91 protein-coding genes and 1 riboswitch (2 of these 92 running past the window's edge) are annotated in these 115,343 nt (G+C 71.5%); of the genes, 55 read left to right on the forward strand and 36 right to left on the reverse strand.

Features of this window, described 5'->3' with window-relative positions; genetic code table 11:
* A protein-coding gene (gene guaB / locus ACH45E_RS31265; RefSeq protein ID WP_361447969.1) for an IMP dehydrogenase crosses the window boundary here: on the forward strand, window positions 1–1,483 show its 3' portion. Its footprint begins 23 nt before the window's first position; the window shows 1,483 of its 1,506 coding nt (coding positions 24–1,506); the start codon falls outside the window, past its left edge; the stop codon is at window positions 1,481–1,483.
* Window positions 1,484–1,633: 150 nt separating this feature from the next.
* Window positions 1,634–2,758 (forward strand): GuaB3 family IMP dehydrogenase-related protein, encoded by a 1,125-nt coding sequence (locus ACH45E_RS31270; protein WP_361447972.1) that lies wholly within the window; start codon window positions 1,634–1,636, stop codon window positions 2,756–2,758.
* Window positions 2,759–2,944: 186 nt separating this feature from the next.
* On the opposite strand, the gene ACH45E_RS31275 is transcribed toward ACH45E_RS31270, so the two are convergent.
* Both ACH45E_RS31275 and ACH45E_RS31280 read right to left on the reverse strand, forming a co-directional pair.
* Window positions 2,945–3,472, reverse strand: coding sequence for a hypothetical protein (locus ACH45E_RS31275; protein ID WP_361447975.1), 528 nt, complete (start codon window positions 3,470–3,472; stop codon window positions 2,945–2,947).
* A 156-nt stretch (window positions 3,473–3,628) separates the two neighbouring features.
* Window positions 3,629–4,837 carry a nucleotide sugar dehydrogenase gene (locus ACH45E_RS31280; RefSeq protein WP_361447978.1) on the reverse strand — a complete coding sequence of 403 codons (1,209 nt, stop codon included), beginning with the start codon at window positions 4,835–4,837 and terminating at the stop codon, window positions 3,629–3,631.
* A gap of 296 nt (window positions 4,838–5,133) precedes the next feature.
* Here ACH45E_RS31280 and ACH45E_RS31285 point away from each other — a divergent pair, with 296 nt between their 5' ends.
* The 5 genes from ACH45E_RS31285 (at window position 5,134) to ACH45E_RS31305 (ending at window position 15,568) form a co-directional block, all read left to right on the forward strand.
* Window positions 5,134–6,840, forward strand: coding sequence for a glycerol-3-phosphate dehydrogenase/oxidase (locus ACH45E_RS31285; RefSeq protein WP_361447981.1), 1,707 nt, complete (start codon window positions 5,134–5,136; stop codon window positions 6,838–6,840).
* Between the two features lie 184 nt (window positions 6,841–7,024).
* On the forward strand, window positions 7,025–9,193 hold the full coding sequence (locus ACH45E_RS31290; protein WP_361448392.1) for a serine/threonine-protein kinase: 2,169 nt from the start codon (window positions 7,025–7,027) through the stop codon (window positions 9,191–9,193).
* A gap of 164 nt (window positions 9,194–9,357) precedes the next feature.
* Window positions 9,358–11,985: a protein kinase gene (locus ACH45E_RS31295; protein WP_361447984.1), complete on the forward strand. Its 2,628-nt coding sequence runs from the start codon at window positions 9,358–9,360 to the stop codon at window positions 11,983–11,985.
* Between the two features lie 147 nt (window positions 11,986–12,132).
* A complete protein-coding gene (locus ACH45E_RS31300; protein WP_361447987.1) occupies window positions 12,133–13,890 on the forward strand; it encodes a serine/threonine-protein kinase in 1,758 nt (585 codons plus the stop codon).
* 76 nt (window positions 13,891–13,966) lie between these two features.
* Window positions 13,967–15,568: a serine/threonine-protein kinase gene (locus ACH45E_RS31305; protein ID WP_361447990.1), complete on the forward strand. Its 1,602-nt coding sequence runs from the start codon at window positions 13,967–13,969 to the stop codon at window positions 15,566–15,568.
* A gap of 8 nt (window positions 15,569–15,576) precedes the next feature.
* Here ACH45E_RS31305 and ACH45E_RS31310 read toward each other — a convergent pair whose 3' ends face one another.
* Window positions 15,577–17,583, reverse strand: coding sequence for a glycosyltransferase family A protein (locus tag ACH45E_RS31310; protein WP_361447993.1), 2,007 nt, complete (start codon window positions 17,581–17,583; stop codon window positions 15,577–15,579).
* A 451-nt stretch (window positions 17,584–18,034) separates the two neighbouring features.
* On the opposite strand from ACH45E_RS31310, the gene ACH45E_RS31315 reads away from it, so the two are divergent.
* The 4 genes from ACH45E_RS31315 to ACH45E_RS31330 all read left to right on the forward strand — a co-directional run bounded on the left by ACH45E_RS31315 (window position 18,035) and on the right by ACH45E_RS31330 (window position 30,528).
* On the forward strand, window positions 18,035–19,504 hold the full coding sequence (locus ACH45E_RS31315; protein WP_399041935.1) for an integrin alpha: 1,470 nt from the start codon (window positions 18,035–18,037) through the stop codon (window positions 19,502–19,504).
* A 32-nt stretch (window positions 19,505–19,536) separates the two neighbouring features.
* Window positions 19,537–23,175 carry a LamG domain-containing protein gene (locus ACH45E_RS31320; RefSeq protein ID WP_361447999.1) on the forward strand — a complete coding sequence of 1,213 codons (3,639 nt, stop codon included), beginning with the start codon at window positions 19,537–19,539 and terminating at the stop codon, window positions 23,173–23,175.
* Window positions 23,176–23,300: 125 nt separating this feature from the next.
* Window positions 23,301–30,158 (forward strand): polymorphic toxin-type HINT domain-containing protein, encoded by a 6,858-nt coding sequence (locus tag ACH45E_RS31325; RefSeq protein ID WP_361448002.1) that lies wholly within the window; start codon window positions 23,301–23,303, stop codon window positions 30,156–30,158.
* 40 nt (window positions 30,159–30,198) lie between these two features.
* Window positions 30,199–30,528 carry a hypothetical protein gene (locus ACH45E_RS31330; RefSeq protein WP_361448005.1) on the forward strand — a complete coding sequence of 110 codons (330 nt, stop codon included), beginning with the start codon at window positions 30,199–30,201 and terminating at the stop codon, window positions 30,526–30,528.
* A gap of 479 nt (window positions 30,529–31,007) precedes the next feature.
* Here the strand turns inward: ACH45E_RS31330 and ACH45E_RS31335 are convergent, their stop codons facing one another.
* Entirely contained in the window at window positions 31,008–31,220 is a 213-nt protein-coding gene (locus ACH45E_RS31335) for a DUF397 domain-containing protein (RefSeq protein ID WP_361448008.1), read from the reverse strand.
* 13 nt (window positions 31,221–31,233) lie between these two features.
* Window positions 31,234–32,088: a helix-turn-helix transcriptional regulator gene (locus tag ACH45E_RS31340; RefSeq protein WP_361448011.1), complete on the reverse strand. Its 855-nt coding sequence runs from the start codon at window positions 32,086–32,088 to the stop codon at window positions 31,234–31,236.
* Window positions 32,089–32,245: 157 nt separating this feature from the next.
* On the opposite strand from ACH45E_RS31340, the gene ACH45E_RS31345 reads away from it, so the two are divergent.
* Both ACH45E_RS31345 and ACH45E_RS31350 read left to right on the forward strand, forming a co-directional pair.
* Window positions 32,246–32,725, forward strand: coding sequence for an ATP-binding protein (locus ACH45E_RS31345; RefSeq protein WP_361448014.1), 480 nt, complete (start codon window positions 32,246–32,248; stop codon window positions 32,723–32,725).
* Window positions 32,722–33,306, forward strand: coding sequence for a Uma2 family endonuclease (locus ACH45E_RS31350; RefSeq protein ID WP_361448017.1), 585 nt, complete (start codon window positions 32,722–32,724; stop codon window positions 33,304–33,306). The genes ACH45E_RS31345 and ACH45E_RS31350 overlap by 4 nt, the downstream gene beginning before the upstream one ends.
* Here the strand turns inward: ACH45E_RS31350 and ACH45E_RS31355 are convergent.
* Window positions 33,266–34,180: an AraC family transcriptional regulator gene (locus ACH45E_RS31355; RefSeq protein ID WP_361448020.1), complete on the reverse strand. Its 915-nt coding sequence runs from the start codon at window positions 34,178–34,180 to the stop codon at window positions 33,266–33,268. The two genes, ACH45E_RS31350 and ACH45E_RS31355, sit on opposite strands and share 41 nt — an antisense overlap.
* Before the next feature lie 71 nt (window positions 34,181–34,251).
* On the opposite strand from ACH45E_RS31355, the gene ACH45E_RS31360 reads away from it, so the two are divergent.
* The 4 genes from ACH45E_RS31360 (at window position 34,252) to ACH45E_RS31375 (ending at window position 39,653) form a co-directional block, all read left to right on the forward strand.
* Window positions 34,252–35,154, forward strand: coding sequence for an MBL fold metallo-hydrolase (locus ACH45E_RS31360; RefSeq protein WP_361448023.1), 903 nt, complete (start codon window positions 34,252–34,254; stop codon window positions 35,152–35,154).
* Between the two features lie 47 nt (window positions 35,155–35,201).
* A complete protein-coding gene (locus tag ACH45E_RS31365) occupies window positions 35,202–36,068 on the forward strand; it encodes a serine/threonine-protein kinase (protein WP_361448026.1) in 867 nt (288 codons plus the stop codon).
* 104 nt (window positions 36,069–36,172) lie between these two features.
* Window positions 36,173–37,786 carry a succinic semialdehyde dehydrogenase gene (locus ACH45E_RS31370; protein WP_361448029.1) on the forward strand — a complete coding sequence of 538 codons (1,614 nt, stop codon included), beginning with the start codon at window positions 36,173–36,175 and terminating at the stop codon, window positions 37,784–37,786.
* A gap of 61 nt (window positions 37,787–37,847) precedes the next feature.
* The gene (locus ACH45E_RS31375; protein ID WP_361448032.1) at window positions 37,848–39,653 is read left to right on the forward strand and encodes a GMC family oxidoreductase; all 1,806 of its coding nucleotides are present in this window, start codon (window positions 37,848–37,850) and stop codon (window positions 39,651–39,653) included.
* A gap of 102 nt (window positions 39,654–39,755) precedes the next feature.
* On the opposite strand, the gene ACH45E_RS31380 is transcribed toward ACH45E_RS31375, so the two are convergent.
* Together ACH45E_RS31380 and ACH45E_RS31385 are read right to left on the reverse strand one after the other, a co-directional pair.
* The gene (locus ACH45E_RS31380; protein WP_361448035.1) at window positions 39,756–40,805 is read right to left on the reverse strand and encodes an LAETG motif-containing sortase-dependent surface protein; all 1,050 of its coding nucleotides are present in this window, start codon (window positions 40,803–40,805) and stop codon (window positions 39,756–39,758) included.
* A gap of 469 nt (window positions 40,806–41,274) precedes the next feature.
* Window positions 41,275–41,544, reverse strand: coding sequence for a chorismate mutase (locus tag ACH45E_RS31385; RefSeq protein ID WP_361448038.1), 270 nt, complete (start codon window positions 41,542–41,544; stop codon window positions 41,275–41,277).
* Window positions 41,545–41,882: 338 nt separating this feature from the next.
* Here ACH45E_RS31385 and guaA point away from each other — a divergent pair, with 338 nt between their 5' ends.
* The gene (gene guaA, locus ACH45E_RS31390) at window positions 41,883–43,460 is read left to right on the forward strand and encodes a glutamine-hydrolyzing GMP synthase (RefSeq protein ID WP_361448041.1); all 1,578 of its coding nucleotides are present in this window, start codon (window positions 41,883–41,885) and stop codon (window positions 43,458–43,460) included.
* Between the two features lie 39 nt (window positions 43,461–43,499).
* Here guaA and ACH45E_RS31395 read toward each other — a convergent pair whose 3' ends face one another.
* On the reverse strand, window positions 43,500–43,967 hold the full coding sequence (locus tag ACH45E_RS31395; RefSeq protein WP_361448044.1) for a pyridoxamine 5'-phosphate oxidase family protein: 468 nt from the start codon (window positions 43,965–43,967) through the stop codon (window positions 43,500–43,502).
* 139 nt (window positions 43,968–44,106) lie between these two features.
* On the opposite strand from ACH45E_RS31395, the gene ACH45E_RS31400 reads away from it, so the two are divergent.
* From ACH45E_RS31400 to ACH45E_RS31415, 4 genes are all read left to right on the forward strand, one after another.
* Entirely contained in the window at window positions 44,107–44,901 is a 795-nt protein-coding gene (locus ACH45E_RS31400; RefSeq protein WP_361448395.1) for a class II aldolase/adducin family protein, read from the forward strand.
* A 198-nt stretch (window positions 44,902–45,099) separates the two neighbouring features.
* Window positions 45,100–46,377 (forward strand): hypothetical protein, encoded by a 1,278-nt coding sequence (locus tag ACH45E_RS31405; RefSeq protein ID WP_361448047.1) that lies wholly within the window; start codon window positions 45,100–45,102, stop codon window positions 46,375–46,377.
* A 16-nt stretch (window positions 46,378–46,393) separates the two neighbouring features.
* Window positions 46,394–46,873 carry a hypothetical protein gene (locus tag ACH45E_RS31410; RefSeq protein WP_361448050.1) on the forward strand — a complete coding sequence of 160 codons (480 nt, stop codon included), beginning with the start codon at window positions 46,394–46,396 and terminating at the stop codon, window positions 46,871–46,873.
* A 130-nt stretch (window positions 46,874–47,003) separates the two neighbouring features.
* Window positions 47,004–47,537, forward strand: a complete 534-nt coding sequence (locus ACH45E_RS31415; protein ID WP_361448053.1) for a DoxX family protein — start codon at window positions 47,004–47,006, stop codon at window positions 47,535–47,537.
* Window positions 47,538–47,714: 177 nt separating this feature from the next.
* Here ACH45E_RS31415 and ACH45E_RS31420 read toward each other — a convergent pair whose 3' ends face one another.
* Together ACH45E_RS31420 and ACH45E_RS31425 are read right to left on the reverse strand one after the other, a co-directional pair.
* Window positions 47,715–47,960, reverse strand: a complete 246-nt coding sequence (locus ACH45E_RS31420) for a hypothetical protein (protein WP_361448056.1) — start codon at window positions 47,958–47,960, stop codon at window positions 47,715–47,717.
* Window positions 47,947–49,320: a PspC domain-containing protein gene (locus tag ACH45E_RS31425; protein WP_361448059.1), complete on the reverse strand. Its 1,374-nt coding sequence runs from the start codon at window positions 49,318–49,320 to the stop codon at window positions 47,947–47,949. The genes ACH45E_RS31420 and ACH45E_RS31425 overlap by 14 nt, the downstream gene beginning before the upstream one ends.
* Before the next feature lie 178 nt (window positions 49,321–49,498).
* Between ACH45E_RS31425 and ACH45E_RS31430 the strand changes: the two genes are divergently transcribed.
* A complete protein-coding gene (locus ACH45E_RS31430; RefSeq protein WP_361448060.1) occupies window positions 49,499–50,791 on the forward strand; it encodes a PspC domain-containing protein in 1,293 nt (430 codons plus the stop codon).
* Window positions 50,788–51,495, forward strand: a complete 708-nt coding sequence (locus tag ACH45E_RS31435; protein WP_361448062.1) for a response regulator transcription factor — start codon at window positions 50,788–50,790, stop codon at window positions 51,493–51,495. Before ACH45E_RS31430 ends, ACH45E_RS31435 begins: the two co-directional genes overlap by 4 nt.
* Here the strand turns inward: ACH45E_RS31435 and ACH45E_RS31440 are convergent.
* Window positions 51,395–52,021, reverse strand: coding sequence for an ATP-binding protein (locus tag ACH45E_RS31440; RefSeq protein WP_361448065.1), 627 nt, complete (start codon window positions 52,019–52,021; stop codon window positions 51,395–51,397). The two genes, ACH45E_RS31435 and ACH45E_RS31440, sit on opposite strands and share 101 nt — an antisense overlap.
* A 46-nt stretch (window positions 52,022–52,067) precedes the next feature.
* Here ACH45E_RS31440 and ACH45E_RS31445 point away from each other — a divergent pair, with 46 nt between their 5' ends.
* Window positions 52,068–52,886, forward strand: coding sequence for a helix-turn-helix transcriptional regulator (locus ACH45E_RS31445; protein ID WP_361448068.1), 819 nt, complete (start codon window positions 52,068–52,070; stop codon window positions 52,884–52,886).
* Window positions 52,883–53,071 (forward strand): DUF397 domain-containing protein, encoded by a 189-nt coding sequence (locus ACH45E_RS31450; RefSeq protein ID WP_361448071.1) that lies wholly within the window; start codon window positions 52,883–52,885, stop codon window positions 53,069–53,071. Before ACH45E_RS31445 ends, ACH45E_RS31450 begins: the two co-directional genes overlap by 4 nt.
* Here ACH45E_RS31450 and ACH45E_RS31455 read toward each other — a convergent pair.
* A complete protein-coding gene (locus ACH45E_RS31455) occupies window positions 53,055–54,071 on the reverse strand; it encodes an NlpC/P60 family protein (protein ID WP_361448074.1) in 1,017 nt (338 codons plus the stop codon). The genes ACH45E_RS31450 and ACH45E_RS31455 overlap by 17 nt on opposite strands.
* A 367-nt stretch (window positions 54,072–54,438) precedes the next feature.
* On the opposite strand from ACH45E_RS31455, the gene ACH45E_RS31460 reads away from it, so the two are divergent.
* Entirely contained in the window at window positions 54,439–54,792 is a 354-nt protein-coding gene (locus tag ACH45E_RS31460; protein WP_361448077.1) for a hypothetical protein, read from the forward strand.
* On the opposite strand, the gene ACH45E_RS31465 is transcribed toward ACH45E_RS31460, so the two are convergent.
* The gene (locus ACH45E_RS31465; RefSeq protein ID WP_361448080.1) at window positions 54,770–55,726 is read right to left on the reverse strand and encodes a tellurite resistance/C4-dicarboxylate transporter family protein; all 957 of its coding nucleotides are present in this window, start codon (window positions 55,724–55,726) and stop codon (window positions 54,770–54,772) included. The two genes, ACH45E_RS31460 and ACH45E_RS31465, sit on opposite strands and share 23 nt — an antisense overlap.
* Before the next feature lie 26 nt (window positions 55,727–55,752).
* A complete protein-coding gene (locus tag ACH45E_RS31470; RefSeq protein WP_361448083.1) occupies window positions 55,753–56,943 on the reverse strand; it encodes an NlpC/P60 family protein in 1,191 nt (396 codons plus the stop codon).
* A 7-nt stretch (window positions 56,944–56,950) separates the two neighbouring features.
* Window positions 56,951–57,128: riboswitch (cyclic di-AMP (ydaO/yuaA leader) on the reverse strand.
* 228 nt (window positions 57,129–57,356) lie between these two features.
* On the opposite strand from ACH45E_RS31470, the gene pcrA reads away from it, so the two are divergent.
* Entirely contained in the window at window positions 57,357–59,846 is a 2,490-nt protein-coding gene (gene pcrA / locus ACH45E_RS31475; protein WP_361448086.1) for a DNA helicase PcrA, read from the forward strand.
* A gap of 55 nt (window positions 59,847–59,901) precedes the next feature.
* Here pcrA and ACH45E_RS31480 read toward each other — a convergent pair whose 3' ends face one another.
* Window positions 59,902–61,449 carry a M23 family metallopeptidase gene (locus ACH45E_RS31480; RefSeq protein WP_361448089.1) on the reverse strand — a complete coding sequence of 516 codons (1,548 nt, stop codon included), beginning with the start codon at window positions 61,447–61,449 and terminating at the stop codon, window positions 59,902–59,904.
* A gap of 265 nt (window positions 61,450–61,714) precedes the next feature.
* Window positions 61,715–62,587 (reverse strand): alpha/beta fold hydrolase, encoded by an 873-nt coding sequence (locus ACH45E_RS31485; protein ID WP_361448092.1) that lies wholly within the window; start codon window positions 62,585–62,587, stop codon window positions 61,715–61,717.
* Between the two features lie 296 nt (window positions 62,588–62,883).
* Between ACH45E_RS31485 and ACH45E_RS31490 the strand changes: the two genes are divergently transcribed.
* A complete protein-coding gene (locus ACH45E_RS31490) occupies window positions 62,884–63,300 on the forward strand; it encodes a cobalamin B12-binding domain-containing protein (protein ID WP_361448095.1) in 417 nt (138 codons plus the stop codon).
* Between the two features lie 350 nt (window positions 63,301–63,650).
* On the opposite strand, the gene ACH45E_RS31495 is transcribed toward ACH45E_RS31490, so the two are convergent.
* Complete coding sequence (locus ACH45E_RS31495) at window positions 63,651–65,303, reverse strand: DUF5691 domain-containing protein (RefSeq protein ID WP_361448098.1); 1,653 nt, start codon at window positions 65,301–65,303, stop codon at window positions 63,651–63,653.
* 97 nt (window positions 65,304–65,400) lie between these two features.
* The gene (locus tag ACH45E_RS31500) at window positions 65,401–66,759 is read right to left on the reverse strand and encodes an SWIM zinc finger family protein (RefSeq protein ID WP_361448100.1); all 1,359 of its coding nucleotides are present in this window, start codon (window positions 66,757–66,759) and stop codon (window positions 65,401–65,403) included.
* A gap of 132 nt (window positions 66,760–66,891) precedes the next feature.
* Between ACH45E_RS31500 and ACH45E_RS31505 the strand changes: the two genes are divergently transcribed.
* From ACH45E_RS31505 to sucD, 7 genes are all read left to right on the forward strand, one after another.
* Window positions 66,892–68,037, forward strand: coding sequence for an AAA family ATPase (locus ACH45E_RS31505; RefSeq protein ID WP_361448103.1), 1,146 nt, complete (start codon window positions 66,892–66,894; stop codon window positions 68,035–68,037).
* Window positions 68,034–70,439, forward strand: coding sequence for a DUF5682 family protein (locus ACH45E_RS31510; RefSeq protein ID WP_361448106.1), 2,406 nt, complete (start codon window positions 68,034–68,036; stop codon window positions 70,437–70,439). Before ACH45E_RS31505 ends, ACH45E_RS31510 begins: the two co-directional genes overlap by 4 nt.
* On the forward strand, window positions 70,436–71,605 hold the full coding sequence (locus ACH45E_RS31515) for a VWA domain-containing protein (protein ID WP_361448109.1): 1,170 nt from the start codon (window positions 70,436–70,438) through the stop codon (window positions 71,603–71,605). The genes ACH45E_RS31510 and ACH45E_RS31515 overlap by 4 nt, the downstream gene beginning before the upstream one ends.
* Window positions 71,606–71,727: 122 nt before the next feature.
* Window positions 71,728–72,558, forward strand: coding sequence for a hypothetical protein (locus ACH45E_RS31520; protein ID WP_361448112.1), 831 nt, complete (start codon window positions 71,728–71,730; stop codon window positions 72,556–72,558).
* Between the two features lie 153 nt (window positions 72,559–72,711).
* Complete coding sequence (locus tag ACH45E_RS31525) at window positions 72,712–73,890, forward strand: hypothetical protein (RefSeq protein WP_361448115.1); 1,179 nt, start codon at window positions 72,712–72,714, stop codon at window positions 73,888–73,890.
* Between the two features lie 430 nt (window positions 73,891–74,320).
* Window positions 74,321–75,502, forward strand: a complete 1,182-nt coding sequence (sucC, locus tag ACH45E_RS31530) for an ADP-forming succinate--CoA ligase subunit beta (RefSeq protein WP_361448118.1) — start codon at window positions 74,321–74,323, stop codon at window positions 75,500–75,502.
* Between the two features lie 28 nt (window positions 75,503–75,530).
* Entirely contained in the window at window positions 75,531–76,415 is an 885-nt protein-coding gene (sucD, locus tag ACH45E_RS31535; protein WP_361448121.1) for a succinate--CoA ligase subunit alpha, read from the forward strand.
* A gap of 143 nt (window positions 76,416–76,558) precedes the next feature.
* Here sucD and ACH45E_RS31540 read toward each other — a convergent pair whose 3' ends face one another.
* The gene (locus ACH45E_RS31540; protein ID WP_361448124.1) at window positions 76,559–77,377 is read right to left on the reverse strand and encodes a sigma factor-like helix-turn-helix DNA-binding protein; all 819 of its coding nucleotides are present in this window, start codon (window positions 77,375–77,377) and stop codon (window positions 76,559–76,561) included.
* A 113-nt stretch (window positions 77,378–77,490) separates the two neighbouring features.
* Here ACH45E_RS31540 and ACH45E_RS31545 point away from each other — a divergent pair, with 113 nt between their 5' ends.
* A complete protein-coding gene (locus tag ACH45E_RS31545; RefSeq protein ID WP_361448398.1) occupies window positions 77,491–79,218 on the forward strand; it encodes a DUF6350 family protein in 1,728 nt (575 codons plus the stop codon).
* A 35-nt stretch (window positions 79,219–79,253) separates the two neighbouring features.
* Here ACH45E_RS31545 and ACH45E_RS31550 read toward each other — a convergent pair whose 3' ends face one another.
* Window positions 79,254–80,033, reverse strand: coding sequence for a hypothetical protein (locus ACH45E_RS31550; protein WP_361448127.1), 780 nt, complete (start codon window positions 80,031–80,033; stop codon window positions 79,254–79,256).
* A gap of 267 nt (window positions 80,034–80,300) precedes the next feature.
* Here ACH45E_RS31550 and purN point away from each other — a divergent pair, with 267 nt between their 5' ends.
* Both purN and purH read left to right on the forward strand, forming a co-directional pair.
* Entirely contained in the window at window positions 80,301–80,930 is a 630-nt protein-coding gene (gene purN / locus ACH45E_RS31555; protein WP_361448130.1) for a phosphoribosylglycinamide formyltransferase, read from the forward strand.
* A complete protein-coding gene (purH, locus tag ACH45E_RS31560) occupies window positions 80,927–82,492 on the forward strand; it encodes a bifunctional phosphoribosylaminoimidazolecarboxamide formyltransferase/IMP cyclohydrolase (protein ID WP_361448133.1) in 1,566 nt (521 codons plus the stop codon). The genes purN and purH overlap by 4 nt, the downstream gene beginning before the upstream one ends.
* A gap of 98 nt (window positions 82,493–82,590) precedes the next feature.
* On the opposite strand, the gene ACH45E_RS31565 is transcribed toward purH, so the two are convergent.
* On the reverse strand, window positions 82,591–83,205 hold the full coding sequence (locus ACH45E_RS31565; protein WP_361448136.1) for a hypothetical protein: 615 nt from the start codon (window positions 83,203–83,205) through the stop codon (window positions 82,591–82,593).
* Window positions 83,206–83,499: 294 nt separating this feature from the next.
* On the opposite strand from ACH45E_RS31565, the gene ACH45E_RS31570 reads away from it, so the two are divergent.
* From ACH45E_RS31570 to ACH45E_RS31590, 5 genes are all read left to right on the forward strand, one after another.
* On the forward strand, window positions 83,500–84,354 hold the full coding sequence (locus tag ACH45E_RS31570) for a bifunctional methylenetetrahydrofolate dehydrogenase/methenyltetrahydrofolate cyclohydrolase (protein ID WP_361448139.1): 855 nt from the start codon (window positions 83,500–83,502) through the stop codon (window positions 84,352–84,354).
* The gene (locus ACH45E_RS31575; RefSeq protein WP_399041950.1) at window positions 84,344–84,853 is read left to right on the forward strand and encodes a DUF3017 domain-containing protein; all 510 of its coding nucleotides are present in this window, start codon (window positions 84,344–84,346) and stop codon (window positions 84,851–84,853) included. Before ACH45E_RS31570 ends, ACH45E_RS31575 begins: the two co-directional genes overlap by 11 nt.
* A gap of 148 nt (window positions 84,854–85,001) precedes the next feature.
* Entirely contained in the window at window positions 85,002–86,108 is a 1,107-nt protein-coding gene (locus tag ACH45E_RS31580) for a DUF2690 domain-containing protein (protein ID WP_361448142.1), read from the forward strand.
* A gap of 346 nt (window positions 86,109–86,454) precedes the next feature.
* Entirely contained in the window at window positions 86,455–87,444 is a 990-nt protein-coding gene (locus ACH45E_RS31585) for a malate dehydrogenase (RefSeq protein ID WP_361448145.1), read from the forward strand.
* A gap of 117 nt (window positions 87,445–87,561) precedes the next feature.
* Complete coding sequence (locus ACH45E_RS31590; protein WP_361448148.1) at window positions 87,562–88,599, forward strand: hypothetical protein; 1,038 nt, start codon at window positions 87,562–87,564, stop codon at window positions 88,597–88,599.
* A 30-nt stretch (window positions 88,600–88,629) separates the two neighbouring features.
* Here the strand turns inward: ACH45E_RS31590 and ACH45E_RS31595 are convergent, their stop codons facing one another.
* Together ACH45E_RS31595 and ACH45E_RS31600 are read right to left on the reverse strand one after the other, a co-directional pair.
* The gene (locus ACH45E_RS31595) at window positions 88,630–89,319 is read right to left on the reverse strand and encodes a siderophore-interacting protein (RefSeq protein WP_361448151.1); all 690 of its coding nucleotides are present in this window, start codon (window positions 89,317–89,319) and stop codon (window positions 88,630–88,632) included.
* Window positions 89,320–89,365: 46 nt separating this feature from the next.
* Window positions 89,366–90,769, reverse strand: coding sequence for an MFS transporter (locus ACH45E_RS31600; protein WP_361448154.1), 1,404 nt, complete (start codon window positions 90,767–90,769; stop codon window positions 89,366–89,368).
* Between the two features lie 101 nt (window positions 90,770–90,870).
* Here ACH45E_RS31600 and ACH45E_RS31605 point away from each other — a divergent pair, with 101 nt between their 5' ends.
* The 6 genes from ACH45E_RS31605 (at window position 90,871) to ACH45E_RS31630 (ending at window position 99,600) form a co-directional block, all read left to right on the forward strand.
* On the forward strand, window positions 90,871–91,830 hold the full coding sequence (locus ACH45E_RS31605; RefSeq protein WP_361448157.1) for a LysR family transcriptional regulator: 960 nt from the start codon (window positions 90,871–90,873) through the stop codon (window positions 91,828–91,830).
* A gap of 520 nt (window positions 91,831–92,350) precedes the next feature.
* Complete coding sequence (locus tag ACH45E_RS31610) at window positions 92,351–93,871, forward strand: aldehyde dehydrogenase family protein (RefSeq protein WP_361448160.1); 1,521 nt, start codon at window positions 92,351–92,353, stop codon at window positions 93,869–93,871.
* A 102-nt stretch (window positions 93,872–93,973) separates the two neighbouring features.
* Window positions 93,974–95,506: a GMC oxidoreductase gene (locus ACH45E_RS31615; RefSeq protein ID WP_361448163.1), complete on the forward strand. Its 1,533-nt coding sequence runs from the start codon at window positions 93,974–93,976 to the stop codon at window positions 95,504–95,506.
* The gene (locus ACH45E_RS31620; protein ID WP_361448166.1) at window positions 95,503–96,684 is read left to right on the forward strand and encodes a glycine betaine/L-proline ABC transporter ATP-binding protein; all 1,182 of its coding nucleotides are present in this window, start codon (window positions 95,503–95,505) and stop codon (window positions 96,682–96,684) included. Before ACH45E_RS31615 ends, ACH45E_RS31620 begins: the two co-directional genes overlap by 4 nt.
* Window positions 96,684–98,636 (forward strand): ABC transporter permease subunit, encoded by a 1,953-nt coding sequence (locus ACH45E_RS31625; RefSeq protein ID WP_361448169.1) that lies wholly within the window; start codon window positions 96,684–96,686, stop codon window positions 98,634–98,636. Before ACH45E_RS31620 ends, ACH45E_RS31625 begins: the two co-directional genes overlap by 1 nt.
* A gap of 1 nt (window position 98,637) precedes the next feature.
* Window positions 98,638–99,600: an ABC transporter substrate-binding protein gene (locus ACH45E_RS31630; RefSeq protein ID WP_361448172.1), complete on the forward strand. Its 963-nt coding sequence runs from the start codon at window positions 98,638–98,640 to the stop codon at window positions 99,598–99,600.
* A 44-nt stretch (window positions 99,601–99,644) separates the two neighbouring features.
* Here ACH45E_RS31630 and ACH45E_RS31635 read toward each other — a convergent pair whose 3' ends face one another.
* From ACH45E_RS31635 to ACH45E_RS31650, 4 genes are all read right to left on the reverse strand, one after another.
* Window positions 99,645–99,962, reverse strand: a complete 318-nt coding sequence (locus ACH45E_RS31635; RefSeq protein ID WP_361448175.1) for a type II toxin-antitoxin system PemK/MazF family toxin — start codon at window positions 99,960–99,962, stop codon at window positions 99,645–99,647.
* A complete protein-coding gene (locus ACH45E_RS31640; protein ID WP_361448178.1) occupies window positions 99,959–100,159 on the reverse strand; it encodes a hypothetical protein in 201 nt (66 codons plus the stop codon). Before ACH45E_RS31640 ends, ACH45E_RS31635 begins: the two co-directional genes overlap by 4 nt.
* 75 nt (window positions 100,160–100,234) lie before the next feature.
* Entirely contained in the window at window positions 100,235–100,678 is a 444-nt protein-coding gene (locus ACH45E_RS31645) for a carboxymuconolactone decarboxylase family protein (protein ID WP_361448181.1), read from the reverse strand.
* A complete protein-coding gene (locus ACH45E_RS31650; RefSeq protein WP_361448184.1) occupies window positions 100,675–101,172 on the reverse strand; it encodes a carboxymuconolactone decarboxylase family protein in 498 nt (165 codons plus the stop codon). The genes ACH45E_RS31645 and ACH45E_RS31650 overlap by 4 nt, the downstream gene beginning before the upstream one ends.
* Before the next feature lie 47 nt (window positions 101,173–101,219).
* Here ACH45E_RS31650 and ACH45E_RS31655 point away from each other — a divergent pair, with 47 nt between their 5' ends.
* Together ACH45E_RS31655 and ACH45E_RS31660 are read left to right on the forward strand one after the other, a co-directional pair.
* On the forward strand, window positions 101,220–102,614 hold the full coding sequence (locus tag ACH45E_RS31655; protein ID WP_361448187.1) for a PLP-dependent aminotransferase family protein: 1,395 nt from the start codon (window positions 101,220–101,222) through the stop codon (window positions 102,612–102,614).
* A gap of 59 nt (window positions 102,615–102,673) precedes the next feature.
* Window positions 102,674–103,159: a carboxymuconolactone decarboxylase family protein gene (locus ACH45E_RS31660; RefSeq protein WP_361448190.1), complete on the forward strand. Its 486-nt coding sequence runs from the start codon at window positions 102,674–102,676 to the stop codon at window positions 103,157–103,159.
* Window positions 103,160–103,225: 66 nt separating this feature from the next.
* Here ACH45E_RS31660 and ACH45E_RS31665 read toward each other — a convergent pair whose 3' ends face one another.
* The 7 genes from ACH45E_RS31665 to ACH45E_RS31695 form a co-directional block, all read right to left on the reverse strand.
* On the reverse strand, window positions 103,226–104,011 hold the full coding sequence (locus ACH45E_RS31665; RefSeq protein ID WP_399042011.1) for an aminotransferase class IV: 786 nt from the start codon (window positions 104,009–104,011) through the stop codon (window positions 103,226–103,228).
* A gap of 33 nt (window positions 104,012–104,044) precedes the next feature.
* A complete protein-coding gene (locus ACH45E_RS31670) occupies window positions 104,045–105,220 on the reverse strand; it encodes an FAD-dependent oxidoreductase (protein ID WP_361448196.1) in 1,176 nt (391 codons plus the stop codon).
* Window positions 105,217–106,785 (reverse strand): AMP-binding protein, encoded by a 1,569-nt coding sequence (locus tag ACH45E_RS31675; protein ID WP_361448198.1) that lies wholly within the window; start codon window positions 106,783–106,785, stop codon window positions 105,217–105,219. The genes ACH45E_RS31670 and ACH45E_RS31675 overlap by 4 nt, the downstream gene beginning before the upstream one ends.
* Before the next feature lie 23 nt (window positions 106,786–106,808).
* Window positions 106,809–108,392, reverse strand: coding sequence for an AMP-binding protein (locus ACH45E_RS31680; protein ID WP_361448201.1), 1,584 nt, complete (start codon window positions 108,390–108,392; stop codon window positions 106,809–106,811).
* A 127-nt stretch (window positions 108,393–108,519) separates the two neighbouring features.
* The gene (locus ACH45E_RS31685) at window positions 108,520–111,072 is read right to left on the reverse strand and encodes a chorismate-binding protein (protein ID WP_361448204.1); all 2,553 of its coding nucleotides are present in this window, start codon (window positions 111,070–111,072) and stop codon (window positions 108,520–108,522) included.
* Between the two features lie 30 nt (window positions 111,073–111,102).
* On the reverse strand, window positions 111,103–111,738 hold the full coding sequence (locus tag ACH45E_RS31690) for a hypothetical protein (RefSeq protein WP_361448207.1): 636 nt from the start codon (window positions 111,736–111,738) through the stop codon (window positions 111,103–111,105).
* Between the two features lie 129 nt (window positions 111,739–111,867).
* On the reverse strand, window positions 111,868–112,692 hold the full coding sequence (locus ACH45E_RS31695; RefSeq protein ID WP_361448404.1) for a DMT family transporter: 825 nt from the start codon (window positions 112,690–112,692) through the stop codon (window positions 111,868–111,870).
* Window positions 112,693–112,833: 141 nt separating this feature from the next.
* On the opposite strand from ACH45E_RS31695, the gene ACH45E_RS31700 reads away from it, so the two are divergent.
* From ACH45E_RS31700 to ACH45E_RS31710, 3 genes are all read left to right on the forward strand, one after another.
* A complete protein-coding gene (locus tag ACH45E_RS31700; protein ID WP_361448210.1) occupies window positions 112,834–113,193 on the forward strand; it encodes a hypothetical protein in 360 nt (119 codons plus the stop codon).
* Window positions 113,194–113,213: 20 nt separating this feature from the next.
* Window positions 113,214–114,398: a glutathionylspermidine synthase family protein gene (locus tag ACH45E_RS31705; protein ID WP_361448213.1), complete on the forward strand. Its 1,185-nt coding sequence runs from the start codon at window positions 113,214–113,216 to the stop codon at window positions 114,396–114,398.
* Between the two features lie 70 nt (window positions 114,399–114,468).
* Window positions 114,469–114,903 carry a VOC family protein gene (locus tag ACH45E_RS31710; protein ID WP_361448216.1) on the forward strand — a complete coding sequence of 145 codons (435 nt, stop codon included), beginning with the start codon at window positions 114,469–114,471 and terminating at the stop codon, window positions 114,901–114,903.
* 150 nt (window positions 114,904–115,053) lie between these two features.
* Here the strand turns inward: ACH45E_RS31710 and ACH45E_RS31715 are convergent, their stop codons facing one another.
* Window positions 115,054–115,343, reverse strand: partial view of a hypothetical protein gene (locus ACH45E_RS31715; protein WP_361448219.1) — the final stretch only. Its footprint extends 709 nt past the window's final position; only the last 290 of its 999 coding nucleotides appear in the window; the start codon falls outside the window, past its right edge; it ends in the stop codon at window positions 115,054–115,056.

Consider the following 115,343-nt stretch of genomic DNA (forward strand, 5'->3'; position numbering starts at 1 on the left):
GCCCGGAAAATTCGCGACACTCGGGCTGACCTACGACGACGTGCTGCTGCTTCCGGGCGCGTCGGACATGGCGCCCGACGAGATCGACACCGCCTCGTACGTCTCCAAGAACGTGCGGGTCAACATCCCGCTGCTGTCCGCCGCCATGGACAAGGTCACCGAGTCGCGCATGGCGATCGCGATGGCCCGCCAGGGCGGCGTCGGCGTGCTGCACCGCAACCTCTCCATCGAGGACCAGGCCAACCAGGTCGACCTGGTGAAGCGCTCGGAGTCCGGCATGGTCGCGGACCCCATCACGGTGCACCCGGACGCCACCCTCGCCGAGGCCGACGCGCTGTGCGCCAAGTTCCGCATCAGCGGCGTACCGGTCACCGACCCGGCCAAGAAGCTGCTCGGCATCGTCACCAACCGTGACATGGCCTTCGAGACCGACCGTACGCGCCGCGTGCGCGAGGTCATGACGCCGATGCCGCTGGTCACCGGCAAGGTCGGCATCTCCGGTGTCGAGGCCATGGAGCTGCTGCGCAAGCACAAGATCGAGAAGCTGCCGCTGGTCGACGACGAGGGCGTCCTCAAGGGCCTGATCACGGTCAAGGACTTCGTCAAGGCGGAGAAGTACCCGAACGCCGCGAAGGACGCCGAGGGCCGGCTGCTCGTCGGCGCGGCGGTCGGTGTGGCCGGTGACTCCTTCGAGCGCGCCCAGGCCCTGATCGAGACCGGCGTCGACTTCATCGTCGTCGACACCGCGCACGGCCACTCCCGCCTGGTCGGCGACATGATCGCCAAGATCAAGTCCAACTCCTTGGGCGTCGACGTCATCGGCGGCAACATCGCCACCCGCGACGGCGCCAAGGCGCTCGTCGACGCGGGCGCCGACGGCATCAAGGTCGGCGTCGGGCCGGGCTCGATCTGTACGACCCGGGTGGTCGCCGGTGTCGGCGTTCCGCAGGTCACCGCCATCTACGAGGCCGCGCTCGCCGCCAAGGAGGCCGGTGTCCCGGTCATCGGCGACGGTGGTCTGCAGTACTCCGGCGACATCGCCAAGGCCCTGGTCGCGGGCGCCGACACGGTGATGCTGGGCTCGCTGCTCGCGGGCTGCGAGGAGTCGCCGGGCGAGCTGCTGTTCATCAACGGCAAGCAGTTCAAGTCGTACCGCGGCATGGGGTCCCTGGGCGCCATGCAGACCCGCGGCGACCGCAGGTCGTTCTCCAAGGACCGCTACTTCCAGGAGGGCGTCGCCTCCGACGAGCAGCTGATCCCCGAGGGCATCGAGGGCCAGGTGCCGTACCGCGGCCCGCTCTCCTCGGTCGTCCACCAGCTGGTCGGCGGTCTGCGCCAGTCGATGTTCTACGTCGGCGGCCGGACGGTGCCCGACCTCCAGGAGAACGGCCGCTTCGTCCGGATCACCTCGGCGGGCCTGAAGGAGAGCCACCCGCACGACATCCAGATGACGGTCGAGGCGCCGAACTACAGCCGCAAGTAAGCCGCATGTGAGGCACAAGTGACGCGCACGCGCGCGTGAGGCGCGGCGTAAGGCGTATCGAGGGCGGTCCCGGAGCATCCGGGGCCGCCCTCGGCGTACCCGTCGGCGATACTGGAGAGCGCTGAACGCTTTCGTGGAAAGGCCACAGACGTGACTGAGATCGAGATCGGGCGCGGCAAGCGCGGCCGCCGGGCGTACGCCTTCGACGACATCGCCGTCGTCCCCAGCCGCCGTACGCGGGACCCGAAGGAGGTCTCGATCGCCTGGCAGATCGACGCCTACCGCTTCGAGCTGCCCTTCCTGGCCGCTCCCATGGACTCCGTCGTCTCCCCGGCCACCGCGATCCGCATCGGTGAGCTGGGCGGCCTGGGCGTACTGAACCTCGAGGGCCTGTGGACGCGGTACGAGGACCCGCAGCCGCTGCTCGACGAGATCGCCGAGCTGCCCGCCGAGGCCGCGACCCGCCGCCTCCAGGAGATCTACGCGGCTCCCATCAAGGAGGAGCTGATCGGCGCGCGCATCAAGGAGGTGCGCGACTCCGGCGTCGTCACCGCCGCCGCGCTCTCCCCGCAGCGCACGGCCCAGTTCTCCAAGGCGGTCGTGGACGCGGGCGTGGACATCTTCGTCATCCGGGGCACCACGGTGTCGGCGGAGCACGTCTCGTCCTCGCACGAGCCGCTGAACCTGAAGCAGTTCATCTACGAGCTCGACGTCCCGGTGATCGTCGGCGGCTGTGCCACCTACACCGCGGCCCTGCACCTGATGCGCACCGGCGCGGCCGGTGTCCTGGTCGGCTTCGGCGGCGGCGCCGCGCACACCACGCGCAACGTGCTGGGCATCCAGGTCCCGATGGCCACGGCCGTGGCCGACGTGGCCGCCGCCCGCCGCGACTACATGGACGAGTCCGGCGGCCGGTACGTGCACGTGATCGCGGACGGTGGCGTCGGCTGGTCCGGTGACCTCCCGAAGGCGATCGCCTGCGGCGCGGACTCGGTGATGATGGGCTCCCCGCTGGCCCGCGGCACGGACGCGCCCGGCAAGGGCCACCACTGGGGCATGGAGGCCGTCAACGAGGAGCTGCCGCGCGGCAAGAAGGTCGACCTCGGCACGGTCGGCACCATCGAGGAGATCCTCACCGGTCCGTCCCACTTCCCCGACGGCTCGATGAACTTCTTCGGCGCGCTGCGTCGGGCGATGGCCACCACCGGGTACAGCGAGCTGAAGGAGTTCCAGCGGGTCGAGGTGACGGTGGCGGACAGCCAGCACAAGCGGTAGCGCTGCGCTGGCCTGGCGGTTTGGGTACGCGGTTCGTTTATCCGCGGGCCGGTGGGGGCTGGTCGCGCCCACGCGGCGGCAGCCGCATATCAGCACAGCCCCGCGCCCCTTTGGGGCGCGGTCGTGCGGGCGTGATGCGAAGGGCCCGTCCACCTCGGGTGGACGGGCCCTTCGTGTGCCCGGGTGTCAGGCGGAGGCCTTCTTGGCGCCCGAGAACGCGGCGAATGCGGCGAGGGCGAAGAAGATGAAGGTGAGCGGGTCGGCGTCGGCCTTCCAGGCTTCCTGGACGAGGCCGAAGTGCTGGAAGAACAGCTCCGAGAAGCTCACGCCGATGTCCTTGGCGCCGATCATGGCCTCGCCGACCAGCTGGCCGATGTAGACGGCGCCGAGCGCGAGCGCCGCGCTGATGACCCCGAGGGCGGGGTTGCGGCCGCCGACCTTGCCCGCCGCGAGACCGATGACGAAGCCGACGCCGACCGCGGCCCAGCCGATCTCGTGCTTGGTGAGGCCGATGATCACGCCGTAGAGGGCGGCGGCGACCAGGGCGGCGCCGACGGCGGCCGCCAGGCCGAGGGCGACGTTGTCCTTCTGCGGCGGCGCGGGCGGCACCGGCGGGGCGAACGCGGCCCCGGCGGGAGCCTGCTGGGCGTACGGGTTGGCGTCGGCCGGCTGGGGCTGCGACTCGGAGTGCGGTGGCGGAGCTGACTGGCTCATGACAGGAATCCCCCCGAAGTAAGACGCGCACGGCTGTGCGACGAGTGGGGACATTAGCAGGCACGAGTGACAACACCGACGGTGTTTTTCGCGCGGAGCGACGGCGTTATGCGCCCGGAACGACGGCGTTATCGGCCCGGGATCCCGCTCGGCCCCTCAGAGCCGGTGCGCGGTCCCCGCCGGCGTCGCCCCGCGCGTGTCCAGCAGCAGTTGGGCCTTCACCGACAGGCCCTGGAGGTCGTACGTGCGGTGCTGCTGGAGCAGGATCGTGAGGTCGGCCTCGGCGGCGGCCTCGTAGAGGGCGTCCGCTCGCGGGACCGGACGGTCCAGGACGTTCCAGGAGCCCACGTACGGGTCGTGGTAGCTGACGGTGGCGCCCAGCCCCATCAGCCGGACGGCGATCTCCTGCGCGGGCGTCTCCTGCTGGTCGGCGAGGTCGGCCTTGTAGGTGACGCCCAGCAGCAGCACACGCGCCCCGCGGGCCGACTTGCCGTGCTCGTTGAGCAGGGCGGCGGCACGCTGGACGACGTACCGGGGCATCCTGCTGTTGACCTCCTGGGCCAGTTCCACCATGCGCAGACTGCGGCCGGAGTGCCCGGTCAGGTCCTGCGCGAGCCCGTGGCCGCCGACGCCGGGGCCCGGCCGGAAGGCCTGGAAGCCGAACGGCTTGGTCTCCGCGCAGCGGATCACGTCCCACAGGTCGACGCCCAGGTCGTGGCAGAGCACGGCCATCTCGTTGACGAGGGCGATGTTCACGTGCCGGTAGTTGGTCTCGAGCAGCTGCACCGCCTCCGCCTCGCGCGGGCCACGCGCGCGTACCACCTTGTCGGTGAGCCGTCCGTAGAAGGCGGCGGCCGACTCGGTGCAGGCGGGCGTGAGGCCGCCGATGACCTTGGGGGTGCCGGCCAGGGTGAAGTCGCGGTTGCCGGGGTCGACGCGGCTGGGGGAGTAGGCGAGGTGGAAGTCGCGGCCCGCGCGCAGTCCCGAGCCCTCCTCCAGGAGGGGGCGGAAGAACTCGTCCGTCGTGCCGGGGTGCACCGGCGACTCCAGGATCACCGTGGTGTGCGGGCGCAGCCGCCGCGCCAGGGTGCGGGCCGCCGTCTCGACCTGGCCGAGGTCGAGCCCGCCGTCCGCCCCGCGCGGGGTCGGCGCGCAGACCACGGCGGTGCGCACCCTGCCCAGCGCCGCGGGGTCGTCGGTCGGCCGGAAGCCCCGCGCGAGCATCCGGCGCAGTTCGGCGGGGCTGAGGGAGCCGGAGTCGGGGCCGGCGGCGTAGCCGAGTGTGGGGATACCGGCGGCGACGGCGGCCTGGGCCAGGGGGAGTCCGTAGGGGCCGAGTCCGATGACGGCGAGGTCTGCGGGCATGTGGCGTGAGCCGTCCTTCCCAGTAGCCGAAGCGGGACAGGTGCGCAAGCCCGGTGGACAAAAGGGACGGGCGCAATGTCAGACTAGGAGTAAATATGACCTTGATGCGGGATTGCGTTCTTGTGTCTTCCGCGTCTTCCGCTGGTCACGCGCCGGTTGTCCACAGGCTGGGGGCGAGTGGTGGCTGAAGTGGGGCAAGCCGGTCAGAATTCTGGGCATGGGGGGAGGGAAGAGGAACCGGGCTTCGCCCACCGGGTGCGGCCGACGCGACCGATGACGGAGAGCGGGAGGCAGCGGTGAGGACAGCGACACTGGGGCCGGCGCAGCGCGCCGAGTCCTTGGCGGCCATGGCCGAGCGTGAACTGGACGTACTGGTCGTAGGCGGCGGAGTGGTCGGCGCGGGCACCGCGCTGGACGCCGTCACCCGCGGCCTGTCCACGGGACTGGTCGAGGCCCGCGACTGGGCGTCGGGCACCTCCAGCAGGTCCAGCAAGCTCATACACGGAGGCCTGCGCTATCTGGAGATGCTCGACTTCGCGCTCGTCCGCGAGGCCCTGAAGGAACGCGGGCTGCTGCTGGAGCGCCTCGCCCCGCACCTGGTCAAGCCGGTGCCGTTCCTGTACCCGCTGCAGCACAAGGGCTGGGAGCGCTGGTACGCCGGGTCGGGCGTCGCCCTCTACGACGCCATGTCGATGGCCCGCGGCCACGGCCGGGGCCTGCCCCTGCACCGCCACCTGACCCGCGCTCACGCCCTGCGGGTGGCACCCGCCCTGCGCAAGGACGCGCTGGTCGGAGCCCTCCAGTACTACGACGCCCAGATGGACGACGCCCGCTTCGTGGCGACCCTCGTGCGCACGGCGGTGTCGTACGGCGCCCGTGCCGCCAACCGCGCGCGGGTGACCGGATTCCTGCGCGAGGGCGAGCGGGTCGTCGGCGCCCGGGTGCAGGACGTCGAGGGCGGCGGCGAGTACGAGATCCGCGCCAAGCAGGTCGTCAACGCCACCGGTGTGTGGACCGACGACACCCAGGGACTGGTGGGCGAGCGGGGACAGTTCCACGTCCGCGCCTCCAAGGGCATCCACCTGGTCGTCCCCAAGGACCGCATCCACTCCACGACCGGGCTGATCCTGCGCACGGAGAAGTCGGTCCTGTTCGTCATCCCCTGGGGCCGGCACTGGATCGTCGGGACCACCGACACCGACTGGGACCTCGACAAGGCCCACCCGGCCGCCTCCAGCGCCGACATCGACTACCTGCTGGAACACGTCAACTCGGTCCTGTCGGTGCCCCTGTCGCGCGACGACGTCCAGGGCGTGTACGCGGGGCTGCGTCCGCTGCTCGCCGGGGAGTCCGACGCGACCAGCAAGCTGTCGCGGGAGCACACCGTGGCGCATCCGGCGCCGGGGCTCGTGGTCGTCGCGGGCGGCAAGTACACGACGTACCGGGTGATGGCGAAGGACGCCGTCGACGAGGCGGTGCACGGGCTCGACATGCGGGTCGCCGAATGCGTCACCGAGGACGTCCCGCTGCTGGGCGCGGAGGGCTACCGGGCGCTGTGGAACGCGCGCGCCCGGACGGCCGCGCGGACCGGGCTGCACGTGGTGCGGGTGGAGCATCTGCTGAACCGGTACGGCTCGAACTCCGAGGAGGTCCTGGACCTCATCGCCGCCGACCCCGGGCTCGGCGAGCCCTTGCACGCCGCCGACGACTATCTGCGCGCCGAGGTGGTGTACGCCGCCTCCCACGAGGGCGCCCGGCACCTGGACGACGTACTCACCCGCCGCACCCGCATCTCCATCGAGACCTTCGACCGGGGCACCCGCAGCGCCCGCGAGGCCGCCGAGCTGATGGCGCCGGTACTCGGCTGGGACAAGGACCAGATCGAGCGCGAGGTCCAGCACTACGAGAAGCGGGTCGAGGCCGAGCGGGAGTCGCAGCGCCAGCCGGACGACCTGACGGCGGACGCGGCACGGCTGGGGGCGCCGGACATCGTGCCGTTGTAGGACGGGGGGCTGCTCGCGATTCGTACGACCTGATACGCAGTCATCCCGAAATGCCGAACCCGCACCTCACCCGGACCGCCCGTCCCACGGGCCCCCGGCGGGGCGCGGGGCCCCCTGGGCGTCGAGCACTTGTCGGGTGAGAGACAATGGAGGCTCTGTCAGGGCGGGTTGCATGAGGGGACGCATGTCGGAGGCGGAGCGGGCGGGGACATCCCGTCAGGAGACTCGTCAGGACAAGAACGAGGGGCGTCTTCTCGCGGGTCGGTACCGGCTGGGCGACGTACTCGGCCGCGGCGGCATGGGCACGGTGTGGCGCGCCGAGGACGAGACCCTCGGGCGGACGGTCGCCGTCAAGGAACTGCGGTTCCCGACGAACATCGACGAGGAGGAGAAGCGGCGCCTGATCACGCGCACCCTGCGCGAGGCCAAGGCGATCGCCCGGATCCGCAACAACAGCGCGGTGACGGTCTTCGACGTGGTCGACGAGGACGACCGGCCCTGGATCGTGATGGAACTGGTCGAGGGCAAGTCCCTCGCCGAGGTCATCCGCGAGGACGGCGTGCTGAAGCCCAAGCGCGCCGCGGAGGTCGGGCTCGCGGTCCTCGACGTGCTGCGCTCGGCGCACCGCGAGGGCATCCTGCACCGGGACGTGAAGCCGTCCAACGTGCTCATCGCCGAGGACGGCCGGGTCGTACTCACCGACTTCGGCATCGCGCAGGTCGAGGGCGACCCGTCCATCACCTCGACCGGCATGCTCGTCGGCGCGCCCTCCTACATCTCCCCGGAGCGTGCCCGCGGCCACAAGCCCGGCCCCGCGGCGGACCTGTGGTCGCTCGGCGGCCTGCTCTACGCCGCGGTCGAGGGCGCACCGCCCTACGACAAGGGGTCGGCCATCGCCACGCTCACCGCGGTGATGACCGAGACGCTGGAGGAACCCAAGAACGCCGGCCCGCTCAGGGACGTCATCTACGGGCTGCTCAACAAGGACCCGGCCAAGCGGCTCGACGACGCGGGCGCCCGCGCCCTGCTCGGCGCGGTGATCAACGCGCCCGCGCCGGACGCCCTGGACGCCACCCGCGTCGTACCGCTGCCGCCGCAGCCCGACGTGGCCGACGACAAGGGCGGTGCGGGCGACGGAGGTTCGGGCAAGGAGCCCGGGGAGAAGCTGCGCGGGGCACTGCGTTCCGTCCGCAAGGCCGTGGCGTCGGGGACGGCGACTTCGGGCTCCGCGTCGCGGACGAAGAGCGGTGGCGCTGGTAGCGGTGGCAAGGACAGTGGCGCCGGCGGTGCGGGTGCCGGAGCGGCCACCGCGTCCGGTGCGGCGGCTGCGGCGAAGCCCTCCATGGTGAAGCAGACCGGTGCCGCGTCCGGCACGGCGGCGGGAGCCGCGACCGGGGCTTCGTCCTCGTCGTCGCCCTCGTCCTCATCCCCGTCCTCGTCCCCGTCCGCGTCTGCGTCCCCGTCTGCGTCCCCGTCCGTGCCGGGGCAGCGGTCGGGTGAGGGGCCCAAGAAGCCGAGTTCGGGGTGGCCCGTGGTGCCGCCGCCGGACCTGGATCTGCCGCCCAGGCCCGTGCCCAGGGCGCCGCTCACCGACGTGGTGCCCAAGCGGACGCTGGTGATCATCGCGGTCGTCGTGGCGCTGGCCGTGCTCGGCACGGTGCTGGTCCTGATGTTCGGCGGCGACGACAACGACTCCTCCAAGGGCGCCAAGAGTGGCGGCGGCAAGGCCGTGGCGAGTGCGAGCGCGAGCGGCAAAGCCGGCGGGAGCTCGGGCGCCGACACCAAGGAGGACAAGGGCGGCGGCACGCGTACGGACGGTGACGACTCCGCGTCCACCACGAGCGGCACGGCGACGACCGCGAACCCGGCCGACAGCGAGGACGGCAACGGTTCGTCGGGTTCCGCCGGCGGCTCGAGCGCGCCGGCGGTGTCGACGTACAAGGGCGGTCAGGGGTACTCGATCGGGCTGCCCAAGGGCTGGAAGTTCCAGTTCAGCAGCTCCGCGGGAGACCGTTTCACCGGGCCCGACGGGCAGAAGCTGCTCGTGGCCTGGACGAGCACGCCCAAGGGCGACCCGGTGGCGGACTGGAAGAACCAGGAGCGCTACATGGTGAAGGCGCAGTACAAGCGGCTCCGCATAGAGTCCGTGAGCTACCGCGGATGGAACACGGCCGACTGGGAGTTCACCTACGCCGAGGGCGGGACGAAGCACCGGACGATCGACCGCGGCTTCGTCGTCAACAGTCATCAGGCGTACGCGCTCATGTACACCGCGAAGGCGGCCAAGTGGGGCGGCGAGCTGCGCAAGGACACCTGGAAGACGCTGACGGAGTCCTTCCAGCCGAAGAAGTGAGCTGATCGGGAGCCGGTTCGGGGCGGGAGAATCGGGCATCCCTCAATGCAGGTTGCCTCTGGCACGTATCGTGAGTGGTTGCGGACCGTACACAACCAGGTATGCATACGGAACGGGCCGTGCCGCGAGCGGATTTGACCAACCGGCTGGCCGGGGGAGGCACTGTGGACGACTATGCGGGTCGGGTACTCGCCGACCGCTACCGCCTGCCGCTGCCGCCCTCCGACGAGTACGAACTCACCGAGACCCGGGCCTTCGACACCTACAGCGGGCAGGAGGTCCTGGTCCGTCAGGTGCCGTTGCCGGAGGTCGTCGAGGCCGAGGTGCTCGACGCGGAAGGGCTGCCCGACGGTTTCACGGCCCGTCAGAGCGGAGCGCGGCGCCCTCCGGCGGCCCGGGCCGCCACCCGGCAGCCCTCCGACCCGGCGGTACGGCGTGCCGTCGAGGCCGCGCAGGCCGCGGCCCGCATCCCCGACCACCCGCGGCTCGACCAGGTCTTCGACGTGTTCGCCGAGGGCGGCTCGCTGTGGATAGTGAGCGAGCTGGTGGCGGCGCGTCCGCTCGCCGCGCTGCTGGCGGAGCGACCGCTGACGCCGTACCGGGCCGCGGAGGTCGCCTCCGACGTGCTGATGGCGCTGCGGGTGCTGCACGCCCACGGCTGGGTCCACCGCAACATCACCGCCCGCACCGTCCTGATATGCGACGACGGGCGCGTGATGCTGACAGGACTCGCGGTCGGCGCGGCGGAGGAGGCACTGTCCGGGTACGACCCGGTGCCCGCCCAGGACGGCTTCCCCGAGCAGCAGGCCGGGGGCGGCACCGAAGGCCTCGCCGGGCCGGTCGGTCCAGCCGGTCCGGCCGGTCCCGTCGCTTCCGGGGCCCCCGGTGGTGCGGCCCCCGGCGAGGTGGACCCCGAGGCCGCCCGGCGCGCCGCGATCCAGGCGCGGGCGGCCGGGGGGCTCGCACCCGGCGCGGAGGAGGCGGGCGCCGACTCGGGCCCGGGCGCGCCGGCCCGCCGGGCGCTGGAGAGCGGCGGGGACATCAGGGCCGCGCGGGCCGGGGCGATCGCCGCGTACCGCGCGGGCGCGCGGGCCGCGGCACGCGTGCAGGAGGCCCAGCAGAACGGACGGGCCGCGCTGCCCGGCGCCCGCCCGCCCGCCGAGGACGACACCGGCGTCACCGACGGTACGGCCCAGGCGAACGGCTCGGCCCAACCGCCCTACGTCGTACCGGGCCAGGGCACCGACCAGCGGACCGGCACGACGCCCCCCGGCCAGATCGCCGACCCCTACGGTGTGCGTGCCGCGCCCTGGCCCGGCGCCGTCCCGCGCAGCGCCCCCGGAGCCACGCCCCCGGCCGTGACCGCCGGTCAGCCGCGCACGGCGCTGCCTCCGGGCGGGACCACGGGCACCGGCGGCACCGCACCCCACTGGGAAACCCCGGCCCGCCGCAACCCCGCCACCCCTGCCTCCCCTGCCTCCCCTGCCACGCCCCTCGCCGCCGAGCGGGCAAGGCAGGTGCGGATGACCGTGGTGGGGCCGGTGACCGAGCGGTGGGCGCCGGAGCAGGCCGGGCCGGTGCACGAGAACTGGCAGCTGGCAGCCCCGATCGGCCCGGCCACCGACCTGTGGGCGCTCGGCGCGCTGCTCTTCCGGGCCGTACAGGGACACGCGCCGTACCCGGAGGACTCGACGGCCGAGCTGGTGCAACTGGTGTGCGCGGAGCCGCCCGCCTTCGCGGAGGAGTGCGGGCCGCTCAGGCCGGTGGTGGAGTCGCTGCTGCGGCAGGACCCCACCGATCGGCTCGACTTCGAGGAACTGGGCGGCTGGCTGCGCTCACTCGTGCGCTCCGCGCCCGAGCCGGAGGCCGGTACGCACGTGATAGCGGCGCCGCCCCCCGACCCGACCCGGCTGCCGATCGTGCGCCGGCGCGGCGAGCTGGTGCGCAGGCGGCGAGGAGCAGGCCGCAGCGGGCTGTCCGCGAACAGCGCGCACGGCCGGCACAAGCGGGCCAGGCAGGCGAACGAGACCAGGCAGGCGAAGCAGGCCAGGCAGGTCAGGCAGGAGACGCGCTCGCCCCGCAGCCTCGGCCGCACCCTGCTGGTGCTGATACTCCTCCTGCTGGCCGGCGCGGTCGCCTACGCCATGCTCTTCATGCCGAAGTCCGAGAACAGCGGCGGAGCGGCGAGCGGCGACCGCACGGGAGCCGTGGGGGACGCCAGTCAGGCACCCACCCCCAGCGGCTCGCCGTCGTCGGCCGGGACCTCGCCGAGCACGGACCCGAGCTCCTCCCGGTCGGCCCCCTCCACCGAGACCCAGACCACCACGAACTCGGACGTCACCGACGGATTCACCCTGAGCAAGGACTCCGAGGGCTTTCAGATCGCCGTCGCCAAGGGCTGGACCCGTACGCCCAAGAACGGGCGCGGAGAAGTCGTCTACTCCCACGGGAACTTCGAGCTCATCGTCGTACCGGGGCGGGACAGCTCGTCGAAGTACGGCAGCGACCCGATGGTCTACCAGCGGGACAAGGAGAGCGAGCTCCAGCCCTACCGCGACTCCAGTTGGGCCACGGCCACCGGCCTGAGGACCATCACGGTGGGCGGACGCACCATGGCCGAGGGTCAGTTCACCTGGACCGACGGCCAGGGACGCGACCTGTTCGTACGCAACATCGCGATCCTCATCGACGGCCGCTACCACGTCGTGCAGATCCGCGGCCCGGAGGCGGAGCGCGACGAGGTGACGAGGCTGTACGAGCAGGCGTCGGCTACTTACCGGTACACCGGGTGACGCCGGGCAGCCGCCCCACGGTTGCCTCCGGTCCCACAAAGCGAAAACCGTCACAGTGCTGTCTCCATGACCCCCCGCTTGTTCCCTGTCGGCAGGTGGGTCCTTAGTCTGACCCTGTCAAGAGCATTGCGGGGCAACGTGAATCAGATGCAGGGCCAGCTCATAGCGGGCCGCTACCGGCTAGCCGACTCCATCGGCAGCGGCGGCATGGGCCGGGTGTGGCGCGCCCACGACGAGGTGCTGCACCGGACGGTCGCCGTCAAGGAGTTGACCGCCGCGCTCTACGTGTCCGAGAGCGACCAGGCGGTCCTGCTCGCCCGTACCCGGGCCGAGGCCCGCGCCGCCGCGCGCATCAACCACTCGGCCGTCGTCACCGTGCACGACGTACTGGAGCACGACGGCCGCCCGTGGATCGTGATGGAGCTGGTCGAGGGCAACTCGCTGGCCGACGCGGTCAAGGAGCAGGGGCGCCTGGAGCCGCGGGAAGCGGCCCGCATAGGCCTGTGGGTGCTGCGCGCGCTGCGTGCCGCGCACAGCGCCGGGGTGCTGCACCGGGACATCAAGCCGGGCAACGTCCTGCTCGGCCGGGACGGCCGGGTCCTGCTCACCGACTTCGGCATCGCGCAGATCGAGGGCGACACCACGATCACCCGTACCGGAGAGGTCGTCGGCTCGGTCGACTACCTCGCCCCCGAGCGGGTGCGCGGCCACGACCCGGGCCCGTCCTCGGACCTGTGGGCGCTCGGCGCCACCCTCTACACGGCGGTCGAGGGCCGCTCGCCGTTCCGCCGCACCTCGCCGCTCTCCACCATGCAGGCGGTCGTCGAGGAGGAGGCCACCGAGCCGCAGCACGCCGGCCCGCTCGGGCCCGTCATCGCCGCCCTGCTGCAGAAGGACCCGGCGCACCGGCCTGGCGCGGACGGGACGGAGCAGATGCTCGCCGAAGCGGCGGAGGGACGACGGCCGAACGCGGCGCAGGCTTTCGTGCCCACGCAGCACGACGGTTCGCACACGCGGACGGGGCCGCAGTATCCGGCCGGGTCGGAGGCCCAGTACTCCAGCGGTTCGAGGGCCCGGTACTCCAGCGGGACGGGGACGCCGTACCCGCCGGAGACGGCTGCGCCCCCGTACGGCCACAGCCAAGGTCATGGCCACAGCCAAGGTCACAGCCAGAGTCACGGCCAGGGCCCCGTCACCGCGCCGACGGCGGTCGAACCCCCGGTCGTCATCCAGCACACGGCGACCGCCGGTCCCCGGCGCCGCCGCCTGCGCACGCTCGCCCTCGTCGTCGCCTTCGCCGCCGTCGTCGGCGGGGGCGGCGCGGTGGCGTGGCAGAGGTACGAAGCCGGGCAGCAGGACGACAACGGCTCCGGCGCAGCCCCGGCCCCCGGGGACTCGGCCTCCTCCACGGCCCCCGCGGGCATCCAGCCCGGCTGGGTCACCAAACGCGACCCGCTGGGCTTCAGCATCTCCGTGCCCTCCGCGAGTTGGAGGCGCAAGGTGGTCAGCACCGGTGGCGGCATCGCGCAGGTCGACTACACGCCCGACGGCGGCAAGCACTTCGTCCGCATCGCCATCGACAACTCACCGGACTTCCCCGACGCCTACTCGCACCAGAAGGACCTCGACGCGCAGATCCGGCAGAAGTTGATCAACTACCAGCAGGTCGCCATGAAGCCCAACATCTACCGCGACTGCAAGGGTTCGCGGTGGGAGTACACCTGGGACGCGCTGGCGAAGGACCCGCCGTACGTGGCCGGCCCGCGGCACGCCGTCGAGGAGACGTACTTCTCGCGGGAGGGCGCCGAGTACGCGATCTACATGTCCACGCCCGATAAGGACTGGGCGAAGACGAGCAAGCAGTTCAAGTGGGTGCTGCAGAGCTGGCAGCCGCCCAGCTCCTGACCTTTCGGGCGTCGGTTGTCGGCCACCCGGGCGTACGTCCCGGAGCGGTCGCGTCCGTGTGGGGCATGATGGGCCCATGGGGACCGAGGGGGACGACTTCCGTGTGATCGCGGGCCGGTACCGCCTGGAGGCGCGGATCGGGCGCGGCGGCATGGGTGTTGTGTGGCGGGCGACCGACCAGTTGCTGGGCCGCCGGGTGGCGGTCAAGGAACTGGCCCTGGAAGCCTCCCTGTCGGAGGACGAGGCACGACAGCAGCGCGACCGCACCCTGCGTGAGGCGCGGGCGGTCGCCCAGTTGAGCCACCCGCACATCATCGTCGTGCACGACGTCGTGGAGGACGGCGAACTCCCCTACATCGTCATGGAGTTGATCGACGGTGGTTCGCTCGCCGACCGGATCGCGGCGGGCGGCCCGGTCGATGCCGCCGAGGCCGCCCGGATCGGCATCGACCTGCTGAGCGCCCTGCGTACCGCGCACGAGGCCGGCGTCCTGCACCGGGACATCAAACCCGCGAACGTACTCGTCGAGTCCGGCACGGACCGCGTAGTCCTCACCGACTTCGGGATCGCGCAGGTCGCCGGGGCCACGACGCTCACCGAGACCGGCTCCTTCGTGGGCTCGCCCGAATACACCGCGCCCGAGCGGATGTCCGGGTCGCGGACCGGACCCGCCTCCGACCTGTGGTCGCTGGGCGCCCTGCTGTGCACCGTGCTGAGCGGCGAGTCGCCGTTCCGCCGGGACTCGCTCGGCGGCATCCTGCACGCCGTCGTCACCGCCGAGATCCACCCGCCCGCGCAGGCCGAGCCGCTGCTGCCCGTCGTACGGGGCCTGCTGGAGCGTGATCCGGACCGGCGGCTGGGCGCGGCGGAGGCGGAGCGGATGCTGCGGGCGTTCCGCGAGACGGGCCGCGTGCCGCAGCCACCGGTGCCGTACTCGCCGACCCAGCGGGACGTCCCCCGCCACACCCCGCAGTCCGCGCCCCCGCCTCAGTCGCCTCCGTCCGGGCACTCCACGCGGGGCGTGCTGGTGGCGGCCCTGCTCGTCGCCGCGATGGCGGGGGCGGGCGTGTCGGCGGCGGCGCTGCTGATGCACCGGGGCGGGGAGGACGGCGGCGGTACGCCGACGAGCTCGGCGCCGGGCACCACGACGAGCGCGTCCGCCTCACCCACCCCCACGGTCACCGTGACCCGGAGCACCGCCACCACCAGCCCGGCCGCGGCGAACTCCCCTACCGCACCCTCCGGTTACCGTCTCGTCCGGGACCCGGCCGGCTTCTCCCTCGCTGTACCGGAGGGCTTCACCCGGGACCCGCAGGGCGAGCGCGTCTTCTACATGTCGCAGTGGCAGACCTTCCGCCTCGGCATTAAGGCCGCCGACCCGCAAACCGGCGGCCCGCTGGCGGTGATGCGCCGCTCCGCCGCCAACGGCTCCACCACCAACCCCGGTTACCACGACGGCCGCGTCACCCGAACCACCCACGACGGAAACCCCGCCGCACTCTGGGAGTTCACCTGGAACGGCTTCAGCACGTCGGAGGGCCCCCGGCACACCTACGACCTGTGCTGGGAGGAGAACGGCCGGATGTACGACGTATGGGTCTCGGCACCGGTGGGGAAGGTCGCGGAGGCCCGGGAGTACTTCGACGTCGCGACCGACACGTTCACGCCTTCCGACTGAGCGGGTGTCTACCTGAGCCGTCCCGCGAGGGCCTTCACGAGCTCGACCCTCGCCACCTCCAGCGCGAACCGACCGTCGCAGTCCGGCACGGGCTTGGCGTACCAGGGCAGTCCACGCCGGCGCCACCTGGCCGGAGTGAGCTCCTGGGGCAGCTCGGGAAGCGGCAACACCCACGGCCCGAGACGAAGCTCACCGCCCCAGACACCGGCCGGCAGCGCGGCCATCGGCACCCGCACCACGAAGTCGTCGCCGACGTGCGAGACCTGACGCACGGATAAGGCGATCGTGCCACCACTCTCACTGTCCGTCAGCGCGACCATCAGCGCACCCTCTGGGTACCCCGCGAGTGTGCACCGCCCGCTGATCTCCAACTCGGTGGGCGCGTCAGCAGCCCAGCGGATGGCGTCCACGCCGAGGTGGGGCAGTACCTCGTGCTTGCGCTCGCCAAGGTCGAGGGTGAAGTTGCCGTGCGGTTTGGTGGTGTAGAGGGTGACAGCGCGCAGCCCCTCGCCACCGGTGCCGACGACCACGTGTGTGCTCGCCTTGCCGGAGACGCTCTCGGCCCGCTTGCTGCCGATGCGGACCTCCTTGGACAGCCCCTGGGCGCCGATGGCGAGGAAGATGTCCCAGAGCCCGTCGGCGAGGGGCGAGCCGTCCGCGGCGGTGGTGAGGTCGACGGTGGCCTCGAAACCGGCGAGGTCGTAGGCGAACCGCCCGTCGTCCTCCGCCGCCCCGAGCCCGGGCGTCGCCGTGTGGGTGACGGGCAGCCGGTACTCGGCCTCGCTGTCACGCTCCCGCAGGACCAGCTCGGTGCTGACCTCGCGCGTCTCGACGCGGTGGATGTAGCCGTGGCCGGCCAGGTGGAGCGTCGTGCCTCGCAGCTCCGCGCGGGTGACGTGGTGGCGGGTGCCGAGCTGGGCGGTGACGTCGTAGCAGGCGTCGGGGACGGGGTGGGCGGGGTCGCGGAGGAAAGGGTAGCGGGCGTAGGCGCGGCCGTTCTCGATGAGAAGCGGGGTGGCCGCCTTGCTGCTGTCCAGCTGGTTTTCGAATCGCGCCAGTTCCAGCACCTCGTCCAGCATCTCGTGCCGTACGAGGTACAGCCGCAGACGGGCCATCGCCGAGAGCCTGTCAGCGAGTCCGTCGTGCCACAACGGGGCGATGATCTCGGCGAGTTGACCGAGTGCCTTCCGCTGCACCTCGCTGGGCTCGTGCACCAGGTGCTCGTTCAGGATCTGCGCCACGTCCACCGTCAGGTGGCGGTGCGCCAGGTGGTCGCGTCCGGGGCCGGGCGGCACGTGTTCCAGGAGCAGGTCCACCATGCGCGGGAGGAACAGCAGCCGCGGCTCGGAACCGCCGTTGCGGACGGTGGCGTTGGCGCCGTCCTCACGGAGCGTGCAGAAGAGGCAGTCGTAGTCGGCGATCACGGAGACCCCGGATGCGTGGAGGTAGGCCAGCGCCACGAATGGCTGGTCCTCGCCGATGGGCAGGCCGGTCGGGAAGCGCAGACCATGCCTTTCGATCAGTTCGCGCCGGAAGAGCTTGAGCGGGTTGAGGGCCCAGTAGACACGCGAGGTGAAAACGTCGGTCCTTGGCTGGGTGCGCCGGAACATCGATTTCGGCAGACTGCGTCCGCCCACGCCCACCATCTTGCCGAGCACGATGTCGGTGCCGTTCTTCTCGGACATCGCGACCATGCGTTCCAGGGACTGCGGACCGAGGTGGTCGTCGGCGTCCAGGAAGAAGACGTACTCGCCCCCCGCATGGGCGAGCCCCGCGTTCCGGGGAGCCGAGGGGCCACCGGAGTTCTCCTGGTGGAAGATCCGCAGCAGCCCGGGATAAACGCCGGCCAGCCGCTCCAGCTCGGCTGCGGTGCCGTCGGTCGAGCCGTCGTTCACGACGATGACCTCAAGCCGGTCCCGGCCAATGGTCTGCTCGGCGACGGAGTCGATGCAACGCGTCAGATATGGCATTGCATTGTATGCGGCGATAATCACCGAGACGGTGGAGCCGGGCATAATCAAGCTCTCCAAATAGCCGTAAGCAACCCCATTGGAAGCTATTTTTAGCAGCTGTGAACATAACATGAGTCTCCGGTGACCGCGACGTGGGTGGCTGATGAAGGGCCAGCTCAGAGTGCTTTTCGGCCACGTGTCTCAATGGTTGATTTGCCCGGTCTTGATAAAGGATCTTACCGTTTGATTTATTGAGGACTGGATGAATTAAATGATCCCAGCCTGTGTGCTTGCTGTGTGCAAGCGAGTGGTAACCGGAGGGTTGACGATCCTTATCCGCCTCATATTTAGTCAGCGCTTATGACATGGGTGGGGTCGATTGGGGAGACCTGCCCATAACCGGATCAAGGGGTGGGGTGTGCGTACGCGTACACGTCTGGCCGGGGCTTTGACAGCCACGGTCGGCGTTTTTGCCATGGCCGCAGGTGTTGTGTCACTCGGGTCGCCACAGGCGATGGCCGCGACCTGTACGGGGGGCACGTCCAGCGACTTCAACGGAGACGGCATTACCGACACCGTCATCGCCGACCCGAACGCCACCGTGAACGGCGCCAAGATGGCCGGGCTGGTGCGCGTAGTGCTGGGAGGCGGCAAGGGCGTTTCGGAGATCTCCCAAGCGACCGCAGGCATGCCGGCCAACCCCGAAGCGAACGACCGCTTCGGCTTCTCCCGCACTTCTTACGACGCGGATGGCGACGGATGCACCGACCTCGTGGTCGGCACCCCTTACGAAGACGTGGCCGCCAAGGACGGAAGCCAACTCATCGACGCCGGCGCCGTCTACGTGATCCACGGCACGCCCACCGGCATAGGCGCCGGATCGAAGATCGAGGGGTATACCCAGGCCCAACTCGACTCTGCCACCTCCACCGAGGCGTACGACTGGTTCGGCTACGCGGTGAAGGCCGGCGAGACCGCGAGCGGTTCCCCTTACCTCGTGGTCGGTGCGCCAGGCGAGAACGTCACCGAGAACGGCAAGACGTACGCGGACGCTGGTTGCATCGAGTATGTCCAGGGAACGACGAAGGTCTCCGTGAGTGAGAAGGATCCCGGTGTCCCCGGCATCGTCGAGCCCCACGACCGCTTTGGTTACTCGCTGGCCGGAACCAACCGTTACTTCGCCGTCGGCGGGCCTGGCGAAGCCATCGGGGATCAGGGGTTCGCGGGCGGTGTCACGGTCTTCAACCACACCTTCACGGACGGCGTACCCACCGCGCTCGCGGGAATCGGCCAAGGAACGAACGGCGACACGATCCCCGGCGTCGCGGAGGCAGGCGACGCGTTCGGCACCTCGATCTCGATGACGAACTTCCGGCCCAGCGATCAGACGTACAACTCCGACGCCCTCCTTGTAGCCGGTACCCCTGGAGAGGACATCGATGGAGTCGTCGACGCCGGAAGCGTCACTGTTGTGCGCATCCAACCGTCGGGCGCGTACTCGCTGGTGGCGGGGATAGACCCCAAGACCGACGGCGTTGAGGGGACGGAATCGCAGGGAGACTTCTTCGGGCAGCGGGTCACCATCGCCAACACCGACACCAGTGTCGTCACCAGCAGCGCCACCGTTCGGCTGGCCGTCGGTATCCCGGGCCGGGACGTGGGCTCGGTCAAGGACGCGGGGGCGGTCCAGATCTTCCGGCCGATGGACACCTCGGTCGGCGCTGCGGACAAGATTCTCACGCGGGGTTCGGGCCTGCCCGGCATCGCTACGGCACGGGACTACAACGGCCTCGCCCTGAGTTCCGGCTCCGGCAACCTCTCCGTCGGCGTGCCCTACAGCAAGGCTGCCGGCTCTCCCAAGGGTGCTCTCTACGTCCTGCCGTGGACGGACATCGACGGCACGACCACCACCGGCACCACCACCTACGTGCCCGGCGCGGGCGGTCTGCCCGACGCGGGCGAGGCGTTCGGAACGGTCGGATGACGCAGCGCACGGGGAACAGAAGGCACATCACGATGAAGATCCGCACGAGCCGCAGACGCCGTGCCGCCCTCGTCGCCACGGCTGTCACGGCCCTGCTGACGACAGGCCTGGGCATCACGCCCGCCACCCAGCAGGCCGAGGCGGCGGCCTCCGGTCGCGCCTCACACGAAAGCGGCCGGGCGCTCAGTCAGAACGACGCCCGGGCCAAGGCCGAGAAGTCGGGCAAACCGGTCGAGATCCAGAGCCTGCGCGACGAGCGCAGCAGCACCGTCGCGAACCCCGACGGCACGTTCACCACCACCGAATACGCCCAGCCCGTCCGCACCCGCAAGCACGGCGAGTGGACGAGTATCGACACCGACCTCGTCCGGCGGAAGAACGGCACGTTCGCCCCGAAGGCCTCGCTGACCGCCATGTCCTTCTCCGGCGGCGGTGACAGGACCTTCGCCGAGATCGAGAGGGACGGTCACACGCTGTCCCTCGACTGGCCTCGGACGCTGCCGAAGCCGAAGATCGACGGCCCCACCGCCACGTACGGGAACGTGCTGCCCGGTGTCGACCTCAAGGTCACCGCGAGTGCCGAGGGCTTCTCCCACGTACTGGTGGTGAAGAACGCGAAGGCGGCGGCCAACCCCGAACTGCAGAAGCTCCAACTTCCTGTCGGCACCACCTCGGTCAGCCTGAAGGAGAACACCAGCGGCGGCCTGACCGCCACCGACACCGGCGCGGGCGGTGCCGTCTTCGAGGCACCGCGGCCGTTGATGTGGGACTCCAGCCACACGGCCGGCAGCGAGCCGTCCGCGTCGCCAACGGCCTCGGCCGGGCAGGACACCGAGGCGGTCACGCCGCCGGACGGGGCCCAGGTGGCCGACGTGGGCGTCGACGTCACGTCCGGCGCCATGACACTGACCCCGGACCAGAGCCTGCTCACCGACAAGGACACCGTCTACCCGGTCTACATCGACCCCGTCGTCAAGTCCGCGAGCAGGACCGCCTGGACCATGGTGTCCTCGCACTACTCCAGCGCCTCGTTCTGGAAGTTCGACGACGACGAAGGCGTGGGCCGCTGCCCGTCCGACGTCTCCTTCCGCTGCTCCAGCACCGACGACGTCAAGCGGCAGTTCTTCGCGATCCCGACCGGCACCTTCAAGGGCAAGGACATCGTCGAGGCCTCCTTCGGTGTCACCATGGTCTTCACCTACAGCGACGCGGCACGCGAAGTGCAGCTGGCCCGGGTCAACAGCGGCGGCGCGAGCGCGATCAACTCGTCCACGAACTGGTTGAACCAGCCGACCTCGAAGGCGACGATCGGCAGCAAATCGCCCACCAACCCGGCGGGTTCCTGCACGTCCACCAACCAGAACGTGCTGTTCGACGCCAAGAGCACCGTGCAGACCGCGGCCGACAAGGGCTGGGGCACCACCACCTTCCGCCTCAAGGCCGGCAGCGAGTCGGACACCTCGTACTGGAAGCGCTTCTGCGGCAACGCCTACCTGTCCGTGAAGTACAACCGGCCGCCGCTGGAACCGGACCAGGACGACCTGACCATGTCGCCCGGTGACACCTGCGAGTACGGCAACGCCACCGACCACTACGTCAGCGAGGCGCCGGTCCTGCACGCCGTCATCCGTGACTACGACCACGGCGACACCGGTTCCAACTCCGAGTCCCTGCAGGCCCGTTTCAAGGTCTGGTGGACCAATGGCTCGGGCGACGAGGTGGTCCACTACGCGACCACGGCGAAGAAGTCGACGTACAGCGTGGGCAAGGACGGCCAGACCGGCGAGCAGGTGTTCAAGTACGCCGTGGGAGACGACGTCTCAGGCGACGGTGAAGCGGGCTTCTCCCTCCCGCAGAACACCGTCATCGCCTGGTCGGTCCAGGGCTACGACCAGCAGTCGTACGGCGCCTGGTCCACCGACGGCGACCAGACCCGCTGCGAGTTCATCTACGACAACACCAAGCCCAAGGCTGCCAAGGTCACGTCGGACCGGTACCCGGACGACGACGCCTGGCACGCGGGCACCGGCGACTACGGCAGCTTCACCATGGACTCGCCCGCCGCGGACGTGACGAAGTACACGTACTACTTCACCGGCCCGCAGGCCGACCACACGAAGAAGACGGTGGCCGCCGAGTCCACCGGCGGCCCCGCGACCATCCGCTGGATGCCGCCCGGCGAGGGCTCCTACACCCTGCACGTCAGTGCGGTGGACGGCGCCGGATTCCCGCAGCAGACACCGACCGGTTATGTCTTCCTCGTCAGCGACGGCCGCGCACCCGTCGCCGCCTGGACCCTCGGTGACGTGAAGGGCTCGGCGAAGGCGGCCGGCAGCAACGGCACCCCTGCCGCCACCGCCGGTTCCGGGGTGACGTTCGGCGCCGCGGGGCCCCTGGGCTCCACCGATACCGCGGCTTCGCTCGACGGCACCGAGAACGCCTACCTCGACGCCGGCGCGCCCGCGGTCGACACCGGCAAGAGTTTCTCCGTCAGTGCCTGGGTGATGCTGCCCTCGCTGCCCACCGAGGACGTCACGGTAGTCAGCCAGGACGGCACCGCCCAGGTCGGCTTCGAACTCGGCTACGACGTCGACAGCGCCTCATGGACCTTCCGTATCCCGGTCAGCGACATGGAGTCGCTGGGCTCCTGGAAGGTTTCGGGCGCAGCGGCTGTCGCCGGCAGCTGGACGCATCTGATCGGGGTCTACGACGCCGAGCTGGGCAAGATGATGCTCTACGTCAACGGCGTCGTCGTCGCCGACGACATCCAGGCGCGGCACACCACGTGGAACGCGACCGGCGCCCTGCAGATCGGCCGCAAGATCGCCCTGGACGGCTACACCACCTACCTCAAGGGCAGCGTCGCCGACGTGAAGCTCCACGACCGCGTCATCCCGCCCACCGAGGGCCAGGAACTCGGCGGCATCCAGCCACACCAGCTCGCCTACTGGCAGCTGGACCAGGCCGCCAACGGCATCTCGCCGGAGACCTCCGGCAGCACCGGCCTGACCCTGGGCGGCGGCGCCTCGATCTACGTGCCGGACGAGTCCTGCGACCCCGAGACGGACCCGGACTGCGTGCCCCCGGCCGAACCCCTCTGGGGTGACGGGCACCTCGCCCTCAACGGCACCTCCGCCTACGCCACCCGGGCGGGCACGGGACCGCTCTCGGCCCAGGACAGCTTCACCCTGACCGCTCGCGCCCGGCTCGCCGCGGCGAACCCGACGGCGGACGAGACGGTGCTGTCCCTGTCCGGTACGAAGGGCAGCGCCATCAAGGTGAAGTACGTGGCCGCGAGCAGCCGCTGGCAACTGGTGGTGACCGGCGGGGACACGGCCTCCCCGGTGACCACCACGGTCCTGGACAACGCCGACCCGCCGAGCTCGGAGGGCGACGGCGACCATCTCGCGCTCGTCTACAACGCGGTCTTCGGCGACGTACTGCTGTACGTCAACGGAACCGCGGTGGCCGACGCCGCCTGGGACAACACCTGGGACTTCAGCACCACCAGTCTCCAGATCGGCCGTGCGCTGACCGGAACGAAGGCCGGCGAGTACTTCTCCGGTGCCGTCGACGAGGTGCGCATGTACCAGGGCCCGCTGGATGCCTCACTGGTGGCTCTCGTGGCGACCCTGCCGGGCGGCAGCAGCATCGAGGAGACCTCCGCCTGACCCTCCCGACGCGTGGGCGGGCGGCCTGCGGGCCGTCCGCCCCTGTCGTCGTGCGCACCAGCCCCCTCACCCCCTCCGATGTCCCCCCCCACACACATCGTTGTCCCGACTCCGATGGAGATGTCATGTCCTCGCCCCCATGGTTCCGGTCGCCCAGACCGGCCTGGCGAAGCGGCCGAAAGCGGGCCGCGCTGGTCCTCGGACTGGCGCTGTCCATAGGGCTGCTCCCGCAGTACGCCCCCCAGGCCCAAGCCGACGGTGGCCTGACCAGGCCGAAGACCCAGACCAACCTCGACGACCCGGTCGACGGCAAGAACGACACGCCCAAGGCGTTCAAGAAGACCGACGAGGCCAAGAAGGCCGCGGTCAAGCACGCCGACAAGGCGCACTGGCCCAAGGCGGGCAGCGCGCGGCTCAAGCTCTCCTCCAAGGCGTCCAAGGCTCAGGGCCTGCCCCTGATGGCGAAGGCGACCGGTGGCAAGAAGGGCGCCGACTCGGTACGCGTCCAGGTCCTGGACCACAAGGCCGCCTCGGCCGCAGGCGTCGACGGCGTACTGTTCACCGTCGCCCGCACCGACGGCGACACCGCCAAGGGTGCCGCGCAAGTCACCCTCGACTACTCCGACTTCGCCGACGCCTACGGCGGCGGCTACGGCTCCCGGCTCCGCTTCGCCCAGTACCCGGCCTGCGTCCTGACCACGCCGCAGAAGAAATCCTGCGCCACGCCGACGTACCTGAAGAGCACCAACGACACGGCGAAGCAGAAGCTGACGGCGACCGTCCAGGCGGCCGGTGACACCTCCGGCCCCTCCACCCAACTGCTGGAAGCCGGCGCCACCAACTCCTCGGCCACGGTCGTGGCGGCCACCTCCGGCAGCAGCGGCGACGGCGGCGACTACAAGGCGACCAGCCTCTCCCCGTCCTCCCAGTGGGGCGTCGACACCAGCTCGGGCGCGTTCACCTGGTCGTACCCGATGACCACCCCGCCGGTCCCCGGCGGCCTGCAGCCGACCGTCGGCTTCGGCTACAACTCGCAGTCGATCGACGGCCAGACGGCGACGACCAACAACCAGGGCTCGTGGATCGGCCAGGGTTTCTCCTACGAACCCGGTTTCATCGAGCGCAACTACAAGCCGTGTGCCGACGACGGCCACGACGCCAACAACGGCGACGAGTGCTGGGCGTACGACAACGCCACGGTCTCCCTCGCCGGCGGCACCTCCGGTGAGCTCATCAAGGATGACAAGACCGGTGAGTGGCGGATCGACTCGGACGACAACTCCAAGGTCGAGCACCTGACCAACGCCACCAACGGCGACAACAACGGCGAGTACTGGAAGATCACGACCTCCGACGGCACCCAGTACTACTTCGGCCTCAACCGGCTGCCCGGCTACGCGAGCGGTAACGAGGAGACCGACTCCACCTGGACCGTCCCCGTCTACGGCGACGACTCCGGCGAGCCCTGCTACAACGCCACCTTCGCCGACGCGTACTGCACGCAGGCCTGGCGCTGGAACCTCGACTACGTCGTGGACCCGCACGGCGACGCCATGTCGTACTTCTACGGCAAGGAGACCAACTACTACACCCAGGGCCTGAAGACCACCGAGAACGGCAAGGCCTACATCCGCGGCGGCTACCCCAAGCGCATCGACTACGGCCAGCGCGACGGCAAGGTGTACTCCACCAAGCCGGCCGCCCAGGTCGTCTTCACCACGGCCGAGCGCTGCATCGGATCCCTCACCGACTGCTCCGCCGACGCCCTGAAGGACTCCACCGCCGCCGACTGGCCGGACATCCCCTGGGACCAGAACTGCAAGGCCGCCACCAAGTGCCCCGGTCAGAACTCCCCGACCTTCTGGACCCGCAAGAAGCTCACCAAGGTCACCACGCAGATCCGCACCGGCGACTCGACGTACTCCCCGGTCGACGAGTGGAGCCTCACCCACGTCTTCACCGACAACGGCGACGCGTCGAAGTCCCTGTGGCTGAGCAAAATCGACCACACCGGCAAGACGGGCAGCGACGTCTCCGTCCCCTCCGTCGAGCTGTACGGCACGCAGTTGCCCAACCGCGTCGACAAGGCCGGTGACAACCTCCAGCCGTTCTACCGCTTCCGCCTGTCGGGCGTGAAGAACGAGGCCGGTGGTGCGATCAGCGTCAACTACACCGACAACCAGTGCACGACGAGCAACCTCCCGGCCGAGGACTCCTCCAAGGTGCGGTGCTTCCCGGTGAAGTGGAACCCGCCGGGGGTCGAGGACCCCATCGTCGACTGGTTCCACAAGTACGTGGTCGCCTCCGTCGTCCAGACCGACCTCACCGGCGACAACCCCGACCAGGTCACCTCGTACACCTACCTCGGTGACGCGGGCTGGCGGAAGACGCGCGCCGACGGCATCACCAAGTCCGAGTACCGCACGTGGGGCGACTGGCGCGGCTACGGCAGGGTGCGGGTGGTCACCTCCGACGGCACCAACTCCGCCTCCAACACCAAGACCGAGCACGTCTTCTTCCGCGGCCTCGACGGCGACGTGGACAAGGACGGCACCAGCCGCTCGGCGACGGTCACGGATTCCAACGGCGTCTCCTACGACGACTCCGACTGGAAGGCCGGCCAGGAGCTGGAGACGATCACCTACAACGGCTCCGACATCACCCAGAAGTCGGTGACCGTGCCCTGGACCGCGGTGACCGCGACGGAGACCGAGGACTGGGGCACCCGCAAGGCCCGCTACATCGCCACCGGTTCGACGGACACGTACACGGCGCTCACCGTGGGCGGCTGGCGGCACACCAAGTCGACCACCACCTACGACGACACCACCGGCCGCGCGGTCCGGGTCGACGACGACGGCGAGGTCGGCGTCGCCGACAACGAGTGCACCCGCACCGAGTACGCCGACAGCGCGAGCCTGCACCTGTACTCGCTCGTGTCCCGGGTGGAGAAGGTCGGCGTCGACTGCTCGACCACACCGAACCGTGCGTCAGACGTCATCTCCGACGACCTGACGTACTACGACGGTTCGACGACGCTGGGCGCCGCCCCGACCAAGGGCGACCCCACCATGACCAAGCGGCTGTCCTCGCACGACGGCACGACGGCGACGTACCGGACGACAGCCGTGACGACGTACGACGCCTACGGCCGCCCGCTGGTGGTGAAGGACGCCGAGACCGCGGCTACCACGTCCAAGTACACGTCCTCGACCGCCTACACCGACACCTACGGACTGGCGACCAAGTCCACCGTCACCAACGTCGACGGCTGGACGACGTCCACCGAGTACGCACCCCAGTGGGGCCTGCCGAGCGCCAAGGTCGACATGAACGGCAAGCGCGCCGACCTCGCCTACGACGGCCTCGGCCGCCTGGTCTCGGTCTGGCTGCCCGACCGCCCCAAGGCGTCGAACCTCACGCCGTCTCTCAAGTACGAGTACCTGGTCCGCGGCGACGACGGCCCGACCGCCGTCCACACCCAGAAGATCCAGGCCGACGGAACGACGTACGGCAGCGAATGGTCGCTGTACGACGGCTTCCTCAGGCCCCGCCAGGATCAGACGCAGGGCGCGGACGGTGGCCGCATGGTCGCCGACACGTTCTACGACGGTTCGGGCCGCGTGGCGAAGGTCAACGACACCTACTACACCTCGGGCGCGCCCTCCACCACCCTGTTCAAGCCGGTCAACGCCGACCTCGACGCGCAGACGGTCACCGAGTACGACGGCGCGGGCCGCACCACGGCCTCCGTGTTCATGGTCCAGGGCACGGAGAAGTACCGCACCACGTACGCCTACGGCGGTGACCGGGTCACGACCACCCCGCCGAAGGGCGGCACGAAGACCACGGTCGTCAAGGACGCCCGGGACAACGCGACGACCCAGATCCAGTACCCGACGGACGGCGACGCGGTCACCACCGCGTACCGCTACAACCCCGCCGGCCTGCTCACGAAGGTGACGGACGACAAGGGGAACGCCTGGTCGTACACGTACGACCAGCTGGGCCGCAGAATGACGGCCACCGACCCCGACACCGGCGCCTCCTCGTACACCTACGACGACCTGGACCGGCAGACCTCGGTCACCGTCAACGGCGACAAGACGTCGACCGTTTACGACGAACTGGGCCGAGCGGTCTCGACCTGGCAGGGCGAGGCGACCACCGGCACCAAGCTCTCGGTGACCAAGTACGACACCGTCGCCAAGGGCGAGCTGTACGGCGTCTACACGTACAAGGACGGCGCGGTCTACTCGTCGGTGACCTACCCGGTCCTCGACGGCGACAACGACTTCAAGCCGACCTCGACGAAGTACTACCTCTCCAAGACGGCCGAGCCGCAACTGGGCGGGACGTACGAGTTCACCACCCAGTACAACCGGGACGGCACGCTCCAGGGCCAGGGCCTGCCGGCGGCGGGTGACCTGTCCGCCGAGGCACTGTCGTACGTCTATGACGACCTGCAGCGCCCGGTGGGCCTGAACACCTCCCTCGGTGGCGGCAGTTACGTCACCGACGCGTCGTACTCGCCCACGTCGAACCTTGAACAGCTGGAGCTGTCGTCGGGTGACTCCGCCGCGCCGAAGACGTGGATCACCAACACCTTCGAGGCGGGCACGGACCGTCTGGCCAACTCGCGGGTGGACGTCGAGGGCGCGTCGAGTGTCGCCTACGACGCGGACTACACATACGACGAAGACGGCAACATCCTCTCCATCGCGGACACCCCGACCCGCGGCACCAGCGACGTCCAGTGCTTCAAGTACGACGGTCTGGCCCGCCTGAAGGAGACGTGGACCTCGTCCGTGACGCCCAACGGCGCCAAGGGCACCGGCAGCACGGAGACGGCCTGCGCGACGGGCGCCTCGTCCTCGACGGTGGGCGGAGTGTCCCCGTACTGGACGGAGTACGGCTACGACTCGATCGGCAACCGCACCAGCGAGGTGCGCCACGGCCTGAACGGCGCGGCGACCGCGAGCCGGACCTACACGTACGGCAAGGGTTCCGGCCCGAAGGGCACGGACTCCGGCCCGCACACGGTGTCGTCGGTCGTCGAGAAGAAGGACGCGACGAGCACCACGCCCGCCGTCACCTCCCAGGACACCTACACCTACGACGCGTCCGGCAACACCAAGACGCGCGTCCTGGACGGCGACACCCAGTCGCTGGACTGGGACAAGCAGGGCGAGCTGACCACGGTCACGAACGCCGACAAGTCGGTGACGACGTACAAGTACGACGCCTCGGGCTCGCGGGTCCTCAGGGACACCCCCGACGAGAAGACGTTCTACCTGCCGGGCATGGAACTGCACCTGGACAAGTCAACGTCCAAGGTGACGACGACCCGCTACTACGCCTTCGCCGACACGACGGTCGCGATGCGGGAGGCGGACGGCGTCCACTTCCTCGCCTCGGACCACCAGGGCACGGCGGAGCTGGCGGTCGACGCGAAGACGGGCGCCACGACCCGTCGCCGCACGGACCCGTTCGGCAACGCGCGTGACGAGTCCTCGTCCTCGTCCTCCTCCTCGGGCTGGGTGAACGACAAGGGCTTCGTGGGCGGCACGATCCAGGAGTCCACGGGCCTGACGACACTCGGCGCTCGCGAGTACGACTCGGACACGGGTCGCTTCATCTCGGCGGACCCGGTCGTCGACTACAACGACCCGCAGCAGATCAACGGTTACGCGTACAGCAACAACAGCCCGGTGACGGGCTCCGACCCGACCGGCCTGTGGTGCGACAGCTGCAACGACGGCAAGGGCTGGCCCACCGTCGACGGCTACGGCGACGACAAGCCCAAGAAGGGCGGCACCGGCAGCGGGAATTCGGGCGGTGGCGGTGGCGGTGGCGGTGGCAGCCCCAGTCCTCCGCCGGCTCAGGCCAAGGCGGACCAGGCCCGCGAGAAGGAGGACGCGGCCAAGCAACGGGCGATGGCCATCGCCAAGGAACTGGCCAGTATCGCCGCTGACGAACTCGGCATCACGGACGCACTGGACTGCTTCACGACCGGCAGCCTCGGCTCCTGCGGCAACACCGCGCTCAACGTGGTGTCCTCCTTCTTGGGGGGCGGCCCGCTCGCCAAACTGGCCAAGAAGTACTTCCTCAGGTGGGACAAGGCCGGGGCCTTGGCCAAGCGCATCTACCACCTCGGTGACGACCTGCTGGACAGCTTCAACGGCTGGCGCAAGAGCCGCAAAGAGGCGAACCGGCTGGAGAAGCTGGCCAAGGAATGCAAGACAGCCAACAGCTTCACACCGGACACCAAGGTGTTGATGGCCGACGGCACCGCAAAGAAAATCAAGGACGTCGATATCGGGGACAAGGTCCTTGCCACTGACCCCAAGACCGGCGAGACCAGGACCGAAACGGTCACTGCCGAAATCAAGGGCCAGGGACTCAAGCACCTCGTCAAGGTCACCGTCGACATCGACGGCAAGAAGGGCTCCAAAACGGCATCGGTCACCGCGACCGACGGGCATCCCTTCTGGGTCCCCGGGCTGGGCGAGTGGATCAAGGCAACCGATCTGCACAGCGGTGAGTGGCTGGAGACAAGGGCGGGAACCCGCGTCCAGGTCACCGCGGTCCAGCGCTGGACGGTCCTGCAGACCACGGTCCACAACCTCACGGTCAAGGACCTGCACACGTACTATGTGGTGGCGGGCGAGACGCCGGTCCTCGTTCATAATTCCAGCTGCTCTGTGCCGATTTCGAAGGGTCGTTGGGATCACATATGGGATCGGCACGTTGTTCGTGTTGGCGAGTACCCGAACAAGAGCAAGTTCTTGACGACGAGCAAAGCGAAGATTCAGAAAATGATCAATCGCGCACTCGATGGTGAGACCCGCGACGGGGCGTACTACTACAAGTTTCCGAATCCGATCGGCCGGGACGGGAATGGAGATGATCAGTACTACATTCGGGTCGTGGTTCGTGATCGAAAACTAATCACAGCCTTCCCGTCTGAGGGGCCCGAGTGATGCGCGGTCGTGACATCGAACTCTCACTCAAGGAGGTGTCGTGGGTGTAGATGTGACCCTCGTGCGTGTGGAGCAACGAGGGAGCAGCCCGAGGCGGCGGCGCGCGAGTCAGGTAGACGCCGTTCTCGATCTTCACAGCAAATTCGCTCACCTTTGCGAATCGAGTGTGCTTCCCATGCTGAGTCGAGTGGATCCATACGGGACTCTGATCTTGAGTTCGAGCGAGATGGGCCAGTTCATCTCGGAAATCGAGGTCGAATGCTTGCGGGTCGAAGATCCTGCGGTGAAGGAGTTCCTGAAGGACGCGCTCAGGCTGGCTCGGGAATGTCAAGAACAAGGGGCAATGCAGCTGCGTCTTGACGGAGACTGAAAACTCGAACGGAAGTTGTTGTCGCGAACGCGAGATCAATGCGACCGTCTTCTGTCGAGCAGTAGACAGCGGTGTATGACGACAGCGCAGACGAACACGGACGGCCCTGCGAGGCAACTTGCGGGGCCGTCGACGTTGCTAGAGGCGGTGCAGAGTTGCGGCGCCGCAGCCATGCCGTCGTGAGAGCTTTTGGACGGAGGGGGCGCTGAGGGCGGTGATGGCTGTTTGTTGGAGGCGGGCGGACGTGAGCGTAGACGGCGGAGGTGACATCGATGGGGGACGGTCTTCCCATTGCGGCCCGGGAGGGTCTCCCTTGGGAAGTCCGGTGTGAAGGGCGAGTTTGAGCAGCGCAGGTTGCCGAGCCCCGCTGCATCGAGATCCCTGGACGTGATTGGCAGATATGGGCCACACTCACGCGTGGTGGCCTGCGGTTTGCGGTCCGCTCTGGCACACATCTGCCAATTGCCGGGTGAGTGAGCCTACTGGGGGTGGGTGTCTCTTGAGTCGAGGGGGCAGCCCTTGCGCAGCGTTGCTATGAGGGCGCCGAGTTGGGCTTGTTCGGTGGTGAGGATGGTTTGCGGGGTGTCGCTTTCGCGGAGGAGGATCGTTCCGGCGGGGGTGGTGGCGACGTAGACGCAGGCGGAGGCCTCCTGGCTGTAGGTGGACTTCTGCCAGTGCAGTCGATCGGGCATGGAGTGCTCCCCTTCAGAGGTCTTGGGCCAATTGGGTGATGAAGTCCCGGGATTTCGCCGGGGGCAGGGCGGCTTGCTGGATGCGGTCCAGGATCAGGCGGTAGCGCTCCAACTGGGCTGGTGAATCGATGAGTTCTGCACCGTGGTCGGTGTCGAGCTGGACGGTGTCGAGCTGCGTCACTGGGCCCTGGAAGTAGTCGATGCCCTGACCCGAGGTGTGGAAGGGGCCGCTGTCGAAGAGGATCACGGCAATGGTGACGTGGTCCAACTCGCCGATCTCATTCATGTGATTGAGCTGCGCCCTGACGGTGGCGCGGTCGCCGACGCGCATGCGCAGGGCGGCTTCGTGAATGATCGCCGTGTAGGACGGGGGCTGCTCGCGGTGGAGGATCTCCTGGCGCTTGATGCGGTGCGAGACGCGGTGCTCGATCTCGTGGGGCTTCAGTGGTGGCACCGTGTGGCTGAACAGGGCTCGGGCGTGGTCGGGGGTCTGCAGAAGTCCCGGGATGTTGATGACATGCGCCACGCGCAGTGCCGTGGCGTGGTGTTCGACCTCGGTGAGGTCCAGCATGCGAGGCGGGAGGATGTCCCGGTACTCCTCCCACCAGCCGCGCCGGCGCTCGCCGGTCATCGCGGCGAGGGCCTCGATCAGGGGCTCGTCGGTGCAGTCGTAGTGGCGGGTGATGGCGCGCACGCGGTCGGCGCTCACCCCGTAGCGCCCTGCCTCGATGTTGCTGACGCGTGACTGCGTGGCGCCGACGAGCGCGGCGGCCTGGGTGGCGGAGAGGTCGGCCCGCTCGCGCAGTCTGCGCAGCTCAACACCCAGTCGGCGGCGCCGGGCGGTGAGGAGAGGGCTTGGCTGCGGCATGGCTCCGGTTCCCGTTCGTACACATGGCGTGCGGGTCACTCGCGCGGAGGTAATAAGGGCTACATTCCCTGGCTTTCATGGAATGTAGTCCATGAAGCGCTCTACGGTGAGGCGCGTCCGCTCAGTCAAGCAAGTTCTCCCACCGCAGGAGGCGTTCATGGTCACCGTAACCCCGCCGGAGTGCGAAGCGGCCCCAAAGTGGTCGTACGCCCTCCAACTGCCCCACGATCCGCGTGCCGCGCGCATCGCCCGGGTTACCCTGCGGGCCGTGCTGGCCGGGCACGGGGCTTCGCAACTCAGCCAGACGGCCGAACTGTTGGCATCCGAGCTGGTGACCAACGCCTACCGGCACTCCACAGGACCCGCGACCCTGCGGCTGCGCGCGCTGGGCGGTAGCCGGCTGCGGGTGAGTGTCTGGGACACCAACCCGCACATTCCGCCGCCCTTCGACAGAAGGCCCAGTCCGGTCCACCCTGTCCCGGTCGACGCGGACGGCGGGCGCGGGCTCTTCCTCGTGTGCCACTACGCGGACGCGTGGGGCGGCTACCCGCTCGGTGACGATCTCTTTGGGCGCGGCGGGAAGCTGCTGTGGTGCGAGCTGGGGATCGTGGGGGAGGAAAGGGTAGATGCGGCGTGAGGGGTGCGACTGGGGCGTTCGACGGCATGCTCCGGATCGTCGAGGAATTGCACACGCCTCCCGGCTACAAGGCCGAACTCATCCGGGGGAAGATCGTCGTGTCGCCGTGGCCGAAGTTGCGCTGCATGAAGGCGATGAGGTCGCTGAGGCTCCAGTTGGAGTCCCATGTCCCGGGAGGGCACGACGTCGATGCCGCGCCCTTCCTCTTCACCTTCCCTGGCTGCGAGCGTGCGTTCGGACCGGCTCTGCACGTCGCCGATGAGTCCGCCTTCGAAGCCGAAGGCCGGCACGCCGATGGCGCCGCCCTCTCCCTCGTCGCCGAGCTGACCTCGGACTCGACGGAAGACGCCGACTGGCTCGACAAGCTGGAGACCTACGGGCGGATCGTGCCCGTGTACCTGCTGCTCGACATGCATGTCCAGGAGATCAACGCGTTCTGGGACCCGTCGCCGAGGGGCTACCGGTCCCGGACCAACCTTCCCTTCGGGCGGCCTCTGCACGTGCCCGCGCCCTTCGGCTTCGAGTTGGACACCTCGGGGTTCATCCAGCCCGAACGCCCTGCCGGTACCTCCCCGGAGTGACCCCGAACTCCCGGCTGAACGCGTGGGAGAGGGCGTACGGGCTGGCGTAGCCGGCGTCGCGGGCCACGGTGGCCAGGGGGGCGTCCGTGTCGCGGAGGCGGGTCGCTGCGAGGGTGAGGCGCCACCAGGTGAGGTAGGCCATGGGTGGGCGGCCCACCAGGGAGGTGAAGCGGCGGGACAGGGTCGCGCGGGAGACTCCTGCCTCGGTGGCCAGGCGGGCGTTGGTCCAGGGGGCCGAGGGGGCGGCGTGCAGGGCGCGCAGGGCCGCTGCGGTGGGCGGGTCGGACAGGGCGGCCGACCAGGCGCCGGTGCTCGCCTCCGTCAGCCAGGCCCGGACCATGTAGACCAGCAGGAGGTCCAGCAGGCTCGGCAGGGCGAGGGTCGCGCCCGGGCGGTCGCCGGTCAGTTCGCGGGCCAGGAGATCCACCGCGGCGCGGAGTTCGGGGTGGGCGCCGATCCGGTTCCGCAGGTGGACCACCTCGGGCAGTTCCGCCATCAGCGGGTGCACCCGGGCCCGGTCCAGGCGGTACTTGCCGCACAGCAGTTCCACTTGGGGCCCGCCCGCGGCTGGTCGTACGTCCGCCTCCGTCACCTTCTCGAACGGCACCGCCCGCCGCACATCCCCCGCCGACACCGGCCCGTCCGCCAGCACATGCCCCGCCCCGTGCGGCAGCAGCACCACGTCACCCGTGCCCAGCGTCACCGGTTCGCCGCCCCCGTCGGGCAGCAGCACGCAGCCGCCGCCGAGGACCACATGGAAGCCCGCCCCCTCGTATGCCGAGAGGCGCACACACCACCGCCCGCCCACCAGCAGCCGGTTGGAGGACGGCCGCCCGGTGCGGACGGCGGAGATCGCGTCGCTCACCACATCCATGAGACGTAAGCGTATCTGCTTGAGCCTTGCGGGCATTGGAACGCTCACACCGCGCTCCTAGCCTTCCAGGCATGGCTGAAGACAGCGTGCAGAGTTTCGTGATCGGTGATGTCGAGGTCCTCCGGATCGTCGAATGGCAGGGCCCCTTCGTGCCCGCGCCCCACCTCGTCCCGGGCGTCGGGCCCGAGCTGTGGAAGGAGTACGAGGAGCAGCTCGCCCCCGACCACTGGGAGCCCGGCAGCGACCGGGCGGTGGTCGCGATGCAGACCTGGGTGGTGCGCAGCGGCGGGCGGACCGTGCTCGTGGACACGGGGGTGGGCCGGGGGCGGGAGCGGCCCGGGAATCCGCTCTTCCATCAGCGGGAAGGTGACCTGCCGGGGCGGCTGGAGCGGGCCGGGGTACGGACGGGTGACGTCGATGTCGTCGTCAACACCCACATCCACGCCGACCACGTCGGCTGGAACACCCATGACGTCGACGGTGAATGGGTGCCCACCTTTCCCCACGCCCAGTACCTTCTTCCCACCGCAGACGACCTCCACTTCGGGCCGGACGGCGGGTACGGCGGAGGCGCGCGCGTGGACGATCGGCTCGTGTACGAGGACAGCGTCGCGCCCGTGCACCACGCGGGGCTGGCCGTCCGCTGGGAGGGGGAGTACCGCATCGACGAGCACCTCAGCCTGGAGGCCGCCCCGGGGCACACACCCGGCTCGTCCGTGCTCAGGGTCGCCTCGCGCGGCGAACGAGCGGTATTCGTCGGGGACTTGCTCCACAATCCCGTGCAGATTCTCCGTCCGGAGTGCAGCAGTTGCTTCTGCCTCGACCCGCGGCAGGCTGCCCGGAGCAGGCAGCGGGTTCTCGAACGGGCCGTTGAGGAAGTGGAGTTGGTGATACCGGCGCACTTCGGCGGGGGCGGCGCCGTGGAGGTGCGGCGGGCGGGTGGCCGTTTCTCCCTTGGCCGTTGGGCGGTCTGACCCCGTCCGCGTCGACAAGGGCATGGTGCGCACGGTACTCATGGGACATGAGCGAAGACGGCGAACGTGTGCCCGACGTACGTCTGCTCGGCGGGCGTTACCGGCTGATCGAGCGCATCGGCGTCATCGGTACGGGCGGCGCGAGCGCGGGCACCGGCACCGTATGGCGGGCGCTGGACGAGTCCACCCGGCGGTACGTCGCCGTGAAGCGGCCCCTGCCGCCCGGTGACCCGGAGGACGAGGCGCACACGCGGGCCGCGCACCGGCTGTACCGCGAGGCCCGCGCCGCCGCCCGGGTCGACCATCCGGCCGCCGTGCGCATCCACGACATCGTCCTGGAGGACGGACTCCCCTGGATCGTCATGGAGTTCGTCCTCGGCGAGTCCCTGCACACGCTCCGCGGGCGGGGGCCCCTGCCCGAGCCCGAGGCCGCCCGCATCGGTCTCGCCGTACTCGGTGCCCTGCGCGCGGCGCACGCGATCGGCATCGTCCACCGCGACGTCAAGCCCGCCAACGTCCTCCTCGAATCCGGCACCGGCCGCGTCGTCCTCACCGACTTCGGCACAGGACACGTCCACGGCGCCGGTTCCCCGGCCGACACCGGCTTCGTCGCACCCGAGCGGGGAATCGAGCCCGGCGCCGGCCCCGCTTCCGACCTGTGGTCGCTGGGTGCGCTACTCCACGCCGCCATCGAGGACCGGCCGGACGGGCACTCCGACGGGCACCCCGACAGGTACCCCGACGGGGACTCCGACGGGCCCCTCGACGGCCTCCGCCCACTGCTGGCCCGGCTCCTGGCCGAGGACCCCGCCGACCGCCCGGGAGCGGACGAGGTGGCGGCGGTGCTCGGCACGCTCGCCGAAAGCGCCGGAAGGTCCCCGGTCGCGCTGATCGCCGCCCCCACAACGCCCTGATCAGCGCATTCGCTGCCAGTGGTCACTGGCATCGTGTGAGCAGTCGGTGAATCCCCGTTACCCACGGGTACCCAAAGGTGTGGTTCCGGCATACCCTGCGGCTCATGACGGACTCGCAGGCCCCGGAAAAGACCGGCACCAACCCCCTCGCCCCCGCCCCGGAGGGCGCCCGTACCGCGGCCGACGTGGTCACCCCGGAGCTGATAGCGCAGCTCACCAAGGGCGTCGTCGGCTCCGGCAAGACCGAGAGCCACACCCCCTTCACCGGGGACAAGCTGGCCGACCTGCCCGAGTCCACCCCCGAGGACGTGGCCGACGCCTTCGACCGGGCCCGCGCCGCCCAGGCCGTCTGGGCCCGGACCCCGGTACGGCAGCGCGCCGCCGTGCTGCTCCGCTTCCACGACCTGGTGCTGGAACGCCAGGCCGAGGTCCTCGACCTCATCCAGCTGGAGACCGGCAAGGCCCGGCTGCACGCCCACGAGGAGGTCCAGGCCGTCGCCGTCGCGGCCCGGCACTACGGCCGCAAGGCACCCGCGTACCTGAGGCCGAAGCGGCACGCCGGCGCCGTACCGACCCTCACGAAGGTCACCGAACTGCGCCACCCGCGCGGTGTCGTCGGCCAGATCGCCCCCTGGAACTACCCGCTGGAGCTGTCGGTCGGCGACGCGCTCCCCGCGTTCGTCGCGGGCAACGCGGTGGTGATGAAGCCCGACACCGAGACCTGCCTGACCGCGCTGTGGGCCCGCGACCTGCTCATCGAGGCCGGACTGCCCGCCGACGTCTTCCAGGTCGTGCTCGGCGAGGGACCCGTCGTCGGCCCGGAGGTCGTCAAGCACGCCGACTACGTCTCCTTCACGGGCTCCACCCGCACCGGCCGCGAGGTCGCCCAGGGCGCCGCCGCCCGCCTGGTCGGCGTCTCCCTCGAACTCGGCGGCAAGAACGCCATGCTGGTCCTGGAGGACGCAGACCTGGACAAGGCCGCCGCGGGCGCCGTCCGTGCCTGCTTCTCCTCCGCCGGGCAGCTGTGCATCTCCATCGAGCGCCTGTACGTCCACGAGTCGGTCGCCGACGCCTTCCTGGAGCGCTTCGCCGCCCGCACCAAGGCCATGCGGCTGGGCAAGTCCCTCGCCTACGGCGCCGACATGGGCTCGCTGGTCGGCGACCGGCAACTGGAGGCCGTCACCCGGCACGTGGAGGACGCCGTCGCCAAGGGCGTCACCGTGGTCGCCGGCGGGGTCGCGCGCCCGGACATCGGCCCGTACTTCTACGAGCCGACGATCCTCGACGGCGTGACCGAGCCGATGTCGGTGTGCACGGAGGAGACCTTCGGCCCCGTCGTCTCCATCTACCGCTTCAGGACCGAGGACGAGGCGGTGGAACTCGCCAACTCCACGCCGTACGGCCTGAACTCCTCGGTCTGGACGAAGGACGGCCGCCGCGGCCGCGAGGTCGCCGCCCGGCTGCGCACCGGCACCGTCAACGTCAACGAGGGCTACGCCCCCGCCTACGGCAGCGTCCAGTCCCCGATGGGCGGCATGAAGGACTCCGGCCTCGGCCGCCGCCACGGCTCCGAGGGCATCCTCAAGTACACCGAGGCCCAGACGATCGCCCAGCAGCGGCTGCTGCCGATGGCGCCGTCGCTCGGCATGGACGACGAGAAGTACGCGGCGTTCATGAGCACCAGCCTGAAGCTGATGAAGGCGTTCCGCTTCCGCTAGCCAACCCGCCACCCCGCCAACCAGCCCGCCAGACAGCACCCGTTCTCGACGAGGAGAGCACGTGTCACAGGAGAGCTCTGTCCGCACGCAGGACGACGCCGCGTACGACTACGACGTCATCGTGGTCGGGTCGGGATTCGGCGGGTCCGTGACCGCCCTGCGCCTCACCGAGAAGGGCTACCGCGTCGGCGTCCTGGAGGCAGGACGCCGCTTCACCCGGGAGTCCCTGCCCAAGAACTCCTGGGACCTGAAGAACTACCTCTGGGCCCCCAAGCTCGGCATGTACGGCATCCAGCGCATCCACCTGCTGGGCAACGTCATGGTCCTGGCGGGCGCGGGCGTCGGCGGCGGCTCCCTCAACTACGCCAACACCCTCTACGTACCGCCGAAGGCCTTCTTCGACGACCCCCAGTGGCGGGACATCACCGACTGGCAGGAGGAGCTGAAGCCGTACTACGACCAGGCGCGGCGCATGCTCGGCGTACGGCTCAACCCGACGATGACCCCCTCCGACGTGCACCTGAAGGCGGCGGCGCAGCGGATGGGCGTCGGCGACACCTTCCACCTGGCGCCGGTCGGGGTGTTCTTCGGGGACGGCGAGGACGCCGACGGGACGGCGAAGGCCAAGCCGGGGGAACCGGTCGCCGACCCCTACTTCGGCGGAGCGGGTCCCGACCGCAAGGCCTGCACCGAGTGCGGCGAGTGCATGACGGGCTGCCGGCACGGCGCGAAGAACACCCTCAACGAGAACTACCTCCACCTCGCCGAGAAGGCGGGCGCGGTCGTGCACCCTCTGACGACCGTCATGTCCGTCACCGACGACTCACGCGGCGGGTACGCGGTCGCCACCCTGCCGACGGACCGGAAGAAGAAGGGCAAGGGCCGCACCTTCACGGCCCGCCGGGTCGTCCTCGCCGCCGGCACCTACGGCACGCAGACGCTGCTGCACCGCATGAAGGCCCACGGCCAGCTGCCATACCTCTCCGGCCGGCTGGGCGAGCTGACCCGCACCAACTCCGAGGCCCTGGTGGGCGCCCAGACGGACAACCGGCGCTACCGCAAGGCGCACGGCACGCCCAAGGCCGACTTCACGCGGGGCGTGGCGATCACGTCCTCCGTCCACCCGGACGAGAGCACGCACATCGAGCCGGTCCGCTACGGCAAGGGCTCCAACGCGATGGGCGGCCTGTCCATCCTCCAGGTGCCCTACGCGGAGGGCTCCTCCCGCGTCCTGGCCTGGCTGTCGAACGCGGCCCGGCACCCGCTGCTGGTCGCCCGCTCGCTCTCCAACCGCCGCTGGTCGGAGCGGACCATCATCGGCCTGGTGATGCAGTCGCTGGACAACTCCCTGACGACGTACCTGAAGCCGGACGGCGTCGGCAAGGGACTGCTGACCGCCCGCCAGGGCCACGGCGCGCCCAACCCCAAGCAGATCAGGGCCGCTTCCGAGGCCGCCTCCGCGCTCGCCGCCGAGATCAACGGCTTCGCGGGCAGCAACGTCGGCGAGCTGATGGGCACTCCGCTCACCGCCCACTTCCTCGGCGGCTGCCCGATCGGCGACTCCCGCGAGACGGGCGTGATCGACCCGTACCACCGGCTGTACGGCCACCCCGGCATCTCGGTCGTCGACGGCGCGGCGGTCTCAGCGAACCTGGGCGTGAACCCCTCGCTGACCATCACCGCGCAGGCCGAGCGGGCGATGTCGTACTGGCCCAACAAGGGCGAGGCGGACCCGCGTCCGGCCCAGGGCCGCCCGTACGAGCGGCTGAAGCCGGTGGAGCCGGCGAACCCGGTGGTCCCGGCCGACGCGTTCGGCGCCCTGCGGCTGCCGTTCCTGGGGATACCGGCGGTGCCGCCGAAGAAGTAGGCAGCAGTAGGCAGGAGTAGGCAGACGAGAAAAGAAGGACCTGCGCCCCCCTCCGAGCGCAGGTCCTTCTTTTGTCTTGGGGCGTATTACCCAGGTACTCGCTTACGCGCCGGCCTGGGCCTTGCGCCGCCGCACCGTGTACACGGCACCCGCACCGGCGACGACGGCGATACCGCCGACCAGGCCGATGACGGGCAGGGCGGAGCTGGAGCCGGTCTCGGCGAGGTTGCCGGTCGGCAGGTCGGAGACGTTGCCCTGCGGCTTCTTCACCGGGTCCTTGCTGCCCTTGTCGCTCGGCGCGGCGTCACCCGGCTCGGGGTTGGCGGCACCGGCCTTCAGCACCTCGAAGTCGTACTGCGCCCAGCCCTCGGCGATGCAGTCCTGACCCTCGACGTTGTCGAGATAGGCGCCGGAGCCGAAGGAGTAGGCGTCACCGGCCGGGGCCTTGGCGTCGATGCTGACGCGCAGGTCGAGCGACTTGCTGGCGCCCGACTTCAGGCTCTCCACGTAGAAGAAGTAGTCACCGGCCCAGTCGTCGGTGCCGATGCGGTCCCAGGTGCCGTCCTCGGGGTTCTTGAACTCCAGGTCGACGTACGGGCTCAGGTACTTGGACTCGTCGAGCTCGTAGTTCTCCACCTCGGCGTAGAAGGCGACGCCGTCGACGGTGGTCTTCGACTCGTTGGTGACGACCAGCTTGAAGCCGTGGAAGCCGTCGCCCGCGACGATCTTGCCCGGCAGGCCCTTGATGTCGGCGGACACCTTGGCGTCGCCGAAGTCCTCGTCGAGGTCCTCGCAGTACGGCACGTCGGGGTCCGACGGGTCCTCGCTCGGCTCGGCCGAGGTGGGCGCGGGCGAGGTCGGCGTGCCGGTGGGCGTGCCGGTCCCGGTCGGGGTGCCGGTCGGGGTACCCGTCGCGCTGGTCGTGCCGGTGGGCAGGGTGGGGCTGGTGGGCGTGCCGGTCTCGGACCCGGGCGAGGTGGGGGCGGCCGGGGTCCCGGTCGGCGTCTCGCTCGTCGGCGAGCCGGTCGCGGTCACGCTCCCGGTGGGGTCCGGCGTCGACTCCTCCGCGAACGCGGCAGGCGCGGACAGCAGCGCGAGCGGGGCTATGGCAGCCGTCGCGGCCGCTGCGGCCATGGCACGGCGAAGCTTCATGAAGACCTCGGGGTTCCGTTGTGCTGTGGTGGCAGCACGGGTGGCGGAGGGTGGCTCCGCGTGTGGGGCGCGGGTGACCCTTGGTTCTGCTGAGGTGTTTGATCCATGAAGCCTGTGAAGGGTTGCGCCGCTGCTCACAGAATTTTTATATGGCCTGAGTCACATACGTGAACCATCTGTGGGGGCGGCATGACGAAGGGCCCCGCGGGACGGATCCGCGGGGCCCTTCTTTCGTCAGCACCGGCGTCAGGGCAGCGTCGGTGCTCCGGGAGCGGCGCCGGGGGTTGCGCCGTATGCCTCGGGTGGTGCGGCGGCCGGCCCCGGGCGTCCCCGGAGCCGGCCGTTCTCCTGGGTGACCGGTCTGCTGTCTCCTGCCGGCTGGCACGGATTGCCGACTAGCACGGACACCCGGACCAACGAACCGGCCGGCCGGGCGCCACGCGCCGTACGGGTGAGAGGCGGGCCGAACTCAGATGCGACCCCGGCACAGTTCGAGAAGGGTCATGGCGAGGGAGGTGCCGGGCTTGCCCAGGGCGTCCCTGTAACGGCCGAGGATCTCCATCTCCCGGGACAGGTGCACGCGCCGCCCGCCGGAGGCGATACGGGTCTCCTGCACGACGGCGGACACGGCCATCCGCTCCTGGATGAGGCCGATGATCCGGTCGTCGAGCGTATCGATGCGCTCGCGGGCGTCGGCGATGGTCTGGTTCGCGCCTGTGGTGGCGGTGGTGGTCGTCATGTCGGGGCTCCTCACGAAGATGTGCGGGTGGTGTCCGGATGAGGTGCCCCGGAGCGGCAAGGCCCGGGAAACGACAGGCGCCCCGGGCCTTGTCGGCCCGGGGCGCCTGGGAAGTCGCTTGGCGGTTAGCTCAAGCAGCACGACCATGGCAGCCGGCGGGCCGGGTGCCATAGGTAAAGAGGAAGGTCGTCTGCGCGAGCATGGGGCCAGTATGCCGTGCCCTCCGGGCGCGTCCAAGCCGGTTCGCATCCTGAGACGGCGCTTGCCCTCGGAGCGGTCCCGCCGAGCCCGGTAGACTCGGCCCCACACACACCTCGCTCACCGCCGGAAGGCAACCCGTGTCATCAGCGAACCCCGCCGCCGCTCCCGACACCGTCCTGGTCGTCGACTTCGGTGCGCAGTACGCCCAGCTCATCGCCCGTCGGGTCCGCGAGGCGCGGGTCTACAGCGAGATCGTGCCGAGCACCATGCCGGTCCAGGAGATGCTCGCCAAGAACCCCGCGGCGATCATCCTCTCCGGCGGCCCCTCGTCCGTGTACGAGGAGGGTGCCCCCCGCCTCGACCGCGAACTCTTCGAGGCCGGCGTCCCCCTCTTCGGCATGTGCTACGGCTTCCAGCTGATGGCGCGGACCCTCGGCGGCACGGTCGACAACACCGGCGCCCGCGAGTACGGCCGTACGGACCTGCACGTGTCGAAGTCCTCCTCCACCCTCTTCGAGGGCACCCCGGCCGAGCAGGCGGTCTGGATGTCGCACGGCGACGCCTGTTCCGCCGCCCCCGAGGGCTTCACCGTCACGGCCTCCACGGACGTCGTCCCCGTCGCCGCCTTCGAGAACGACGAGAAGAAGCTGTACGGCGTCCAGTACCACCCCGAGGTCATGCACTCCACGCACGGCCAGCAGGTGCTGGAGCACTTCCTCTACCGGGGCGCGGGCCTCAAGCCGGACTGGACCACCGGCAACGTCATCGAGGAGCAGGTCGCCGCGATCCGCGAGCAGGTCGGCGACCGGCGGGCCATCTGCGGCCTGTCCGGCGGCGTCGACTCCGCCGTGGCCGCCGCCCTCGTCCAGAAGGCCATCGGCTCCCAGCTGACCTGCGTCTACGTCGACCACGGCCTGATGCGCAAGGGCGAGACCGAGCAGGTCGAGAAGGACTTCGTCGCGGCCACCGGCGTCCAGCTGAAGGTCGTCGACGCCGAGGACCGCTTCCTCACCGCCCTCAAGGGCGTCTCCGACCCCGAGGAGAAGCGGAAGATCATCGGCCGCGAGTTCATCCGCGTCTTCGAGCAGGCCCAGGCCGAGATCATCGCGGACGAGGGCCCGGCGGTCGAGTTCCTCGTCCAGGGCACCCTCTACCCCGACGTGGTCGAGTCCGGCGGCGGTACCGGCACCGCCAACATCAAGTCCCACCACAACGTCGGCGGCCTCCCCGAGGACCTGGAGTTCAAGCTCATCGAGCCGCTCCGCAAGCTGTTCAAGGACGAGGTCCGGATGGTCGGCCAGGAGCTCGGCCTGCCGGAGGAGATCGTCCAGCGCCAGCCGTTCCCCGGCCCGGGCCTCGGCATCCGGATCGTCGGCGAGGTCAACAAGGAACGCCTGGACCTGCTGCGCGAGGCCGACGCCATCGCCCGCGAGGAGCTGACGGCGGCCGGCCTCGACCGGGACATCTGGCAGTGCCCGGTGGTCCTGCTCGCGGACGTCCGCAGCGTCGGAGTCCAGGGCGACGGCCGCACCTACGGTCACCCGATCGTGCTGCGCCCGGTCTCCTCCGAGGACGCCATGACGGCCGACTGGTCGCGACTGCCGTACGACGTGCTCGCCCGTATCTCCACCCGGATCACCAACGAGGTCAGCGACGTCAACCGTGTCGTCCTCGACGTGACCTCCAAGCCCCCGGGCACCATCGAGTGGGAGTGACCGGCGGGAGCGATCGGCGGCAGCGACCGGCGGGAGTGATCACTTGCGCCTGATGACGCGCAAGGGTTCACCGGGCTTCCAGACCTGGACGACCAGATACGTGTCGTCCTCGACGTAGGTCCGCACGACCTCCGTCAGCTCGGTGCGGAAGAGGTGGAACGGCTCCGGCGGTTCCACCTCTTCCATGTACGCCCCCTTCACCGCCGGGTCGTCGACCTCGACCGCGCGCCCGCCGATCCGTACGTCCCCGCCGCCCATCCCCGTGCCCTCGCCCGGGTTGGCCTGGAGCGCGAAACGGGGATCGCGGCGCAGATCGAGCGCCTTGAGCGAGCCCGGCATCATGCCGAGCCACAGCTCACCGCCGAGGAACCGGACCTCGAGCCCGGACGTGCGCGGTGAGCCGTCCGCGCGCAGGGTGGCGAGCACATGGTGGGTGAAGGCGCCGAAACGCTCCTCGACGGTCCGGGCGAACTCGGGTTCGGCGGCGCTGAAGGATTCCCAGGTCATACGAGCCAGTGAACCGCCCATACCAGACGTCTTCTGTCGGGTTTCGAGCCTGCGCGTCATCTTTACAGAACAGCTCTGCCCTTTTGCGCTGACCGAGGGTAACTTCCGGCCCGTGAGCAATCCGAGTACTGCGGGCCCCATGCACGGGCCCACCCCGCCCCCGCCGCTGCCCACCGACCAGCTGCGGTTCGCGATGCCGCCGAAGTTCGACTCGGTCGACGACGAACGCCGGCACCGGAAGGAACGGCTCGCGGGCGCCCTGCGGATCTTCGGGCGGTCCGGCTTCGAGGACGGGGTGTCGGGGCACATCACCGCTCGCGACCCGGAGTTCACCGACTGCTTCTGGGTGAACCCCTTCGGGATGCCCTTCAAGCACGTCACCGTCGGCGACCTGGTCCTGGCCAACCAGGACGGACAGGTGATCGAGGGCCGCTACCACATCAACCAGGCCGCGTTCACCGTCCACGCCCAGGTGCACGCCGCCCGCCCGGACGTCGTCGCGGTCGCCCACTGCCACTCGGTGCACGGCCGGGCCCTGTCCGCGCTCGGCGACCTGCTCGACCCGATCACCCAGGAGAGCTGCGCCTTCTACGAGGACCACGCCCTGTACAACTCCTACACGGGCGTCGCCGTGGACGCCGACGAGGGCCGCCGGATCGCGACCGCGCTCGGCAGCCACAAGGCGCTGGTACTGCGCAACCACGGGCTGCTGACCGTCGGCGACTCGGTGGACGCGGCGGCCTGGTGGTTCCTGTCCATGGAGCGGTCCTGCCAGGTGCAGCTGACGGCGAAGGCGGCGGGCCGTCCGCTGCTCATCGACCACAAGCTCGCGGTGGCCACCCGTGAGCAGCTCGGCGGCGACCTGGTCGGCTGGATCAACTACCAGCCGCTGTGGCAGGACATCAGCCGCAGCGAACCCGACCTGCTCAGCTGAAGCGCGTTCTCGCAGCCGGGTCAACAGCGCGGGACCGGTTTCACCCGTGTGTGACCACACCGGCCGGACAGGGAGGGCTCGGTGTAGGGCACAATGCGTCCGTCGCAGGGGTCGCAGGGGAGTTCCACGGCGACGGCCGAGCCCGCGGAAGATTCGGTGCCGGCCGTGCCTGGGTCGTGGGGAAGGCGGGCATCGGGCGTGGCGGTGCAGGAGGCGAGACAGGGCGGGGACACGGGCGTCCACGCGGGCGGCTGCGCCTGTGGGGACTGTCCGGTCGGGGCGCGTGAGGGGCATCGGCGAGCGGTCGCGGAATTCCTGTCGAAACGGGACGAGTTCGCGGCCGGGCAGGGCCTGCCGGTGGCGGTGGCCCATTCCGCGTCGGCGTCCCGGCAGTGGGTCTCCGAGGAGTTGACGCAGTCCGCCGAGGTGGTCGCCGAGCGCGGCCGGGTGGAGGGCGAGGCCTGGCTGGCCCGGCTGTGGGTGCGTACCGCGTGCACGGTGTGGGCGGCCGTCCTCGCGCTGCTGCTGACCCAGTCGCTGACCGCGACCGGCACGGGCTGGACGAGTGCCCGCACCGCCGGACTGCTCGCCGCGCTGGTGACGGCCGGCGCGCTGACCGCCGCCTCCTGGTTCCACCGGGCGCGCGGCGGGGCGCTGGCCCCCGTCATCGGCGAGGACAACCGGATGTCCACCTCCCGTACCGTGGCCGCGGCCTGGGTGCTGTTCGTCGCCTACGCCGTACTGGTCCTGGCCGGCCGGCTGGCCGCCGCCTCCGGGCACGCCGAACGCGACGCGCTGATCTCCGGCCTCGATCTCGCGCGCGGGGCGGGCGTGGTGACCGTGCTCGCCGTGGTCTGCGGGATCGCGATGCTGGTCCGGCGGGTGGTCGGGACGCGGGTCACGGGACAGCGGCTGCAGAAGGTGCGCGCCCACCGGCCGAGGGCGGCCGACCTGCTCACCGACGACGCCGGGCGGGGCACCTTCGCCGACATCCAGTACGTCGTGATCAGCGCTGTCGCCCTGCTGTTCGCCGCCGTCCGGCTCGCCCGCCGCCCCGACCAACTGCCCGACCTGCCCTGGGGGCTGGCGGTGGTCGTACTGGTGTCGGCGGCGACCTACGTGGCCGGCAAGTACGCGGAGGGCGGCCGTCCGGTGATCCACTCCGTGGTCCGCGCCCGCGAGGCGGGCGATCTGGACGGGCCGATCCGCACCGGCGACGACATCGAGATCCGTGGCACCGGTTTCGTCCCGCCCGGCGCCCAGACCGCCGACCGCCTCTCCCGCATGGTCGTCCGCATCGGCGCGGTCAACGTCCACGTCCCCCTGATCCCGGTCACCGGCGGCTTCAACAACCCCACGGACACCGTACTGACCGTCCCCGTACCGGCCGAGGTCGAGCCCGGCTCGGTGGAGGTCCAGGTGGTGACGGCGGCCGGGGTGGCGACCAACCGGTGCGTGGTCGAGGTGACCGAGTGACCCGGGTCCGGAGCGGATGAGCGACGACATCCTGTCCGTGATCCCCACCGACCCGTACTGGCAGCCCGGACGGGCGGCGGGGGAGCAGGCGGCCGCGCTGGTGACGCGGCTCGTCTCGGACCTCCCCGACGACTCGGACACCGACCTCGACGACATCCAGATCGACGTCGACTGGTACGACACCCTCACGGTCGTCGACTGCGGCGAGAACCTGGAGCGCATCGGCTGCCCGCACTGCGGCGCCGAGCTGGACCGCGAGTGGTACGCGAACCTGATCGAGGCCCACCCGGACGGCTTCCCCACCCTCACCTTCACCGTTCCCTGCTGTTCCACCGCGACCCCCCTGAACACGCTGGACTACGACTGGCCGTGCGGCTTCGCCCGTTTCGAGATCGCCGTCTGGAACCCCGAACGCATCTGGTTCACGGACGAGGAACTCGCGGACCTCGCCGATGCCCTGGGCCACCCCGTACGGCAGATACGCGCACACATCTGACTCGTCCGGCTCATCCGACACTCCGTAGAAATTCGGAAAAACGTACGGCACAGGATTGAGCAGGGCTGACTTGTCGTACGTATCGTCTTGTTGAGGGTCTCGGCACGGCGGGCGAGAGGCGGCTAGAGCGATGACTCATGGCATGCGCATGGACACGCAAAGTTCCTATCGTGGAGGCGGCGGCCGGGACTGGCGGGACGCCGCCGCCCACTACGCGCTCCTTCCACTGCGCGTCTTCCTCGGCGTCACCTTCATCTACGCCGGGCTCGACAAGCTCACCGACAGCGCCTTCATGAAGTCCGGCGGCGCCGGCTCGATCGGCGACACCATGCGCTCGGTCCGGGACACCTCGGCCATCCCGGCCCTGGTCGACCTGGCCCTGAAGAACCCCGTCGGCTTCGGCTACGCCATCGCCCTCGGCGAGCTGGCCGTCGGCATCGGCGCCCTGCTCGGCCTGCTCACCCGCCTCGCCGCACTCGGCGGCGCGCTGATCTCGCTCAGCCTGTGGCTGACGGTGAGCTGGGCCTCCGACCCCTACTACTACGGCAACGATCTCGCCTACCTGATGGCCTGGCTGCCCCTCGTCCTCGCCGGCGCACCGTACCTCTCCCTGGACGCGGCCCTGCGCGCGAGGCGACGACCGCGGACGGACAGTTTCGGCTAGGGGGTGTTTCGAAAGTCCTGTGCGGTGCCCGCGGTGTCCGGTGCGTGCTCTCGGCGTGCCGGACGAAAGCCCTCGTACTGGACGTACTTGGGTTTTTGGCCGGTGCGGCGAGAGTGCGTGCCGGGCGCCGTGGGTGCTGTGCGGGACTTTCGAAACACCCCCTAGGGGCGTTCGCCGCTAGGGGACTTCGCTCCCGGGGAGCTGTGCCGTGTCCGGGGTGCGGTCCCGGCCGCGTCGTCTGCGGATCGCCCGGGTGAGCGTGCCCACCGCGCCCGCCAGGCACAGGCCGCCCACGACGAGGGGTATGCCCGCGAACCAGGGGGTGTCCCAGGCGTCGCCCGCGTCACCGGCGTACATCGCGCCCGCGACAGTGAGGAAGAAACCAGCGACCAGCTTCCCCGGCTGGAACTCATGACGCAGCACGGGTGACCTCCACCTGTCCCACACCGACCTGGACGTCGATGTCGAGCGTGCCGGTGTTCTTGCCGCCCGTCCTCGGCGACAGCGTCACGTCCTTGTGCCTGCCCGGCTTCACGTCCACGTCCTTCCTGTCGTCCCCCGGCAACCGGATGTCGCCCACACCCACATCGATGTGTATCCGCACCGTCGCGTCCGGCGGCGCGATCAGCTTCAGCTGCCCCGCACCGACCTCGGCCTCCGTCTCCAGCGTCTGCCCCTTGCCGGGCCGCACCCGGCTCAGGTCGAGGGTGCCGACGCCCGTGCCGAGGTCGTACGTGGACCGCACGTCGCTCGCGGTGGCGGGCGTCCACGACGTGCGTATCCAGTGGGTGGTGATGTTCTTCGGCAACGCCGCCGCGCCGACCAGCAGTGCCGCCGTGACGATCGCCAGGAACACCGACCCTGCCCCTGTCCGCCCCAGGAAGGAGCTGACCGCTATACCGAGTCCGATGACGACCAGCGCGCAGGCCAGGCCGGTCTGGAGGCTGATGGCGAGCGGATGCTCCTCCCACGTCGCGCCGGTGCCCAGACCCCCGGCCAGCAGGGCGAGCAGGAAGACCCAGCCGCCGATCCAGCGGGGGCCGCGGGGTCTGGGGGGCGGGGTGTGCCGGGCGCGTGCGCCGTTGTAGGGGAGCCAGGAGTCGCCGCGGGCGATGTTGACCGCCGCCGCGACATCGCGGTCGCGCGCCTCACCGGGGCCCCACAGATAGCCGGTGCCGCCGACGTGCGTGCCGTCCTTGACGATGGGATCGCGCCACCACGACGGGTAGGCGGCGGCGACCGGTGGGGCCTGGGCCTCCGGAGGGGCGTCGGCGACGGCCTGCGCGGCCAGCGGATCGGGATCGGGGGCGTCCCGCCGCCGCGACCAGTACCCGGCGCCTGCCAGGAGCAGGGAGAGGACCACGGCGAAGGTGAGCACCCCGCCGTTCTTCAGCATGGTCAGGAAGACTCCGCACCCGACCAGGGCGAACAGCACGGCCGCCAGCGCCTGTCCGTCCACCCGGCCGGTCAGCAGCTTGCGGACCTCGTTCTCCTCGTCGTCCTCGTACGGCACGAAGAGCCAGGCGAAGCCGTAGAAGATCAGCCCGATACCGCCGGACGCGGCCAGCACCGCCAGCGTGATCCGGAAGATCACGGGATCCATGCCGGTGTGCCGACCGAGCCCCGCGCACACGCCCGAGATCAGCTTGTGCCGCCGGTCCCGCCGGAACCGGCCGGGGGCCTCGGCCGCGGCGGGCACGGCATCCGCCGGCCCGGCGCCCTGGCTGGGGCTCGGGCCGGGGCCGGGTCCCGGACCCGTCGCGGCGTGGTGGTGTTGCGTCATGCGTCCATGGTGACGGCCGCGCCGCCGCGACGGCAGTCGGTATGACCCTGGGCGAACCCTGATATCGGCCCTGAGACGGCACCCGTGAGGTGTTCGGCGGACGGATTTCCGAAGATCAGGGCTGTCTAGGGGCTGGACCCTGATGCCCCGCTGCTCCGGCCGTGTGAACATCGTTGGCATGCCGGAAGCCGCAGCAGTGACCCACGACGATCCGCGGCCCCTGCGCAAGCTCTACCGCAGCAGCGACGGCCGCTGGCTCGGTGGCGTGGCGCGGGGCCTCGCCGGGCACCTCGGGCTGCCCGTGATCTGGGTGCGGCTCGTCTTCGCGGGCCTGTTCCTGGCCGACGGCCTCGGCGCACTGCTGTACGCGGCGTTCTGGTTCTTCGTCCCGCTCGGTGTAGGCGGCGTCGGCGACCAGCGGCCGCCGTCCCTGGTCGGTACGGAGACCGCGCCGGACGGCCGGCGCAGACTCGTCGCCCGCAGACCGGACCGCGGACAGATCGTCGCCCTGCTCCTCATGGTCGTCGTGGCCGTGGTCTTCGTGGGCAGCGTCAACCTCGGCAGCGCGGCCCAGGCGTATCTCATCCCCGCCGTCCTGGTCGGCGCGGGCGTCGCCCTCGTCTGGCGCCAGGCGGACAACGCCCGCCGGGCCCGCTGGGTGGAGGTCGGCAGACGCCGCCGCACCCTCACACTCCTGCGCGCGGGCGCCGGTGTCCTGCTCGTCACCGCCGGTGTCTCCGGCATGTTCGTGCTCCAGGGCTCCGCCGCCCACCTCGGCTCCGTCCTCCAGGCCGCCCTCGCGGTCCTCGTCGGCATAACGCTGCTCGCCGGCCCCTACCTCGTCCGCATGACCCAGGACCTCTCCGAGGAGCGCCTGATGCGTATCCGCGCCCAGGAGCGCGCCGAGGTCGCCGCGCACGTCCACGACTCCGTGCTGCACACCCTCACCCTGATCCAGCGCAACGCGGAGAACGCGGGCGAGGTGCGCCGCCTGGCCCGCGCCCAGGAGCGCGACCTGCGCGCCTGGCTCTACAAACCCGAGGGCAACGGCAAGGACGAGGCCGACGAACCGGCCACCCTCGCCGAGGCGGTCAAGCGCAACGCCGCCGAGGTGGAGGACAAGCACGGCGTCCCCATAGAGGTCGTCGTGGTCGGCGACTGCCCGCTCGACGAACGGATCGGCCCGCAGATGCAGGCCGCGCGCGAAGCGATGGTGAACGCCGCCAAGTACGGTGGCGAGGGCGGCGCCGTGCAGGTCTACGCCGAAGTCGAGGGCAGGACGGTCTTCGTGTCCGTCCGCGACCGCGGCCCGGGCTTCGACCTCGACTCGATACCCGCCGACCGCATGGGTGTCAGAGAATCGATCATCGGCCGCATGGAGCGCAACGGCGGCACGGCCCGGCTGCGGGCGGTGCCGGACGGCGGCACGGAGGTCGAACTGGAGATGGAGAGGGCGGAGAAGACGTCATGAGCGACGCGACCGAGGCGAACGGCACGGCGGGGGCGGCGGGGGAGCGCCGGGTGCGCGTGGTCCTCGTCGACGACCACCGTATGTTCCGTACGGGTGTCCAGGCCGAGATCGGCCGGACCGAGGAAACCGGCGTCGAGGTCGTCGGCGAGGCCGCCGATGTCGACCAGGCGGTCACGGTGATCACCGCGACCCGGCCCGAGGTGGTCCTCCTCGACGTCCACCTCCCCGGCGGCGGCGGGGTCGAAGTGCTGCGCCGCTGCGCCGCGTTGATGGCCGACGCCGAGCAGCCCGTCCGCTTCCTCGCCCTGTCCGTCTCGGACGCGGCCGAGGACGTGATCGGCGTGATCCGCGGCGGCGCCCGGGGCTACGTCACCAAGACGATCACCGGCACCGACCTGGTCGACTCCATCTTCCGGGTCCAGGAGGGCGACGCGGTCTTCTCCCCCCGGCTGGCCGGCTTCGTCCTCGACGCCTTCGCCTCCACGGACGCCCCGCCGGTCGACGAGGACCTCGACCGCCTCACCCAGCGCGAGCGCGAGGTCCTCCGCCTCATCGCCCGCGGCTACGCCTACAAGGAGATCGCCAAGCAGCTCTTCATCTCCGTCAAGACGGTCGAGTCTCACGTGTCGGCGGTCCTGCGCAAGCTCCAGCTGTCCAACCGCCACGAACTGACCCGCTGGGCGACGGCGCGCCGGCTGGTGTGACCGTCCGGCAGGCGGCGAAGGCGAGTTCGAACCACACCTCCTTGCCGATGCCGCGCTCCCTGCCCGCTGCGCCCCAGTCGTCCGCCAGCGCCGCCACCAGGGTGAGTCCCCGGCCCGACTCGTCGTCCGGGGACGGGGCGCCCGGCGTCGGGAGCGTGTCGTTGGCGTCCGTCACCGTCACGCGGAGGCGGTCCTCCGTGACCGCGCAGCGGGCCCAGATCTCTCGGCCGGCCGGGACCCTCGCGTGGCGGTACGCGTTCGTCATCAGCTCGCTCAGGAGGAGTTCCGCCGTGTCCGTCAGGTCTGGTGGCAGTTCCCAGGACGCCGCCTGTTCGCGGAACAGCGCGCGTGCCCTGCCCACGCTTCGGGCGTGACGCGGCAGTCGCCACTCGATGTCCTTCGGGGCGGCCGTCGTGGGGAGTGGGGGCCACGGGGTCTGCATGCGGTGTTCATCCCTTGCGTGGAAGTTCTGACGTTCTGCCAGATCACGGTCCCGGGTCGTGCTTAGCCTCACGAGTAGCGGCATGGGTACGGCGAGCGACGTACCCGGCGTGGACCCGGCGGAGGTATGCGTGTCGACAGAGGTGAACTCCCAGCCGCCGATCGCCTGGCGGTACTGCGGCAGCCAGATCAAGATGTGGCGTACGGAGGCCGGTATCGGCCGGGAGGCGCTGGCCAAGGAGGCCGGTTACGACTATGAGTACGTCAAGTCGATGGAGAACGGCCGGCGTCGGCCGACTCTGCGGTTCTTGCAGGTCGCTGACCAGGTGTGCGGGGCGGGCGGGAAGCTTGTTGCTGCGCAGGAATATCTGAAGCCGGAGCCGTTCCCGGCGCGGTCGCAGGAGTTCATGGCCATCGAGGCCGAGGCCATCAGCTTCTCCTGTTACGAGCCGCTGCTCATTCCTGGCTTGTTGCAGACGGAGGAGTATGCGCGTGCCCTGATCGGGGGTAGTTCGCCTCCGCTTGATGACGAAACGGTCAACGAGCGTGTGGCCGCCAGGCTTCGCAGGGCTGACGCACTGCGGCGCAAGGTCGGAGTGATGTACGGGTTCGTGATCTACGAGGCGGCCCTCCGCACGTGCGTTGGCGGGACGGAGGCGATGGGTGAGCAGTTCCGGCACCTGTTGGAAGTAGGTGGGCTCCGTAACGTGTCGATCCAGGTCCTGCCCTTCGGGCGCTGTAGCGGCGTTGCCCTTAATGGCAGCATCGTTCTGTTGGAGACGCCTGAGCACGAGCACTATGGATACATCGAGGCGCCCGAGGTGAGTGTTCTGCATGCCAGCCCCAGCAAGTTGAGTGCTCTGACTCAGGCCCATGCAATGATCCGCATGCACTGCCTCAGCGTGGAAGAGTCGGCCACGTTCATTAGAAAGGTGGCGGAGGAAAAATGAGCGAGCGCCTGGCTTGGTACAAGTCCAGCTACAGCGACAGTCAGGGTGGCAACTGCCTCGAAGCCGCCCCCTGCCCCCACACCATCCACATCCGAGACTCCAAGCTCGGCCCCGACAGCCCCCGGTTCACCGTCGCCGGGCCCGCCTGGGCTGCCTTCCTCGGGTCGCTCACGCCACCCGCGTAGCCCCCGCGAACGGCATCTCGTCGATCGGGGCCAATCGCACCGGCGCTGACGGGTTCGGGGCGTGGATCATCTGGCCATTGCCGACGTAGATACCGACGTGGCTGATGCCGGAGTAGAAGAAGACCAGGTCCCCCGGGGCGAGTTCGGAGCGGGAGACGCGGCGGCCCGCGTTGATCTGGGCGTAGGTCGTGCGGGGGAGGGAGATGCCCGCGGAGCGGTAGGCGGCCTGGGACAGGCCCGAGCAGTCGAAGGCGTTGGGGCCGGTGGCGCCCCAGACGTAGGGGCTGCCGAGTTTCTGGTAGGCATAGGCGACGGCCGCCGCGGCGCGTGAGTTCGGGGCCGTCGTCGGGGTGGCCTCGTCCGCGGGCGGAGGGGCGGCCGACGTGCTGGCCTGCGCGGGCAGTTGGGACAGTAGACGGCGCGCCTCGGCCAGTTTGCCGGTGACGGACTTCTTCTGGCGCCTCAGCTCCGTCTGCCGGGACCTGAGTGACCTCAGCTCGACCTGGGCGGCGCCCCGCAGCTGCTCGATCTCCCGCATCCGTTTTCGGACCCGCGCCACGGCGTGTGCCTGCCGGTCGCCGGCCCGTTCGGCGAAGGCGGCCCCGTCGAGGTACTGGTCGGGGTCGTCGGAGAGCATCAGCTGCAGCGCCGGATCGATGCCGCCGGTGCGGTACTGCGCCGTGGCGACGGAACCGAGCGCGTCGCGGGCGGAGTTCAGCTTCTCCTGTTTGCGGGCGGCCTGGTCCCGCAGCGTGTTCAGGCGTCGTTGGGCCGTGGTGGCCTTCTCCTGCGCGCTGTTGTACTTCTCGGTGGCGACCTCCGCCTCCTGGTACAGCTTGTCGACCTTGGCCCTGACCTCGGCCGGTGTCAGCTGCGGCGCGGCGTGCCCGGTCCCGTCGAAGCCCGTCGCGGTCGCCGCGCCCGCCAGGGCGATGGTGACCGCCGTCCGGGCGGTGTTGCCGCTGAGCGGGCGCTGTCTGGGCTTGCGATGCGCTGCCACCTGGACCCGTCACGTCCTCTCGTACGACCGCCGTGGGGAGCGGTTCACGCGTCCGGCGGCGGCCCGCACAGGGGTAACGGGCCGCCGCCGGACTTTTCGGCGGTGGTGTCCGACTGCCGCCCCTGGCCCGGGCGGCGGTGGGGAGCCGGTCACCTGGTGGAGGACGCTAAACCCGACTGTGACGGGGTGGTAACGCGATGTACGCAACTGACCTCACCGGATCGCCGGATGTCCGCACCTGACCGCGCTCCCGGCCGACAGTCGCCGCCTTCGGGCAGTGCGCTGACCGATGTGGCGGTTTCCGGGGCGTGGGCCGGCCATGGGGTGCTATGAGGCGCATATATGCGGCCCATTAGGCTGCGGCTTCATGGACGTACTCATCCATCTCTTCGTCGGCCTGCACATCGTCGGCATCGCCGCGCTCCTCGGCGGCTTCCTGACCCAGATGAAGGCGATGGGACGCGGCGAGGCCCGCTTCGTCCCGGCCATGCTGCACGGCGCCTTCACCATGCTGGCGACCGGCGTGATCCTGGTCGGGCTCAACGAGGCCGACGACCACCACGTCAACACCGTCAAGATCGGTGTGAAGCTGGCCCTGCTGATCGTGATCCTCGGGCTGGTCTACGTGAAGCGGGACGAGGAGCGGGTCGACAAGAGCCTCTTCGGACTGGTCGGCCTGCTGACCACGGTGAACATCTTCATCGCCGTGCTGTGGACCTGACCGCGCCCACGGCGACCACGAGCCACGCCGCCACCGAGATCCACACCAGCACCACCCCGGGCCCCCGCAGCCACGGGACCCCCAGGGCGGTGCCGACCGACAGCGTGCCCGCCGCGGTCATGCCCATCGGGAACACCGTCGACCAGCGGCGCACGTCGTAGCCCGGACGCGGCCGCACCGCCTCCGTGACCAGCAGGACGGCGTACCAGGCCCAGTCCAGCACGAGCAGCGCGACCGTCACGGCGCGCAGCACGCCCTGGTCGTCGCGGCTCCACAGGTACAGGGGCGTGTCGTCGGCGGTTACCAGGCGCGCCCCGGCCAGCGCCGAGACGGCGAGCGCTCCGCCGCCGATCCACTGGTCCCCGGCACCCTCGAGCAGCTGCCGCGGATCGAACCGGGCCAGGGCGAGCCCGTAGAACACCAGTCCCAGCCAGAACAGCACGAGCGCCGTGTGCGCGAACCACGCCGTGGCCGTCGCCGCGGCCAGCACGGCCCCCAGCACGGCGATCGACTCCGTGGCCACACAGCCCAGGAACACCGCCCCCGGCATCCGCCGCTCCCACCGCCGCAGGACGTGGACGAGCAGCACCGGCCAGAGCACGACCGTCAGCGCGAGCAGCGCCTCGGCCAGGACCGGCCGGCCCAGCAGCGAGAACCGGGTGCCCAGCACCGCCGTGGCGGCCACCGCGGTGAGCGCGCTCGGTGACGCCGCCTCCGCCGTCCACCGCTCCCGCTCGCGCAGCAGCCGCAGGGCGAAACCGGCCGCGAACCCCAGCCAGGCGGCGCAGGCCAGCCCCAGTGCGACCCGGGACAGCACTTCGTGACCGGCCAGTTGCAACCCCACCGACACGATCCCGGTCGCCATGACAGCGGCACCGGCCGCCGGTGAACGCCGGGCCCACCACACACGTAATGGTGAGAGGAAGCCCGGCATGAGCCCGATGCTAGGGGCCCGTCGGCTCAGGCCGGACGCACCACGCTGTGGATGATCGATTCGCCGCCGTAGTAGATCGACTCTTCACGGACGTAGGCGCCGGGCTTGGGGGCGTGGATCATCATGCCGTTGCCGATGTAGACGCCGACGTGGCTCACATCGTCGTAGAAGAAGACCAGATCACCGGGCTGGGCGTTGGCGAGGGAGACCGTGGTGCCGGCATTGACCTGGTCGTAGGTGGTGCGCGGCAGGCTGACGCCGGCGGCCTTCCAGGCGGCCTGGGTGAGGCCGGAGCAGTCGTAGGAGCCGGGGCCGGTGGCGCCCCAGACGTACGGCTTGCCGATCTGCGCGCGGGCGAACGCGATCGCCTTCGCGGCCTTGGCGGAGGATGAGGAGGTCGGCGAGGACGGCGTGGACGGAGGGGCCGGCGTGGACGTGTCCGACGAGGAGCCCGTCGAAGTCGACGCGTCCGACGAGCCGCTGTTCTGCTGCTGCGCCTTCGCCCGCGCCGCCGCCTGCTCCTTCGCGAGCTCCGCCGCCTTGCGCGCGGCCTCCTCCTGCTTCTGCTTCTCGATCGCCGCGAGCCGCGCCTTCTCCTGCGCGGTCAGCGTGGACAGCAGTTCGCGCGCGGTGGTGAGCTTCTTCTGGACGGTCGACTTGGCGGCCTGAAGATCGTGCTGGGAGTCGGTCAGCGTCTCGAGGCTCGCGGTGGCCTCCTGCCGCTTCTTCATGGTGGCGGACTGCTCGGTGACGTAGTCGTCGACCGCGTTCTTCTGCCGCTTCGTCAGCCGGCTCATCAGCTGGGCCTGGTCGAAGTAGTCCTGCGGGGTGTCCGCGAGCAGGAAGGTGGCCGTGTCGGGGGTTGTGGCCCCGGTCCGGTACTGGGCCGCGGCGAACGAACCCAGCTTCTCGCGTGCCTTGTTCAGTCTCTCCGTGCGCTTGGCCACTTCGTCGAGGAGCGTGTCGACGCGCCGGCGCTGCTTGCCGGCCGTCTCCTTGGTCGCGTTGTACTTCTCGGTCGCCGACTCCGCCTGCCGGTACAGGTCGTCGACCTTCTTCTCGACCTCTTCCATGCTCGGCTTGCCGTCGGCGGAAGGGGTGGCGGGTGCGGCGTTGGCCGTCTGGGAGAGCAGGGCGACGGAGGTGAGGGCGGCGGTGGCGAGAGCGGGCTTGCGTATGCCCGCCCCACCCGAGGGACGCTTGCGGTGCGACGCCAAGGGAGGCGACTCCTTCCAATGCTCCGCCTACCGGGTTAGCTGTCGGGTTCGGGCGGGTGGTTCGGAAGGGTTGCCCTACGGCCGTCGTCCCCGGTGGGGAGGGCGGGCCGATTCACCCCAAGGTCTCGGTGGGTCCCCGGCTCCGGCTGCCGCGGGGGGCGCACCGGACTCGGCGGAGGCCGCGCGGCCCGGCGAGGTTCGCCGGTGGGGGTCGTACGGCCTGGCGGAACGCTAGCCAACTCGTGTGACTCATGTGAAGGTTGGTGCACTATATGTCCGATACATTTTCGTGACACGAGACGGGTGTGTCGTTGTCGTGACCATGCGGTTCCGCAGGGTGAGGAGATCGTTCCCCGGCCAAGTTCCGAGGGCGGCGGCCGGTTGTCAGTGGGGCGCCCTAGACTCGGAGAGCGATGAGCAGCCTCTTTGACGACAGCTTCCTGGCGGACCTCCAGGCCCCTCGCGGGCACGACGAGGAACCCCCGCCGCCGCCCGAGGACGATCACGCTCCGGAGCCGGTTCCGGACGATCTGTTCGGCGGGAAGTTCGACGTGCCGCCGGACCGGGACACGCACTACCGCGACGGCGCCCCGCGCCCGGCGATCGACGCCGCCGCGCTCCTGGAGGGGCTGAACGAGAACCAGCGCGAGGCCGTCGTCCACGCCGGCTCCCCGCTGCTCATCGTGGCCGGCGCCGGCTCCGGCAAGACCCGCGTGCTCACCCACCGCATCGCCCACCTGCTCGGCGAGCGGGGCGTCCATCCCGGCCAGATCCTGGCGATCACCTTCACCAACAAGGCCGCCGGTGAGATGAAGGAGCGCGTCGAGCAGCTCGTCGGCCCGCGCGCGAACGCGATGTGGGTGATGACCTTCCACAGCGCGTGCGTGCGCATCCTGCGCCGCGAGAGCAAGCGGCTCGGCTTCACGTCGTCGTTCTCGATCTACGACGCCGCCGACTCCAAGCGCCTGATGGCCCTGGTCTGCCGCGACCTGGAGCTCGACCCCAAGCGCTTCCCGCCGAAGTCCTTCAGCGCCAAGATCTCCAACCTGAAGAACGAGCTGGTCGACGAGGAGGACTTCGCCGCCCAGGCGGCCGACGGCTTCGAGAAGACCCTCGCCCAGGCCTACGCCCTGTACCAGTCGCGGCTGCGCGAGGCCAACGCCCTCGACTTCGACGACCTGATCATGACGACGGTCAACCTGCTCCGCGCCTTCCCGGACGTCGCCGAGCACTACCGCCGCCGCTTCCGCCACGTCCTGGTCGACGAATACCAGGACACCAACCACGCCCAGTACGCCCTCGTACGGGAGCTCGTCGGCACCTCCGAGCACCCGGTGCGCCCGGCGGACGTGCCGCCCGGCCCGGACGGCCTGACGCCCGCCGAGCTGTGCGTGGTCGGTGACGCCGACCAGTCGATCTACGCCTTCCGCGGCGCGACCATCCGCAACATCCTCCAGTTCGAGGAGGACTACCCGGACGCGACGACGATCCTGCTGGAGCAGAACTACCGCTCCACCCAGACGATCCTCTCCGCGGCCAACGCGGTCATCGAGCGCAACGAGTCCCGTCGCCCCAAGAACCTGTGGACCAACGCGGGCGCGGGCGCCCGCATCATGGGCTACGTCGCCGACACCGAGCACGACGAGGCGCAGTTCGTCGCCGACGAGATAGACCGCCTTACGGACGCGGGCGAGGCGAAGGCCTCGGACGTCGCCGTCTTCTACCGCACCAACGCCCAGTCCCGTGTCTTCGAAGAGGTCTTCATCCGCGTCGGCCTGCCCTACAAGGTCGTCGGCGGTGTCCGCTTCTACGAGCGCAAGGAGGTCCGGGACGTCCTGGCCTACCTGCGTGTCCTCGCCAACCCCGAGGACTCCGTCCCGCTGCGTCGCATCCTGAACGTGCCCAAGCGCGGCATCGGCGAGCGCGCCGAGGCGATGATCGACGCCCTCGCCCAGCGGGAGAAGATCAGCTTCCCGCAGGCGCTGAAGCGGGTCGACGAGGCGTACGGCATGGCGGCGCGGTCGACGAACGCGGTCAAGCGGTTCAACGTGCTGATGGAGGAGCTCCGTACGATCGTCGAGTCCGGCGCGGGCCCGGCCACCGTCCTGGAAGCCATACTCGAACGCACCGGATACCTGGCCGAGTTGCAGGCCTCCACCGACCCGCAGGACGAGACCCGCATCGAGAACCTCCAGGAACTCGCGGCGGTGGCACTGGAGTTCGAGCAGGAGCGTGGCGAGGGCGAGTCGGTGGGCCTGTCCGACTTCCTGGAGCAGGTCGCGCTGGTCGCCGATTCCGACCAGATCCCGGACGAAGAGGACGGCGACGGCGTCATCACGCTGATGACCCTGCACACCGCCAAGGGCCTGGAGTTCCCGGTGGTCTTCCTGACCGGTATGGAGGACGGCGTCTTCCCGCACATGCGCGCCCTCGGCCAGACCAAGGAACTGGAGGAGGAGCGGCGCCTGGCGTACGTCGGCATCACGCGCGCGCGTGAGCGGCTGTATCTGACCCGGTCGGCGCTGCGCAGCGCGTGGGGCCAGCCCTCGTACAACCCGCCCTCCCGCTTCCTGGAGGAGATCCCGCCCGCCCATGTGGAGTGGAAGCGGAAGGGAGCGGCGGCCCCGATGCCCTCCGGGCCGGCGTCCGGAGTGGCGGCCTCGCTGTCCTCCACCCGCTCGCGCTCCTCGGCGTCGGGAGCCTCCGGCTTCGCCACTCGCAGGACCTCGGAGAAGCCGGTGGTGGCGCTGGCCGTCGGGGACCGGGTGACGCACGACCAGTTCGGGCTCGGCACGGTCGTCGGGGTGAAGGGTACGGGCGCGAACGCCGAGGCGACGATCGACTTCGGCGACACCAAGCCGAAGAGGCTGCTGCTGCGGTACGCGCCGGTGGAGAAGCTGTAGGAGGCGTCGGGGTTCCGGGGGGCTTCGGCGCCCCCGGAGCGAACCCCGGGGAGTCCTACGTCGGGTCGAGCCCGTGGCTGCGCAGCCACGGCAGCGGGTCTATGGCGGCTCCGCCGCCCGGCCGGACCTCGAAGTGCAGGTGCGGGCCGGTGGAGTTGCCGGAGTTCCCGGAGTACGCGATCGGTGTCCCGGCTTTGACGGTCGTGCCGGCGGGAACCCGGTAACTGGAGAGGTGGCAGTACCAGGTCTGCGTGCCGTCCTTCGCCGTCAGGATCAGCATGTTGCCGTAGGCGCTGTTCCACTTCGTCGAGACGGTGCCGTCGGTCGCCGCCATCACGGTCGTGCCGTACGAGACGGGGAAGTCGATGCCGGTGTGCACCGACATCCAGTTCACGCCCGCCTGGCCGAAATAGGCGCTGAGCCCCTTCTGCGTGACAGGAAGGACGTACTTGGGGCGCAGTCGCTCCTTGCGGGCCGCCTCCGCGGCCGCCGCCTTCTTGTCGGCCGCCTGCTGGGCCTTGAGGTCGATGCGCTCCTGCGTGCGGCTGGCCCGGTCGGCGAAGTCGTCGGCGCCGGCGGAGAGGGTCCTGAGCTGGGAGTCCAGCTTGCTGTTGGCGGCGGACGGTTTCACCGCATGTGTGTCCGAAGCGGTGGCCGTGGTGTCCTTGCCGCCGTCGTCGGTCAGGGCGCCGACGGAGGCGGCGGCGATCCCGGCGACCCCCATCACACAGACCGAGGGCACGGCGACGGTCAGCAGGGCGGAGCGCTTGGGGGGCGTACGGCGACGGGAGCGGGCAGCGCTGCGGGAGCCCGGCCGGGGCGGCGCCGGGGTGACCTCTTCCTGGTCGTCGAGCAGGGGAGCGACGCTGGGAAGCTCGCCGGTCGCGGACAACCCGTCGCCGTCCGCGACGGGTTCCGCCTGGTCGTAGTCCCTGTAGTCCTCGTGGCCCGTGTGCTCCTCGTACGAGGCCTGCTCGAAGGTGGCGGTCGCCTGCTGGTCGAAGGGCTGCTCGAAGGACTCGGGCTGCTGCTCGGGCTCGGTGGCCGGCGCGGTGCCGTCGGAGTTCCACTGCGTGGCGTCGTACGCGCCGGTGTCGAAGGTCTGCGTGCCCCACTCCCACTGCTGGGTCAGCTCGGGCGCGGCCCCGGACTGGTCGGGCTGGAGCCAGGCGTTCGCTTCCCACTGGCCGCTGACGTCCGGGGAGGTCGCCTGGTGCGGGATGCCGACGAACTGCTGCTGGCCGGTCGTCCAGGCGGTGGCGTCGTAGGTGCCGGAATCGTATGCGGCGGAGTCGTAGGCGGCGTGGTGCTGGGCCGCGTACGGGTCGTAGTGCGCGCTCTGGCCGGCGCCGGTCGTCCACTGTGTGGCGTCGTACGTGCCGGTGGGGTGGCCCTGGCCCGGGAGACTGCCGAAGAGCGGGTCGGAATCGAAGGCCGTGGTGGCGTGGGCGCCGGTCTCGAAACCGGTGGCGCCGTACCCGTCGTACGTGGTGAAGCCGCCGTACTGGGTTTCCTGGCCGCCGTGGGTCGCGTAGTGCGCGGAGGCGGCGTCGGAAGCCGGAGTCGGGGTGGTCATGGTCCCCGACGGGTGACGGTCGTTCACCAACTTCTCTTTCGCCTCGACAACAGGGGCTGGCAGAGCAGTGCGGCGACTGTACCCGGCGGTACGCGGGCGCGACAATCTTCGGCCGGTTTCCCGATCGCAGGAAACGGGCATTCGGCCGTGTTTCGGGGGACGACAGACGCGGGTTTGGCTTTGTGTTCGAAGGACGTTCGAAGCCGGATGGGTGGCCGCCCGGCAAACGGGCCGTCCCGGGCGGCTGTTGCGCCGCCCGGCACGCCGTGGTCGAGCGGGGGTCGAGCCGGGGTCAGGACGCGACCGTGAGTCCGTTCCGGCGTTTCGCGGCCCCCGCCGTCGGCCGCTCGCTGTCGAGAGCCTGCCGTATTCCGGCCGCGACGGCCGGATGCACCGGCAGGGCGAGATGCCCGATGCCCGTTACCGGCACATTCAGCGTCATCAGGTCGGGATGGTCGATACGGGCGGTTTCCAGCGGGTCCATCAGGGAGTCCAGATCGCTCCAGAAGCTGACGAAGTACGTGCGGCAGCCGGGCGCCGGCCGGGTGAGCTCCTCGATCAGCTCGGAGTCGGGGCGCATCTGGCGCACGATCGGGTGCGCGTTCGCCAGCGGCACGACCCGGGTGCCGCCGTGCGGGCTGCCCAGCGTCACGAGCGTACGGACCCGGCGGTCACCGCCGAGCCGCTGCACGTAGTAGCGCGCGATCAGCCCGCCGAGGCTGTGGCCCACCACGTCGACCCGCTGGCTGCCGGTCCGCTCGCAGACCTCTTCTATGTGCCGGCCCAGCAGCTCCGCCGCGGCGCGGATGTCCCGGGTCAGCGGCGAGTAGTTGAGCGACTCGATCCGGTGCCTGCCGTGCTGGAGGAGACTGCGGCGCAGCAGCATGAAGACCGAGCGGTTGTCGACGAAGCCGTGCAGCAGGACGACCGGGGGCCGCTCCTGGACCGGCAGCTTGGCCCCGCCGTCCGGCACCCGCACGGCGGGGGAGCGGCGCTCCGGGAGGATGCCGGTCGGATACAGCAGCACATGCCCCGCGAGGATCGCGGCTTCCAGGGCGGTCGCCTTCAGGAGTGCCAGGGACAGGCCCGCGATTCTGTCCGGCACGAGACGGCGGCAGAACGGGAGTATCGGGAGTATGGGGTCCAGTGCCCTGGTGACCTTCATGGCCGGCCTCCTGTCGGCACGCCGGAGGACGGCTCCGCCCCCCGTGTGCTCTTGCGGGATGCCGTGAGAAGCGCGGTCGACGGGGCACGAGCGGCCCGCGTGGGAGACGTGAGGCATGCGGCGCCCGAGGCGTCCTGCCCTACCCGCCCAACATGCCTGTCGTGACTCCGTGGACCACGCCGCGGCTCCCGAACGTGTCCCACCGTGTGATTTCCCCCTCGGTCAGGGCCGTGAAACTGGCGGTTGCGGGATCCTGTGGATAACGTTCGTTCACTTCTCGCTTCATGGAGGCAGTCATGGGTGTGGCAGCCGGTCCGATCCGCGTGGTGGTGGCCAAGCCGGGGCTCGACGGCCACGACCGCGGTGCCAAGGTGATCGCGCGGGCGCTGCGCGACGCCGGCATGGAGGTCATCTACACCGGCCTCCACCAGACACCGGAGCAGATCGTCGACACCGCGATCCAGGAGGACGCCGACGCGATCGGCCTGTCCATCCTCTCCGGCGCCCACAACACCCTCTTCGCGGCGGTCATCGAACTCCTCAAGGAGCGCGACGCCGAGGACATCCTGGTCTTCGGCGGCGGCATCATCCCCGAGGCCGACATCGCACCCCTGAAGGAGAAGGGTGTCGCGGAGATCTTCACCCCGGGCGCCACCACGGCGTCGATCGTGGAGTGGGTACGGGAGAACGCGCGCCAGCCCGCGGAGGCGTAGCCCGCGAGACGGCACACCCGGGCGGGGCGGCGCGCCGGTCAGAGGACATGCGGCCGCCACTCGCCGCTCCGGCCGAAAGTCCAAGTACACCCGGTCCGTCGGCGGGGTCTTCCGCCTGATCCGCCGAAAGCACGCACTGGACGCCGCTTGACGGGCCAACGTGGCCTGCCGGCACCCCAGGGGGTGTTTCGAAAGTCCCGCACAGCACCCACGGCGCCCGGCACGCACTCTCGCCGCACCGGCCAAAAACCCAAGTACGTCCAGTACGAGGGCTTTCGTCCGGCACTCCCCCAGCCTTCGGCCGGGGGGACCCCCAGAGCTCGCACCGGACAGGACTTTCGAAACACCCCCTAGGCCGCGCTCAGCTCTTCCGTCATCGCCGCACGCAGGCGCAACGTCGTGACGAGCCGCTGGAACGCCTCCGCCCAGTACCCTCCGGCACCCGGCGACGCGTCCTCCCGCTCGTCCGGCACCGCCAGCAGCCCGTCCAGCCGTGCGGCCTCCGCCGGGTCCAGGCACCGCTCGGCCAGGCCCATCACTCCACTGAAACTCCATGGATAACTCCCCGCGTCCCGAGCGATGTTCAGGGCGTCCACCACCGCCCGCCCGAGCGGAGCGGCCCATGGCACCACGCACATCCCGAGCAACTGGAACGCCTCCGACAGCCCGTGCGTCGCGATGAACCCCGCCACCCACGCGGCGCGTTCCTCCGCGTCCAGCGTGCCCAGCAGCTTGGCCCGTTCGGCCAGCGAGACCGCCCCGGGGCCACCCGCCTCGGGCGCCGACGGTGCGCCGAGCAGCACCCGGGACCACTCGGCGTCCCGCTGCCGCACCGCCGCGCGGCACCAGGCCGCGTGCAACTCGCCCAGCCAGTCGTCCGCGACCGGCAGCGCCACGATCTCCTGGGGTGTACGTCCGCCCAGCCGTGCCGACCAGGTCCCGAGCGGTGCCGCTTCCACCAACTGGCCCAGCCACCACGACCTTTCTCCTCTACCCGTAGGAGGTTTGGGCACTACACCGTCTCTCTCCATCCTCGTGTCGCACTCAAGCGGCGCTTCCACCGCGATCGTCGCCCTGTCCCCTGTGTGATCGATGGCCACACAGGCCCCGGCCCGCACCGCCATCCGCGCGGCGAGCGCCGATCCGGGCAGCGCGGACAGCAACTCGGCGGCCGTCGCCCGTACGTTGCGGCTGCGGTCGGCCAGCGCCTGTTCCAGGAAGGGCTCGTCCTGCGCGGCGAGCCCCGTGCGCAGCGAGTCGAGGAACATCAGCCGGTCCTCCGCGCGCTCCGTCGCCCACGTGCCGGCCAGCAACTCGCGCGCCACCGCGGGTCTGCGCGCCCGCAGCGCCGCGAGCAGCGCGACCCGCTCGGCGAACAGCCCCTCCTCCCAGAGCCGGCGCACCTCGTCGGCGTCGTCGGGGTCCGGCAGCGCCGCGCCGCCACCGGGCGCCGCGCGCAGGGCGAACCGCCAGTCCGGATTCAGCCGGGCCAGCCACAGCGCCCGCGACCCAGCGAACTCCAGCACCGCCGGGCGCAGGTCGGTACGGCCCCGGGCCGCGTCCAGCAGCGCGGGCAGCGCCTGCGGGGGCGGGGCGAATCCGCGCGCGTTCGCCGCCGCGAGCCACTGCGGCAGCAGCTCCATGAGGTCGGGCGAGGCACCCCGGCGACCACCCCCGCCCGTGCCGGGGCGGTCGGCCAGCAGCATCGCCAGCCTGCGCGCCGCCGGGGCGGGCAGCGCGGGGCGCGGGTCGTCGGGCGCCGGTTCCGGCCGCCGGGCCGCCGGCGCCGGACGCAGCCCGGCCCGCCGCCGTACGGTCTCCACGGCCGCCGCGTCCAACAGCGCCACCGGCGCCTCCCGTCCGGGCGCGCCCCCGGCCGGTGGGCGCCGGTCGGTACCGAGCAGGGCCGCGGTGACGAGCCCCTCCCAGACGCCCGTGACGGACGCATCCGTGACGGACGCGCCCGTGACCGGCGCGTCCGCCGGAGCGGGGGTGCTGTTCATGACGTGCCTCTCGGTCGTCGGCGGTGCGGCACAGTTGTTGAACGGCTACTCACATCGGATGTCCCGCGGGGCGGGTGATATGCGTGCGTTCGCCCGCTCAGCACAGCGCCACCGCCTCTCCCGCTCCCGCCGCCCAGGCCGTCAGGGGAGTGAAGCCGCGGTGGCCGCACTCGCCGAAGACCTTGACCGGAGTGCCGCCGGAGAGGGCGACGAGGCGCCACAGGCCCGGTCGGGAGCGGGCGGTGGGAGTGAGGGGGAGCGCCGAGTCGGTGTCGGCGTCCGCCAGTTGCCAGGAATCACCGGCCGGGGCCGGTACGACCCGGTCCAGCGTGACCGGAACCGCGTCCAGCCAGGGATCGGCCCGTAGTGCCTCGCCGTACCGCGCCGCCGCCTCGGCCGTGGTCAGACCTGGCGGCCGGATCGCCGCGGGCGCGGGCGCGGCGAACCGCTCGCCCAGCGCAGCCCGCAGCTGCCCGGCACCCGGATATACGGACACCTCGGCGTCCAGGGCCAGCCCGACCGGCAGCGCCAGCTCAGGGGCGCGGCCGGCCGCGCCGTACGACAGCAGCAGAGCCGTACGGCCCGACTCGGCGCCGTGCAGCCATATCCGGCGCGTCGTCAGCTTCGGGTCGGTCGTGTCGTACTGGGCGAGGACGAGCCAGCGGTCGCGCACCGGCGGGCCGTCCGCGGCGGCGGGCAGGCCGACGCGGGAGCGGACCGTCGCCGCGAGGCGGGCCGGGAGCCGCTCGCGGCGCAGCCAGCCCTGGTCGAGCAGGTGCAGCAGCGCGCACTCCTCCAGCAGCCGCACCGGCCAGCCCGGCCCGGACGCCGGTATCGCCCCCAACTCCCGCACCCGGGCGGCCAGCCCGGGCGCCTGGGCGTCGACCATGCGGGCCGCGGTCTCCTCCCACAGTCCGTACCCCGCCGACTCCGCCGAGGCGAGGCCGCCGCGCAGCAGGTCCGTCAGCCGCTGCTCCAGCTCCGTCGCGCCCGCGGTCACCCGCTCGGCCCGGCGCTCCGCCCGGCGCCGGGCCGCCTCCGGATCGGCGGCCACGGAACCGGAACCACCGCCGTCACCCGCCCGTTTGCCCTCCGAGCGTTTACGCCTGCCCGAGATCCACTGCGCCGCCCAGTCCGGCGCCTGCGCCGCCCCCGGCACCGCGCCCTCCCCGCCCGCCCAGAGCAGCAGCAGCCCGAGCGCGTGCTTGCACGGGAACTTCCGGCTCGGGCAACTGCATGTGTACGCGGGCCCGGCCGCGTCCGCGATGTCGACGACCGTCTGATACGGCCTGCTGCCACTGCCCTTGCACAGCCCCCACACCGTCCCCTCGTCGGCACTGCCCGTCCCGGACCACGGCCCGGCCACGCCGAGCTTGCTCCCCGCCTTGCGTGACGCGGCGTCAGGCGCCAGTGCCAGCACCTGCTCCGCGGTCCAGCGCACCCCCTGCTCAGTCATGCCAACGACGGTAGATCCAGCCACTGACAATCGGCCCTGCGAGCGTGTCTGTGCAGGTCAGAGCGATTGTCAGTGGGGTGGTGCAAGGTTGGTGACAGATCCGAACCGGCCGAGCTGGAGGGGGCCTCAGCCATGTCTGTGTCCGTGGAACCGACGTCCGCGCAGTCGCAGTCCGTGCAGAAGCATGGGGAGCAGCCGGCCGAGGAGATCAGGCCGCACGCCGAGGACGCCTTCGCGGCCGAACTCACCGCGCTGGCCGCGCAGGACGACCGCCCGCGCCCGGCCCGCTGGAAGCTGTCGCCGTGGGCGGTCGCCACGTATCTGCTCGGCGGCACGCTGCCGGACGGCACGGTGATCACGCCGAAGTACGTGGGCCCGCGCCGCATCGTCGAGGTCGCCGTCACCACGCTCGCCACCGACCGCGCGCTGCTGCTGCTCGGCGTGCCCGGCACCGCCAAGACCTGGGTGTCCGAGCACCTGGCCGCCGCCGTCAGCGGTGACTCGACCCTGCTGGTGCAGGGCACGGCGGGCACCCCGGAGGAGGCCATCCGCTACGGCTGGAACTACGCGCGACTGCTCGCCCACGGCCCCAGCCGGGACGCCCTCGTGCCCAGCCCGGTCATGCGGGCCATGGCCGAGGGCATGACGGCCCGCGTGGAGGAGCTGACCCGCATCCCGGCGGACGTGCAGGACACGCTGATCACGATCCTGTCCGAGAAGACACTGCCGATACCGGAGCTGGGGCAGGAGGTGCAGGCCGTCCGCGGGTTCAACCTCATCGCTACGGCCAACGACCGCGACCGCGGGGTCAACGACCTGTCCAGCGCCCTGCGCCGCCGCTTCAACACGGTGGTGCTGCCGCTGCCGGAGAGTGCCGACGCCGAGGTCGACATCGTCTCCCGCCGCGTCGACCAGATCGGCCGCTCCCTCGACCTGCCGGCCGTGCCCGACGGCATCGACGAGATCCGCCGCGTCGTGACCGTCTTCCGCGAACTGCGCGACGGGATCACCGCCGACGGCCGTACGAAGCTGAAGTCGCCCAGCGGCACGCTGTCCACCGCCGAGGCCATCTCGGTCGTCACCAACGGCCTCGCGCTGGCCGCGCACTTCGGCGACGGCGTGCTGCGGCCGGCCGACGTGGCCGCGGGGATCCTCGGCGCCGTCGTCCGCGACCCGGCGGCCGACCGCGTCATCTGGCAGGAGTACCTGGAGACGGTCGTCCGCGAGCGGGACGGCTGGAAGGACTTCTACCGGGCCTGCCGGGAGGTGAGCGCATGAACGACGGCCGATGGCCGTCGGGCGCCGGCCCGTGGACCGCCGGACCCCTGCTGCTCGGCGTGCGGCACCACGGGCCGGGCTCGGCGCGGGCGGTGCGGGCCGCGCTGGAGGCGGCCCGGCCGGAGGCGGTGCTGATCGAGGGGCCGCCCGAGGCAGATGCCCTGGTCCCGCTGGCCGCCGACGACCGGATGCGGCCCCCGGTCGCGCTCCTCGCCCACGCCGTGGACGAGCCCGGCCGCTCGGCGTTCTGGCCGCTGGCCGAGTTCTCCCCGGAGTGGGTGGCGATCCGCTGGGCCCTGGCACACGGGGTACCGGCCCGCTTCATCGACCTGCCCGCCGCCCACACGCTGGCGTGGGAGAGAGAGGAAGGGAGAGGAAGAGGGAGAGGGGAAGGCGGAGAAGAAGGAGAAGAGGCGGATGGCGTCCGCCTCGATCCCCTCGCCGTCCTCGCCGAGGCCGGCGGCTACGACGACCCCGAGCGCTGGTGGGAGGACGCCGTCGAGCACCGGGGCGGAGGCGACCGGGACCCGTTCGCGCCGTTCGCCGCGCTCGAGGAGGCCATGGGGGCGCTGCGGGAGCGGTACGGCACCGGCGGACACGCCCGGGACCCCGTGCGGGAGGCGTACATGCGCCTCCAGGTGCGCGCCGCCCAGCGGGAGTTCGGGGTCGAGGTGGCCGTGGTCTGCGGGGCGTGGCACGTGCCCGCGCTGCGGGAGAAGGCCGCGGTCACCGCGGACCGGGCGCTGCTGAAGGGGCTGCCCAAGGTCAGGACGGACATGACCTGGGTGCCGTGGACGCACCGCAGACTGGCCCGGGCCGGCGGGTACGGCGCCGGCATCGACTCGCCGGGCTGGTACGGGCACCTGTTCAGCGCGCCCGACCGGCCGGTGGAGCGCTGGCTGACCAAGGTCGCGGGGCTGTTGCGCGAGGAGGACCGGATCGTCTCCTCGGCCCATGTCATCGAGGCGGTGCGGCTGGCCGAGACGCTCGCCGCGATGCGCGGCCGTCCGCTGGCCGGCCTGAGCGAGACCACCGACGCGGTGCGCGCCGTGATGTGCGAGGGCTCGGACGTGCCGCTGGCCCTGGTGCACGACCGGCTGGTGGTCGGGGATGTGCTGGGCGAGGTGCCCGAGGGGGCGCCTGCGGTGCCGTTGCAGCGCGACCTGGCCCGGGAGCAGCGCCGGCTGCGGCTCAAACCCGAGGCGCTGGAGCGGGAGCTGGAGCTCGACCTGCGCAAGGAGACCGACGCCGGCCGGAGCCGGCTGCTGCACCGGCTGCGGCTGCTCGGCGTCGACTGGGGCGAGCCGGTGGCCTCCCGGGGCAGCACGGGCACGTTCCGGGAGACCTGGCGGCTGCGCTGGGAGCCGGAGCTGTCCGTGCGGATCGCCGAGGCCGGGGTGTGGGGTACGACCGTGGTCGCCGCCGCGACGGCCAGGGCGGAGGCGGACGCCGTGGCCGCCCGGTCCCTCGCCGACGTCACCGCCCTCGCCGAGCACTGCCTGCTCGCCGAACTGCCGGACGCGCTGCCCGTGGTGATGCGCGTGCTCGCCGACCGGGCCGCGCTGGACACCGACGTCGGCCATCTGGCGCAGGCCCTGCCCGCCCTGGTCCGCTCCCTGCGCTACGGCGATGTGCGCGGCACCGGCACCGAGGCCCTCGCCGAGGTCGCCGCGGGCCTCGCCGAGCGGGTCTTCGTCGGCCTGCCCCCGGCCTGCGCCGCGCTGGACGCCGACGCGGCCGACGAGATGCGTGGCCATGTGGACGCCGTGCACGGGGCGGTGGCCCTGCTCGCGGAGGCGGCCGTACCCGGCCACGGCGACCTGCGTCCGCGGTGGCGCGCGGTGCTGCGGACCCTGTCCGCGCGGGATGCCGTGCCCGGGGTGATACGGGGTCGTGCGGTGCGCATCCTGCTGGACGACGGCGAGTTGGGGCCGGACGCGGCGGCCCGGCGAATGGGTCTCGTGCTGTCGCCGGGGACGCCGCCCGCCGACGCCGCCGCGTGGATCGAGGGCTTCGCCGGCGGCGGGGGCGGGATGCTGCTGGTACACGACGAGCGGCTGCTCGGCCTGGTCGACGCCTGGCTCACCGGGGTGCCCGCGGAGGCGTTCACGGATGTACTGCCGTTGCTGCGGCGCACGTTCTCGGCGTACGAGGCGGGGGTGCGCAGGACGCTTGGGGAACTGGTGCGGCGCGGGCCGGGCGCTGTGGGGAGCGGGGCGGCCACCGGTGCGGGCATACCCGGCTTCGCGGCCGAGCTCGACCCGGACCGCGCGGACGCGGTGCTGCCGGTGGTGCGGCTGCTGCTGGGGCTGGGCGAAGACGGCGCCCACGGGTCCCACGGCGCCCACGGGCCCCACGGCGCGTACGCCGACGACAACGACTTGATGGGGGTGGGCATATGACGAACGAGCCGGCGTACGCCGACGACCCGGCCCGGGAGCGGCTGCGGCGCTGGCGGCTGGTCCTCGGGGGAGACACGGCGGACGGCACCGGATGCGCCCTCTCCGGGCGGGACGCGGCGATGGACGGGGCGCTGACCGCGCTCTACGGCAAGGGCGACCGGCCGCGGACCGGCCGGGACCGGGCGGCGGGGCTCGGGGCGTCGGCGCCGTCCGTGGCGCGCTGGCTCGGGGACATCCGCACGTACTTCCCGTCCTCCGTCGTCCAGGTCATGCAACGGGACGCCATCGACCGGCTCGGGCTGGCCACGCTGCTGCTGGAACCGGAGATGCTGGAAGCGGTCGAGGCCGACGTGCACCTCGTCGGCACGCTGCTCTCGCTCAACAAGGCCATGCCGGAGACGACGAGAGAGACGGCACGGGCGGTCGTGCGCAAGGTCGTCGAGGACCTGGAGAAGCGGCTCGCCACCCGCACCCGGGCCACCCTCACCGGCGCCCTCGACCGCAGCGCGCGGGTCAGCCGGCCGCGCCACCACGACATCGACTGGAACCGCACGATCGCGGCCAACCTCAAGCACTACCTGCCCGAGTACCGGACGGTCGTGCCGGAGCGGCTCATCGGCTACGGGCGCGCCTCGCAGTCGGTGAAGAAGGAGGTGATCCTCTGCATGGACCAGTCCGGTTCGATGGCGGCGTCCGTCGTCTACGCGTCCGTGTTCGGGGCGGTGCTCGCCTCCATGCGGTCGATCAGTACGCGGCTCGTCGTGTTCGACACGGCCGTCGTCGACCTCACCGACCAGCTGGACGACCCGGTCGACGTCCTCTTCGGCACCCAGCTCGGCGGCGGTACGGACATCAACCGCGCGCTCGCCTACTGCCAGTCGCAGATCAGCCGGCCCGCGGAGACGGTGGTCGTGCTGATCAGCGACCTCTACGAGGGAGGCATACGCGACGAGATGCTCAAGCGGGTCGCGGCGATGAAGGCGTCGGGGGTGCAGTTCGTGACGCTGCTCGCACTGTCGGACGAGGGGGCACCGGCCTACGACCGGGAGCACGCGGCCGCGCTCGCCGCGCTGGGGGCACCGGCGTTCGCCTGTACGCCGGATCTGTTCCCGGAGGTGATGGCGGCGGCGATCGAGAAGCGCCCGATTCCCCTACCGGAGCGGTGAAAAGGGACATGGCTACCCATCGGTAACAGGGGGCTTGCGCAACCTCGGGCGTTTCGTGCAAAGATCGACGGCGTATCCCGTCGACCCGACAGTCGTTCCGTCGCACCGAGGACCCTCCGCTCTTGACCTGGCCAGCAGCCCTGCCCGGTGCCGCTGTGCGCGTGTTGCGCACGGCGGCCGGACGGCGTGCCCTGCAACTGGTGCTGCTGGTCGGCGGCTTGTTCGCACTCGGCTTCGTCTGCGGCGAGCAGGCTCATGCGGCCGAGGGGACGCCGTCGGTTGCTTCGGTGTCCGCGGTGTCACCGGTGTCGCCTGTGTCGTCGGTGACCTCCGTGACCGCCGAGGATGTCGTACGGACCGTCAGCGCTCATGTCCCCCGACCGGTCGGGGACGTGGTCGGCACGGTGACACGGGGCCTGGACGAGGTGCAGGCGCAGGCGAAGGCGCCGTCGCTGCCCGAGCTGCCCGCCCCGCCGAAGCTGCCAGCGCCGCCGGCCGTCGAGGTGCCCGGGCCGCAGCAGCCGGGCGGCCCGGAGACGGCGTCGCCGTCCCCGGCGAGCTCCTCCACCGGGCACGTCGGTACGGCGGCCCGTACGGACTCCCGTACCGAGCACCGCACCGAGCGCCGTACCGAACCCCGTACGACGGTGACCGCGCCCCAAGGTCCGCGCGTCACCCTGGGGATCGGCACACCGGTCACTCGGGTGCACGCCGGCGGCCCTCGCACCGCGGAGCGGGCCGGCGCCCCCTCCCGCCCCGCGCCGACCGGAGACCCGGACGGGGCGCTCGCCAACCGGGCGGCGGTCGGCGACGGCACGTCACGCCATGCGGACGCGGCCGCCGTCACTCCTGACCCCCGGGCGCCGCTGCGTCTTGCTCCCGGTGCCATCGCGCGCGTCGGCGCGCCCGGGACCCGGGACAGGTACCGGGACATTCCCGTCTTCCCCGGCTAGGGCTCCCTCCCCGAGGCAGAAACGGCCATTTCTCCCGCCGTGGACCTGCCGCGCGGGGGCGGAACAGGTCTGCCCGCCCGTCCGGACATCCCCCAGTCCTCCGGACGGAAGCCGCTCAAGACATCCCGGAACCCTGAAGGAACTGACGCACGCATGAACAAGAACATCCGCCGCTCCATCGTCATAGCCGCCGGTGTGACCGGCGTGTGGGCGCTCGGCTCGGCCGTCGCCAGCGCCGACGAACTGCCCGACTCGGCCCTCTCCGCGCCGGACACGGCCGCCGACACCCCGAGCACGGACATCCCGAGCACCGCCAAGGTCCCGGTGGTCGCGAGGACCAAGGCCGCCGAGGCCGTCAAGGGCGCCCAGGCGGCCCGCGCCGCGCGGACCGGGGCCACGGACACGGCGGCGCACGCCGTCACCGAGGCGACCCCCGCGCACACCTCCTCACAGGCCCAGGCCCAGGCCCAGGCCGAGATCGACTACCTGTTCGGCCCTCTCTCCTCCTTCGCCCCCGAACTGGAGCAGGCACCGGCCGCCGCCGAAGCCGCCGTCTCCGGCGTGCCCGGCCACGTCACCGGCACCGCCGCCCCGGTCGTCGACCAGACGGCCGCCGCGGTCGTTCCGCCGGTGGCCGGGACCGCCGTCGACGGGGTGCGGCCGGTGGCCGGTCACGCCGTGGCCTCCGCCACGGGGCTGGCGTACGGCGTGGTCGCCGACGTGCCGCCGTACGCCGCCGGTGTCGCCGGGCAGGTCGGCCGTGACACCACGCACGCGGTCCTGCCGCCGGTCGCGGGCGCCGCCGTGCGCGGGGCCGTGCCGGTCGCCGGGGAGGCCGTCGGGGACGCGGGGACGCTGGCCTACGGCGTCTCGGGCGACGTGCGGCCCTTCGCGGGCGGGGTCGCCGGTCAGGTGCCGCCGCTGGCGTACGGGGTGACCGGGCAGGTGGAGCCCTTCGCGCAGGACGTCGCGGGGGAGGTGCCGCCGTTCGCCGACGGGGTCACCGGGGCCGTCCGGACGGTGGTCGACCCGGTCACCGGCAGCGCCACGACGCTGGCCCACGGCGTGACGGGCGACGTCGCTCCGTTCGCGGGCGGGGTCGTCGGCGAGGCCGACTCCTTCGCCCAGCGGGTCGCCGGGCAGGCGGCGCCCTTCGCACAGGGCCTCACCGGGACCGTCCGGGCCGGCGCCCGTCCGCTCTCCGGGCACGCGGTCAGCGGTGTGACGGGGGTGGCCGAATCGGCGCTCCCGGGATATGTGCATGACACGGGGTACACGCACCTCGTACAGAACCCGCACAACGCGCACGACGGGCACACCTTCAGCGTCTGAGGGCGTCTGAGGGGCCCGTCCCGACCGACTCCGTGGGGTTGAACGGCCCGGACGGCCGAATGCCGTCGGCCCGTCCGACCGACGTCTCACGGACCGGGGCGGCTGGTCCCCATTGGGGTGGGGATCAGCCGCCCACGGCCCCGAAAAGGGCCATTTCAGAGGCCTCACCGGGTCAACCCCAGCCCGGTGAGGCCTCGCCGTCCCGGCACGCCGTGCCAGTGAGGGCGGCATCATGTGACAGGTATCACCGCTCAGGTGTGACCCTCGATTTAGGGACCCCCGGCATGCGGCGATAACCTGCGAGACGGACATGCCGCGCGCTCGGACACCGTGTGCGCTTCCCCAGTGACTCAGGCGGACGTCACGTTGCCCTTCGCGGCACGCCCACGCATCCAACGAACCGCGAGATCACTGATAGGGACGGAAGCGCGTGGACCTGTTCGAGTACCAGGCGAGGGACCTCTTCGCCAAGCACGATGTACCGGTGCTGGCCGGTGAAGTCATCGACACGCCTGAGGCGGCGCGCGAGATCACCGAGCGGCTCGGCGGCAAGTCCGTCGTCAAGGCGCAGGTGAAGGTCGGTGGTCGCGGTAAGGCCGGTGGCGTCAAGCTGGCCGCCTCCGCGGACGAGGCCGTCGCTCGCGCGACGGACATTCTCGGCATGGACATCAAGGGCCACACGGTCCACAAGGTCATGATCGCCGAGACCGCTCCGGAGATCGTCGAGGAGTACTACGTCTCCTTCCTCCTCGACCGTGCCAACCGCACCTTCCTCTCCATCGCCTCCGTCGAGGGCGGCATGGAGATCGAGGAGGTGGCGGCCACCCGCCCCGAGGCCGTCGCGAAGATCGCGATCGACGCCATCGACGGTGTGGACGAGGCCAAGGCCCAGGAGATCGTGGCCGCGGCCAAGTTCCCGGCCGAGGTCGCCGACAAGGTCGCCAACGTCCTCGTCAAGCTGTGGGACACCTTCATCAAGTCGGACGCCCTCCTCGTCGAGGTCAACCCGCTCGCGAAGGTCGCCTCCGGTGAGGTCATCGCCCTCGACGGCAAGGTGTCGCTCGACGAGAACGCCGAGTTCCGCCACCCCGAGTACGAGGAGCTCCACGACAAGGACGCGGCCAACCCGCTGGAGGCCGCCGCCAAGGCGAAGAACCTCAACTACGTCAAGCTCGAGGGCGAGGTCGGCATCATCGGCAACGGCGCGGGTCTCGTCATGAGCACCCTGGACGTCGTCGCGTACGCCGGTGAGAAGCACGGCGACGTCAAGCCGGCCAACTTCCTGGACATCGGCGGTGGCGCCTCCGCCCAGGTCATGGCCAACGGTCTGGAGATCATCCTCGGCGACCCGGACGTCAAGTCCGTCTTCGTCAACGTCTTCGGTGGCATCACCGCCTGCGACGAGGTCGCCAACGGCATCGTCCAGGCCCTGAAGCTCCTGGAGGACCGCGGCGAGAACGTCTCCAAGCCGCTCGTCGTCCGCCTCGACGGCAACAACGCCGAGCTGGGCCGGCAGATCCTCACGGACGCCAACCACCCGCTGGTGCAGCGCGTCGACACCATGGACGGCGCGGCCGACAAGGCCGCCGAGCTGGCCCACGCCGCCAAGTAAGCACTCAGGACGAGGACACCAACACACCATGGCTATCTGGCTCAACAAGGACAGCAAGGTCATCGTCCAGGGCATGACCGGCGCCACGGGCATGAAGCACACCAAGCTCATGCTCGGTGACGGCACCCAGGTCGTGGGCGGCGTGAACCCGCGCAAGGCGGGGCAGACCGTGGACTTCGACGGCACCGAGGTACCCGTCTTCGGGACCGTCAAGGAGGCCATCGACAAGACCGGCGCCAACGTCTCCGTCATCTTCGTGCCGGAGAAGTTCACCAAGGACGCGGTCGTCGAGGCCATCGACGCCGAGATCCCCGTGGCCGTCGTGATCACCGAGGGCATCGCCGTGCACGACTCGGCCGCCTTCTGGGCGTACGCCGGCAAGAAGGGCAACAAGACCCGGATCATCGGCCCGAACTGCCCCGGCATCATCACCCCGGGCCAGTCGAACGTCGGCATCATCCCGGGCGACATCACCAAGCCGGGCCGTATCGGTCTGGTCTCGAAGTCCGGCACGCTGACGTACCAGATGATGTACGAGCTGCGTGACATCGGCTTCTCGACGGCCGTCGGCATCGGTGGTGACCCGATCATCGGCACCACGCACATCGACGCCCTCGCCGCGTTCCAGGCCGACCCCGACACCGACCTGATCGTGATGATCGGTGAGATCGGCGGCGACGCCGAGGAGCGGGCCGCGGCCTTCATCAAGGAGAACGTGACCAAGCCGGTCGTCGGCTACGTCGCGGGCTTCACCGCGCCCGAGGGCAAGACCATGGGCCACGCGGGCGCCATCGTCTCCGGTTCGTCGGGCACCGCCCAGGCGAAGAAGGAGGCCCTGGAGGCCGCGGGCGTCAAGGTCGGCAAGACGCCGACCGAGACGGCGAAGCTGGCGCGGGAGATCCTGGCCGGCTGAAGCAGGCCGATCGAGCGTCGGTAGGCCCGTTCCCCGAGGTGGGGGCGGGCCTACCGGCTTTTTCGCGCCGCGGTGTCGCTTTGCTCCTCGGCGTCGTTTTGCTGTGCGGAAACGGCTGTGCGGAAACGTTTCACTCCGCTGGATCACCCCGGCACCGGCAGCAGTCTCTCCGGCCCGCGCGCCGACTCCCGGCGCAGTTTGGCCCGTAGAGCCAGTTCCTTGGCCGACAGCGGGCCCAGGGCCGCTCTCGGCGGTACGCCCCGCACCGCCTGGGGCGGACCGGGGGGTTTGTCGAAGTGGGTCGGGGCGGTCCGCAGCGTGAGCGTGGTCGCACCGACGACCGCGGCCGTGAGGGCGATCGCGGCGCGGGTCCAGCGGCGGACCCGGCGTTCGCCGAGTGATCGCACCACCGTCGGCCCGGCGGCCCGCAGCCGATCCGTGGAGGCCACTTCGGCCAGCCGCCGGTGCAGCAGCCGGCAGTCCGCCAGTTCCGGGAGCCGCGCGGCCACCGCGGCGCGGGCGTGCGTCAGCCGACGGGCCGCCGCCGGTGTGCTCGCCTCGGTCTCCGCGGCGGTCTCCGGCAGGTCGAGGCCGACACCGTCGTACAGCAGGAGCGTGCGGCGATGGGGCGGCGGGAGCTTCAGCAGCGCGTCCAGCAGGGCGCGGTCGGCGGCGTCGGCCGGGGGCGGGTCGGGGCGGCGGAGCAGGTGGAAGCGGTGCCAGGGGGAGAGCGCGCACTCGTACGCCGTGGCGCGTACCCAGCCCGCCGGATCACGGTCGCGGGCCACCTCCGGCCAGCGCTGCCAGGCGAGCTCGAAGGCCCGCTCCACGGCGGTGCGGGCCGACTCGCGCCGCCCGGTGAGCAGGTACGTCTGCCGTACGAGGGCGGGGGCGCAGAACTCGTACAGCGCGTCGAAAGCCTGAGCGGGTGTCAGGGCGACGTCGGTCTGACGGGGAGTCACCGGTCAGCCCTCCAGAGGAAAAAACACATAAACATATATTGAGCGACACTTCGGTGGTTCGCCTGTTACGCCCGTAAAGCGCGTGTCGTTGGGAGCATGGCGGCGTGACGCAGATGACCGCTCGCCGACCGTCGTTGCCGCCCTTGCTCACCCGCCTGCTCAACCGTTTGCTCACCGGGCTGCGTGACCGGTCGCCCGGGCTGGCCGCGAGCCTCCTGGGCGGCGCGGTCGCGGCCGGGCTCGGCCTCGGCTGCTTCGCCGTGCTCGTGATGGTGCTGTGGGTCAGCTCCCCGTACCCCGACAGCGGGCCGGGCGGCGCGCTGCACGTCGCCGCCGCGCTGTGGCTGCTGGCGCACGGCGTCCAGCTGGTCCGCACCGAGACGCTCTCCGGCGTCCCCGCGCCCGTCGGCGTCACCCCGCTGCTGCTCCTCGTGCTGCCGGCCTGGCTGCTGTACCGGGCGGCGCGGGACGCCACCGACGCGCCGGTCGACGACGACGGCCCGCCGCCGGTCGCCGCGCCCACGGCGTGGACGGGCGTCGTCCTCGGCTACCTCGGGATCGGCGCCGGCGCCGTGCTGTACGCCTCGGGCGGTGCGCTGCGGCCCGTGTGGGAGTGGGCGGCGGTGTGTCTGCCGCTCGTCGCGGTGGCCGCGGCGGGTGCGGGGGTGTGGTCGGCGTACGACCGTCCGCGCGAGCCCCTGCTGGGCGTGCTGGCGCCGCTGCCGGGCTTCCTGCGCCGCCGGGCCCTGGCGCCGGGCGGCCGGGCCGGGCTCCGGGCGGCCGTGCGGGGGGCGCTGGCCGGGACGGGGGTGCTCCTCGGGGGTGGGACGCTGCTGCTCGGGGTGTCACTGGTGGGGCACGGCGCGGCGGCCCGCGGCTCATTCCTGCAGCTGACGGAGGGCTGGACCGGACGGTTCGCCGTGCTCGTGCTGTGCCTCGCGCTGGTCCCCAACGCGGCGGTGTGGTCGGTGGCCTACGCCCTCGGCCCCGGGTTCGCGCTCGGCGCCGGACACGCGGTCGACCCGTTCGCCTCGCATCCCGCGCCGCTGCTGCCGCCCTTCCCGCTGCTCGCGGCGGTACCGGACGCGGGTCTCGCGATGCCGTGGAACTGGGCCGCCAGGGCGGTGCCGGTGGCGGCGGGGGTGACGGTCGCCTGCTTCGCGGCGCGGGCCGGGGAGCGCCGGGCGCGCTGGACCCCCGCGCGGGCCGCCGGGACGGCCCTGCTGGCGGCCGTGTTGTGCGGGGCGGTGCTCGCCGTCCTGGCGAAGTTTGCGGGCGGCCCGCTCGGCGTGGCCGCGCTGGCCCGGTTCGGGCCGGTGTGGTGGCAGGTGGGTGGCGCGGTGCCGGTGTGGCTCGGGGCGGTTGCGGTGCCGGTGTCGGTGGTCGTGCGGTGGTGGCGGGGACGGGCTTCGGGAGTGGTGGCGGAAGGGGGGCCCGAGGGAACGGCGCAGGCGGGGCTGGGGGCCCCGAAGCAGCGGGAGGAGGCACCGAAGGCGCGCGAGGCGACGCCGCCGCTGCCCGCGCCCGAGCCGTTCGTCTACGACAGCGCCCTGGACGCCTACGACGTACTACCGGCCGAGGCCCGGACCCACCCCACGCCGACCGCCCCACCGGCCTCGGTTGCCATGCCGCCCGTGTCGACCCCGCCGACTCCGACCGCCGAGCCGACCCCGGATGCCCCGCCGACGCCGCCTGCTTGGCCGACGCTTAACACCCCGGAGGTATTGCCGACCCCTGGGGCCCCGTCGAACCGGCCGCCCTCGTCGACCCGGTCGACGCCGTCGGGTCCGGCGACTCCGCCCACTCCGCCCGCTCGACCGATCCGACCGGACGACGAGTGACCCCCGTGCAGCGCCCGCGCGCCCCGCGCGACCCGTCAGTCGCTGTTCCCCAGCAGCCCCCGCAGCTCCTGCGGCAGCAACTGCTTGCAGGTCTGCTTGGCCTCGTTGGTGAGGGAGTCGTTCACGCACGTGTAGTAGTCGCGGTAGGCGAGCTGGGCCGTGAAGGTGGCCGCCACGAGGGCCAGGGCCAGGGAGCCGGTGACCAGGCCGCTGATCGCCGCCGTGGTCTGGGGACGGCCGCCGGCCGGCGGGGCCGGGGTGTTCGGGTCGGGCCTGCGGGGCTTGGCGCGCAGGGCGCTGATGCCCCAGTAGAGGGCGAGGGCGCCGAGCAGCAGGGACACGTAAGGCCAGCTGAACAGGGCGAAGAAGAAGGCCCACATGCCGCACAGCAGGGCGTAACGGGCGTGACGCTGGGCGGGGTCGGTGGGGTCCCAGCGCAGGTTGGGGCCGGGGCCGCCGTCCGGACCCTCGGGGCGGCTGCCGGGGCGCTCGCCGAAGCCGCCGGGGGAGCGGCCGGGCTGGCGGTCGCTCCATTGGCTGCCCCAGGGGGAGCGGCCGCCGTCGCCGGAGTCCGGCGAACCCTCGGAGCCCGAGGGGCGCCGGGGCTGCCAGGGCCGGTCCGGTGTGCCCTCCGCCGGCGGGGCGAAGGGGTTGTCGTCCGTCGGCGTATCGTCCCGGCCGTCGCCCTCCGGCCGGGACGAGGGCGCGTCGGGCGGTGAGGCGGGCCGCTCCCGCAGCAGCACGGCGGCGCCCCGCTCCCTTCCCTGTTCCGGCTGCGGGGGGAACGTGAGGAGTCGCAGACTGCGGTCCGGCATCAAGTGAGCGTCTTCCCCTAGATGAATACGGCTGTCCCACGAGGGCTTCACTGAAGGGAACGAGCCGCGCGACGGCCGCGTTCCCGACCAGTTCCCCCCAGACGCTACCTTCCGGCCACGCCCCCGTCCCGTGGGGGCTGTCCCGGGTGCCGGTATCGTTGCTGGCGGTCGGCCGGTTCGTAGACTTCCCCGTATCACGGGGCGCGAAGCATTCGTATGAATGGACAAGCCGTCCGTACAACCGCTTCTTCGAGAAAGGGCCCCGCCGTGGCCGCCAAGCCCGTGGCCAAGCGCCTCGTCGTGCTGGTCTCCGGATCCGGCACCAATCTCCAGGCGCTGCTGGACGAGATCGACCGCGTCGGCCCCGAGGCCTACGGCGCCGAGGTCGTGGCCGTCGGCGCGGACCGGGAGGGCATCGCAGGGCTCGCCCGCGCCGAGCGCGCCGGGCTTCCCACCTTCGTGTGCAAGGTCAAGGACCACGCGAGCCGGGCCGAGTGGGACGCGGCCCTCACCGAGGCCGTCGCCGCGCACCGGCCCGACTTCGTCGTCTCCGCCGGGTTCATGAAGATCGTGGGGAAGGAGTTCCTCGCGCGGTACGGCGGGCGGTTCGTGAACACCCATCCCGCCCTGCTGCCCAGTTTTCCGGGAGCCCACGGCGTGCGGGACGCGCTCGCGTACGGCGCCAGGGTCACCGGCTGCACCGTCCACTTCGTCGACGACGGCGTCGACACCGGACCGATCATCGCCCAGGGCGTGGTGGAGGTCCGGGACGAGGACGACGAGAGCGCTCTGCACGAGCGCATCAAGGAAGTCGAGCGAAGGCTGCTCGTCGAGGTCGTGGGGCGGATCGCCCGCAACGGCTATCGCATCGAGGGACGAAAGGTAGTTATCCAGTGACCGCCGAGAGCAACAAGCGGCCCCTTCGCAGGGCGCTCGTCAGCGTCTACGACAAGACCGGCCTGGAGGAGCTGGCCCGCGGGCTGCACGAGGCCGGTGTCGAGCTGGTCTCGACCGGTTCCACCGCCGGACGCATCGCCGGCGCCGGAGTCCCCGTCACCAAGGTCGAGGAGCTCACCGGCTTCCCCGAGTGCCTCGACGGCCGGGTCAAGACCCTGCACCCCAAGGTCCACGCGGGCATCCTCGCCGACCTGCGCCTCGACAGCCACCGCGAGCAGCTCGCCGAGCTGGGCGTGGAGCCGTTCGACCTCGTCGTCGTCAACCTCTACCCGTTCCGCGAGACCGTCGCCTCGGGCGCCTCGCCCGACGAGTGCGTCGAGCAGATCGACATCGGCGGCCCCTCGATGGTCCGCGCCGCCGCCAAGAACCACCCCTCCGTCGCCGTGGTCACCAGCCCCGCCCGGTACGCGGACGTCCTCGCCGCGGCCACCGACGGCGGCTTCGACCTCGCCACCCGCAAGCGGCTGGCCGCCGAGGCCTTCCGGCACACGGCCGAGTACGACATCGCGGTCGCGAGCTGGTTCGCGAGCTCCTACGCGCCCCTCGACGACTCGCAGTTCCCCGACTTCCTCGGCGCCACCCTGAAGCGCAAGAGCACCCTCCGCTACGGCGAGAACCCGCACCAGCCCGCCGCGCTCTACGTCGACGGCACTGGCACGGGTCTCGCCGAGGCCGAGCAACTGCACGGCAAGGAGATGTCGTACAACAACTACACGGACACGGACGCCGCCCGTCGTGCCGCGTACGACCACGACGAGCCCTGCGTCGCGATCATCAAGCACGCCAACCCCTGTGGCATCGCGGTCGGCGCGGACGTCGCCGAGGCGCACCGCAAGGCGCACGCCTGCGACCCGCTGTCCGCGTTCGGTGGTGTGATCGCGGTCAACCGTCCGGTGTCGAAGGAGCTGGCGGAGCAGGTCGCCGAGATCTTCACCGAGGTCATCGTCGCGCCGGACTACGAGGAGGGGGCCCTCGAAGCCCTCGCCAAGAAGAAGAACATCCGGGTGCTCAAGGCCCCGGCCGCACCCTCCCACCCCGCCGAGGTCAAGCCCATCGACGGCGGCGCGCTGCTCCAGGTGACGGACCGCCTCCAGGCCGACGGCGACGATCCGGCCAACTGGACGCTCGCCACCGGTGAGGCGCTCGACGCCGAGGAGCTGAGGGAGCTCGCCTTCGCCTGGAAGGCGTGCCGGGCGGTGAAGTCCAACGCCATCCTGCTCGCCAAGGACGGCGCCTCGGTCGGCGTCGGCATGGGGCAGGTCAACCGGGTCGACTCCGCGAAGCTGGCCGTCGAGCGGGCCGGCGCCGAGCGCGCCCAGGGCTCGTACGCCGCCTCCGACGCGTTCTTCCCCTTCCCGGACGGCCTGGAGATCCTGACCGCGGCAGGCGTCAAGGCCGTGGTGCAGCCCGGCGGTTCGGTCCGCGACGAACTGGTCGTGGAGGCCGCGAAGAAGGCGGGCGTGACGATGTACTTCACCGGCACGCGCCACTTCTTCCACTGATCCGGATCCGGACCCTCGTCCGGCGACGCGCCAGGGCCGTGTCCCCCCTCACGCGGGGTGGGACACGGCCCTTGGTGTGTGCCGGTGGTCCGCCGGGTTCAGAACTTCGGACGGTTGAACCACGCCGAGGCCGCGCTGTTCACCATCGAGGCGAGGATGATGCCGGCGAAGGCGAGGGAGACGACACCGCCGAAGGTGCCCGAACCGCCCGCGCCCCGCGTGATGTTGACCAGGCTGCCGAGCAGCATCAGGGACGCGTACACGATCGTCGTGATACGGATCCCGCTGCCGCCGTTCTTGAACTTCACGCCCAGGAAGATCGACAGGCTGCCCAGCGCCAGCATCAGCAGGGCGAAGAAGATGAGCAGGCCGGTCGCCGTGCTGGTGTCGTCACCCGAGCCGATGCCGTTGGAGGCGTCCTGCGCGGCACCGGCGACGACGCCGATGCCGAGGCCGGCCAGGAACTGGAGGCCGGCCAGGATGAACAGCAGCACCCGGGCGGTCTTGATCAGGCCCGGCATCTCCATCGGGGCGCCGTAGCCGTAGCCCTGCGGGACCGGCGGGGCGGCGGGGTAGCCGTAGCCGGGCTGCGCGGGGGGAGCCGACGGGTAGCCGTAGCCCGGCTGGCCCTGCGGCGGCTGCTGGGGCGGGTAACCGGGGGGCTGCTGGCCCTGGGGCGGGCCGTAGGGGTTGTTGGGGTCGCCGAAGCTCATGGCCGGTGTTTCCTCCGTTGCTTCACGTGCGGGGACGACGCGGCACGGTGCGGAGGAAAGTTCTACAGATGCGGTCCGTCCCCCCGGTACTGCCCGCGGCACTGTCTACTCATCGTTCTTTAGCAGGCTCTTACTTGTCCAGCCGCATTCGCGATGTGTTGTGCAAGTGCAACATCATCGATCAAGGTCGGACATGGGCGGCGGTAGCCGCAAACCGTCCCAGGGGCCCCGGATCCGAACCCGGATCCGAACCCGGATTGGAACAGGGGGGCCGTCATCCGCGAGGATGGGACCATGACCGCCCAGATTCTCGATGGCAAGGCCACCGCAGCCGCGATCAAGTCCGATCTGACCGCCCGCGTGGCGGCGCTGAAGGAGAAGGGCGTCACGCCCGGCCTCGGCACGATCCTGGTCGGGGACGACCCCGGCAGCCAGAAGTACGTAGCCGGCAAGCACCGCGACTGCGCCCAGGTCGGCATCGCCTCCATCCAGCGCGAGCTGCCCGGCACGGCGACGCAGGAGGAGATCGAGGCGGTCGTCCGGGAGCTGAACGAGGACCCCGCCTGCACCGGCTACATCGTCCAGCTCCCGCTGCCCAAGGGCATCGACGAGAACCGCGTCCTGGAGCTGATGGACCCGGACAAGGACGCGGACGGCCTGCACCCGATGAACCTCGGCCGTCTCGTCCTCAACGAGCCGGCCCCGCTGCCCTGCACCCCCAACGGCATCCTCACCCTGCTGCGCCGCCACGGCGTGGAGATCAAGGGCGCCGAGGTCGTGGTCGTGGGCCGGGGTGTGACCATCGGCCGCCCGATGCCGCTGCTGCTCACCCGGCGCAGCGAGAACGCCACGGTGACCCAGTGCCACACGGGCACGCGGGACCTGGCGGCGCACCTGAAGCGGGCCGACATCATCATCGCGGCCGCCGGTGTGGGCCACCTGATCCGGCCCGAGGACGTCAAGCCGGGCGCGGCCGTCCTCGACGTCGGCGTCTCCCGCGACGCCCAGGGGAAGATCGTCGGCGATGTGCACCCCGGAGTCGCCGAGGTGGCCGGCTGGATCTCCCCGAACCCGGGCGGCGTGGGCCCGATGACCCGCGCGCAGCTGCTCGTCAACGTGGTCGAGGCGGCGGAGCGCAGTGCCGGCTGAGGACACCCACGAGACCCACGAGGCCCGCGAGACCCGGGACGACCGCGACAGCGCGGAGCCGACCGTCCGGGACGCGATCAGCGCGCCCGACGCCGAGGGGCACCCGAAGCGGGTCACGCGCCGCTTCCCGCTGTTCACCCGGGACACCGCGCGGCCCGAGGGCGGCGGTCGGGCCGCCTCCGGCGACGCGCCGGCGCCGGCCCGGCAGTGGCCGATGATCGCCGTGACCGCCCTGGTCGCGCTCGGGCTGCTGCTGACGGCGTTCGACCTGTTCCGGCTGGGCACCCTGATGGTCGGCTCGGCGCTGCTCGCGGGCGCCGCGCTGCGCTGGGTGCTGCCCGGCGTCGGCATGCTGGCGGTCCGCTCCCGCTTCACCGACATAGTCACCTACGGCGTACTCGGCGCGGCGATCGTCCTCCTGGCGTTGATGGCCCAGCCCAAGCCGTTGCTGGAGATCCCCGTCCTGAAGGACACGCTGCACTTCACGCTGACCCACTAGGCCTCGCCGTACGTCGCCTCCCTACTCCACGTGGCCCGTTCGGGTGACTACTTCGGGGATATGCCGCGAAGTAGTCATACAACCGGGCTAACGTGCCCAATCGGACGTCCCTGTCGGTAGCCGGAACGGGGACCGGAGGGGGGAACCGATGCCTCGTTGGAAAGCCTTGCCGGACGAGCTCGATCCGCAGGTGAAGGAGTTCACGGGCCAGTTACGGCGGCTGGTGGACCGCAGCGGGATGAGCATCGCGGCGCTGGCCGACCGCACGGGCTACAGCAGGACGTCCTGGGAGCGTTATCTGGGCGGCCGGCTTCTCGCGCCCAAGGGCGCGGTCGTCGCGCTCGCCGAGGTGACGGGTACCGATCTCGTTCATCTGACCACCATGTGGGAGCTGGCCGAGCGTGCCTGGAGCCGCTCGGAGATGCGCCACGACATGACCATGGAGGCGAGCCGGATCTCCCAGGCGCGGGCCGCGCTCGGGGAGTTCGGGCCGCCCGCGGTGAACGGGGGCGGCGGGACCAGGGCCGCCCGCTTGGGCGGCAGCGCGACCGTGACCCCGGGCATCGCGGGTCCCGCGGGCGTGTCGCCCACGTTTCCGCCCCCGATCCCGCCCCAGCCGACGGCGCCGGACGCGGACGCGCGGGAGGCCGCCGGGAACGGCCGCGCCCCGAACGGCAGGGCGGCGCAGGGCTCGTACGGCTCGCAGGGCTCACACAGCTCGCACGGGGAGCACCCACGGCAGCCCGGCGGCCCCACGGAGGGCAGACGACGGCTGACGATGTTCCTCGCGGGCGCCCTCGCCGCGCTCGCAGTCATCGCCGCGGTCTTCTTCCTCACCGACGACGCCGGCGGCGGCAAGAGCGACAAGGGCGCGGCCGAGTCACCCTCCCCGTCCGCCACCACCCACCATGACCTGCCCGCGGGCGTGAAGTGCGCGGGCGGCGACTGCACCGGCAAGGACGCGGAGAACATGGGCTGCAGCGGCGATCTCGTCAGCACCGTCAAGACCGCCGCCGTGGGCAACACGGTCGTGGAGGTCCGCTACAGCAAGACGTGCCGGGCGGCATGGGGGCGCATCACCGGTGCCGCACCGGGGGACACGGTGCAGGTGAGCGCGGGTTCCCACAAGGAGACCGGGTCCGTCACCCGGCAGGGGGACACGATAGCCTACACCCCGATGACGTCCGTACCCGACGCCGCCACGGTGAAGGCATGCGTGACGCTGGCTTCGGGGCGGCGGGGGTGCACGAAGTAGTCCGGAAGAAAAGATTCAGGGTGGCACGCATGCCCGCCGGAATTCCGGGCACGCGAACCGTACCCCCACGGGAGTCCGGCCACGGTCCCCCGATCGGCGGCCGTCTCTGTTCCTCCTCTCCCGGACAGGCAGGCGGCCGCCTTTTCGGTTCGCGCGCGGCGGCAGAGGCGGCAGCGGCACGCGGTACGGCGACCTGTGGGGTGGGCCACACGGGCCCCGGCCGTTCGTGATCCCGGATGCGCGATAGCCTGACCGCTGGATCTCTCTTGATACCAAGAGATCGATCATTTGCACGTCCCACCCGGGGCAGGGACGCCCCACCGCCAGCTGTCATACGGAGAACGCCATGACCCGCACTCCCGTGAACGTCACCGTCACCGGCGCGGCCGGCCAGATCGGTTACGCCCTGCTCTTCCGCATCGCCTCCGGCCAGCTGCTCGGCGCGGACGTGCCGGTCAAGCTGCGTCTGCTGGAGATCACCCCGGCGCTGAAGGCCGCCGAGGGCACGGCCATGGAGCTGGACGACTGCGCGTTCCCGCTCCTGAAGGGCATCGACATCTCGGACGACCCGAACGTCGCCTTCGACGGCGCCAACGTGGCCCTGCTCGTCGGCGCCCGGCCCCGCACCAAGGGCATGGAGCGCGGCGACCTGCTCTCCGCCAACGGCGGCATCTTCAAGCCGCAGGGCAAGGCCATCAACGACCACGCCGCGGACGACATCAAGGTCCTCGTCGTCGGCAACCCGGCCAACACCAACGCGCTGATCGCCCAGGCCGCCGCCCCGGACGTACCGGCGGAGCGCTTCACCGCGATGACCCGCCTCGACCACAACCGCGCGCTGACCCAGCTCGCGAAGAAGACGGGCACCACGGTCGCCGACATCAAGCGCCTGACCATCTGGGGCAACCACTCCGCCACCCAGTACCCGGACATCTTCCACGCCACGGTCGCCGGCAAGAACGCCGCCGAGACCGTGAACGACGAGAAGTGGCTGGCCGAGGACTTCATCCCGACCGTCGCCAAGCGCGGCGCCGCGATCATCGAGGCCCGCGGTGCCTCGTCGGCCGCCTCCGCCGCCAACGCCGCCATCGACCACGTGTACACCTGGGTCAACGGCACCGCCGATGGCGACTGGACCTCCATGGGCATCCCGTCGGACGGCTCCTACGGCGTCCCGGAGGGCCTGATCTCCTCCTTCCCGGTCACCACCAAGGACGGCACGTACGAGATCGTCCAGGGCCTGGACATCAACGAGTTCTCCCGCGCCCGCATCGACGCCTCCGTCAAGGAGCTCGAGGAGGAGCGCGAGGCGGTCCGCGGCCTCGGCCTCATCTGAGCCACGCGCCTTTTCCCGTACGGGCCCCCTGCCGGTTTCTTCCGGAAGGGGGCCCGCGCCCGTTTTCGCCGCTACCGTCGGAGCAGCGCACTTGTACGGTGATTCGGGGGGTTCGCCATGAGCGGACGCAGCAGTCAGGACGGGCCTGAGCACGAGCCGGGCGAGGAGTCGGGCCAGGCGCCCTGGGCCGCCGGTGAGCCGGACCCCGCGCCGCCGTGGGCCTCGGCGCAGACCCAGACCGCCCAGTCGCCCCCACCGTGGGCGGACCCCGCGCCCCCGGCCGCCGACCGGCAGCGGTACCAGTACGGCGATGTGCCCCCGCCGCCGCACCCGTGGGCATCGTCCGGCCACTACGCCGGCGGCTCGCCCTACGCCGGCGGCCCCCCGGCCCCCGTCCCGCCCCCGGCCCGGCCACCCGCGCCACCGGCCTGGACGCCGCCACCGGCCACACCCGCCTACGCCCCGCCGCACCCCGCACCCCCGCGCGCCACCGGCCGCCTGGCCGTCCTGGTCACCGTGATGGTCCTGGTCGCGGCGGGCTCCTTCCTGGCGGTCTGGTATCTCGGCCGCGACCATGGCGGCGGCGGAACCGGCACGCAGTCCGGCCCCGGACCCGACACCAGCGTCTCCGACCCGGCCCACAAGACCTCGCCGCCCGCGTCGACCGCCTCGGGCTCGACGCTCCAGTCCCCGTCGGCCCCCAAGGGCTACCGCCTCGCCCACGACCCCGTCGGCTACACCCTCGACGTCCCCGAGGGCTGGAAACGCCGGCAGCAGCAGGGCGAGAAGGCCATGGTGGTGTACTACGACTCCCCGTCCGACGGCCGTCAGCTCCAGATCTTCGAACTGTCCGAGTCCAGCCCCGCCGAGTCCCTGGACCTCGCCGAGAACGACTCCGTCTACGGCTACTCGCACCAGCCCGGCTACGAGGCCCACGACCGCACGTCCTCAGACACCTGGTCCGAGCTGACGTACCGCTACGACGACAAGGACAAGGGTGCCCGCCAGGTCATCGACCACCGCTTCCAGGCCGCCGACGGCACGCTGTTCGCGATCCGCTCCAGCGGACCGGAGAGCCTGTCCTCCGGCCTGGTCCGCGCGCCGCTCACCACCGCGGTGTCGTCCTTCTGCCCGGCCGGCGAGTCCTGTTCGTAGCCGTCCTGGCCGTCCTAGCCGTCGTAGCCGTCACTCCAGACCGCGCCTGCCCGGCGCCCAGAACGGTTTGGTGAGGACCGACCGCCGGTCCCAGCCCGCCTCCCGCACGAGCACCTTCCGTACCGCCTGCACGGTCCGCGCCTCCCCGGCGACGTACGCGACGCCGCCGGGTTCGGGAGCGAGCCGCCGCACCGCTTCCGGGAGCGAAGTGCCGCCTCTCTCCAGCCAGTCGAGGCGGTCGGCGTGGGTCAGCGGCAGGCGGTCCGCCGCCGTGTCCGTCTCGACGCAGCCCGTGATCCGCGCGCCGGCGGGGAGCGCGGCCAGCATCGGACCGAAGGCGACGGAGGCCGTCTCCTCCCCGACGAAGACGTGGTGCGCGGCGTCCGGGCGCAGTACGAAGGAGCCCTCCGGCTTGCCCAGCCGCACCTGGTCGCCCACCTCGGCGGTCCGCCCCCACCGCGCGCCGGGCCCCGCCCCCGGATGGTCCAGCACGCACAACTCGACCGCGCCGGCGGGCTCGTAGCGCCACACCGAGTACGTACGACGGGTCAGCCCGGTGCCGACCAGCACCCGCACCTGCTGCCCGGGCCGCACCTCGAGACCGGCGAGCGCGTCGCCCTCGACACGCAGCCGGCGCATCCGGGCGGCGATCCGGTCGGCGGCCGTGACGGTTCCGCGCAGCATCAGCAGGTCGAGGACGGGGTTCAGCAGGGCGGGCATGAAGGCTCCAGGAGGAGGGCGAGGCGACCGGACGGCGAAGCGGGGCTCAGGAGCGCGCGGAACGCGATAGTACGCGTTCCGGCCCGGACGCGATAGTGCGCGATCCGCTCCGTCCGCCGTACCCGGCCACCACGACCGCCGTCGCCGCCAGCACCACCAGGGCGACCGTGCGCAGGGCCGGGCCCATGCCGCCGGCCAGGTCGGTGTGGGAGGAGAGGACCGTGCCGGTGACCGCGACGCCGAGGGCCGCGCCGATCTCCCGGGCCGAGGTGCCGAGTCCGGAGCCCAGGCCCGCCTGGTGGGGCGGGAGCGAGGAGACGACGCCGAGGGTCAGAGCGGGCATGGATAGCCCGGTGCCGACCGAGATGACCAGCAGCCAGCAGGCCCACGTCCAGTACGGCGTGCCCGCGTCGGCGGTGGACGCGCCGAGCAGTCCGAGGCCGATGAGGGCGAGACCGGTGCCGACGACCGGGCGAGGGTGGCTCGCCCAGCGGGCGGCGAGCTTGGGGACGAGCGCCATGCCGACGGTCAGCGGCATGATCGCGACGCCGGTGAGGGCGGCGCCGAAGCCGTGGACCTCTTGCAGGTACTGGGAGTTGACGTAGAAGAGGGAGAACAGGCCGAAGAAGCCGGTGGCCGTGCCGAGGGTGGCCGAGCGCAGCCGGGGTGAGACGAAGACGCGGGGGTCGAAGAGCGGCGCGGGTGAGCGCAGGGCGTGGGTGGTGAAGGCGGCGACGAGCAGTGCGCCCGCCGCGAAGGCGCCCAGGATGCGCGCGGAGGTCCAGCCGTGGGCCGGGCCCTCGATGATGCCGAAGAGGACCGCGACCAGGCCCGCCGTGAGCAGCAGGGTGCCGAGGGGGTCGAGGTTGCTGCGCGCGGCGCGGTCCGTGCGCGGGGTGGTGACGGCCACCGCGAGGGCGAGGAGTGCGGCCAGCGGGACCATCACGGCGAACAGGGCCCGCCAGGACAGGAACTGGCCGACCAGGCCGCCGCCGAGGTTGCCCGCGGCGCCGCCCAGGCCCATCGCCAGGGTCCAGGAGGCCAGCGTGCGGGCGCGGTGCTCCGGGGCGGCCAGGTGCACCAGGATCGACAGGGTGGCCGGGGTGATCAGCGCCGCCCCGGCCCCGGACAGGCCGCGGCCGGCGATCAGCACGGCCGGGTCGGTCGCGAGCGCGCTGGTGCCGGCGCCCGCCGCGAACAGGGCCAGGCCGCCGAGCAGGGCGCCCTTGCGGCCGTACCGGTCGCCCAGCGCGCCCGCCGGGATGAGGAGTCCGGCGAAGGCGATGACGTAGGCGTCGACCGTCCACAGGACCTCGCTGTGCGAGGGGTGCAGCGAGGAGGAACTCAGCTGCGGGATGAGGAGGTTGATGGCGGCGACCATGCTCTGCGCGACCAGCACGCAGGCGCACAGGGCCAGCAGGGTCGGGCGTTTCAGGGCGTGCGAGGGCACGGCTCCTCCCGGGAGCTCGGTGGGTGGTGTGGGTTGCCTTGTCACCGTAGGCTCGGCGATTGCCTGCTTTCCAGTGCAACCTTCGCAAGGGATAATTGCGCATGACGCAATCCGTGAATTCCGTGAAGCCCGTGACATCCGTGGACTCACCGGCCGGGATCGATCTGAACCTGCTCCTCGCGCTGGACGTCCTCCTCGAGGAACAGAGCGTCCAGGGCGCCGCCCGCCGTCTGCATCTCTCCGAGCCCGCGATGAGCCGCACCCTGGGCCGCATCCGCAAGGCGCTCGGGGACCCGGTACTGGTCCGTGCCGGCCGCCGGATGGTGCCCACCCCGCACGCCCTGGCCGTACGCGCCGAGGTGAGCGCGGTGGTGGAGCGGGCCCGGGCCCTGTTCGCGCCGGGCCGCGACACCGATCTGCGCACGGTCTCCCGCACCTTCACGATCCTCGGCCCCGACGCGATCGCCGCCTCGCTCGGCGTGACCCTGTTCGCCCGGGCCGCCGAGGAGGCCCCCGGCATCCGCATCCGCTTCCTCGCCGAGAGCCACACGGACGCGCCGCTCCTGCGCCAGGGCACGGCCGACCTGGAGGTCGGGGCGATCGACACGGCCACACCCGAGGTGCACGTGGAAAGCCTGTGCGAGGACCGGATGGTGGGGGTCGTGCGGGCCGGACACCCGCTGCTCGAAAGGGAGTTGACACCCGAGCGGTTCGCCGCTGGGGCCAGTCACCTCATCGTCTCGCGGCGCGGCAGGCTGCACGGCCCGATCGATGCCGCGCTGGCCGAACTCGGCCTGGAACGCCGGGTGGTGGGCACCGTCGGCACCCTCCCGGCCTCGCTCTTCGTCCTGCGCGACACCGACCTGGTCGGCCTGGTCAGCTCCTGGAGCCTGCCCCTGGCCGCCGCCCTCGGCCTGGTCACCTTCGAGGTGCCGCTGCCCCTCCCGGCACTCACCCTGGGCCTGGCCTGGCACCCCCGCCACGACGCCGACCCGGCCCACGCCTGGCTGCGCGCCTGCGTACGGGAGTTGATGGCCGAGTGGGCGGTGGGCAGGCCGTAGGCGGTCGAAGTCGCGCAGCGGGACCGAGGAGCCCAGCCAGGCGTCTTCTCCTCGGCCGGGTCGCCCTCGACGTCTGGTGTACCGGTGTCGTACCGGCCGTCTCGGACACCCCGAGCGGCTTTACGGGCCGTGGCGGGACGCCGTGGCACGGTCGCGCACGCGCGTCCGGGAGGCGGTCGCCGAGGCGGCGCCGACAGCCGCGCCGCGTGCACCACCCGTAGCGATGAGTCACCCGGCTGCGTCTCGGGCCAACCTGATCGCGGAGTGCACCCGGCACCTGGGGCAGGCCGTCCCGGTCCGGAGGTCGATCTACGGCGTCGCCGCATGCCGACTTCTGATCCCTGCCGCGCCATTCCACTGCCCGCCTTGTCCGCCTTTGACCGCATCTTCAGTGATGCAGCGCACTTTCGGCCACCGATTGCGCATGCAATCCGAAGGTCCGGGCAGGCGGACACGGTCCCCGAGAGTGACACGTGTGTGACACACCGGAGCTGAACAGGAACGGAAGGCAACAGCGAGCATGGCGACGACAACCGAACGACAGGCACGGGCGACCATCCATGCCGGGGGCGAGTGGCTGGATGCGGTCTCCGGCGCGACCCGGGAGATCCTCGACCCCGCGGACGCCCTGCCCTTCGCCGTGGTCGCGGAGGGTGACGAGAAGGACGCGGAAGCCGCCGTGGCCGCGGCCCGCCGCGCGTTCGACGAGGGGCCGTGGCCCCGCACACCGGTCACCGAGCGTGCGGCCCTGCTGCGCCGGGTGGCCGACCTCCTCGTACGCAACCGCGAGGAACTCGGCCTGCTGGAGAGCCGGGACGCGGGCAAGACCGTCGAGGAGGGCCGCGTCGACATCGACTGTGTCGCCGACGCCTTCCGGTACTTCGCCGACCTCGTCGCCGGCGAGGCCCCCGGCCGGGTCGTCGACGCGGGCTCGCCCGACATCCACAGCGTCGTCGTGCACGAGCCCATAGGCGTCTGCGCGCTGATAACCCCCTGGAACTACCCCCTCCTCCAGGCCAGCTGGAAGATCGCCCCGGCGCTCGCCGCCGGCAACACCTTCGTCGTCAAGCCCAGCGAGATCACCCCGCTGACCACCATCGCCCTGATCGAGCTGCTGGCGGAGGCCGGGCTCCCGGCCGGTGTGGCCAACATCGTCACCGGCCCCGGCCACACCGTCGGCGCCCGCCTCGCCGAGCACCCCGACGTCGACCTGGTCTCCTTCACCGGCGGCCTGGCCAGCGGTACCAAGGTCGCCCAGGCCGCCGCCCCGAGCGTGAAGAAGGTCGCCCTCGAACTCGGCGGCAAGAACCCCAACGTCGTCTTCGCCGACGCCTGCGCCACCGACGAGGGTTTCGACACCGCCGTCGACCAGGCCCTCAACGCCGCCTTCATTCACAGCGGCCAGGTCTGCTCGGCCGGCGGCCGGCTCATCGTCGAGGAGTCCGTCCGGGACCGCTTCGTCGCCGAACTCGTCCGCCGCGCCGAGAAGATCCGCCTCGGCCGGGGCACCGAGGACGGCGTGGAATGCGGCCCGCTCGTCTCCGTACAGCAGCGCGACAAGGTGGAGGCGTACGTCGAATCCGCCCTCTCCGAGGGCGCCGTGCTGCGCTCCGGCGGCAAGCGGCCCCGGCCGAGCGACACCCGCCCCGAGTCCGGCTACTTCTACGAGCCGACCGTCCTCGACCGCTGCCACCGCGAGATGAAGGTCGTCCGGGAGGAGGTCTTCGGCCCGGTCCTCACCGTCGAGACCTTCCGCACGGAGGACGAGGCCGTGTTCCTCGCCAACGACACCGAGTACGGCCTCGCGGGCGCCGTCTGGACCGCCGACGCCGGCCGCGCCCGCCGCGTCGCCGGACGGCTGCGGCACGGCACCGTCTGGATCAACGACTTCCACCCCTACCTGCCGCAGGCGGAGTGGGGCGGCTTCGGCAAGAGCGGCGTGGGACGCGAACTGGGCCCCGCCGGACTCGCCGAGTACCGCGAGACCAAGCACGTCTACCAGAACCTGGCGCCGAAGCCGGTGCGCTGGTTCGCCGGCTGACCTCCCGCCCCCCACCGGGACCAGACCCACCGCGACCGCCCGCCTCCCGACCCCCCCACCCCCGACTTCCCCCGAGCGCCCCCACCTGGAGTGAGCAGCCCCATGTCCGACAGTCCCCACGTCTACGACTACGTCGTGATCGGCGGCGGCACGGCAGGCTCCGTCATCGCCTCCCGCCTGACCGAGAACCCGGACGTCACCGTCGCCGTCATCGAGGGCGGCCCCAGCGACGTCGGCCGCGACGACGTCCTCACCCTGCGCCGGTGGATGGGCCTCCTCGGCGGCGACCTCGACTACGACTACCCCACCACCGAACAGCCGCGCGGCAACTCCCACATCCGGCACAGCCGCGCCCGCGTCCTCGGCGGCTGCTCCTCCCACAACACCCTCATCGCCTTCAAGCCCCTGCCCTCCGACTGGGACGAGTGGGAGACCGCAGGCGCCAAGGGCTGGGGCCCCGTCCCCATGGAGGCCTACTACGCCCGCCTCCTCAACAACATCGTCCCCGTCGACGAGAACGACCGGAACGCCATCGCCCGCGACTTCGTCGACGCCGCCCGGTCCGCACTCGGGGTACCCAAGGTCGAAGGCTTCAACCGCAAGCCCTTCACCGAAGGCACCGGATTCTTCGATCTCGCCTACCACCCCGAGAACAACAAGCGCTCCAGCGCCTCCGTGGCCTATCTGCACCCGGTGATGGACGAGCGCCCCAACCTGACGATCCTGCTGGAGACCTGGGCGTACAAGCTGGAGCTCGACGGCAACCACGCCCGCGGCGTGCACGTACGCACCAAGGACGGCGAGGAGATCCTCGTACGCGCCCGCACCGAGGTCCTGCTGTGCGCGGGCGCGGTCGACTCGCCCCGCCTGCTGCTGCACTCCGGCATCGGCCCGAAGGCCGACCTGGAACGGCTCGGCATACCCGTCGCCCACGACCTGCCGGGCGTCGGCGAGAACCTCCTGGACCACCCCGAGTCGGTGATCGTCTGGGAGACGAACGGCCCGATCCCCGAGAACTCCGCGATGGACTCCGACGCCGGCCTGTTCGTGCGCCGCGACCCCGAACACGCGGGCCCGGACCTGATGTTCCACTTCTATCAGGTCCCCTTCACGGACAACCCGGAACGCCTGGGCTACGAACGCCCTGAGTTCGGCGTCTCGATGACCCCGAACATCCCCAAGCCGAAGAGCCGCGGCCGCCTCTACCTGACCAGCGCCGACCCGTCGGTCAAGCCCGCCCTGGACTTCCGCTACTTCACCGACGAGGACGACTACGACGCCCGCACCCTCGTCGACGGCATCCGCATCGCCCGCGAGATCGCGAAGACCGAACCCCTCGCCGGCTGGCTGAAGCGCGAGGTGTGCCCGGGCCCGGAGATCCTCGGCGACGCCGAGCTCAGCGAGTACGCCCGCAAGGTCGCGCACACCGTCTACCACCCGGCGGGCACCTGCCGCATGGGTGCCGTCGACGACGAACTCGCCGTCGTCGACCCCGAACTGAAGATCCGCGGCCTCGACGGCATCCGCATCGCCGACGCGTCCGTGTTCCCGACCATGACCGCCGTCAACCCGATGATCGGGGTGCTGATGGTCGGTGAGAAAGCCGTCGACCTGATCGGAGGTGGTGCGCGATGACCACCACACCCATGACCCCCGCCACCCGCAAGCCGCCCACCGACGACGCCCCCGTCTTCGCGGTGGACGGTCTGTGGAAAGTGTTCGGCCCCAAGGCCGACCGCGTCCCGGACGACCCCGAGCTGACCGGCCTCCCGCCCGCCGAACTGCGCTCCCGCACCGGCTGCACGGCCGCCGTCCGCGACGTCTCCTTCGACGTCCGCAAGGGCGAGGTCTTCGTCGTCATGGGCCTGTCCGGCTCCGGCAAGTCCACCCTGGTGCGCTGTCTGACCCGGCTGATCGAACCGACCTCGGGCACCATCGCCATCGACGGCGAGGACGTCCGCTCCATGGACCGCACCCGGCTGCGCCAGCTGCGCCGCCACCGCGCCGCCATGGTCTTCCAGCACTTCGGCCTGCTCCCGCACCGCACGGTCCTCGACAACGTGGCCTACGGACTGGAGATCCAGGGCGTCGGCCGCGCCGAACGCCGGGCCCGGGCCAAGGAGGTCGTCGACAAGGTCGGCCTGAAGGGCATGGAGAAGCGCCGGCCCGCCCAGCTCTCCGGCGGCCAGCGGCAGCGCGTCGGCCTCGCCCGCGCCCTCGCCGTCGACCCCGAGGTGCTGCTCTTCGACGAGCCGTTCAGCGCCCTCGACCCGCTGATCCGGCGCGACATGCAGGACGAGGTGGTCCGCCTGCACCGGGAGGAGGGCCGCACGATGGTCTTCATCACCCACGACCTCACCGAGGCCCTCAAACTCGGCGACCGCATCGCCCTCATGCGCGACGGCCGCGTGGTGCAGCTCGGCACCCCCGAGGAGATCGTCGGCTCCCCGGCCGACGACTACGTCCGCGAGTTCGTCCGGGACGTGCCGCGCGAACAGGTCATGACCGTCCGCTCGGCCATGCGTCCCGGCGACTGCGGCGGCCCGGACCACCCGGGCGCGCTCCCGCCGGACATGAAGGTCGCCGACGCGATCAAGGCCGTGGCCGCCGACGGCAGGACGACGTGCGTGGTGGACCAGGGGCGGTGCCTCGGAGTGGTGGACGCCGACGCACTGCTCGGGTTCGTGGCCGGCAACCCCGCGCCCGCGGGCGGCCGTGCCGCCCAGCTGGCCGCACGCGCCCGGCAGCGGACGGCCCTCCCGAAGCGCCGGCCGCAGTCGCCGCCCGCCGACGCCGGCGCGGAGGTCGTCTGATGGCAACCGTCACCGCGAGCGCTCCACGTCTCGCCCTCCCCGGCATCCTCAAACACCGCGCCACCCACAAACTTCTCCTGCTCGCCCTGGCCGCGGCCGTCCTCGCCCCCCTGGCCGCCGCCCGCTGGACGAGCGCCGCATGGCCCCACACGCTCACCGTCGACCTGGCCAAGCCGCTCTCCAGTGCCAGTGACTGGGTCATCAACAACCGGGACAGCCACCCGCTGTTCCTGTACTTCTTCGGCTACATCAGCAACGCGGTCGTGCTCTCCGTGCGCGCCGTGTACCTCGCCCTGCTCGCCGCGGGCTGGGCCGGAGTCACCGCGTTCGGCGCGCTCGTCGCCTGGCGGGTCGCCGGGCTCCGGCTCGCGCTGGGCACGGCCGCCGCGTTCCTCGCCTGCGGTGTGCTCGGCATGTGGGTGCCGACGATGCAGACCCTCGCGCTGATGGTGATCGCCGTACTGGTCTCCGTGGGCGTCGGCTTCCTGCTCGGTCTGAGCGCCGGACTCTCCGACCGCCTGAACCGCGCCCTGCGCCCGGTCCTGGACACCATGCAGGTGCTCCCGGCCTTCGCCTACCTGCTCCCGGTCGTGCTGGTCTTCGGCATCGGCGTCCCGGCGGCGGTCCTCGCCACCGTCGTCTACGCCGCCCCGCCCATGGCCCGCCTCACCGCGCTCGGCCTGCGCGGCGCCGACCCCGAGGTGCTGGAGGCGGTGGACTCGCTCGGCGCGACGGGCCGGCAGCGGCTGCTGACCGCGCGCATCCCGCTGGCCCGCAAGGAACTCCTCCTCGGCCTCAACCAGACGATCATGATGGCGCTGTCCATGGCGGTCATCGCCTCGGTCATCGGCGCCGGCGGCCTCGGCGACCGCGTCTACCAGGCGCTGGCCTCCGTCGACGTGGGCGCGGCCCTGGCGGCGGGCATCCCGATCGTGCTGCTCGCCGTCGTCCTGGACCGCGTCACCTGCGCGGCCGGCGAAGGCGAGGCCGGGGACGGCACCTCCGGCCCCCGGACCATGGGCTGGCTGTACGCCGCGGCCGGCACCGTGGCCGTCGCGCTGGCCGCCCGTCTCCTGGGCCGCGTCGACTGGCCCGACGCCTGGACCCTGCACATCGCCCAGCCCGTCAACCGGGCCGTCGACTGGATGACCGCGCACCTCTACACCGGCGTCCCGGTCGTCGGCGGCACCGCGGACTGGGCCGGGCACTTCACCACCTGGGTCCTCGACCCGCTGCGCTCCGGTCTGCAGTGGCTGCCCTGGTGGTCGGTGCTGCTGATCGTGGCCGCGCTGGCCTGGGTGATCGGCACCTGGCGCACCGCGCTGACCGCCGTGCTCGCGATGGCCGCGATCGGTGTGCTCGGCGTGTGGGAACCCTCCCTCGACACCCTCTCGCAGGTCCTCGCGGCCGTCGCCGTCACCCTCGTGCTCGGCTTCGCCACCGGTATCGCCGCCGCCCGCAGCGACCGCTTCGAACGCGCGCTGCGCCCGGTCCTGGACGTCTTCCAGACCATGCCGCAGTTCGTGTACCTGATCCCGGTCGTCGCCCTGTTCGGCGTCGGCCGCGCCCCCGCCGTCGCCGCGGCCGTGGTCTACGCCCTGCCGGCCGTCGTACGGATCACCGCGCAGGGCCTGCGCCAGGTCGACCCGGCCGCGCTGGAATCGGCCCGCTCGCTCGGCGCCACCGGCCGCCAGCAGCTGTGGCAGGTGCAGCTTCCGCTCGCCCGCCGGTCGCTGCTGCTGGCCCTCAACCAGGGTGTGGTCCTGGTCCTGGCCGTCGTCATCATCGGCGGTCTGGTCGGCGGCGGTGCCCTCGGCTACAACGTGGCCTTCGGCCTCGCCCAGGGCGACCTCGCGACCGGTCTGGTGGCCGGCGCGGCGATCGTCTGCCTCGGCCTGGTCCTGGACCGGGTGACCCAGCCCGTCGAACGCCGCGCGACGAAGGGAGCGTGACATGAGCCTGAACCGCAAGGCGGCCCTCATCGCCTCCGGCGCGGCGGCGCTGTCGCTGCTCACCGGGTGCGGTGCCGCCGACATGACCAAGCAGGCCTCGCCGTTCGCCAACGCGCAGGGGTCGAAGACGGTCACCCTGTCCGTGCAGTCCTGGGTCGGCGCCCAGTCCAACGTGGCCGTCGCCCAGTACCTGCTGGAGCACAAGCTCGGCTACCGCGTGGACACCGTCCAGGTCGACGAGGTCCCCGCCTGGGACGCGCTCAGCCAGGGCCGGGTCGACGCGATCCTGGAGGACTGGGGCCACCCCGACCAGGAGAAGCGGTACGTCGACGACAAGAAGACGATCGCGCGCGGCGGCGGACTGGGGGTGACCGGGCACATCGGCTGGTTCGTCCCCACCTACCTCGCCAAGCAGCACCCGGACATCACCGACTGGAAGAACCTCAACAAGTACTCCTCCCTCTTCCGCACCCCGGAGAGCGGCGGCAAGGGCCAGCTCATGGACGGCTCCCCGTCCTACGTCACCAACGACAAGGCGCTGGTGGACAACCTCAAGCTGGACTACCAGGTCGTCTTCGCCGGCTCCGAGGCCGCCCAGATCACCCAGATGCGGCAGTTCGCCAAGGAGAAGAAGCCCTTCCTGACGTACTGGTACTCACCCCAGTGGCTGTTCAAGAAGGTCCCGATGACCGAGGTGAAGCTCCCGCCGTACAAGGAGGGCTGCGACGCGGACGCGGCGAAGGTCGCCTGCTCCTACCCGCACACCCCGCTGCAGAAGTACCTCAACGCCGACTTCGCCAAGTCGGGCGGCAAGGCAGCCGCCTTCCTGAAGAAGTTCAAGTGGACCACCGAGGACCAGAACGAGGTCTCCCTCCTGATCGCCGACCAGAAGCTGACCCCCGAGGCGGCGGCGAAGAAGTGGGTGGACAGCCACACGTCCACGTGGAAGGCGTGGCTGTCCTGAGGGCCGGTGCAACCGCCGGGCGCTCCTAGCGGGCGCCCGGCGGATCAGAGACCGAGGTAGCGACTGAGCGCGTGCTCCACCTCGGCCATCTCGTCGCGGTCGAGGTAGTGGACGGGATCGCCGTGGATGTACCCGATGTCGACCGTGCGGATCTGATCGATGAGCAGCCGCGTCCGCGTGCCGGCGATCTCCAACTCCGGACGGAACACCGTGGGCTGCGCCCCCGTGGACGTCGGGATGATGGTCGCGACGTTCCACGGCATCGAGGACGGGCTCATGACCAGGCCGTACCGCTTGCCGCGCTGCTCGTGTCCTCGCTTGGCGTCGCCCAGATCAACCCGGTAGACGGCGCCCCGGATCACCAGGCGTCCTCTTCCTCTGAGAGGTCCTCGTCCGCCAGCCGTTCGGCCGCCGCCCGGGCCTCGGCCAGCCACACCTCGCGCTCCAGCAACCGCAGCGCGCGCCGGATGACGTCACTGGTGCTGTCGCCGCTCTTCATGGCGGCTTTGATGATGCGCTCGTCCTCTTCGGTGGGCCTGAACCCTATGGTGCTCGCCATTCTTCGAGGCTAGCGCGCTGTTGAGCTTATGTCCAACGAATGTTCAACAGGTGGCGCGGGGAGGTCCGTACCCGCTCACGACTGGTAACCCCCCGGCGCGACACGCCGGCTCACCATGACCCGGTTCCAGCTGTTGATGGCGGTGACCAAGGCGATGAGGTGGGCGAGTTCGGGCTCGGTGAAGTGCTTGGCGGCCGTGGTGTACACCTCGTCCGGGACGAAGCCGTCCGTCAGTACGGTCACCGCCTCGGTCAGGGCCAGTGCCGCCCGCTCCCGCTCGCTGTAGAGGGACTCGGTCTCCTCCCAGGCGTTCAGCAGCTGGACGCGGTCCTCCGACTCCCCGTTCCCGCGGGCCACTTGGAGGTGCATGTCGAGGCAGAACGCGCAGTGGTTGAGCTGGGAGGCGCGGATCATGACCAGTTCGGCCAGGACGGGGTCGCCGAGCCCCTTCTTCGCGGCGGCGCTGAGTGCCGACATGGCCGCGCCGACCTCGCGGTCCAGGAGCTGCGTACGGCTCACTGGTGCTGCCCCGGCTGGTAGTGGCCCGGAGCCATCCGGGTGGTCACGCCGAACCGGTTCCACGCGTTGATCGTCGTGATCGCGGCGATCAGCCGGGCCAGCTCGGCCTCCTCGAACTGCTTGGCGGCCCGCTCGTACACCTCGTCCGGCACGAAACCGTCCGTCAGGACGGTGACCGCCTCGGTCAGCTCGATCGCCGCGAGTTCCTTCTCCGTGTAGAAATGCCGCGACTCGTCCCACGCGCTGAGCTGCACGATCCGCTGGACGCTCTCGCCGGCCGCGAGGGCGTCCTTGGTGTGCATGTCGAGGCAGAAGGCGCAGTGGTTGAGCTGCGAGGCGCGGATCTTCACCAGCTCGTACAGCTTGGGGTCCAAGCCCTTCCTGGCGGCGGCCTCCAGCCGGACCATCGCCTTGTAGACCTCGGGGGCCAGCTGGGCCCAGTGGAGGCGGGCAGGGTGTTCAGGGGCGTACTCGGCGGTTTCCTGTGTGCTCATGCCCTCGACCCTAGGAGCGAGGCAGCCCAGGAGTATGGTCCATTCCCATGGCGGAAAACCGGGCCACTTCGGGCATCGACCTGCACCTGGAGCCGGCCCGCTCGGGCGGCCTGCGCCGGGGCCTGACCGACGCCCTGCGGGACGCCGTCCGCACCGGCCGCCTCGCCCCCGGCACCCGGCTGCCGTCCTCCCGCACCCTCGCCGCCGACCTTGGCGTCGCCCGCAACACGGTCGCCGACGCCTACGGCGACCTGGTCGCCGAGGGCTGGCTCACCGCCCGGCAGGGCTCGGGCACGCGGGTCGCCGACCGGGCGGTGGTGCCGCCGGCCGGCAGCACACCACCCCGCCGCCGTGAACCGGCCCGGCCGGCCTACAACCTCATCCCCGGCACCCCCGACCTCGCCGCCTTCCCCCGCGCCGAATGGCTCAAGGCCGCCCGCCGCGCCCTGACCGCCGCCCCCAGCCACGCCCTCGACTACGGCGACCCGCGGGGCCGCCCCGAGTTGCGCGCCGCCCTCGCCGCCTACCTCTCCCGTTCCCGGGGCGTACGCGCCGACCCGGACGCCATCGTCGTCTGCGCCGGGTTCTCGCACGGTCTGCGGCTCCTCGCCAGGGTGCTGCGGGCACGCGGCGTGCGGACGACGGCGGTGGAGTCGTACGGCCTCGACTTCCACTGGAAGCTGCTCACCGACACGGGACTGGCCACGCGCCCGCTGCCGTACGACGAACTCGGCACCGACACCCACCCGCTGGGCCCCGCCGAGGCCGTGCTGCTCACCCCCGCCCACCAGTTCCCGATGGGCGTGGCGCTGCACCCCGACCGGAGGGCGGCCGTCGTGGACTGGGCCCGGCGCACCGGCGGGCTGGTCCTGGAGGACGACTACGACGGGGAGTTCCGCTACGACCGCCAGCCGGTCGGCGCCCTCCAGGGACTCGACCCCGACCACGTCGTCCACCTGGGCACGGCCAGCAAATCCCTCGCCCCCGGCCTCCGGCTGGCCTGGATGGTGCTGCCGCCGGCGCTGGCCGCGGAGGTCACCGCGGCCAAGGGCGGTATCGACACCTGCGGGGTGATGGACCAGCTGACCCTCGCCGAGTTCCTCGCCTCCGGCGCCTACGACCGGCACGTCCGCTCCTCCCGCCTGCGCTACCGGCGGCGCCGGGACGCCCTGGTGGCCGAACTCGCCAGAAGGGCCCCCGCGGTCCGCGCCACCGGCATCGCGGCGGGCATGCACGTGGTGCTGCGGCTCCCGCCGGGCACCGAACAGGCGACACTGCGGGCGGCGGCCTGGCACGGCGTCGCGGTGCACGGCCTGAGCCGCTACCGGCATCCGGAGTCGGCCACCGAGCCGCCGGACGCGCTCGTCGTCGGGTACGGGACACCCCCGGACCACACGTGGTCCGGGGCCCTGGACGCGCTGTGCGCGGCGCTGCCCGAATAATCGGGCATGTTTTCCGGTCCGGAATTCATTTCTGCGGACAGAGGCATTAGAGTCCCCCCATGAGCACTAGCGATTCCATATCCCGCGTGGCCCTGAAGAAAATCACCCCCGACGTGTCCGCGGCCATGGGTGCGCTGCACGGCGCCGCCGTTTCCGCCGCCCAGGACGCGAAGGTCGAACCGGAAATCCTGGAACTGATCCGGATCCGTGCCTCGCAGATCAACGGCTGTGCCTTCTGCCTCGACATGCACACCAAGGACGCCCGCGCCAAGGACGAGACCGAGCAGCGGATCTACGCCCTGAACGCCTGGCGGGAGACGCCCTTCTTCACCGAACGCGAGCGCGCCGCACTGGCGTTGGCCGAGGCCGTGACCCTGGTGCACGACGGCCATGTGCCGGACGCGGTCTACGCCGAGGCCGCCGGGGTCTTCGACGAGAACCAGATCGCCGCGCTGATCTGGGCGGCCACCGTCATCAACGCCTACAACCGGATCGCGATCGCGACCCGGATGGTGCCGGGCGGATATCAGCCGGCGCAAAAGTAAACGCGGAATACGGGCATCGGTGCCAATCGCCGATGCCCGTACTTTTTTTGTTCCGTTCTGTTCCGGCTATTTCTCCGGCAGCGGCTCCATGATGCCGTCCAGCCATTCCCGCCATTCCGGCGCGTGCACCGCGGCGGCCGCCCGTACCGGCCCGCCCTGCCCGCCCGTCCAGCCCGTCACCGGCCGGATGCCGTGCAGCGCGTTGACCAGCCACACCTCACGGCCGTCCAGCTCCGCCACGGTCCGCTCCCGGTGCGCGACACGGACACCGTGGCGCAGGGCCCGTTCCTGGATGAGGCCCGTGGTCACCCCGGGCAGTACGGGCAACCGCGGCTCGGGCAGGCACAGGGTGTCGTCCTCCCACCAGAGCACGCTCGCGGTGGGTGCCTCCAGCACCACGCCGGACGGCGTCACCAGCACCGCTTCCTCCGCGCCCGCGCCGGCCGCCCGCCGCCGGACCCGGGCCAGGGCGTCCAGGTCCGGGCCCTTGCGGCGGGGAAGGGTCCGCGGATCGGACTGGCCCGTCGCCCACAGCCGTATCTCACTGCCGAGCGGCGGGGCGTGCCGCAGCAGCAGCCGCAACTCCCCGGAGCCCGCCGCGAGTTCCACCCGGGGGAACAACTCGCCCGTACGCGGCAGCGCCGCCGTCATGTCCTGCCAGAACTCCAGCAGCCGGCGCAGCGGCGGCCCGTCGCACTCGCCGCAGGCCCGCAGGAAGCGCTCCCGGTGCCGGCCGAGGCCGCGCACCCGGCCGTCGCGCACCAGCCAGGAGTCCGCGACGAGCAGCCGCCCGCCGTCCGCCGGACCGGCGGTCAGCCCACCGCGGGGCGTCCACGTCAACAGGCCTTCCATGGTCGACGGTTGTGTCACAGCGTTCTCGCCTCCTCAGTACTTGCCGGCAACCGCCGGTGCCCCGTGCCGTGGACCGTACGGAGCGTGCTCCAGCCACGACCCGCACCACGGCAGCACCGGCGCGAGGGTCGCCGCCGCACGCTGCTTGACCCGCACGATCCGCCGCTGCGGCCGCAGATGGTCCAGCGCGGCCCCGGCGGCGGCGCTGTTGAACAGGCCCGCGGCCCGCCGCACCTCGTCGAAACCGGCCACCGCGTCCGCGGTCCCGGCGGCGACCGCATCGGCCGCCGCCGCCGCGTCGGCGATACCGCTGTTCATGCCGCGCGCCCCGAACGGCGGGAAGAGGTGCGCCGCCTCGCCGACGAGCAGCACCCGCCGGTGTGGATCGGTGAAGGAGGCCGCGACCTTGCGCAGGAAGCGGTACGTGGACACCCACAGGATCCGCTCGTCGTACCCCTCCCCGACGACCGCGGGCAGCCACCGCCGTACCGCCTCCTCGGTGCCGAACTCCTCCCGTTCGTCGTCGTCCCGGCACTGGAGGTCGACCTGGAAGCCGCCGGTGAACGGCACGCGCATCACGCTGCGCCCGCCGAGCCCGGGATGCTCGTAGTGGAAGACCCGCTCCAGTGGCAGTTCGGCACCCGGCACGTCGGACACGTCCACCACGACGTGGAAGCCGTCCCCGTGCGTGCCCTCCATGCGGATGTCCAGCGCCGCCCTGACCGCCGACCGGGCCCCGTCCGCGGCGATGACGTACCGGGTGCTGAAGGACCGCCCGTCCGCGGTCGTCAGCACGGCCTCCTCGGGGCCGGTCCGTACGCCCGTCACCTCCGCGTCCCAGACGAACTCCACCCCGGCCTCCTCGCAGGCGGCGAGCAGGAACCGCTCGGTGTCCACCTGGCGCAGGCTGGTGAAGGGCACAAGCCCGGACGGCGGCGGGAACGTGCGGGAGTACACCTCACGTCCCCGGTACAGGGTGCGGCGGGTGTGCCAGGTCTGCCCGTACCCGGTGATCTCGGCGGCCAGCCCCGGGCGCATCCCGTCGAGCAGCCGCAGCGTCTCCCGGTGCACGAACAGCGCGCGGCTGCCGGGGCGGCGACGGCCCTCCGGGTCGGCTTCCAGCAGGACGACCCGCAGTCCGTGGGCGCGCAGGGCCAGTGCCGCCGACAGGCCCACGGGGCCGGCGCCCACCACGACGACGGGGATCACGCGCGGGCACCCTCGGCCAGCATGCGGGTGATCTCCACCCGTTTCACCTTCCATGTCGCCGTCATCGGCAGCTCCTCGAACCGCCACTGCCTCGGCTCGGCCATCGCGGGCAGGTCGGCCGTGGCCTCCCGCCAGCGTTCCGGGTCCAGTGGCCGTTCGTTCCGGACGCACACCACCGGTACCGGCTCGCGGTCCACGCCGGGCACGATGACGACCTCACGCAGCTCCTCCAGACGGTCCATCAGCGTGTCCTCGACCTCCAGATTGCTGTGCACGGCGTCGATCTGGTCGACCTCCCGGTCGATCAGGTACAGGGCGCCCAGGCGGCTCCGGTAGCCCATGTCGCCCATCTGCCACCACTCGCCGTCCAGCTGGCGCTCGTAGTGCTCCCGGGCGCCGAGGTAGGTGAGGATGCGGCCCCGGGTGCGGGCCTCGATCCGGCCGGGCTCGCCGGGCCTGGCCCGGCTGCCGTCGGCGGCGGTGACCCGGATCCGGGTGAAGCCCGGTATCCCGGTCCCGACCCGGCGGCCGTCCGCGCGGGACGCGCTGCGCCGGGTGAACCACTGGAAGGCGACCGGGCCCGTCTCGCTCTGCCCGTACAGCTGGATCAGCCAGGGAGCACGGCGTCTGGAGGCGTTCAGCAGCCGCTTCACGGTCCGCGGGTGGATGGCGTCGAACGTCGAGCCGTACGAGCGGACCCGGGACAGCGGCGCCCCCGGCGCGTCGGCCAGTTCCTCCCACAGCACGAACGTGTTGGGGTGGGTCTCGACGATCCCGGGCCGGTGCCGGGCCAGCAGCGGCCCCACGGTGGCCGGGTCCGGGTCGGTGATCAGCACCAGCGGGCTGCCGAAGCGCAGCAGCACACCGAGCAGATGGTAGAAGCGGGAGTGCACGAAGGACATGTGCAGCGCCGCGGTCTCGCCGCGCGTGGGCCAGCCCATCGCCTTCTGCGGGACCAGCCGGTTCCACATGGCGCCCGCGCAGTGCACGGCGAGCTTGGGGACGCCGGTGGTGCCCGAGCTGTGGGTGATGAGGGCGGGTTCGCGGGGGTGGAGCCGTACCGGCGCGGGCGGCTCGGCGCCGGCGTACTTCTCCAGCGGCTCCGCGCCGGGCGCGTCGTCCACGGACAGCGTCCGCCGTACCAGCATGGACAGGTCGTCGATCTCCCGCAGCGGGCCCTCGAGCTTCGCCCGGTCGGTGATCAGCCAGGGCCGGCGCAGCCGCTGGAGCAGCTGTCCGGCGACGGGACCGGCCAGCGTCGGCGAGAGCAGCACGGGGACGGCGCCGATACGGGAGACGGCGCAGGTCAGCAGCATGATGTCGACGTTGTCCGTCTTGTGGACGACCACCTGCTCCGAGGGCCGTACCCCGGCCTCCCACAGCCGGCCGGACAGCTCGTCGACGACGTCGGCCAATACCCGGTAGCTGAGGTCGACGCCGAGGCCGGGGCTGACGTCCAGCGGCCGGTCCAGGGTGACGAAGACGGCTCCGTGGCGGTCGGCGGCGTCCCGGAAGATGGGGCCCAGATAGAACGCGCGGTCGGCCAGGAGGGGCTGTCGGGCCATGAGGCCGTTCCTTTCTGCCATGTTCACCACGCGCCCTGGCGGACCAGATGGCGGCGGAGTTTGCCGGTGGACGTGCGCGGGAGCGACGGGACGAAGCTGACGCTTCTGGGGACCTTGAAGGCGGCCAGGCGCTCCCGGGCCAGCCGGATCAGGTCGTCCTGGAGGCCCGGTGGCGGCGTGGCGGCGGGCACCACGAAGGCGCGCAGCCGGCTGGCGCCGGGCCCGTCGGTGACGGCCACCACCGCGACCTCCCGCACCCCCGGATGGGTCCGCAGCGCGGCCTCCACCTCCAGCGGGGAGACGGTGATGCCGCCGACCATCTCCATGTCGTCGGTGCGGCCCAGATGCCGGAAGGTGCCGTCCGGTTCGCGGCGCGCCCGGTCGTGGGTGGCCAGCCAGCCGCCGCACAGGGTGCGTTCGGTCTCCTCGGGCCGGTTCAGGTAGCCGGGCGTGAGTGTCGGCCCGCGCACCCACATCTCGCCCTCAGCGCCGTCCGGCACCGGGTGTCCGGCGGGGTCGCGCAGCTCCACCTCGAAGCCGGGTACGGCACGGCCGACGGTGCCCGGGTGGTTGTGGTCGAAGCCGTTGGCGCAGAAGGCGTGCCCGGCCTCGGTGGAGCCGATCTGCTCCAGCACGGGCGCGCCGAGGAGTTCGGTCACCTGCCGTCCGAGGCCGTCGGGCATGCCCTCGCCGGCCGACACCGCGGCCCGGACCGAGGCGAAGCAGGCCTCGTGCCCGTTGCCCCGGTCGGCGACCAGCGCGGCGTACGCGGACGGCACGGAGTAGAGCAGGGTCACCCGGTGCCGGGCGACGAGTCCGTCCACGGCGGCCGGGGTCGGACGTCCGTCCACCAGCACGGCGGACGAGCCGGAGAACAGCGGGAAGACGAAGGCGTTGCCGAAGCCGTAGGCGAAGTACAGCTTCGACACCGACAGGGTGACGTCGTCCTCGGTGATCCGCAGCAGCCGCCGTCCGATGAGGTCGTGGTACGTCTTCGGGTCGCCGTGCACATGCACCACGCCCTTGGGGCGGCCCGTCGTGCCGGAGGTGTACTGCAGGTACAGCGGGGTGTGCGCGTCGACCGGGTGGGCGAGGGCCGGTTCGGCGGCCGGGGTGAACGCGACCAGCTGGTCGGCGCCGATCCTGGCCCGGCCGGGGAACCGGTCGTCCAGGCCCGGCCCGGTCACGCACAGCACGGCGTCGGTGTCCTCGGCCATGAACGCGTGCTCGGTCGGCGGGAGTTCGGGGTTGACCAGCACGGCCACGGCCCCGAGGCGGGCGATGGCCAGGAACGCCGTCACCCAGGCGATGCCGTCGGGCAGCGCCAGCAGCACCCGGTCGCCGGGCCGCACCCCCTCACCGGCGAGCACGGTCGCCGCGCGGGCCGCGAGGTCGTGCACCTCACCGTGGGTCCAGATCCGGTGCCCCTGGTGGAAGGCGACCCGCTTGCCCCACCCGCGCCGCTCGGCCAGCGCGGCGAGGTGGGCCGCGAGGTTGCCGGGGGCGCCGGCGTCGGCCGGGGCCGCCGCGACGGTGCGCGTGAGGGGGGCGGTGGGGGCGGGCGGAGCCACCGGGGGACGCGGGGCCGGGGGATGCGGGGCGGTCATCGGGTGGGCTCCTCTGTCACGGCCGGGAGGGTGGCGGCCTGGTGGCGGCTGCCGGGTGCCGCGGGGGTGGTCGCGGGCGCGCGTCGGCCGGGGGCGTCCGCCGGGGCCGCGGTGGGTTGCGGAGCGGTCACCGGACGGGCTCTTCCACGGCGGCCGGACGCGCGGCCGGGAGCGCGGCCGGCTCGCGGCGGGGGCGGGGGCGTGCCGGGGCCGGAGGGGGAGTGCGCAGGCCGGACTTCACCGACCCGGATGCCACGGTCCCTGATGCCACGGTGGTCTGGCGTGCCGAGGGCGTCACCGGGGGTGCCCCCGCCGGTGCGGTGGCCGCTCCCATGTCCTGGAGGGTCCTGACCCGTACCGCTTCCCGGGGTGCCCCCGCCGAGGTCTGCTCCCGCAGGATGTGCAGGGCTCGCATCTGGGCCGCCGTCTTCAGCAGCATCTCCTCGTACTCGGCGACCGGGTCGGAGTCGAGGACGATCGCCCCGCCGGCGCCGAGGTGCAGCAGGCCGTCGGCGAGGACGGCCGTACGGATGACGATGTTCAGGTCCGCGCCGCCGCTGCACCCGAGGTAGCCGAGGGCTCCGGAGTAGACGCCGCGGGCCTCGGTCTCCAGGGAGTCGATGATCTCCAGGGTGCGGAGTTTCGGCGCGCCGGTCATCGACCCGCCGGGGAAGCAGGCGCGTACGCAGTCCACGGCGTGGGTGTCCTCGCGCAGCCGTCCCTCGACGGTGGAGACGAGCTGGTGGACGGTGGCGTAGGTCTCGGTGGCCATGAGCCGGGAGACCCGTACCGTCCCGGTCCGGCAGACCTGGCCCAGGTCGTTGCGGAGGAGGTCGACGATCATCAGGTTCTCGGCGCGGGTCTTGGCGTCCGCCGCGAGCGCGTCCCGCAGCCGGGTGTCCTCCGCCGGGGTGTCGCCGCGGCGCGCGGTGCCCTTGATCGGTCGGGCCTCGGCGATCCCGTCCCGGGTGATCCGCAGGAACCGTTCGGGGGAGGAGCCGGCCACGTCCAGGTCGCCGAACCTCAGGAAGGCCCCGTACGGCGCCGGGTTGACGCGGCGCAGGACCCGGTAGAGGCCGTACGCGTCGGTGGGCGCGGGCAGCCGGGCGGCGTTGGTCAGGCAGACCTCGTAACTGGTGCCCGCCTTCAGCTCGTTCTGGCAGGCCTCGATGTCGGCGAGGTACGTCTCGCGGTCGCGGACCAGCCACGGCTCGGCGGCGGCCAGGGCCTGTTGCGGAAGCCCCGTCGTCCGCCCGGAGGGCGGGCCAGGCGGCGTCTGGTGCGTGCTCTCGGCGTGCCGGGTGCAGGCCCTCGTACTGGATGTACTTGGGCTTGTGCCCGGTGCGGCGAGAGTGCGTGCCGGGCGTCGCCTGGCAGGCGGGGCTTCCGCAACAGGCCCTTGGTCCGGCGCGGCGGTGGCGGGCAGTGGCTGCGGGTCGCCGTCCGGGGCGACGAAGGTGAGCTGGGCCACCGCGCTCTCCAGCCAGTCCGCGGCCTCCAGCGTGGCCTGCGGGGTGTCCTCGGCCAGGCAGACCGCGTAGGTGAACCCTTCCTCGTGGTCCACCGCGATCAGCCGGTCGGCGAACAGCCAGCAGGCGTCCGGGGTTTCGGCCGTGTGCCGGTTCGGCGATCCGCAGTCGGCCTTCGTCTCGTAGCCGAAGTAGCCGACGTAGCCGCCGGTGAAGTCGAAGGGCAGCCCGGTGGCGTCCACCTGGCGGTTCGACAACTGCCGCCTGAGGTAGTCGAAGACGGTCGCCGTGACCTTGCGCGGCGGGCGTCCGGCCCGCTCGATCTCGCAGCGGCCGGACGCGACGTCGTACCGCACGAACTCCGAGAGCGGGCCGCTGTCGTCGCCGAAGAACGAGAAACGGGAGAGCCCCGCCTCGACCAGGGAGCTGTCCAGCCAGAACGACCGCGCGGAGTCGGCGTACATCCGGGTGAAGGCGGCCTCGGCGTCCACCGCGGTGGCGATGCGCCGGGTGTGCAGGCGGAAGGCGGGACGGCCGGTGCGCCGCGGGCGGGGGATGCCCGCGACCGGCGGGGTGGGGGTGGGGCGGCTGATCGAGGTGACCGCGGTGTTCTTCGTACGGGGCTTGCGGGCGAGCTCCGCCGTGAGGTTGCGGAAGTTCACCAGCATCCGGTGGCCGTACTCGGTCAGGACGGACTCCGGGTGGAACTGCACACCCCACAGGGGCCGGCTGCGGTGCCGCAGCCCCATCAGCACGCCGTCCTCGGACCAGGCGGTCGCCTCGAGGGTCTCGGGCAGCGGCTCGTGCACGGCCAGCGAGTGGTAGCGGACCGCGGTGAAGTTCTGCGGCACTCCCCGGAACAGGTCCTCTCCGTCGTGCCGGACCGTGGACAGATATCCGTGCCGGGGCTCCGGGGCGGGCAGCACCCGGGCACTTTCCCCGAGGCCGATGCCCTGGTGGCCCAGGCAGACGCCGAGCACCGGAAGCGGCGACTGAGCGATCACCCGTGCGCTGATGCCGAAGTCGCGGGACTCGGCCGGGTGCCCCGGACCGGGTGAGACCACGACGTTCTCGAACTCCGCGAGATCAGGGACCGAGTCGGCGGGGGTGTCGTTGCGGATCACCACCGGCTCCTCGCCGTTGACCTCGGCGATCAGCTGGAACAGGTTGTACGTGTACGAGTCGTAATTGTCGATGAGCAGGGTCTTCACCCGCCCACCTCCCTTGGGTCGTTCCCGGGTCTACGCGGTCCGCCGTTTGTGCCGTCCACGGAGCGCCTGAAGCGGCGGATACAGCCATTTCTTGAAGAAACGCTGAAGGCGCGGCATGAGAATCCAGGTGACGATTGCCGTCACACACAGGCACAAAAACAGCGTACGAACGATCGGATTGATTCCGCCGAGATAGGGGATCACGATGATATTGAACAGAAGCACCGGCGGAAACACCGCGCTCATGTTTATGAACCACAGCTTCCATTTCGCCGGCGGAGTCGGAGCCGCCGGCGTGGCGGGCTGTGCGGGCCGGGAGTCCTGGGCGTCGAACCACGCTTTCGCGCCGTGCACGCTGCGGCGGCCCGTCTCCTGCCCGAACCCCGCCACCCGGGTGTCCCATTGCCACCGGTCGGGTGAGTTCTCCCAGGACCGGGCCGTGCTCTCGTCGGCGAAGCGGTAGACGACATGCCACTCCGAGCCCTGGTCGACAAGAACACCACCCCCCATAAAGCCCGGCCGGCGCGCGCTGGCGCCCAGCATGGCCCACCCCCAGGAATGGAAGTCGGCCTCGTGGCCCGGCACCACGTGATACGCCACGGTGATGGTGACGGGATTACTGGTCACGTCATCGAGTACGCACAGAATCTCCATGGCGTTCAACATTCAACGGACTTTTTCAGGGTGTCCGGATAGTGACCTTATGTAAGCGCTTGCCGGAAAAGCTGGAAAAGGTGAGGGATAAAAATCGGCGGATCGGCGGATCGGCGAATCGGCGGGAAGGAAATGATCGTCTCAGGCCGGCTCGGCCGGCGCCTCCCCGAACCGCGCCAGCGCCAGCGCGCCCGCCACCGCCACCAGGAACCCCAGCACGGCCAGCCACCCCAGCCCCTCCCGCGTACGGTCGCCGAGCCACACCACGCCCACGGCCGCCGGGCCCAGCGTCTCCCCGATGACCATCCCGGCGGTGGCCGCCGTCACCGAGCCCCGCTGGAGGGCCGAGGTCAGCAGCAGGAACGCGGCACCGCCGCCGAGCAGCAGGGCGTACGTCGCCGGGTTGGCGACCAGGTCCAGTGGCCGCAGCGAGTCGATCAGCCGCACGGTCACCTCCACCACCCCGAACCCGAACCCGGCCCCCAGCCCCAGCAGCAGCGCCCGCCCCCGCTCCGGCAGCCGCCCGCCGACCCCGCCCAGCAGCAGCACCCCCACCCCGGTCGCGAGCATCACCCACCTCAGCGCCGCCGGCCCGCCCCGGTCGCCCTCCGTCCCCGACGCCAGCCCCAGCATCGCCAGCCCCGCGCACACGACCCCCACGGCCGCCCACTCCGCGCCGGTCAGCCGCACCCGCAGCAGCCGGGCCGCGACCACCGCCGTCACCGCCAGGCTGGAGGCGAGCGCCGCGCCCACCGCGTAGATGGGCACCGACCGCAGCGCCGCGACCTGCAACACGAACCCCAGCCCGTCCAGCGCCAGCCCCGCCAGGTACCGCCACTGCCGCAGGGCCCGCAGCAACAGCGCCGCGTCACCGCCACCCCCGTCCGTGCTCGCCGCCCGAGCGGCCATCGCCTGCCACACCGTCGCCGTACCGAAGCAGACCGCCGCGCCGAGCGCGCACACCATTCCAAAGAGCACGATGCGACTGTAAGGGAGCGGCAATGCCCGGACCCGCGTTCGAACGAGCTCTCACCGATCTCTAGGCTGACGGCGATACCGCACAACAGCAGGAACATCGCAGGAACATCAACGGGGGCTGTACGAAGCATGGCGAACACGCGCAGACAACTCCGCTCCACCACGGTCGTCCTCGGCGGCATGGGCGTCCTCGCCGCCGCCCTCACCGCCTGCTCCTCCGACCCCGACAAGCGCTGCGTCGACCGTGACAGCTACAACGTCACCAAGGGCTACAAGGTCGTCTCCGACAAGAACTGCAAGTCCGGCAGCACCAAGACCTCCGTCAACGGTGCCTGGTACTACGGCGGCAAGAAGAAGAGCGGCTGGGTCGACAGCGGCTCCTTCACCAAGGCGGGCAAGGGCTCGGGCGGCTCCTCCGACGACGACAACCACCGCTCCGGAGTCCACCGCGGCGGCTTCGGCGGCGGCAAGGGCAGCTCCGGCGGCTGAACCGGGACCCTTACGCCACCATGGAACGCCTCACCACCACCCCCCGCCCCGGCTGGCAGCAGACCGTCGAGGAACAGGGCCTGATCTACCCGCTCACCCGGCACCCCGACGGCTCCCTGCGCCCGTACTGGGACGAAAGCGCCTACTACGCCTTCACGCTCGACGAGGTGGAGGCCCTGGAGGAGGTCGTCGAGGAACTGCACCGCATGTGCCTGGCGGCGGCCGACCACATCGTCACCGCCGGCCGCTTCGCCGACCTGGGCATCACCGACCCCCGCGTCGCCGAGGCGGTCACCGAGGCCTGGCACCGTCGCGCCGAACTCCCCTCCCTCTACGGCCGCTTCGACCTCCGCTACGACGGCACCGGCCCGGCCAGGCTCCTGGAGTACAACGCCGACACCCCCACCTCCCTGGTCGAGGCCGCCTCCGCGCAGTGGTTCTGGATGGAGGACCGCTTCCCCGGCGCCGACCAGTGGAACTCCCTCCACGAACGCCTGGTGGCCGCCTGGCGGAAACAGGCCCCCCTCCTCCCGCCCGGCTCCCCCCTGTACTTCGCGCACTCCTCGGCCGACGAACTCGGCGAGGACCTGATGACGGTCGCCTACCTCAAGGAGACCGCCGAACAGGCAGGCCTGGACACCGACTGGATCTCGATGGAGGAGATCGGCTGGGACACCCTCTCCGGCCGCTTCGTCGACAACAACCTCCGGTTCATCCGCGGCCTCTTCAAGCTCTACCCCTGGGAATGGCTCACCACCGACCGCTTCGCCGCCCACGTCCTCGACACCCTCGACAACGGCGGCGGTACCGGCAGCACCCTGTGGATCGAGCCCGCCTGGAAGATGCTCCTGAGCAACAAGGCCCTCCTGGCCATCCTCTGGGAGCTGTACCCCGGCCACCCCAACCTCCTCCCCGCCCACCTGGACGGCCCGCGCGAACTGGCCTCCACCACCGGCTACGTGGCCAAGCCACTCCTCGGCCGCGAGGGCGAGGGCGTCACGATCCACACCCCGGGCGCCGCCCCCGTCATCCGCGAGGAACCCTGCTGCTACCAGCAGTTGGCGCCCCTCCCGGACTTCGACGGCAACCATGTCGTCCTCGGCGCCTGGATGGTGGAGGACGAGTCGGCGGGCCTCGGCATCCGCGAGTCCTCCGGCCTGATCACAGACGAGTACGCCCGCTTCGTGCCCCATGTGATCCTCTGAAGGCCGCACCGGCAACCTGCGGGCCCACAAAGGGAGATGAGCTGCAGAGTCCCCCTGCTATGGTGCGCCGATGTCATCGATCAAGCAGGTCCAGGTCACCTTCGACTGCGCGGAACCGGAGCGCGTCGCTCGCTTCTGGTGCGAGGTGCTCGGGTACGTCGTACCGCCGCCGCCGGAGGGGTTCGCCAGCTGGGGCGACTTCGACCGGTCTCTGCCGGCTGAGCGGCAGGGGGCGGCGTTCGCCTGCGGTGATCCCTCGGGTGTGGGTCCGCGGCTGTTCTTCCAGCGTGTTCCCGAAGGCAAGGTCGTCAAGAACCGGGTACATCTCGACGTGCGGGTCGGCACCGGGCTCGTGGGTGAGGAGCGCCTCGCCGCGCTCGAAGCCGAGTGCGCACGACTGGTCGCGCTCGGCGCGGTATGCGTGCAAGTGCTGCGTGCCGATGAATTCAACGAGTCGTGCATCTCGATGCAGGACGTCGAGGGCAACGAGTTCTGTCTCGACTGAGTCGACCCGGGCCCGGTCGGGAACGAGTGCGGTGCGCCTGGGCCGAGCCGTGGCGCACCGCTGGACGAACGCGCCGTCCGGAGGCCGATGCGGGCCACGTGATTCTTCAGCGGTGGTCCAGCGGTGGTCCAGCGGTCATCCAGCGGTCATCTAGCGGTCCTTCGGCGCCGCCGGAGGGCCCCAGTCGCCATATTCCTGAGCCGGTGCCTGCCCGCCGGGCACACCGGCCGCGGTTCGGCCGCGGTCGGGGAGCATCAACAGGAGGAAGGTCAGGACACCGACGGCGGTCTCCAGCAGCACGGTGAGCAGTTCCAGGGTCTCGGACGTGGACCGGTCGTCGAAGGTGAACAGGCCCAGCGTCTTGTAGAGGGTGAGCACCACCGCGCCGAAGACGGCCAGCGCCCAGCCGAGGGCCATCCCCATGGTCCGCGCCAGCGGCG

This window comes from Streptomyces sp. NPDC020299, assembly GCF_044387825.1.
Taxonomy (GTDB): Bacteria; Actinomycetota; Actinomycetes; order Streptomycetales; family Streptomycetaceae; genus Streptomyces.

What these genes read in the sequence shown, in the direction of transcription:
- ACH45E_RS31610 (WP_361448160.1), top strand. Translation starts at nt 92,351, where the DNA reads ATGGCGACGACAACCGAACGACAGGCACGGGCGACCATCCATGCCGGG.
- pcrA (WP_361448086.1), top strand. Translation starts at nt 57,357, where the DNA reads ATGAGCAGCCTCTTTGACGACAGCTTCCTGGCGGACCTCCAGGCCCCT.
- ACH45E_RS31485 (WP_361448092.1), bottom strand. Translation starts at nt 62,587, where the DNA reads ATGAAGGTCACCAGGGCACTGGACCCCATACTCCCGATACTCCCGTTC.
- ACH45E_RS31460 (WP_361448077.1), top strand. Translation starts at nt 54,439, where the DNA reads ATGGACGTACTCATCCATCTCTTCGTCGGCCTGCACATCGTCGGCATC.
- ACH45E_RS31565 (WP_361448136.1), bottom strand. Translation starts at nt 83,205, where the DNA reads ATGAGCTTCGGCGACCCCAACAACCCCTACGGCCCGCCCCAGGGCCAG.
- ACH45E_RS31345 (WP_361448014.1), top strand. Translation starts at nt 32,246, where the DNA reads ATGGTCACCGTAACCCCGCCGGAGTGCGAAGCGGCCCCAAAGTGGTCG.
- ACH45E_RS31370 (WP_361448029.1), top strand. Translation starts at nt 36,173, where the DNA reads ATGACGGACTCGCAGGCCCCGGAAAAGACCGGCACCAACCCCCTCGCC.
- ACH45E_RS31435 (WP_361448062.1), top strand. Translation starts at nt 50,788, where the DNA reads ATGAGCGACGCGACCGAGGCGAACGGCACGGCGGGGGCGGCGGGGGAG.
- ACH45E_RS31490 (WP_361448095.1), top strand. Translation starts at nt 62,884, where the DNA reads ATGGGTGTGGCAGCCGGTCCGATCCGCGTGGTGGTGGCCAAGCCGGGG.
- ACH45E_RS31665 (WP_399042011.1), bottom strand. Translation starts at nt 104,011, where the DNA reads ATGGAAGGCCTGTTGACGTGGACGCCCCGCGGTGGGCTGACCGCCGGT.
- ACH45E_RS31505 (WP_361448103.1), top strand. Translation starts at nt 66,892, where the DNA reads ATGTCTGTGTCCGTGGAACCGACGTCCGCGCAGTCGCAGTCCGTGCAG.
- ACH45E_RS31655 (WP_361448187.1), top strand. Translation starts at nt 101,220, where the DNA reads ATGGCGGAAAACCGGGCCACTTCGGGCATCGACCTGCACCTGGAGCCG.
- ACH45E_RS31695 (WP_361448404.1), bottom strand. Translation starts at nt 112,692, where the DNA reads ATGGTGTGCGCGCTCGGCGCGGCGGTCTGCTTCGGTACGGCGACGGTG.
- ACH45E_RS31400 (WP_361448395.1), top strand. Translation starts at nt 44,107, where the DNA reads ATGCACGGGCCCACCCCGCCCCCGCCGCTGCCCACCGACCAGCTGCGG.
- ACH45E_RS31640 (WP_361448178.1), bottom strand. Translation starts at nt 100,159, where the DNA reads ATGGCGAGCACCATAGGGTTCAGGCCCACCGAAGAGGACGAGCGCATC.
- ACH45E_RS31525 (WP_361448115.1), top strand. Translation starts at nt 72,712, where the DNA reads ATGAACAAGAACATCCGCCGCTCCATCGTCATAGCCGCCGGTGTGACC.
- ACH45E_RS31700 (WP_361448210.1), top strand. Translation starts at nt 112,834, where the DNA reads ATGGCGAACACGCGCAGACAACTCCGCTCCACCACGGTCGTCCTCGGC.
- ACH45E_RS31545 (WP_361448398.1), top strand. Translation starts at nt 77,491, where the DNA reads ATGACCGCTCGCCGACCGTCGTTGCCGCCCTTGCTCACCCGCCTGCTC.
- ACH45E_RS31625 (WP_361448169.1), top strand. Translation starts at nt 96,684, where the DNA reads ATGGCAACCGTCACCGCGAGCGCTCCACGTCTCGCCCTCCCCGGCATC.
- ACH45E_RS31570 (WP_361448139.1), top strand. Translation starts at nt 83,500, where the DNA reads ATGACCGCCCAGATTCTCGATGGCAAGGCCACCGCAGCCGCGATCAAG.
- ACH45E_RS31415 (WP_361448053.1), top strand. Translation starts at nt 47,004, where the DNA reads ATGACTCATGGCATGCGCATGGACACGCAAAGTTCCTATCGTGGAGGC.
- ACH45E_RS31275 (WP_361447975.1), bottom strand. Translation starts at nt 3,472, where the DNA reads ATGAGCCAGTCAGCTCCGCCACCGCACTCCGAGTCGCAGCCCCAGCCG.
- ACH45E_RS31690 (WP_361448207.1), bottom strand. Translation starts at nt 111,738, where the DNA reads ATGTTGAACGCCATGGAGATTCTGTGCGTACTCGATGACGTGACCAGT.
- ACH45E_RS31500 (WP_361448100.1), bottom strand. Translation starts at nt 66,759, where the DNA reads ATGACTGAGCAGGGGGTGCGCTGGACCGCGGAGCAGGTGCTGGCACTG.
- ACH45E_RS31365 (WP_361448026.1), top strand. Translation starts at nt 35,202, where the DNA reads ATGAGCGAAGACGGCGAACGTGTGCCCGACGTACGTCTGCTCGGCGGG.
- ACH45E_RS31425 (WP_361448059.1), bottom strand. Translation starts at nt 49,320, where the DNA reads ATGACGCAACACCACCACGCCGCGACGGGTCCGGGACCCGGCCCCGGC.
- ACH45E_RS31550 (WP_361448127.1), bottom strand. Translation starts at nt 80,033, where the DNA reads ATGCCGGACCGCAGTCTGCGACTCCTCACGTTCCCCCCGCAGCCGGAA.
- ACH45E_RS31705 (WP_361448213.1), top strand. Translation starts at nt 113,214, where the DNA reads ATGGAACGCCTCACCACCACCCCCCGCCCCGGCTGGCAGCAGACCGTC.
- ACH45E_RS31450 (WP_361448071.1), top strand. Translation starts at nt 52,883, where the DNA reads ATGAGCGAGCGCCTGGCTTGGTACAAGTCCAGCTACAGCGACAGTCAG.
- ACH45E_RS31410 (WP_361448050.1), top strand. Translation starts at nt 46,394, where the DNA reads ATGAGCGACGACATCCTGTCCGTGATCCCCACCGACCCGTACTGGCAG.
- ACH45E_RS31675 (WP_361448198.1), bottom strand. Translation starts at nt 106,785, where the DNA reads ATGGCCCGACAGCCCCTCCTGGCCGACCGCGCGTTCTATCTGGGCCCC.
- ACH45E_RS31710 (WP_361448216.1), top strand. Translation starts at nt 114,469, where the DNA reads ATGTCATCGATCAAGCAGGTCCAGGTCACCTTCGACTGCGCGGAACCG.
- ACH45E_RS31360 (WP_361448023.1), top strand. Translation starts at nt 34,252, where the DNA reads ATGGCTGAAGACAGCGTGCAGAGTTTCGTGATCGGTGATGTCGAGGTC.
- ACH45E_RS31340 (WP_361448011.1), bottom strand. Translation starts at nt 32,088, where the DNA reads ATGCCGCAGCCAAGCCCTCTCCTCACCGCCCGGCGCCGCCGACTGGGT.
- ACH45E_RS31280 (WP_361447978.1), bottom strand. Translation starts at nt 4,837, where the DNA reads ATGCCCGCAGACCTCGCCGTCATCGGACTCGGCCCCTACGGACTCCCC.
- ACH45E_RS31300 (WP_361447987.1), top strand. Translation starts at nt 12,133, where the DNA reads ATGCAGGGCCAGCTCATAGCGGGCCGCTACCGGCTAGCCGACTCCATC.
- ACH45E_RS31495 (WP_361448098.1), bottom strand. Translation starts at nt 65,303, where the DNA reads ATGAACAGCACCCCCGCTCCGGCGGACGCGCCGGTCACGGGCGCGTCC.
- ACH45E_RS31515 (WP_361448109.1), top strand. Translation starts at nt 70,436, where the DNA reads ATGACGAACGAGCCGGCGTACGCCGACGACCCGGCCCGGGAGCGGCTG.
- ACH45E_RS31595 (WP_361448151.1), bottom strand. Translation starts at nt 89,319, where the DNA reads ATGCCCGCCCTGCTGAACCCCGTCCTCGACCTGCTGATGCTGCGCGGA.
- ACH45E_RS31315 (WP_399041935.1), top strand. Translation starts at nt 18,035, where the DNA reads ATGGCCGCGACCTGTACGGGGGGCACGTCCAGCGACTTCAACGGAGAC.
- ACH45E_RS31325 (WP_361448002.1), top strand. Translation starts at nt 23,301, where the DNA reads ATGTCCTCGCCCCCATGGTTCCGGTCGCCCAGACCGGCCTGGCGAAGC.
- ACH45E_RS31290 (WP_361448392.1), top strand. Translation starts at nt 7,025, where the DNA reads ATGTCGGAGGCGGAGCGGGCGGGGACATCCCGTCAGGAGACTCGTCAG.
- ACH45E_RS31650 (WP_361448184.1), bottom strand. Translation starts at nt 101,172, where the DNA reads ATGAGCACACAGGAAACCGCCGAGTACGCCCCTGAACACCCTGCCCGC.
- sucD (WP_361448121.1), top strand. Translation starts at nt 75,531, where the DNA reads ATGGCTATCTGGCTCAACAAGGACAGCAAGGTCATCGTCCAGGGCATG.
- ACH45E_RS31580 (WP_361448142.1), top strand. Translation starts at nt 85,002, where the DNA reads ATGCCTCGTTGGAAAGCCTTGCCGGACGAGCTCGATCCGCAGGTGAAG.
- ACH45E_RS31305 (WP_361447990.1), top strand. Translation starts at nt 13,967, where the DNA reads ATGGGGACCGAGGGGGACGACTTCCGTGTGATCGCGGGCCGGTACCGC.
- ACH45E_RS31660 (WP_361448190.1), top strand. Translation starts at nt 102,674, where the DNA reads ATGAGCACTAGCGATTCCATATCCCGCGTGGCCCTGAAGAAAATCACC.
- ACH45E_RS31355 (WP_361448020.1), bottom strand. Translation starts at nt 34,180, where the DNA reads ATGGATGTGGTGAGCGACGCGATCTCCGCCGTCCGCACCGGGCGGCCG.
- ACH45E_RS31320 (WP_361447999.1), top strand. Translation starts at nt 19,537, where the DNA reads ATGAAGATCCGCACGAGCCGCAGACGCCGTGCCGCCCTCGTCGCCACG.
- ACH45E_RS31605 (WP_361448157.1), top strand. Translation starts at nt 90,871, where the DNA reads ATGACGCAATCCGTGAATTCCGTGAAGCCCGTGACATCCGTGGACTCA.
- ACH45E_RS31385 (WP_361448038.1), bottom strand. Translation starts at nt 41,544, where the DNA reads ATGACGACCACCACCGCCACCACAGGCGCGAACCAGACCATCGCCGAC.
- ACH45E_RS31395 (WP_361448044.1), bottom strand. Translation starts at nt 43,967, where the DNA reads ATGACCTGGGAATCCTTCAGCGCCGCCGAACCCGAGTTCGCCCGGACC.
- ACH45E_RS31465 (WP_361448080.1), bottom strand. Translation starts at nt 55,726, where the DNA reads ATGCCGGGCTTCCTCTCACCATTACGTGTGTGGTGGGCCCGGCGTTCA.
- ACH45E_RS31335 (WP_361448008.1), bottom strand. Translation starts at nt 31,220, where the DNA reads ATGCCCGATCGACTGCACTGGCAGAAGTCCACCTACAGCCAGGAGGCC.
- ACH45E_RS31630 (WP_361448172.1), top strand. Translation starts at nt 98,638, where the DNA reads ATGAGCCTGAACCGCAAGGCGGCCCTCATCGCCTCCGGCGCGGCGGCG.
- ACH45E_RS31430 (WP_361448060.1), top strand. Translation starts at nt 49,499, where the DNA reads ATGCCGGAAGCCGCAGCAGTGACCCACGACGATCCGCGGCCCCTGCGC.
- ACH45E_RS31620 (WP_361448166.1), top strand. Translation starts at nt 95,503, where the DNA reads ATGACCACCACACCCATGACCCCCGCCACCCGCAAGCCGCCCACCGAC.
- ACH45E_RS31510 (WP_361448106.1), top strand. Translation starts at nt 68,034, where the DNA reads ATGAACGACGGCCGATGGCCGTCGGGCGCCGGCCCGTGGACCGCCGGA.
- ACH45E_RS31310 (WP_361447993.1), bottom strand. Translation starts at nt 17,583, where the DNA reads ATGCCCGGCTCCACCGTCTCGGTGATTATCGCCGCATACAATGCAATG.
- ACH45E_RS31615 (WP_361448163.1), top strand. Translation starts at nt 93,974, where the DNA reads ATGTCCGACAGTCCCCACGTCTACGACTACGTCGTGATCGGCGGCGGC.
- ACH45E_RS31440 (WP_361448065.1), bottom strand. Translation starts at nt 52,021, where the DNA reads ATGCCGCTACTCGTGAGGCTAAGCACGACCCGGGACCGTGATCTGGCA.
- ACH45E_RS31585 (WP_361448145.1), top strand. Translation starts at nt 86,455, where the DNA reads ATGACCCGCACTCCCGTGAACGTCACCGTCACCGGCGCGGCCGGCCAG.
- ACH45E_RS31680 (WP_361448201.1), bottom strand. Translation starts at nt 108,392, where the DNA reads ATGACCGCCCCGCATCCCCCGGCCCCGCGTCCCCCGGTGGCTCCGCCC.
- ACH45E_RS31590 (WP_361448148.1), top strand. Translation starts at nt 87,562, where the DNA reads ATGAGCGGACGCAGCAGTCAGGACGGGCCTGAGCACGAGCCGGGCGAG.
- ACH45E_RS31380 (WP_361448035.1), bottom strand. Translation starts at nt 40,805, where the DNA reads ATGAAGCTTCGCCGTGCCATGGCCGCAGCGGCCGCGACGGCTGCCATA.